The sequence below is a fragment of the Bdellovibrio bacteriovorus genome (genome assembly GCF_001592755.1).
GTDB classification, from domain to species: domain Bacteria; phylum Bdellovibrionota; class Bdellovibrionia; order Bdellovibrionales; family Bdellovibrionaceae; genus Bdellovibrio; species Bdellovibrio bacteriovorus_E.
The window spans coordinates 1-115,343 of record NZ_LUKF01000003.1 but is presented as its reverse complement, the minus strand read 5'-3'; the positions used below and the strand labels follow the sequence as shown (position 1 = coordinate 115,343).

Sequence of the window (115,343 nt, the reverse complement as noted above, 5' to 3'; positions counted from 1 at the left end):
TGAGAGATTTCCACTTTTGATGGGTGGACTCTTCCGTTCCCAAATAGACAGCCAAAAATGTTTTCATGGATTATCCTTTATAAGCACGCTTTAAAGTTTCGATATCGAATTTCACCATCTTGTACATTTCAGCCATCACGCGTTTGACTTGTTCAGGTGTGCCGTCTTTTTGCATCTCGTCCATAATGGTCGGAACGACTTGCCATGAAAGACCAAACTTATCTTTCAGCCATCCACATTGCTGAGGTTTGCCTCCGCCGGCCATTAATTTTTCCCAGTATTCATCAATCTGTGCTTGGGTGTCACAATAAACCATCAAGGAAATAGATTCGTTGAATTTGAAAATAGGGCCGCCGTTAATCGCCACAAATTTCTGTCCATTTGCGGTGAAGTCCACTGTCATAACCGAACCTTCTGGTTTTCCGTGATGTTCAAAGCCTTCTTTGCCGAAGCGGGCAATGGTGCCGATGCGGCCATCTTTAAAAATAGAAGTGTAAAACTTTGCTGCATCTTCTGCTTCGGAATCAAACCAAAGACAAATACCAATACCAAAAGGCTTCATAAATCCTCCAACGTTAAATGTGATATTTCATTACATACTAAATAGTATGTAAATTTTGTCAACAAAGAACTCCTTATCCAAACCTTGGGTGTCTTAAAAAGATAAAGTTTTAAACGATTCTTGTGTGAATACAGAAGCCTAGAGCGGCTAGACTTCTTTGTCGGTCTGTCGGTGATTTGTTATCGATAAATAGCAAACGTGGCCCCTTAGCAAGGGCTACGTCGTCGCCACTAAAAAGGCTTCGGCGGTGCCGGCGCTCAAGCCATCGGTGCGAAGGCTAAAGTAACGGTTGTAAATGTCCTGCGCAGAAACATACTTGGACTCGCTAAAGCCCGCTTTGCGTGCAAGAGCCAAAATTTCTTCCGGAGAAAAAAGACTGTTAAATGGAGTTCCAGACTCCGCCGCTTTTTTCATCACGAATTCCATGATCGAACGTTCTTGATCAGGAAGTAAGTCCAACGAAAGCATAAAAGTTGTCGCGAACGTAGAACCCTTAGCTAGCTTTGCGATCTGTTGGAAGGTTGTTAGGTTAGTCTCTTTTGTCAGATACATCGAGACACCTGTCGACACAACGAAGGCGGGTTTTGCAGGGTTAAAGCCCGCAGCGAGAAGACGGTCCCACCAGGATTCTCCCGCTTCAAAATCCACAGGGACAAAATGAAGTGATTCAGGAATCTCAAAGCCTTTTTCAAGCAAGCGTTTCTTTTTCCATGCTTGTGGGCCGGGCTGATCGACCTCAAAGATTTGTATGTGCGAAGCGATATTGGGGTGACGTTGGGCAAACGTATCAAGACCCGCTCCAAGAATAACATATTGGGTGACGCCGTTTTTGATTTCTTCTTTCAGCAAGTCCTCAATAAATCGTGCGCGGCCAACGATAGAGGCCCGCATACTTTTAGAAAAACCGGGTGCCATGTCTTGGCGATTTTGCCAGTCTTTTTCATCGACCAGTGCCGCGCCAACTTCGTCCGTAAAGATGTGCGGTGGAGGATCAATTTTAACATGAAGAGCCCGCCATAAGGCGACTCGAACGGCGGTGTGTTCTGGAGCTACGGTGTATTTGTCAGTCATGCCTTGATTGTGCCGCAGGCTTCTAAAGAGGAGAAGTTAAATGAAAGTTTCACTGTATAAAAATGAGAAAATACGGGGGTGTGTACTGTGGCTTTCGCGCTACGCGAATTTAAAACGCCCAAGGGTGACACGTGATTTTTAGCGGGATTCCGAGCACTTACTGATATTTACAAGTCGTTAACAACATTTTTTACGAGAAAGATATTCTATACGTCGAGCTGTTTATGGAGGTACGTATGAATACGAAGTATATGATCTTGATTGCACCGTTAATGCTTGCGGTATCAGTAGGGTGTAAGCAAGAAGCCGCGACGACGGATTCTGCCTCGACTGATTTGACTAGCACTCAACTTCCAGTTGTGAAAAGCCAGGACTCGGGATGTAAGGTTGAGAATGTGGATGGTGGAGCACAAATCACGTGTGGTGAAACAAGTGCTTTTTTGCCGGTGGCTGCCAATCCGGTAACGGCGAAAGTTCCCGTACTAATCAACGGTCCTACAAATGGAAACCCTGAAAACCAAAACGTGCAAGTGGGTGACTATCTAATTTCAGTGACGAAAAGCTCTAATAATACGGAGTTGATTACAATTTGGTATGAGCAGGATCAGGCGATTGCTCAATATGAAAATGGGATGATCATTCCTCGAGATCGGGCTATTTATTATGACTCTCGTGATTGTTCTGGCCCAGGTGTTTATCAGACAAATCCCGATATAAATTCATTTAGGTTCGGAATGGGGAATAGATTCATCTATTGGGATCGTTTTTATCGGTTAGGAGTTATACCTACTCATTGCTATCCTCGTTCGAAAAAAGAAGAAGATGGTACTTGTACGGAAATTACGGGACCAATGACAGGCGATTTCAACGGCTATGTGGCTGAACCTACAGCGACCAGTGTGCACGTTATGTTGTCGTCAGGATATAAAGTTAGAATGAAGTAGGTATAGTGAGTGTTTCCACCAGTTTCCAGAAAGACCATATTTTAGACAGGACGCACTTTTTTACTCATGACATAAGTTTCACTGTCGAAAATGAGGAGCCGCCTTTAAAAGAAAGCTAAAGGCGGTTCCCTTGAATACGATTGCAAAACTCTTAGTACTCTTAACTACGGTCTTTTTTGTGGCTTGCGCTCCTTCAGCAGATGATGGCGGTGTTGTTCTTTCAGACACGAGTGCGGGGATTTTTGGGGGAGATAAAGTCGACAGTGATGAGCGTATTGCTCAGTCGACCGTGGGTATCTACAATACAGAGAAGAAGGCCATTTGCACTGGGACTTTGATTGCGAAAAATGTCGTTCTTACCGCGGCTCACTGTTTGGTGGGTTCAAAATCCGAGATGGAAATCAGATTCGGGACAAAAATTTCTAAAGGGGTTTCACGTAAGGTGGTCGAAGCTCTTCGTGAACCTCACTACACAAACACAATCATCTTCGGCCCAGAGCGTGACATCGCCCTTATAAAATTCGCAGGCAGTCTGCCTTCAGGCTATAGACCGATTAACATCTTGAACGATTTCTCAGTGCTGACCGCCGGAAAAAAAATCACCGTTGCAGGATATGGTCGCAGTTTGCCAAAAATGAAAATGGGTGAGGGAACCCTTCGCAAAACTCAGCTTAAAATCTTGAAGCCCTTTTACATGAAAGATGAAATTCAGTTTGATCAATCTGATGATACCGGCAGTTGCCATGGCGACTCGGGTGGTCCGGCTTATACGACTGAAAATGGCGAGCTTAAAGTTTTCGGTGTCACGAGCAAAGTTCGTACGACGAAAGAAAGAAAACACGTTTGTGACGGCACAGTGATTTACACTCGTATCGACTTTCATCTTCCCTGGGTTGAAAAAGTTCTTCGGGATTTTGGAACTCTGAACTAAACAAACACGCGTCCTTCAAATAGAATTCTCGCGGTACGATAGAAGCTTCCACTTAAAGCCACGTACTGCGAGTTTTTTTCTTCCACCTTCGCGTTTAAAGTTAAAACTCCCGAAGGAATTCCGATTCGAACTTCATCTAAACTTTTATTCTCTAGCACTTCATGAATTAAACTTCCTGGAAGTTTCGCGCTCACAGCGGCACACAAGGAAACGGTTAAAGGCAAAGCCTTATGCGGCTGTCCACTGGCAATCACACGTAAAGAAAAATCCATCTCTGAAGAGTAACGGGGAGCCACCAACCCCAGATAGGGAATAGCGATGGATTTCTTCGCGTCTTCAATGCTAGAAGCGATGCCCATTGCCACCGAAGCTTCTAGTCGAATTTCCTCAAGAGCTTTTAGAAGATTCGGTCTATCGAGTTCTGCGGAGGACTCATCTCCGCGAAGTCCCAGATCCAAGGCATTCAAAAACACACAGGCATTCGCAGCGTCGATCATCGAAACCTGCAAGGATTTTCCATTAGATAACTTCAAAATGTCCCTTGTATTTCCTGTCGGAAGAAGTTTCCCGGTTGCAGCGCCGCCGGGATCTTGAAACTCCAGACGAATGGGGGAGCCGCTGCCGCTGACTCCAGGAATTTCTAGATCACCACTAAAAACCACTTCACCATTTTCAACTGGGAAGTGGGCATGAATTACTTTTTGAGTGTTCGTATTATAAATGCGTACGTGAGCTTCAGGGCCGGAAACAGAAACCCATTTTTTATAAACAGCATAGGGGCCGACAGCAGAACTGATGTTCCCACAATTTCCCTTATAGTCGACTTTCTTTTCGGTCACTGATACTTGGGCAAAAGTGTATTCGACATCGGCATCTTCACGAGTGGAAGGCTTTAAGATGGCTACTTTGGACAGAGAAGAAATACCACCACCCATGCCATTTAATTGACGGCCGTAAATATCAGGACTTCCTAAAGCTCGTAAAAAAATGTCATCCCACCCCGCACGCTCCGTAGGCAAATCGTTTTCGTTGAAGATCAAAGCACGACTTGTGCCGCCTCTCATGTAAGTGCAGGGATAAGATAGAAGTGACATGCGAAGCCTCTGATTTATTTCACGCGCAAGTTTTTGCCATGCACATCTCGGTAAGCCGGAAGAGCTCCCAAAGCCGTAGCTTCATAAACTCCGCGAGCCACCGCGCGCGCTAAACAATCGGCAGCGACAAGACCGATACGATTGACAAGGTCCGCCCGTTCTTGAATGTCAGCTCCCCAAGTTCCAGTAGAAGCCGCAAACACCGTGTCGCCATCGAAAGGAGTGTGCACTGGACGGATCGAGCGCGCATATCCATCTTGAGCCATGATCGCAACACGTTGGGCTTCAGCTTTTGTTAAGCGAGCATTCGTTGCGACAACTCCGATAGTTGTGTTTTCGCCGGCTTGGTTTGTGAGACTGTCTAACGGGGAACCCGTCCATGCTTCTGCGGCCGAATTGAAATCAATGGGTGCCGTGGGAATGGGTTGTCCACCCATTTCATTAGCTTGCTCAAACGGCCATGCCCAGAAGGAGGACTGACCCGGCATCACAGCAGTTCCTACGCAATTGACAGCGACGATCGCGCCGATTTGTAAACCATCACCGGAAACAGAAGAGGCGCTTCCTAGTCCGCCTTTAAAAGGCCCTGCTTTGGCGCCAAAGCCTGCACCCGCACAACCTAATTTAAAATCCAACGAAGCCGCATCAAGAGCGGAACGTCCTAAATTCCAATAAGGTGATTTATCACCCCAACCTTTGTCGCCGCCATTGAGTAAATCAAAAAGCACGGCACTAGGAACAATGGGTGCGCGAGCAGGACCAATAGGAAATCCAATTCCACGCGACGCCAAAGTGTCCGTGACGGCAGAAGAAGCGCCTAAACCAAAAACAGATCCACCACTTAATACGATAGCATCCACGCGGTCCACTAAGCAGCTGGGATTTAAAGCGTCGGTATCGCGAGTGCCAGGCGCACCACCGCGCACGTCCACCGCGGCAACAGCCGGATTATCAAACAGAATGACGGAAACACCACTCCATGCCTTTTGATCTTCAGCTTGACCGACACGAATAGAGTCCACGTCAGTGATACGATTACGAGGGCCGGGACGGAAGTTGTATTTCATCATCATACTCCTTGGGTGAGAGTTTGATGCTAATGTGTTCCCGGCGAAAGGATCAACCTAAAACTAGTTTGGAGCGCGTGCCTACCACCATGCTTCATTTTTATAATCGTCATTCACAACAACGATTTGCCCCAGACGAGGCGTCACTAAGTTGATTCCTTTTGACGTCGAGGCTTCTTGCAGTTTTAAGATAGGATCGTTCCAAGCATGGAAGGCCAAGACAAACATGCCCCAATGCACTGGGAAGAATCGCTTTGCTTTAAGGTCGGCATAAGCTTGCATCGATTCTTCGGGAAGCATATGCACTTCTTTCCACTTTTCGTTGTACTGACCGCATTCGATAAAGGCGATGTCAAAGGGGCCGTATTTTTCGCCGATTTCTTTAAAGTGAATATCGTATCCTGAGTCTCCACTAAAATAGATATTGTGTTTGTCATTTCTTAAAACCCAAGAAGCCCAAAGAGTTTCGTTGTCGCGCAGACCTGTGCGGCCCGAAAAATGTTGCGCGGGCGTGGCGACGAACTCAATCCCATCGACCTTGTGACTTTGCCACCAATCTAACTCTGTGATGCGCGAAGATTCAATGCCCCAGCCGATCAGGTGAGAGCTAACTCCTAGCGGAGTCAGGAATCGCGCCTTTTTACCTTTGAAAAATTGAATGGAAGTCATGTCGAGGTGATCGTAATGATCGTGAGAGATTACGATATAATCAATTTCTGGCAGAGAATGAAGATCCAAGACGGTTTTCTGGAATCTTTTGACCATGAAAGAGAACGGAGCCGCACTTCCTGAAAACACGGGATCCACTAAAATAATCTTTCCGTCCATATTAAGTAAAAACGTCGAGTGACCAAACCAGATGGTTTTTAAATGGTCGGAAGGTTTTAGGAACTCAGCCAAATCCGGCTTCACTTCGGGTAGGGGGTGAGCCGGCGTGCGATTTTCACCTTTGCTAAACCATTCTTTCAAGGTCGAAAAAGACATCGCGCGCTTGCGCATTTCCTTGATGGCCTCTTGCTGACGATTCACGAAGGCCTTTTCGTTTTTATCGTAGTTCGGCGACTGAGAGAATTTTTCTTGATAGTCCTTACCGGGACGAGTTCCAAATGCAGCACAACCAACCATATAAAAGCCTCCTATTAAGGCGAGGATCAAAGTGAGAAGAAGGGACGCCGTTTTCATAAAACCTCACAAAGTAAACGGTTGTGTTTACTTTAGGTCGTTTGCGGACAGTTTTCAATATAAAAGTAAACGAAGTCGTTTACTTTTATAAAAACCCATGTAAAATCATAGATATGTCAAAAGAAGAAATCTCAAAAAAAATCAAAGACGCGGCCGTCGTCGAATTTATGAAGTGGGGCCTTGATGCGGCTTCTATGGAAGACATCGCGAAAGGCGCTCAGGTCTCGAAAAGGACTCTTTATAAGTATTATCCAACCAAAGAAGCCGTTTTTGACGACATGGTCTTAGAGCTGGTGGAGGTCGCTTGCGGGGGGCCGACCATCGTTTATTCAAAAAGCGAAAGTCTGGAGTCACAAGTGAAAGAACTTGTGGAAAAAAAAGCGGAGCTTCTGACATCGGAAGAATATCTAACCACGGCGCGCATTGTTTTAAGCGAGGTCATGAAGGGGAAGAAACTCAGTGCAAAGCACCTTGCAAAGTTCAATGAGTCGGAAATCAAATTTTTAAAATGGATTGAGTCTGCAAAAAAAGACGGAAAAATCAAAGCCAAGATTTCCAACCAAGTTATTGCGGATCAAATGCACGCCTTTATCAAAGGTCAGCTTTTTTATCCTGTTTTATTTGGCATGAAAAAGGTGACGGCAAACGATCTTAAGAACATTAAGAAAATGACAGTTGAATTCTTCTTCAAGATGTTTTGTTAATATCGAAACAAGGAACTTCTATGAAATGGAAATCAGACCAAAAACTGCACATCGATCTAAAGCCACCTGAGGGCAAAATCACTTGCGATTTCACCGATGAGCTGGAAGAGATTTCGGTAAAATCCTATGAAGTGACTGTCACATACGGTGAACCTCACGAAGAAGTGAAAACCTGCCGCGGGAAAATCAGCGACTTTGTGTTAGAGAATAAGATCGAGTACATGGTGATGTCCGATGGAACTAAGATTCCACAAAACGCGATACGCCGTATTTCCTCAGAATAGCTTATTTCTTTCTCTTTGTTTTCTTTTTTGTGACCTTTTGAGGTGCCTTCTTCGCTAAAGCTTTCTTCTTCAGTTCTTTTTCTTTTTTTGCTAGCCCTTGCACAAAGCTGCGGGCCTCATCTTTTTCGGCCTGAGAAATAAGATTGAATTCCGTATTCGTGAGGGCTCCGATGAGTGCATAAGCATAGATGCTGTGGCGATGCTTGGGATTCATCGCGATCAACTTTAGAAGCGTCTTCTTCCAGCCTAACTTGATAAACTGTTGAGGCGTTTTTATTCCCGCTTTATGAAAATGCTTTTCGCTTTCGGCACCGAGATTCTTCAAGTCCGATATTTTTTTGGCCCGCTTCAAAACCGTTTCCGCTGGTTCATCGGTAAACATACGGGGGCGAGTGGTGTCCATCTTGTCAGAGATACCACGAAAGGGATCTTTCTTGGCCTTTAACTTGGATTTCGGAATACTTCCCCAATAGCTGTTCGGGCGAACGGCTTGCTTAAGAGCCTCGGTTGCCAATTCATCAAAGTGTTCGGTGTGAACGGGTAGATAAAGCCACTTCGGCAGAATGGGATGAGGAATCAAAAAAGGACAGCGCTGCAAGGCCTGCTCTTGGAATTCTTTGTCGACGGGAAACATACACCCGTTCCAAAGATCGAAGTCGTACTTTTTTCCTTTGTAAGTGCGACTTCCACCTTCACTTTCAAAAATAAGAAGAACCGCTTTGTCTTCGATATAATAAATAAATCCGCCGAACATCGCTTTCCTGCGATACTCGCCTTCGGGGAGCAAACTCTCAATCCATTTTAGTTCTTGCGGTTCCTTTGCCATAAGGCAAGTTTCAGATAAAACCGTCAAGGGGTCAAAGAGGATTTTAAAGTGGCGGAGCCTCGGGCAAACTCGTTAAGATTTGTTCTTGGTCTTTTTTGATGGGACCAATCCATGACTCAAGAATCTCTTGATAACGCGGGGATTTTTTTAGCTTAGCCAGACCCACTTCAAACTTTTTTAACAAAAGTCGACCTTCTTCATTTTTTGCAAAGTGCACAAAAATATCCTCCTCGCTTAAAAGAAGAAGGACCGAAAAGTTGCGAAATTCGGGATTTTCTTTCACCAGATAATAGTAAACGAATTCATCGATGGCGATAAAGGCCACACGGTTGGCTTTAAGCATACGCAAACTGTTGTAGTCCGAAGCCGTGAAGATTTTTTTGATCTTTTTATTTTCGTCAAACTGAGGCCCAAAAGGAAAGCCGGTAGGAAGGGCGACACTGCGACCTTCTAAATCCGTCACCCTTTCGATTTTCAGTCGGGCGGAAGAAGAAAGATTCGTAACAATCAAACCGCGACTTTTAAATAAAGACTCCTTGGGAAAAAGAAAATCTTTATTCATTTCGGAACTGTGCGCGGAGTTAAAACAGGCAGGGAATTTACCCGCGGCTGTCAACGCCAGACATCGCGGATAGGGCACTTGAACTAATTGCGGCTTTTCATCAACCAGACGAAAAGCTTCTTGTACAAGATCGACTGAAAGTCCGGCGGGTTGTCCTTGTTTTTTAAATGCAAACGGAGGCCACGCATCTTCCACCATAATTTTTGGAAGTGCGGCCTCACTTGTCGACGAAAGAATCGCCATGAATAAAAGAAAAAGGAAAGTACGCATGCCCCTGTTTTCTAACAAGAGTGGGACAGAGTCTTCTTAAGACTCTGTAATTTTAAAATTTCTGGCGAAATCCCTTGGAACGCGTGCGGTGTTTATTTTGTCCAAATCGCTCCGAACTTTCCTCCCGCTCCATAGGCCTGCACTTTCCAGAGACGATATCCTTGATTACTCATCTCATTGTACTTGCTTTGATAGACATCACTCGTCATATCCATCACAGTGACCCAATCACCTGGCATTTTCATCCACACACCTCCGAAGCGATCTCCTTTAGAGAACGTGGCCGCTGTTAACGACGTGCTCTTCCAGCCTTGTAAAAGAAGTTCGCTGGATTTCGTAAGATATTGTTGATGATCTAATCCATACCAAATTTGAAATTCCAATCCGTCTTGCACAAAAACGGCGGCATGACGGCGTGTGCCTCCGACGGGATAAGATACGTAATCTTCCACGCGGAAGCCCTGATTAATGACCAGATAGTTGTACTTCGTTTGAAAGTCCGCGTCGTTCATATTTGTAAACACGTAGTAAGGAAGGCCTGAATTCTTTTTCCACAAGGCAGTAAAGCGCGGTTGACCATTGTGCACTTGCACTTGCAATTCCCGTGGTAAAAGTCCTTTAAGATCATAGGCGTGAACCGCTTTATTAAATTCGTTGGCACTCAACCAGCCTTCGGCGGCCCAAGGAAAGCCCACTTTGTCGTCAAAAGTTCCCGCCGCTTTAACGGACCCACCTGAGGTGTAAACGCTCAGGCTTTGTAAACCCAATCCCATATTCGTGTAGTAGCCTTTGTAAAAATCAACGAGACTCCAGCTGACGTTGTGAAAGTCAGGAAAGTAGGGAGCAAAGAAGCGCGGAAAGTTAATTGTTTTCAGTGGAGCATAACAGCCCGTATTCATCTGAGCGTAAACGGCAAATGGATCTAGGAAAACCCATTCGGTGGCATTCTTAGGATTGGGCACTGCCAACATAAAATGCAAGTGATTGTTCGCACGAACTGTATCCATCGGTGTGCCATCATCATTGAGTCCCGTCCCGACGCCACCGGCGCCTGTATTGCCGGACTTTCCAATATACTGTCCAGTGCTGACCCAGTCGCCGACATTCACGGCAATGGCGTGAGACTCTTCACCCCAATACAAATTGCTTGTGTGCGTTCGAGTGTAACGACTGTACTTCGCGAAGCTGTCTGTGGCATTCGGATCTAAAGAAATAATCGCGCTTGCCGCATTTATATCATGAGTGTAGCCGTTGCGCAGATGCATGTATAAGCTGCGATACTTCGAGCCGTCTTTTGCGACGTGTTCGATCACCACGACATTGCCAAACCAATTGTCCCAAATTTTCGTCACGACTCGCCCCGGAGCTACCGCGACGACATCAAAGGCAACGTCTGTGCCTTCTTGAACGGAGTCTCGCCATGAATCAACTCCGGAATGGGCTTCGCCATTATCGTAGTACCAACCTTGAATCAAAGAGACTTCGGTGCCGTCAAACGGAAGAAAGAAGGGCAGTTGAGGATGAAGTTTCGCCGCCCAATTTCGCGCGGTCGTTTCGTTTGAAAAAACCGATTTAGGTCCTTTGTAAGTGACTTCTTTGTTAGCGACTGTATCGAGGATTTTATAATTACAACAGTCACTCGCCACACGTGGAGCGGTACACAAGCCTTTATCGCCAGGAAAGTTCTTATCAGGCGGTGCAGGCTGGCCAGGATCTGTGCCGACGTGCTGATCATGATCTTCATAAAGTCGATCAGGGCCTTGATAGATTTTGACGTCATAGACGCCACGAAGATTTACTTTTTTTTCTGCAAATGTCGAAGGTGTCGAAAAAAGAAGAATGCAGGCGATCGGGAATTTTAGGGCTTTCATAAAGCTCCTCCTCCAAAAACAAAGATAGGAGGAGCTTCCCGAAGGCGTAAGGTCTAGTGTTGAGATACTTCCATATTGACCAGAGCATGATCAATGGCACGAGCCCATTCCAGGTTTTTCTTGTTGGCCATCCAACCTGAATTTTTGGAACGCTCTTCCATCAATTTATCTTTAGCGGCAGGGTCGTCGACAAAACTTAAAGCCCGTGTGGCGACCGCTTTGAGATTTTCGTCGTCCGATTTTAGAAGTTTAAGAATGTTAGGAATGGCCGGAGCTCCAGATTGTCCCAGGGCTTGACTGCACCATTCACGAACACCATTTTCTTTGTCGTGCACACAGGAGCTTGCGGTCTCTAAAACGCTTTTACTGTCTTTCCACTCCACCTCGGCAAAAGCGCGCGCGGCTAGGGACTTGTCCGTTTTTTGTGGCGTAAAGATTTCTTTTTGTAAAGCGGTGAGGCCCACAGGACCCAAGCACTCCAGAGCTTTCACAGCAGGATCTTCGGCATCGCCAGTTTTAATAGAAGCAACAATGACGTTGATTTGTTCTTCGTTGAAGTGACGGGCTTTTTCTGGCAAAGAGCACACCATGCTGATCGCCAGATTTTTTTCAGAACTTTCTTCCGACAAGTTCGTAGCGACGAAGTTATTAACGACGTCTTCCTTTTTTAATTCGGACACCAAGATCTTAGAGGCCAAGGCACTGGTTTTCGGAGTGTCCAAAAGATTTGTCAGTCTTTTGCTCACCCACGCGCGTTCTTCTTCTCCCAGTTTTAGCATCACTAATGAAGACGCCTCAATAACCGGAAGAGGTTCTTTGTCGGTGATGCGTTTTACTAACAGATAACCGATTTGTTTTACATTCGCGGCACCAAACTTCATCATTTGACTGATGGCTGCGGCTCGTACGACAGAATTTGGATGCTTCAACATAATGTCTGCAAGTTTTGGCAGTCCGACGACAGACTTCATCTCCGTACAGGCAACAGCTTTAATAGCCCAATACACAGAGTCAGCTTCACCCTGCGGAGTCAAAGTTCTTTGCACGAGTTTATTTTTATCGTTGCAGGATTCTCCGGACTCAGCGGCATGTTTTAGTTCTACAGCTACGGCCGAAACCGCTTGGACGACAGGAGTTTCAGCGTTTTCTTCGGTGCTAGCTTGTTCTGTTTCATCGGAACGCGTCTCGGCTCGTTGAGAAAAGGCAAAGTCTGGGCGGCTTTCACGATACGCCGTCGAAATTGTTCTTCCTAAAAACAAAGCAACAATCGGGACTAAAAGAAAGATCGGCCAGCTTAAGATAAAAGCAGAGATGCGGCTAAAAGCAACACGCGAGCACCAGACAAGGACAGGGCCCATCAAGCTGCGAATCGCAAAGAATAGACAGATCATGGAAACAACGGGGATCACCGCCGCCTGCCAAACCACGGGGGCCCAATCCGCTTTTCCCATACCATAAATAATGTAAGCAAAGGCGATGGCGACCGCGGCGCGAGCAAACCACCACCACGGATTTGTTCTTAGGTGCGTCGGTAAAGAATGTGCAATCCAAATCCCTGCTTTAGTCAGCGTGCGGAAATTAAAATAAAGACAGATCAGGGCACCAGCACCGATAAGTGCTAAGTAATATTCATAAACGAAAGGAAGAAAGTGAATGACAGTACCATCTAAAACCAAGGCCGCGATAATGGAACAGAAAAGTGCAAACCACGGCAAGATCAAATAACGAAGGGCATTGAATTTCATCTTTTAATAGCCTCCAGGTCTTGCGACGAGTGATTAAAAATCCTCTCGAGGATAACACAGGACGGCTATGGTAAAGATTATATTTGCCCGGACCTAGACAGAAGACAGAGTTATTGCGAGACCTTTTGAAATCCCGTCAACCACTCTGTTCCGAAATAAATAAATGCGAGCAGCGGAAATAAGAAACCCACCCACGAAGTGAGCATCCATCCCCCATGCGCATAGGCCCACGCGCCAACGTAACTTCCGACAGCACCACCCACGAAAATGGTTGCTACATAAAGTCCGTTAAGACGGCCTCGAAGCTCTGCGGAGAGAGAAAAGATCGCACGTTGCCCCAACACCAAGTTGGCAGTGATGCCGGCATCAAGAAGAATCGCGGCAAAAACAAGGACAGCTAAAGCCCATCCAGAGCCTGGCGCAAAGATATGCGTAATTAAAAATGAAGCGGAAGCTGAAATCATAGCGACGGTCGTGGCTTGTCGACTGAATCCTTTATCAGCCATACGTCCAGCAAGAGGCGCCGAAACCGCACCGGCAACGCCAGCCAATGCAAAAAGAGCGATCGCTGTTTGCGAAAGATGAAACTCCTCAACAAGCAATAAAGGTGTTGTTGTCCAGAATAAAGAAAATGCTCCAAACATAAATGCCTGATAGATCGCGCGTCTTCTTAGGACCGGTGTTTGTGCAAAAAGACTTCCCATCGAGGCCATCAATTTGGAATAGCGAATGCCGGTATTGGTCGGTTGTCTTTCGGGAAGAAGTTTATAAAGAGCGAGCGCCAACAATAACATAAGAGCGGCTGAAAAATAAAAAACCGCATGCCAAGAAAATAAATCCGTCAGAAGGCTAGAGATAGGACGGGAAAGCATAATACCGATCATCAAGCCACTCATCAAACTTCCGACGACACGACCTCGAGTCGCTTCTGGCGCTAAGTGTGCGGCGTAAGGAACAATCACTTGCACTGTTGAAGCTCCCAGTCCCGTTGCCAAAGCGGCAAGGAAGTAAGGAACTAGGCTTGTCGCGAAGGCCAATCCCAACAAGCTGATAATAGTAAGTAGGATCATTGTCAGGATGAGTTTCCGATTTTCCACGATATCCGCTAAAGGAACAATCATCAGGACACCAAACCCGTAACCCACTTGAGTGAGCGTAACGACCAGGCCAGCCATAGAGGGATCCAGATTCAGCGCTTTGCTGATAAGGCCTACAAGGGGCTGCGCATAATAGAGATTGGCAGCGACAACGCCGACCGCCAGACCTAAAAGCAATACAAGAGACTTAGAAAGCGAATGAGAGGAGGGCTGAGTAGAGGAAGACATGAGAACCTTCGTTTGTTAGATACCTATCGAACAATAAATAAACCTGTTCTTGCGTCCGCGCAAGAAGAATGTTAGATATTTATCTAACAATGGAAACTATCGATCATCCGAAGCTCAAAGATATTAGTTTGGAACAAGTGCTGAAAGCACTGGGGGATCCTGTGCGTCTTTCCGTTGTGAAGCAGCTTCTTAAGGACCCTGCGGGCGAAATTGCTTGCGGTTCTTTTGATTATTCAGTGACAAAAGCGACGTTCTCTCATCATATGCAGATTTTGCGTGAGGCGGGTGTCACCCGCAGTCGTCAAGACGGCACGAAGAAGCTGGTGTCTTTACGTCTCGACGAACTAGAAAAAAGATTTCCCGGTTTGATTGAGGTGATTCTAACAACAAAATAAAAAAGCGCCTCAATCAAGGCGCTTTTTTATTAACGATTTCTTTTTCTTAAGAGTAGGTAACTCACGCCACCTAGAACCACTGCCGTAAAGGCTGCTTTTTTAATAAAGCCTTTTTTGTTGTATTTGAATTCTGCTTTCCCGCCCATCTCTTTAAAGACGTTTGGAATTTTCCCTCGTAACAAATCATCAAAAAGTCCTTCGATCATGTTGATGCGATCGGCCGTTATAAGTATGAGCCAGTGTCGCACGTCATTTTCGCTAAACTTAAAAGCCCAACGACGAAGAACACCGCTGAAACCCGAAGGCGGAACGGTGGTTCCAAACACCGGCGTCATCTCGGGTCGCTCATTGGATTTTAAAATCTCGATTTTTCTGTCTTGATAGTCCGGACTTAACCAATGCACGCCGATATCTCGGGCGGGAAGACGCTCTTTGGGATAAGCGGGGCGGTTTTTATGATCTAAATCAGCGCCCCAGCCTTGAATGCTCCGAAAATCTTTTTGTGTCTCCATAGAATACTCCTTTTTCAGTGAGGTGCGCCTGGAGGTACCAACACGGTTTTAATGCAGTTGTCTAATTTGCTTGAAAAAATATGGTAAGCATCGGCAACCTCTTCTAAGGGAACTTTATGTGTGATCACCTTCTTAGGTTCGATACGGCCTTCTTGAATGTGTTCGATCAGTCGAGGCAAATGTCTTTTTACGCTGGCTTGATTCATTCTTAAAGTCAGGCCCTTGTTTACAGCGTTGCCAATAGGAATCGCATTGAACGTTGGACCGTAAACTCCGACGATGGAAACCACGCCTCCTTTTCTGACAGAGTTGATACACCAATGCAGAACAGTTGCGGAACCACCTTGCAGCATGGTGGCTCGACCGGTGATGCTTTGGGTGGCGTTACCCGAGGCCTCGCAACCGACGGCATCAATACAGACGTCTGCTCCCAGCCAATCCGTCATTTTTTTTATGTGGATAGCCATGTCATCTACTTCTCGAAAGTTAACCACTTCACAATGTGCAAAGTTCTTTACGAATTCCAATCGATACTCGACATTGTCAACCACGATGACTCGACCTGCACCAAGAATCCAAGCCGACTTAGCCGCGAATATTCCGACAGGACCTGCGCCAAAAATGACGACGGTGTCGCCCTCTTTGATTTCTCCCATCTCTGCCGCTTGATAACCTGTAGGATAGGCATCAGTCAGAAGGACAGCATCATCTAAGTCTAAGTCCGAAGGAATTTTTGTAGGTCCCACATCCGCCATGGGCACGCGAACATACTCGGCCTGGCCGCCATCATAGCCACCTGTAGTATGTGAATAACCAAAGATGCCACCGACGGCTGTGGCTTCGGGATTGGTGTTATGGCAGTTGCTGTAGAGTTCTCGTTTGCAGAAAAAACAGGATCCGCAAAAGATATTAAAAGGCACCAAAACGTGGTCACCCACTTTAAGATTCTGCACCGAGGGCCCGACCTCCACAACTATTCCTGTGAACTCGTGACCAAACGTCGACCCCACACGCGTGTCAGGCACCAGCCCGTGATAGAGGTGCAGGTCCGAACCGCAAATGCACGAGCGGGTGACCTTGACGATGGCATCGTTGGGATGTTCAATCACAGGATCTGGCTTTTCCTCAACACGGACTCGATACGGCCCGCGATAGTCCATTGCTAACATGGTACCCCCTTTTATGAATCTTAAGTAAGATTGAAAATAGGGGCTGCAACGTCCATTCCAAGAAATAGTATTTAGTATATGGCCTAGAGTTTTAGCGAGCGCATTCGCGAAGAAGACCCGTACAACGATCTAATATCGTCACGCGAATATTCTCTCGGTGCTCTAGCAGTTCAGGAAGTTTCGTCGTTTGCACGATTCGATAAAGCTGAATGGCTCGTTCAAGATCTGCGAGTCGTTGCTTCTGTGGGCCGCGAGACAGAGGAAATTTGGGCAGAGGAGTGTTCGCCACCACACTTTTGTGCACCTCAGTCACCCAGTCTATTTCCGTTTGGGTTAGGTATATTGTCGGATGAAATCGACCGCCAGGTTCTTTGTTTTCTTCAACGTATTTCAGCTGGGTATTTAACCAGTGAAGCTCTTTAAGGATGTGATTGAGATCATCATCATGCTTTTTTCCAAAAAGCTGAAAGACGACCTTTTTCCAAGCCGCACAAAAGTCTTCAAAGGTGATGTCCTTTGCTTTTTCATAAAGTGGCGGGTTTGTGATGTAATTCATGGTGCGTTGTAAAACGTCCTCTGAAATGACGCTGCTATTACTTTTTAAACTGACGCGCATGAGGTGATGGGCCCAACTGACGATGTTGGAAACGGCTCGGCTATCGACAAGGCCTGTGCGGAAATTCAAATGGAAATCTTCCCATACTAACACATCCGCAGGACGCTCTAGCAGAGCATCTAAAGAACTTTTTTTTCTTTCATTTTTGGGTATTGAGAAAAAGCTTTCCAGCTGTTTCGAGAACTTTTCAAAAGTGTCCGTCCATAGATTTTCTCGTTGGCAAGTTTTGTAAAGCTGAAAGGCCTTCATCGCGTTCGGCTCAGCTTCATCTAGCAGGGCATTGATTCTTTGTTCAAGCAAACGTGGAAACGAACTCCAAAGTTCTTTGATCATAAACAAATATTAACACGATCCAATTTGAAAAGTGCGTTTCCGTATTTTGTCGAACTTCTAGACGATAAGGGCTATGGGAAGGCCCTTACACCTGTAAACTCATTTGAAAGCGGGCGTCACCGGCAACGCCATAACTTGCGACATCCAAAGAGCAACCTCCGTTGATCGCCGCGGCCTTCACCATCAGGTAGTTTCGTTGGCCATTGCCGGCAATACGTCGATTGTTCGGGATGATGTCTGGAGACCCTGGAATATTTCGGCTGTGGATAGAGCTTGAAGTGAGCTCGTAAGTTTCGTAGCCCAACGCCTCTTTTTCAATCTTTGAAATTTCGCTATAGTGGACGTCGCCGGAAGCAAATAGCACCTTACGTGGAATCTGCTTTAGCTCTTGTAAGAAGGCCAGGAAGTTTTCAGGATGGTCTCCCGAGACAGATTCTTTCCAAGGCACATTCGGGAAGAACTGGCTTCCGTTCATAAGCCAAGTGGGACCTGGATTTTCGCGGATCTTTTGTAAAATCCAGTTTTCCTGTTCTTTTCCCCAATGAGCATAACGATCTTTACTGCCGCGACGTTGTCGGAAGCTGCGATCATCTAAGAGCAGAATTGTTTGATTGGAGAACTTCAAAGCACTGGCTACGCCGGGACCTTTTTCAAGGATGTGGCAGTGGCTGGTGTCTTGCGCAAAGAAGTTCAGGAAATTTTCTTGCGACTCTTTGACAAATTTAAAATCCACACCGTTGGTGTCGTTTAGTCCAAAATCATGATCATCCCAAGTGGCGAAGATGGGGATGAGACGATGACTGTAGTAAATTTCTAAAGTGGTGCGTGCTTCACAGAAGCGGTTCCAAAGATGTGAGGGATCTGCCCCTGTTAGCGGCGAATCACTGTCGGCATAGACGGAGTCCCCGATAAATAGCAAAATATCCGGCTTCTTTTGCACCATGTTCTGCCAAATTTCGGGCGCGTGCTCACGGTCGTTCATGCATGAGCACAAGGCAAAGTTCAAATCGGGCTTGCTTAAATCCAAAGTTTGAAATTCTCTTTGATCTAGAAGCTCGCGAGTTATCGCGTTTACTAAGTGAAGTTCATAAGTCTCGTTCACATCCAAGAATGAAAAATAAACTTTCGTGATCTTTTTCCCGTGATCGCGGAAAGCCACTGTTCGAGTGAAGTCAGGAATGCGACGGCGACCGGCAGAGTCGACCGCGTATATATCTAGAATTTCGGTGTTGTTATGAACAATCGAAAACTGTGTTTTAGTGTCATCCGTCGCGCCTTGCAGAATCGAAGGTCCCGAACGGCGCAGAATTTTTGGAATTTGATAAGCGTTGGCTTTACGTGTAAGTCCTAGAGCGGCCGCTTGAAGAAGGCCTAGCTTGATAAAATTTCGTCTTTCGATTTTCATGAACCAATCCCTTTTTTTGATCAGACAAGTTCAGCAAGTCTTGATTCAAAAATGAAGTTAGGTTCTCGTCATGTTGGCAAATGGCAAAAAAGATCTAGCTCTGTTGTGAGAACAGTTTTTCGATTTTGTCCCATTTCTCACAGGGCTCGGTACGAATCGTAATTTCTTCTTGGCTCCAGGGATTCTGCATCCGAATGGAAGTGGCTTTCAAACACAGACCACGAATTTCCAAGTGATCGCGAAAGAACCGATTGTGATGGGAATCTCCATGCTCAATATCGCCCAGCAAAGGGTGAGCGATTCTGTCAAAGTGCCGACGGATTTGGTGCCAGCGTCCTGTCACCGGATTGACTTCCACCCATGAATAGCGCGCAGTCGGATATTTCTTACCGACAGGGAAGGGAAGTTCGATGGTGCTAAGTCGTTTATACAGTGTGGTCGATTCGGCAAGGACTCGCCCTTCATCGATTTCCAGAGGGAGGTCAATACGTCCTTCTTCTTCAACAATTCCACGCACCACGGCCTGATAAGTTTTGTGCATTTTGCGATCGGCAAAAAGACGGTTCAGCTCTCGTGCGGAATCTCGGCTCATTGCAAAAAGCAGCACGCCACTGGTTGGAGCGTCTAAACGATGAACAGGAAAAACATCCTGATTAAAATGCTTTCTTAAATGATAAAGACAGATTTTTTCGCGAGGCACGGGATAAGGCGATAGTTCCGGAGGATGCACGAAATATCCCGCCGGCTTATCGATAGCAAAAAAGTGTTTATCTTGAAAAAGAATTTTAAACGGATTCATTGCTCGCGAACATATCAGGTTTAAATGCGAAAAGGAATTTTAAATCTCGGGCATATGATGAACGCGAGCCGAAAGGCATGCGGCACTTCCGCTGGATTTATGAAAGCAGTCTAACGGAGTCACAATCACGTTTTTCCCCATCATTTCCAATTGATCGATGACTTCTTTGACATCATCGCCCAGCACTATGGTGTCGCCGACTTCGACCATGTTTAAGCCGAAATTATACGCAGCATTTTTAGAAACGGGGATCAGCCGTTTTAAGTCTGATAAGTTCGTCAGTCTCCGCCAAGACTCCTCGGAAAAAGCGTCCTGGCAGGCAAAGGCGGTGCCATCGCTTAAAACGGCACAGGCCAAATCCAGGTGAAAGAAACTTTTATGAGTCAGCTCTAAGGGCACTGCTTCGATTCCTAAAAAATCTTCCACTTCTGCTAAGGCTTCATAGTCAGTTCTTTGTCCGTAACCCACTAAGGCCTTGTTTTTCGCAGGCAGAAGCGTCAGGTCACCACCTTCAAAATAATGTGCCGCCTCGCCAACGATGCGAAAGCCAAGATCGCTCAGGCCATGGCCGCGATGATACTGTTCATCCCTTCGTGCGTGATGCCGGGGATGGGCCATAAAGGCCAAACGCTCTTGGCCGTTATCGACAAGCAAGGCGCTGTCTTTCACAAAAACCGAATCGAGGTCATCAGGTACCAGCGGCACTTCTAAGACACGCGCTCCCGCTTTTCGCAAAACATGTCGGAAGCGTTCGTGTTGCTCACAAGTTTCCTGCCGATCCCAGATGGACAAGTCCTCGGCATCACAGGTGCTGACTACTAGAGTGGGACGGAGTGAAGTCGCCATTTTAGTGTCTCATTTCGTAAGTGCCGACAAGATCGGCCTCGCCCAGGATGTGACCCTTCATGGCCTTCAACAAATCCTCTTTGGTTAAGATGCCGTTTTGAGGCAGAAATGTGTTCAGAGCATAAATTTTATGATGATAGTGGTGCTTTCCAATAGGAGGGCAGGGGCCACGGTAACCCGAAGCTTTCCAGTCATTTTCCACCTCTTGAGTTTCCTCTGGAAAATCGTGAAAGTTTTCAGGCAGGGCATGAATCTCTGCGGGAATATTATAAACCACCCAGTGCACCCAAGTTCTTTTCGGAGCCGATGGATCTGGAGCATCAGGATCATCAACAATGATCGCATAACTTTTAGTTCCTTGAGGTGCGCCATACCACTCTAAGGGCGGAGACATATCGTCGCCTTCGCAAGTGTACTGTTTAGGAATCTCGCCATTGTTTTCAAAAACCGGCGAGCTGATCGTAAAATGCGTTTGCATAAGTGACCTCCAAAAAAATAGGGAAGCCATCCCCCTATAGAACGACTCCCCTATCTATTGAATTAAACTTTGCCAGGATGCTGTGGGTTCTGATGCGTTTTTTCCATTTTATCTCCGGCATCGTGGATTTTTTGACCCACCTTCGGAGCACCCATATCAGAAATTTTACGTCCTGCTTTTTCAAGGCTTTCACCTACTTTATCAGCGAAAGAATCTCGTTTAGAGCCTGGTTTATTCATTTCAGCCATACGGCCTCCTTTTTTTATTATTATCTCACTTTCTGACGACACCTAAAATCATTCAAGTGAACCGCTTGTTTCTGCACACACAAAAAAATAGCGTTATTGGCTTAGGTCGCGATCCTTTTTGCGAGGTTTTTGATGGGTCGCTAGATACTCGTCTGTTTTTGCTGCCACTTCTTCAATGCCTCCTGGTGTGTATTTAAAAGAGGCTCCGAGTTCGGTTTGTGGACTGTCCTCTGCACCTTGATTTTGATAACCGTGCAAAGACGCATCCAGGGCATCAGCCGCACGATCCATTTGTTCTTTTACGTCGACCTCGCCACGCATGAAATCTCCGGGCTCATCTTCTAAGGACTCATAGGAGCGTGTCTTAGCTCCCAAGTTTTCATCGTCAGGGCGAAGATTGCTTTTATTGGTCAGATCCTGATCATGCAAAATCTCGTTTTCATCGCGTGTATTTTCCGAAGGTTCACCACGGGACACTTGGGTGAATTCGGGGATGGGTGTGCGATCTCTGTCAACCATGGAAACCTCCTATTTCGCGAGCACTGGATTTCTTCTTCCATCTAGCATTTTCGATCCTCGGCGACGCAGTTCTTGTTCGGCGTAACCCAGACTGATGCCCCAAACAATGTGGGAAGCAAACATCATAAAATTTCTTTTCTTAGTCATATTGGGTGCTGAAGTTGAAAGCCCCATGCTGGGAATAAGACCATAATAACTAGCAAGCCAAACCCCCATACCAAAGAGACTTCCTTTGACGACAGGATTGCCCGGAACTTTCGAGGCAAGGATCGCATAAACCGCACCGGCTGCGGCGCCATACCCGAAATGGGACACCATCGTGAACATCTGTTGCTGCTGCGACGTCAGATTTTTTGCAAGGCCTGTCTTCTCGCCAATTTCTTTGCTGAGGAGAGCGGGAGGAAGAGGTGCTTTTTGTAGAAAGGGCAGACTTTTAAATGCCTGGAAAAGAGAAATCGTCATCGAACTTGTTGCCATAACTCCAGCCCAAAGACCGCGAAGCAGTGTGTTCATAGATGCCTCCTTGTTTCCAACTTCATTATAGAGGATTTCAGAGGAGATGATCCTAAGAACGCTCCTTTTCTGTCGGAGATCACGGCCACAAAGCCCTTTATCTAGGATTCTATGATGACTTTTTAATAAAAGTTTGCCATTCTATTTGATGCCCTTTGCTCGGGTTTAAAAAAGGAATTCTCAGTGTTTTTAACGCCTCTGACATTACTGCAAATTTCTCAACTTCGTGATTCTGGAGAGCGTGTGCCTTTCAGCGAGCGCGAGGCTTATGTCGATGGCTTAGGACTTTTGGAAGAAAAAGGTCTTGAAGGTTATGAATTGCTTTCGAAAGACGAAGAAGCTTTGCAACTTCTTTTGTTCTTTCACGATGCGCAGTTAAACAAGGGTGTTAAAGTTCGCATTGAAGAAGTGAACTATCAGGGCGGTTTGAATTTTTCCTGCGAGTTTTGCGCAAAACATTTTCCTAAACATGAAAACTGCGCGCACAAATGGGCGGCTTACGTGACCTTGTGGCAGGCTTTGACTTTGGATGAAAGCAAAGAAGAAAATCCTGTTCTGCTGAAGTTAGCGCAAGATCTTAAATCGCCTCTTTTTCTAAGTCAGGGTAAGACAGGGGAAGCGCGCAACGCGATTCCTAAAGACTGTCAGCTGGATTCATTAAGCCTGGTGCTGGAAGATCATCCTTTGTTAAAGGGTTCTCCGCTGAATTCTTTTTTAGATAAAGACTTTAGCAAGTACCGCTTACAAGACATCTCGAAAGAAAAAGAACTTTTATCGCCCTTGCTTTGGAATATGCCCGAGGTTTTCAGAAAAAAACTAACAGCTTATTCCGATTTTTATTTGAACGAAGTGAATGAACAAAATCGCTTGGCCGGGATGATTCGTTATAACTTCAGTAACGGGATGCAGGTGAGTGCCAAAGATATTTTGCGCCATCCTTTGCATCGCGTGGTGCCGCGCCATCTTCTTCCACAAAAGGCCTCGCAAACCTCTGTTTTCAATCAATGGCCTTTGACCCAGCAGAAAGAGCATCTTTTCGTCAGTCAAAATCTGCGAGAGCTTGAAGAGGTTGTGCAACAACTTCTCAGCACCGTGGCTACGCAACTGCGCCAAAAAAAGATAGACCTTTATTTGCAGACAAAGAGCACCAATATGCGGGCTTTGCAGATTAAAGACATCGAATTTGATCCTAGTACAGAGCTAGATTGGCGTTGCGAGTTTGTCGAACGTGATTATTTAGAATGTGACTTTAAGCTTATCAGCGCGACTAAGAAGAACTTTCAGTTTTTTGAAACGGTGGCTTTGGATCCTGAAAGCGGCACTCTGATGGTGCATCCGTGGCTCAGAGAATGGAATCAACTCGAAGAAGTTCTTTACAGCGTTTCTCAAGAGAATGTCACATGGGTGCATCATCCCGGTGAGATGCCGATTGTTTCCGTGATTGGCGAACTTGAAGCAAAGTCAGTTTTAAAATATCTGCGTTCTCGGCAAATTCCGGCGAAGGTGACGGGCACTTCTGTGACACTGTCGCCGGGGCAAGGTCTTATCGCTCTGCAATTGAATGACAAGGGCGAGTTCTATATCGAGCACAAGGCGCGTATCAAGGGTCAGAAAGATCTGTCTCGCAAAGGTTTTACGCCACGAACAACCTTGTACCTTCAGGCGATGTCGGAAGGTTTGGCGTTTTTACTAAACGCCGATGCCAAAGATGTGGCCACGCGCAGTCGTCTGAAGCGCGATTGGGACTTAAAGCTTTTGCGGCACTTGGGAATTATCCAGTATCTCGTGTTTGAAGTTTTAAACCATCATTTCGACGGTGGTATTTTATCAGATGGAAGAAAAGTCGCTAAAGAAGAGCTTTTCACGTCTTTACATGAAAAAGTTCAAGCATTGTTAGTGAGCGGTTCTGGCCTTATTCTGGCTCGCGATATGACGCTTGAAGAACTGTGTTCAAAAAGTGTCTTAACAAATTTTGAAGACTTTGTTCGCAAGACATTTGAAGTTTTAAACTCCTCAGAATCTTTTTATTCAGATCAAGGAGAAGTGACGCTGGAAGGATTAGTCGAACGCGAGTTCCGCCTGATCTATGAGATGTTGAAAGAGTGGGCGATATCCACGAATGGTGAAGCGTTTAAGAAATCTCGGACCTCTTTGCTTTCAAAAATCTGGAGTGGCGACCCGGACGCGGATCCCTATTTAGCGAAGGGTACATTTCATCTGCCTTCCGCCAAAAAAGATGTATCCCATCTTCATGAAACATTAGAGACATTCCAAGCCCTGATTCCTTTTGGATTTCAAATTTACTTCAACGGACAGCCTTTACAAGAGTTGCAGGAAGATGAATTCAAAGTCGACTTTATTCTTCAGTCGGATGATGAAAAGCGCGATATCAATTGGTTTGAACTGAATCCCAAGTTCTTCTTGCGCGGTGAAGAGATCGATCCGATGAATATGCGCAACTTTGGTAGCGGTGGCGTGATTGAGTATCAAGGGAAATTGTTCCTGGTGCCACGCAAGCAAATGCCGTCGCTACGTCGCCTTGAAAATTTCTGGTTGAAGTTGCAAAAAGGGAAAAAAGACTCTGCGAAAAAGAGCATTGGTGACAAGGTTTATCAATTGCCTAGACATCAGGTTTTAGAGCTTTTGGCTTTGCGCGCTTCCGGTGTCGGCATCCGTGGTGATGAAGAATGGAAAAAGCTCTGTCAGTTCTATGACAGCCTGGGGTTAGAGAACCGAGAGATTCACATTCCAAAAACTATCAAAGCCCACTTAAAACCTTATCAGTTAAAAGGTGTGCAATGGCTGCAGGATCTTTACCGTCTGCGTTTAGGAGCTTTGTTGGCGGATGATATGGGTCTTGGGAAAACACTGCAGACTCTAACTTTCCTTGAGGATTTGCGAACGAAGGAAGACTTAGGACAGGTTTTAATCGTGGTGCCTTCTTCATTGATCTTTAACTGGCAAAGTGAAGTCGAAAAGTTCGCGCCGGAGTTGCCTTTCCGCGTCTTCACGTCGAAAGATCGAAACAACATCGGTAAAAAACTAGAGCTGAAAGAAGACGTCGTCGTTATCACGACCTATGGCCTCTTAATGGAAAACGAAGACTTCCTTAGTCAGTATCAATGGAAAGTTTTGATTTTCGATGAAGCGCAAAACCTAAAAAATATCACGACGAAGCGAACCAGCTCGGCCCGTGCGCTGAATGCGCGATTTAAAATCTGCCTGACGGGAACGCCGATGGAAAACCACTATGGCGAGTTCTATTCTTTGGTTGATTTACTAGTTCCGGGAAGCTTGGGACGACTTGAGGACTTCCGTCGCCAATTCGTAAATACGGAAATGGTGACTCGCGAAGAAATCGAAGATCTGAAATTAAAAATGAAGCCTTTGCTTCTGCGTCGTACAAAAAAAGAGATTTTAGATCAGCTTCCAGAAAAACAAGAAACGAAGGTCAGTATCGCCTTTGAAGACAGACAGCGCGAAATTTATCGCGATATTGCTTTGTCCTACAATCAGCGAGTTCAAGAAAGCTTGTTGACGCAAGCTGAAGCCAGCGTGCAACTGCAAATGTTAACGGCACTTTTGCGCCTAAGACAGGCCTGCTCGGACCCAGCCGCTCTTCCGAATGTGCGATACGACCGTGTGCCACCGAAACTAGAAGCTCTTCAAGACTCTTTGCAAGAAGTTGTCGAGTCCGGCGAAAGTGCTTTGGTGTTCACACAGTTTATTCAAACTTTGGAACACACGGTGGAGTTACTTAAGAAATCCAACATCCCGGTCTTTGCCTTGCACGGGGGCGTACCAACGAAGCAGAGACAAAAGATTTTAGCGGACTTCAATGCCACAAAAGGTGGAGCCGTTCTGGTTATGACTCTAAAAACCGGTGGCGTCGGCTTGAACTTAACTAAAGCCAGCTACGTCTTTCACTTAGAGCCTTGGTGGAATCCTTCCGTTGAAAACCAAGCGACCGACCGAGCTCATCGTTTGGGGCAAAGTAAAGCGGTGCAAGTTTTCCGTTACATCATGCATGAATCTTTAGAAGAAAAAATCGAACTTCTAAAAGGGCGCAAAGACAAAAAGTTCCAGTCTTTGTTCTCTGCGGCGGAAACTGCCGGAGAATTGGGCCCGGGATCTGGCGCTTTAAGCAAAGAAGACTTCGATATTCTTCTAGGTTTGAAGTAGGGATATTTTTTATTTGACTAAAGAACCCGTTCTGCGCGAAGTTGCCAGGCAACTAGGGGTGCTAGTGACCATGGGGGTTGCTGGCTGAGAATGACCCTTTGAACCTGATAGAGATAATACTCGCGCAGGGAAGGTTATGAATAAGATATCTATGCTGGCATTCGCCAGTTTTCTGACGCTCCATTTTTCCACAAACTCATTTGCCGACGAAGTAACGACGACCACAGTCCAAGAGTCTGCACTTTCTTCCGTCACGATTTCAGACAGTCAAGACACGGATACGGAAGTCAGTGGCTTCTTTGATGTTTCCGTCAAAGAGCTTCCAGCGTCGTTGCGTATTCTTTCGTCTAAGAAATTAGAAGAAAACAATATTCAAAAACTTTCAGACATCACCATTTTAGACGCTTCGGCGTCTGATTCTTACAATGCCGCGGGATACTGGGATGCTCTTTCCGTTCGCGGATTTACTTTAGATAATTGCACCAGTTATTTACGTGAAAATTTACCCATCAATGCCGAGACTTTTATCGCTTTGGATAATAAAGAACAAATCGATGTCTTAAAAGGCTTGAGCGGCGCCCAGGTGGGAGTGTCAAGCCCCGGTGGTGTTGTAAACTACAAGGTGAAAAGACCTACGATCAAAGATCTGCGTGAAGTGAAGATGCAAGTCGGCGAACAGGGAAGTTTTTTAACGGCGGCGGATGTGGGTGGCAGGGTCGAGTCTGCTCCCGAATTTGGTTATCGCTTGAACTTGGCTCAAGAAAATCTCGCTCCGGAATTAAAAAATGCGGAGGGCAGTCGCTCTTTGGTTTCTTTTGCTGGTGATTGGAATAGGTCTTCGGCGACTCTTTTACAGACAGAGCTAGAGTGGTCTCGCCGCTCTCAACCCAGTCAGGCGGGATTCAGTCTTTTAGGAAATAAACTTCCAGACCCGGTCAATCCGCGACTGAATTTGAACAACCAAGCTTGGACTCAGCCCGTTGTTTTTGAAGGGGTGACGGGAAGTGCTGGTTTAAAACACAATTTAAGTTCGTCTTGGAATCTTCAAGTCGTTGCCGGATTCCAAAATCTCACCACGGATGATCGATTGGCTTATCCGTACGGATGTTCTGCGGAAAATAATTACGATCGCTATTGTTCTGATGGAACTTACGATCTTTACGACTTTCGCAGCGACGATGAAAAACGTGCGACTTATTCTGGCAAAGTGTCCTTCGATGGTGTTTTGAAAACGGCCGTGCTCACTCACAAACTCAGTGTGGGCGTCATGACCGCCCAGCAACAAACCCGCGTGCAAAAGCAAGCTTACAACTATGTGGGTGTTGGGAACGTCGCAGGGACAGCTCAGCTTCCAGAAAATCCGGCCTTAACAGATGAAGGTACGAACCGTGATTCAACAACGACCGATGTTTTTGTTTTTGATAATCTTAAATATCAAAGCTGGAACCTATGGCTGGGATTGCGTCACAGCATGATGAAGCGCGAAAGCATTCGCACGGATGGCAGTCGTGCGGTTTCTCACGATCAAGCCTTTACTTTGCCGTGGTTTGCGCTTTCGTATGATTTTGAAAAGTTCTTAACCTATGCCAGCGTCGCTCAAGGTGTTGAGTCTTTCGTGACTCCGAATAAAGTCGATTACACACACGCCGGTGAATATGTTCCAGATGTGATCAGTCATCAGTACGAAGTCGGACTTCGCGGTACTGAAGAAAACACTTGGTTTATTACGGCCTTTCACATTGATCGTCCCTTGATTTTAGATCAAAAACCTTTGTATCAAGTGGACGGAACCGCAGAACATCAAGGAGTGGAGTTCGGTGGTGAATACCGTTTTTCAAGATGGCATTTTGAAGGAAGTGCTATGGCTCTTAAAGCCCGTCGCAAAGATGCGACAGTCGCAAGCAGCCTTAACGACAAAAATCCGATCAATGTTCCTAGTCATACTTTACGGGCGCAAGCCTCGTACTTAATCTCTGACGTCAAAGGCCTGACACTTAGCACGCGTCTTGTGCAGGAAGGTGCGCGCGCGGTGACAGCTGACAATGCAGTGACGCTGCCAGCATGGACTCGCTGGGATGTAGGGGCTTCTTACGCTGGGGCTTGGGGCGGCGTGAAAACTCAATGGCGTGTTTCTGTCGATAACGTGCTTGATACACGTTACTGGAAGGAATCACCTGAACAGTACGGACACTTGTATTTATATCCAGGTCAGGCAAGAACTTTCTGGTTCAGTTTGCAAGCCGCACTTTAACATATCGCTCTTTTTTCATCGCCGCCTTATAATCAGGGACATGAAAATCTTCACCGTCGGATATGAAGGCTGCGATATCGATGAGTTTACAGAAGGATTGAAGGAAAAAGGAGTCACACACGTTGTCGACATCCGAAAAAATCCTTTAAGTCGTAAGCGCGGCTTTTCCAAAAAGAAATTAGCAGAAGAGCTGGCGAAAAAAGAGATCGCCTACACCCACATGCCGGGGCTCGGTGTGCCAACGCTTTGGCGTAAGCAGGCCAAGACTCACTTGATCACGCGAGAAAAGATGTTTCGTGATTACGTTAAAAAGGTGTTGCCGAAGCAGCAAGAAGAAATATTGGAGCTTTTAAAGCTTGGCAAAAAAAAGGGTCTGACCCTTCTTTGTTATGAAAGTGATGCATCGGATTGTCATCGCCGGTATGTGGCAGAAGAAATGGATCGCCATCAAAAAGGAAAACTCAAAGTCGAAAACTTAGTGCTTAAAGATCAAGAAGGGATTTTTCTGTTCAATATCGGGAAGAGGGGCCGAGCCTCTTCCGCCTAGTCATCTAAATAGGATTTCAACTCTTTGAGGTGGTAGTTCCATCCCACTTTAAAATCTTTCATCGTCGAAGATCTTAAAGCTTCTGGAAGAGTGTCCCAGCCTTCGTGTTTCACCGTCAGAGTGCGCACGGATCCTTTGTCTTCAATAATAAACGAACATTGGGTGTTGGCGTTCTTCGGCCAGTTTCTTTCTTTCCAAGTGAAGCTGATCAGCTTTTCATTTTTAACCGCCGTGACTTTGCCTGAAGCCAACTGTTTTTCGCCTTCGTCATTTTCCCAAGGTTCTTTAAAGGCGCCACCGACTTTGGCTTGCAAGACCACGTCATCACTCCACCAGTTTTCAAGTTCGGTGGAATCCGTCAACGCCTTCCAAATCCAGGCAGCGGGAGCTTTGATGCTGACAGAAAGTTCAATGATGTCTTTCATGGTGAAACCTTTCGTTAGATACCAAATTTTTTGCGCATTTTTTCGATGTCTTGAACATGTCCCCGCACGGTCAAAGTCAAACCGCGATTGTCGTAGTTTTCTGAAAGCACACGCATCTTGGCGCGGATTTCTCCGATAGCGCCTTGCACGTCGTAGGGAATAAGAATCTCTTCATCAATCATCGCGGTTTCAAAGTGTTTAATCAAACGCAGACGTAAATTGGCGACGTCTTCTTTGTTGTGGGCAGATAAGAATATCGCTTCGGGATATTCTTGCTGCAGTTTTTCACGCTCCTCCGAAGACAATCGGTCTACTTTATTTAAAACCAGAATGCTATCAACGTCGCTGGCGCCGACTTCGTCTAAAACTGATTTTGTTACTTGCAGCTGCGAGCGGAACGTAGGGTCTGAAGAATCCACGACGTACAAAAGCAATGACGCATTGGCGGCCTCGTCCAGTGTGGATTTAAAAGAAGCCACAAGATCATGCGGAAGTTTTTTGATAAACCCAACCGTATCAGAAATCAAAATTTTGGGACGGGACTCGGGATACAAAACACGCACCGTCGTATCTAAAGTCGCAAAAAGTTTATCGGCCACTAAAACTTCACTGCCAGTCAATGCGCGCATCAAAGAAGATTTACCCGCATTTGTATAGCCCACTAAAGCCACAGAGATCTCTTGATTGCGACGCGAGCGACGTGTGACGTGCTCTTGAGAAATCGCTGAAAGCTCTTGTTTAAGTTCTTTAATGCGATCGCGGATTTTACGGCGATCAAGCTCGATACTAGTTTCACCGGCCCCTTTACCGCCGATACCACCACCACCACGATCTTCTCCACCAGCAGTTTCGCGCAAGCGCGGAGCCACGTAAGTAAGTCGGGCGATTTCCACCTGCAGGCGTGCTGCTTTGGTGCGGGCATGGCGACTGAAAATTTCAATAATCACACCCGTGCGATCTAAGACCTGAGCCCCCGTAGCACTTTCCAAATTGCGAAGTTGGGATGGGGAAAGGTCGCAGTCAAAGATCACGACTTGGGCTTTTTCACGAGGTACTTCCGACGAAGCATCCAGAGATAAGTCTTCGCTTTCTTCAGGGACGTCTTCGAAATCCTCTTCGGCTTCAAAGTCGTCGTCCTCTTGATTTTTTTCAAAACGAAGAGCGGCTTTGTGTTTCTTTTTCACCACCATCGGTCCGACAACACCGGTTCCGCCGGTCCAAGAAGCTAATTCTTTCATTTTGCCATCGCCTAAGACCGTGGCGCTTTTAGTGGAGCTGCGTTTTTGTGAGGTTTGTCCCACAACTTGGTAACCCAAGGTCGTCACCAAGCGCGAAAGCTCTGCCAAAGAGCCTTGGGTCTCTTCATCGGAAACGCGGGGAAGTTGCACACCCACGAGAACAGCTTTAAGAGGTTTTGAGTTATTAAGAATGTCCATGGGGCCACCGTGAAGAAAGGGATGAATTTACGGCATCATAGCAGAATTCCCATGGTTCCGAAATGGAATTTCGGGTATAGTCCGCCTTAAATTAAAGGAACATAAGCTCGTGGTACAGATTGGTCATTTTAACAAACTCAAGGTCGTCAAACATGCGGATTTCGGTGTCTTTCTGGATGGCGGCGATGACGGGGAAATTCTGCTTCCCTTACGTTATATGCCGGACCCGTGCGAAGTCGGTGACGAGCTTGAAGTCTTTATTTGTTATGACTCTGAAGATCGTTTGATGGCCACGACCGAAGAACCCTTTGCGCAAGTGGGAGAGTTTGCTCACCTTAAAGTCAAAGCTATCGAAAAAGTCGGTGCTTTCTTGGATTGGGGCTTAGCGAAGGACTTGTTTCTTCCTTATAGCGAGCAATCGCGCGAACTGCGCATAGGTCAGTATGTTGTGGTTCATATTTACTTGGATAAAACTGATCGCATTACGGCGAGCATGCGCTTAGATCGTTTCATTGATAAAGAGCCCGGTGATTACAAAGAAGGCGACGTCGTAGATCTTTTTATCGCGGCCAAAACTGATTTGGGATTCAAGGCCGTGATCAATGGCCGTCACTGGGGCATTCTTTATGAAAACGAAGTTTTTCAACCTCTGTACCATGGTGAAAAGTTAAAAGGGTATATCAAGAAAATCCGCCCCGATGGAAAAGTGGACTTAAGCTTGCAACAAGCGGGGCATAAAGGTTCTGACGATATCGGTGAAAAAATCTTAGAACTTTTAAATGAAAAACGCGGCTTTCTTCCTTTGACAGAGAAAACCGCGCCTGAAGAAATTTACAAACTCTTTGGCGTCAGCAAAAAGAAATACAAGATGGCTTTAGGCGGCCTTTATAAAAAACGTCTTATCACGATCGACGATGACGGCATCAGGCTGGTGGCGGACTAATACTGTCTTGATCCTTCGGTCGATCTTTATGCCCAACAGGGGTGAGGTCGTCGAAGGCCGGTCCTTCAATCACTTTTCCATGGCAATCAAATCGCGAGCCATGGCAAGGACAATCCCAGGATTTTTCTAAAGAGTTCCAGTGGACCACACCAGCTAAGTGCGGGCATACGGCTGACATAAATTCCAAGTGTCCCACCTCGTCTTTATACACGGCCACTTTTTTAAGACCTAAGTTAATGACCGCTCCTTCACCCTCAGGAATATCATCTAAAGACTTCACGTGATCCGGAGTCACATACTCCGTGTACTGAGCCGCCACGTTAGCATTTTCAGAAATAAATTCTTTCGTGGCTTTTAAGTTTACGCGACCTGGATCATACAGATCTTGCCAAGGATTAGGTCGATTCATGATTTGATCACGGATCAAAAGTCCACCCACCACACAATGGGTCATGCCGTTGCCAGAGTCACCGGTGATAACATAGACATTGTTCTTATCCATCGGGTTGTGACCCAAGAATCCCATGGCATCGACAGGTTCCATCACTTGTCCGGACCAACGATAGCGCACAGATTCAATAGGGAATCGAGTGCGCGCCCACTCTTCTAATTTTTGTAAAGAGTGTTCAGGATAAGGATTCTGTCCGGTCTTATGGTCTTCGCCGCCGACAATAATAAGATCATGAGTCACTGAATACGGCGTGGTGCGGATATAGTGGTAGGGGTCTCCAGTGTCCCAACAAAGCACGTGCGGAAAGCGTCCTTTTTCAATAAGTCCTGCCACCACATAAGTTCGATAAGGAGCTTGTTTTGTGTGAATAGCGAAAAGATCATTAATCGGAGAGTTCGTCGCCACAACGATATTTTGCGCTCGCACAGTGTGACCGTCGCGAGTCGTAACAAAGGCTTGTTCTCCACCTTGAACATCGACAACGACGGTGTTTGTGAAAATCGCCTGGCCTTTTTTTAAAATAGCGTCAGCAAGCCCGCGCAAGAGTTTTAAGGGATGAAGCTGAATCTGTCTTGGAAAACAAAGACAGGTGCCACAATCAAATCCTAGCGGAGGTTGTTGCACCAGCTTGACGATCAGCCCGGCACGAGTGGCGGCGCGGAATTCTTCTTCGAGCGTCGTTAAATGATCGTCTTCGGCTAAGAAAAGGTATCCGTCGAGATGTTGCATCTCACACTCAATGCCTTCTTCTTTGATGATGTTTTCGATTTCATCAATAGCTGCTTGATGACTTTCCGCTGCCATAGAAGCTTTTTCTTCACCATGCAGTCTTTCAATTTCAAAGTAGCGATCGTCCAGGGCCGTTGTGAAGTGGGCGGTGGTCCTTCCGGATTGCCCACTTCCTAATTCGTGGGCCTCTAAGACGCAGACGGAGCGTCCCTCTTTCATCAGCAGATAGGCCGTGATCAATCCGCCAAGACCTCCGCCGACGATACATGTGTCGACCATAAGGTCTTTGTCCAAAGCTTTCGTCGGTGGCATCTCCACCGAATCCATCCAATAAGAGTGTGTTTCGTGTGTGTTATATGTGTTCATAAGTCCATTTTATATCGCGAACATGTCGATGCCAGATGTATAGAAACAGTGTCTAGGCAGGCCGCATTCGTTTTTGAAGAGCTTTCAGTTAAACTCTTCATATGACACGTAAAAATCTTTTCTATGCTATTATCGCTTTTGTCGTCGGAGTGTCCGTGTGGCTCTTCTATGTCAATCGTGAAATGCGCGAGACCCAAAGTCTGATCCTGCAACAGGCCGAGCGTCCGACTCGCACTGTGGCCGCCGTGCCAGAGACAAACTTAGCCGTGGAACGCGCTCGTGTGCAATCCGAGATCACTGTGCTTCAGCAGCGGATCAATGAGGAAAGAACAAAGCTTCAGAATCAACAAAGGCTTTTAGAAGAAATTCGTACGCGCACACAAAACAGCATGCAGAATCAGAACCCCAATAGTTCTTCCGCCATTTCTCCGCAAGGTTCTTATGGCACGCAGTTGCGATCTACCTCGAATCAGATTCAGGATTTTTTAGAGGATCTGCAAGGATTCGATCGCATTCAAGAAGACATCAACCAACACGCTTCTGATTTGATGCGCGATCAGACCAGCCAGGCGCAGATGCTGAAAGAGCAATTAGATCAGGATATTCGTAATATGGAAGCGGCTGTTCGTGAAACTCAGCAAGAATGGACCTTCTGGGTTTATAATGGAAACTACATCAATGAAAAATCTGCGCGACTTTCAGAACTGCAGACTCTTTTAGAAATGCAAAGGCAACAGATTGAAGTTTTAAAGCAGCAGCGAGCGGATGTTTCCGCACAAGCCGTCGCAAACACTCAAGCTATTCAAGCGGAAAAACAACAGGCCTTAGCCGATCTTCAACAAACACGTTTGGATATTCGTGACGAGATCGCGGCATTACGCCAAGAAATGGTGCAGATACAACAGGCACAATCCCAATCGCGAAATACTCAGACGACTTTGAGTTCACAGATTCGGCAGGCCCAAGAAAACGTGCGCCAACAAGAACAGCAGATTCGCGTTTTAGAGTCGAATCTGCAGCAGAAAAACGAAGAGCTCAGTTTGATTCGCTAAATCAGTAGGAATCGCACCAAGGCTGAGGCGTGATGACTTTCTGAATTTCATTCGCGCGCATATAAAGAAACTGCGAGCCCACGGCCAATTTCAAACGCTGGGTTCTTTGCGAGGGGACCGCCGCGGTGACGATTTGACCGTAACCCTGGCTGTCCGTCGTTGTGACACCTTGAATACCTTTTAAGTTCCAGCGCACACTTCGACCGTTTAAAGGCTGTAAGTCGGCATCGGAAAGAACCGTCGAAATGGTGCCCTCTGAATCGCGACAGAGCAGACGGAAGTGAATCACAACTAAATGCTCTTTGTGGCAGTTCTGAGAACGTGAATAGCCATAGCCCGTATCACAAGTGTTAAAAGATTTTTCTGAAAAGCCCAAGCTATCACGGTCTCTTTCAAGTTGCAGATGTCTTTGGATGGCGACGTAATCAATAGCTGTAGTTTCTTCAGCAACGGGTTCGGCTGCGAGCGGGGGAGTCGAAACTTCTTTCTTGGGCGCCGTCGTACACGCCGCAAGTATCAAGGCAGGTAAAATCAGAATCAGAGATCTCATTGTCGTCCTTCTTTAGAATGTTGAAACATTATGACATAAATAAGGATCACCTTACAAAGTTCGAGGAAATGCCGAACTATTGGCTAATTAAAAAGGTCTAGATTGGCAGAAGAAGGCCGCCTTGAAATGAGACTTTTCCACTCTGCCTCCATAGTGTCTGCCTATTCTCATTCTAACAAACGAAGGAGAATCCTATGAAAAATAGAAGACAAACCCTTGCAGATCTTCAACTCTATATCGCCACAAGTATTGTTCTTGCACTTTCGGCTCCGGCTTGGGCACAACAAACGGACAGCGCGCGCAGTAAGTCGCATGAAGAGCATCGCGCGGCTTTCGAAGCCTGTCGTGAAGAGTTGGGGTTGCCAGCACCAGTACAAGGTGAAAGACCGCAGGCCTTAGATGAAGAAACGCGGGCGCAGATGGATGCGTGCTTAAAAGAAAAAGGTTTTGAACCACCGAAGTTTGGTCGCGGTGGTCATGGGGGACGCCCTCCAAGACAAGATAGCTCTTCGTCTTCAGGCGTTCAGTAAAAAAAAGGGCTCTTAAAGAGCCCTTTTATAATATCTAACTACGGTTGAGATAAAGACGGAACTGAATTGTCTTTGTCGGTCGTGGCCAAAGAAAATCTTTATAGTCTCACCCGAAAAAATTAGTTACCGCAGACTTCGTCTAAAGTGACGCGGTATTTTTCGGGTTTAAAGATACGACCCAATTTCCCTTTGATGCCGCCAGAACCTTGACGCTCGATCGTACACTTTTCAATGTTCGCAAATTGATCTGAGATCATGATGCGGTGAAGGCTGATACGAAGTGTGTGCAGATTCGTCGTCGCTTTCACTTTATTCAAAAGAGCCGTCGTCAAAGAATTGCCGGCTTGAAGGACGTGCAAGATATCCGTGATACCTAATTGGTAACGCTTGTATTCTGCATCGTACACTTCACGCAAATTAGCTTCTGCCAAAGAAGCCGCTTGATACTGACGGTGAGCTTCTTGCAAAGCTCCTAAAGTGGACTCAATCAAAGCCGCTTGGTCGTAGCGCAACTCTTTTTTACGAAGACGAAGTTGCTCCACATTCAGGTTAGAAAGTTCAAGACTTGGGAAGTAGCCAAAGCCCATGTTCACAGAACCCGTCGAAGTCACAGAGCTGAACGCGCCACCTGAAGCGGGACGGTTCATTCCTAAAGAGCTTCCCGTCAAGAAGCTGAAAGCCTTGCTCCACTTGTTATACTGAGCCGCAGTGATCATCGCATTCATTTGCACAGTCTCTGGCGAGCTTTCGTGGATTTTCTCTAAGAGAGCAATCGGAGTCATGCTTTCCGCTGCTGAGGAAGGAACACTTGCTCCTTCAAAAACAATTTCTTGAGTCAGCTCAAGACCCAGCATTTGACGTACGGACGCTTTTTCTCTTTTGATCAATTCATCCACTTGCGACACTTGCACCAAAGCGTTCTTTGCTTGGGCTTGGGCTTGCAAGTATTCTTCTTTGCGGATGATGCCCACTTCTGCAGGCAAGCGCAGAGCTTCCGCGATCTCTTCGTAGTTTTCGTATTGAGCTTGAAGAGCATTGCGAAGTTCGATGTCACCCAGAACCGTCAAGTAGATCGAATAAGCCGAAGCATAACCGTTTAACTGCGCAAGATAGTAAGACGTTCCTTGAGCGCGAAGAAGGTAAGTATTTTCTTTTAAGTCCAACCAGCTGCTAGGCATAAGGAAAGGTAAAAGCATGCTTACGGATGTCAGCATGAAGCTAGGTCCGCTAGAAATGACGGCACCTAAATTCACAGAAGGCAGAAGGTTGCCACGAGCAATTGAAACTTGCGTCTTTGCCTGTTGCACTTCGTTCAGCGCAATCGCGATGTCGATATTACGAGACAAGAAAAGTTGGCGTAAAGTTGTAGGATTGATCTTCACCGGCCCTTGTTGTTTTTTTGGAGCCGCAAATGCAGATGTCGTCACTAAGAAGAATGTCAGAAGCAGAGTAAGAAATTTCATTAAAGGATCCCTCCCTCATTTATGTGACCCACAGAGTTATTAGCCACCGAGCTAGTTGTCAAACACGTCTTTATTCGGGTCCCAAATTACCATGGGGTCCCAAGTCGCCCTCGTGTATTCGTTCCATCATGGGATACAGGAATGAGAAAACTTTAATGCATGGGGAGCTATGTTAAAATTGTAAAAAACTTAGATAAAAAGCATCGATTTCGCGGGAGTTGTACGTTGGAAGACCAGAAGTCGTTTCAGTATGCCTTTAACCAAAGAAACAACATGCTTGTTGTCTCTTTAACAGGAGAAATAACAAGCCAAGTCGTACCGGCCTTGGAAGCCTGTCGCCAAGAGCTTTTGGGTAAGAAGGATTTCAGTCGGGTGGTGATTTATTTTCAAGATGTCGACGCGATCAGCCTCGATGCCGTCCCGGTATTAGCGCAAATGCAAAGAGAAATCCGCGCCAAACCCGCTGATTTGCGATTGGCCTCATTGCGTGTCAGCTTAAGAGAAAAATTGATTCGCATGGGAGTCGTCCGCGGTTTAGAAGTAGCAGACGACTTGAAAGCCGCACTTTTATCGTTCTAACTATTTGCAGAATGCTAGATTGCTAACGGCTTTTTTAACTTTTTTGTATTTTTGCGAGCGCGCCTGAGGACGTAATACATCCCAATAAGATTTGCGAGAGAAAAGCGCGTCTTGCGAAGCCATCTGTTTATCTAACATCGAAAGACCACAACGGAATGTTGTCGCTGGAGAATCCGCGTCACCGCGACGGCAGCCCTCGGCGTAAACTTGTTCACGACCTTTGTGAAGTTGAAGCAGGCCTTTTAAAGTTCCATTCGGACCACGAGCTGTGACCGACTTCGTGCAGGAGCTTTCAAGGTGAACCATGGTATTGATGATCATCACCCACACCATCTCTTTTCCATTGTCGTTTAAAGAATTAAAAGCGGGGCAGACGGAAAGTAAGTCCGGAGTCGCATGGTAAAGGTTTTCGTAGCGCTCTTTACGCATCTCTTCGGCAATGGTGCGGCCCCATGACCCTAATCCATCTGAATCGATGAAATTGTCACAGCGATCGGCAAAGGTCATGATCTCTGTCACATCGATCATGTCTTCCACTTTTTCTTGAGCCGTGATGGTGTTGCGAATGTCGCGAAGTTGCTGTTGGGCATTTTTCTGAGCCGTTGAGCAAGAAGTGCAAGTCCCAGCTTGAGCGCTTGAGTGTTTCGTCGCTTCGGCTTGTGTCCCAAGCATCATGAAAACAAAAGTGAAAATAAATGTCGTAGTTTTCATAGGCATCTCCATATCTACAGCTAAAGCAAACATGGTGCCTAAATCTCAAAATAAAATGGGAAGGCATAGAGGCCTTCCCATTGTCGAACTCACTAACAGTTGGTTGCCGAAAAAAGCAACCGTCTCAGAGTGAGACTAGTCTTGATACTTCTTTTTCCCAGGGCGGAAACGCTTAATGCCCGGGTGATCACGGCGTTCGCCACGTTCACTACCACGATCACTGCGCTCGCTGCGTTCAGCGCGCTCAGAACGCTCTGTGCGCTTCGTCGCATGACGGGGAGCTGACGCTTCTGCACGTGGACGATATCCCGTAACAGGATTGATCTCCGCGCGCTCTTGGCGTTCTGCGCGTGGAGCGAAGCTGCGCTCAGTGCGCTCGCCACGTTCTGCACGTTCACCACCGCGATCACTGCGTTCGTTACGGTCACCACGATCGCTACGCTCAAAGCGACGGCCACCGCCGCCGCCACTGCTGTAACCACCGCGACGGTAACCACCACCACTGCGGCCACCGCTATCGCTGCGACCACGAGTGAAACGATTGTCGTTAGGATCACGCGGCAACAATTCGCGAGGAATGCGATCGCCCATGTAATCTAGCATCTGGTCTTTCTTCACGAATACTTTCGGGAAGTAAGCCACGATAAAGCGAGCCAAAAGCTCTTCTTTCGAGAAGTTTTGCAAATTGATGTCTTCGCTTTGGATCAAGTCTTGGATTAAGTCATTAGCAAGTTGAAGCTCAGCGCCTTCTGCAGGCATTGTGCTGACGCGATCTAAAACGTCTTTGATTTTTAGACCCGCAACTTCATCCGCAGATGGAACAACACCCTTAGTAAGAACCGCTTTCGTCGTGTTCATCACACGGCGAAGAAGATTCAATTGCTCTGGGTTCACCAAAGTGATGGCTGTTCCTTTTTGACCGTTACGGCCCGTACGACCGATACGGTGAACATAAGATTCCGCATCCCAAGGTAAAGAGTGATTGATCACGTGAGTTAGATCTTTGATATCCAAACCACGAGCCGCCACGTCAGTAGCCACGATCACTTTGACTTGGCGTTGCTTGAACTTTTTTAAAGTCGCTTCACGCTCTTGTTGGGATTTATCACCGTGCAAAGAATCTGCAGGGAATCCACGCTGAGTCAAAATGTCAGCCAGTTCTGCCACTTCCATTTTCGTTTGGCAGAAGATGATGCCGTAGAATTCAGGCAAAGTTTGCAGCAAGCGACCGATGACTTCCGTTTTCGCGGAATCTTTCACCGTGTAGTAAACTTGCTCGATAGTATCAGCGGTGCCAGTTGATTTATTGATTTGAACCGTTTCTGGGCTTTCCAAATACGTTTCAGCAATACGGCGAACATCGCCGCTCATAGTTGCAGAGAACAACCAAGTACGGCAAGCCGCGCGGTGAGAGCTTTCGCCTTCAGAGTGTGTGGCTTTCAAGATGAACTCGAGGTCATCTTTGAAACCCATGTTCAACATTTCATCGGCCTCATCAAGCACGACCGTTTTTACGTTTTGAAGTTTGATAATTTTTTGCTCTAGGAAATCCACAAGACGGCCGGGTGTTGCCACCACGATGTGCGCGCCTCTTTTAATTCCTTCGATTTGAGTGCGGTAGCTAGAACCACCGTAAATCGTAACAACACGAAGGCCTTTTTTCTTACCTAGCAAAGTCAATTGCTCGGCAACTTGAAGAGCCAACTCACGTGTGGGGCTCATCACTAAAGCTTGAGTGTCTTTTGTGGAAGCATCGATAGACTCTACAAGAGGGATACCGAATGCGGCTGTTTTTCCTGTGCCTGTTGATGCAAGACCGATGAAGTCTTGAGCTCCTGCTAGGAGGATAGGCAAAGCTTGGCGTTGGATAGGGGTCGGTGTCGTAAAGCCCATGTCCAGCATAGCGGCCATCACCGGCGCGCTCAGACCAAAGCTTTCGAAACTATCGACAGTTGTCAATGGAGTCATTAAAGGGAACCTTTCAGAATAAGTGGCCCCGAAGATAAACGATCTTGAGGTCAAAAGCTCCCTATTTCTTGGCTTTTTAGCTGGAATGTACTATTTGCACAAAGCGAGTGATTTTACGATAGACTGAATTGCGCTGATCTTTTGATAACTTCCGCCTCTCTTGATCACGGCCCAATACACTCCGGAGCTCAGGACGATGGCCCCCTTATTTTTTACCTGCTTGGCCATAATTCCGACACCACAATCTAGATTCAGATAGGGGTCCAAGATGGTTTTCTTAGGGTCTGTGGCTGAAAGGCTCTTATCCTTTGACCAATCAAACTCGCACCAAGGCGCCCACTGGATGTCCTGGTAAGAGAGCTGTAAAAGTCCCTCAGAGTAAACAGGTCTTCCGGTTACGGGGTCGGTCCCCATCGTGGTTTCTTGCATGCGAGATGTCGGACTGTAAGCGCTCTCATATTTCGTGATGGCCACAAAGAGCTGCGCCCACACATTGGCGCGCTCATCGTTAGCGAGCTTGTAGTAGGTCGGGCAGAAGTCTTCGATGTCGTCAGCTCCGGCAAGCAGGGTGTTCCAGTCCGTGCTGATAATCTTTTGCAAGTGCTGGGACCATAATGTGCGCTGAGGGTAGCTCGTACTTTCCCAGGCGAGGGCTTGCATTTTGTAAGAGGGTGTTTCAGGTTCTGTCGGTGTTGTCGGAGTCGTGGGTTCTTCAGTTTCCGGAGTCTCTGGGGCCGGGTCGACAATGCCTGAACTTTGGTTGGAATCTCCGAGGTGAGTCACTGGAAATTGCCCTGATTGTGAACATCCGATCGACAGGACCAGAGCCGAAAAGAATGTCGTTACGAGTATATGCTGTTTGAAGCTTGTGTAGATCGTGGTTGCCATCTTAGAAGCCCTCCACCGGCTTAAAAAAGCAACACTAAGACCATGTGAGAGCGTTCTACATTTCGCGAAGTGCTTGAAATTCTTGAAGCTTCCTTGCGCGATTTTTTCCCGAAGTTTATTTTTCCGTGTACACTCTGGAAAGTGCATACAAACTAAGCAAAATATTTAAAAATTTTTAGCGCACTTTCGCCATTTTCGAGATATAAATTCGCGCGGCGGGCGCGCCCGCGCAGGATGTGGAGCGAGCGACGCTCGCGCAACTGGACTCGCTCCCACGCGAACTAGATAGGAAACAAGAATGATTCACTTATCAAACATCTCTAAACAACACGGTAACAAGATCCTTTATCGCAATGGCTCTTTCCAAATCAATGCCGGCGAAAAAATTGGATTGGTAGGACCGAATGGGGCGGGTAAGACAACCATCTTCCGTATCATCACGGGCGAAGAGGGTGTGGATGGCGGAACGATTTCTAAATCCGATCGCACCGTCATTGGCTATTTCTCTCAAAACATTGAAGAGATGAAGGGCCGTTCGGCTATTGAAGAAGTGAAGTCGGCAGTAGGTAACATCGGCGATATGCAAGCGCGCATGCAAGAATGCGAAACCAAACTTGCAGACCCGGAGCTTGATGCGGATGAGATGACGAAAATCCTTGAAGAGTACGGTGAACTGCAAGCGGAGTTTGAACGCTTAGGTGGTTATGACCTTGAATCTCGCGCCGCTGAAATCTTGACGGGTCTTGGTATCGGCCCTGAAGACTATCATCGTCCGACCGACAGTTTTTCTGGTGGTTGGAAAATGCGTATTGCTTTGGCGAAAATCCTGGCATTGAATCCTGAAGTTCTTCTGATGGACGAGCCGACGAATCACTTGGATGTAGAATCCATCATTTGGCTTGAAGAGTGGTTGAGCAACTTCCCCGGCGCGATTTTGATGACAAGCCATGATCGCGATTTCATGAATCGTCTGGTCACCAAAATTGTCGAGATCGCCAATAAAACTATCACGGTCTATGGCGGCAACTACGATTTCTATGAAAAAGAACGCGAAATCCGTTTGCAGCAATTGATCGCGGCGGCGAAACGCCAAGAGGATATGCTAGCGAAGGAAGAAGAGTTTATTGCTCGCTTCGCGGCTCGCGCTTCCCACGCGGCGCAAGTGCAATCGCGTGTGAAGAAGTTAGAAAAAATTGACCGTATTGAAATTCCACCGGAAGAAGCGGAAATCAAATTTGAATGGCCCGTGCCCCCTCGCGGTGGTGATGAGGTCGTCAAGTTTGAAGGGCTTTCTAAAATTTGGAAGCGCGATGATGGTAAAGAGAAGTTAGTATTCTCTGGCGCCAATGCTTTGGTGAAACGCATGGACCGCATTGCGGTTGTCGGCGTGAACGGGGCCGGTAAATCGACGCTTCTAAAAATTATCGCGGGCCATGCAGAGCCGACAAATGGCGCGGTCAATATTGGTGCTTCTATCAATGTTGGTTATTTCAGTCAGAACTCTTTGGATGTCTTAGATCCGAAGTCGACAATCTTAGACGAAGTGCACGCGCGCATGCCGAATGCGGGACTGGGTTTTGTGAGAAGTCTTTTGGGCGCGTTTAAATTTTCAGGCGAAGAAGCGGAAAAGAAAATTTCCATTCTTTCCGGTGGTGAAAAATCTCGCGTAGTTTTAGCGACTATTTTGGCGCAACCCGTGAATCTTCTGATTCTGGATGAGCCGACGAATCACTTGGACATCAAGTCTCGTGAAGTTTTATTGGAAGCAATTAAAAACTTCCCGGGCACTGTGATGATCGTAAGCCATGATCGCCACTTCTTAAGAGAAATCACGACACGCGTTTTTGAAGTGGATAAAAATCAAATCCGTATCTACGAAGGCAACTACGAATATTACACTCGTAAAAAACAACAAGAGGCCTTGGCGTAATGAAAGGCCGCATCCTGGATCTTCGCAAGTTTAAGATTCCTCTGGGAAAGTTAGCTCCCTTGGAAACTTTTAAAACGCGACAGGGTGCCACACTTTCTTATCGCCTGTACCCGGCGTGGTGCGAGGACTTGATTGTTCTGTATCACGGGGTGGGGAGTGACAGTCGCTACATGTGCGTGCTGGCTTCTGCGTTGGCGCAAGCCGGTGTTGCGAATGTCGTGACTCCAGATTTTCGCGGGCATGGCGCCAGCCTTGGTGTTTCCGATATCATTCCTGAAAATCAACTTGAGATCGATCTGGAAGAGTTGCTTATTCACGTAAAAATGCAGCGAGCGATTTCGCGAATCACTTTAGCGGGCCATTCTCTGGGCGGCGGTTTCACGTTGCGAGTGGCGACGTCAGAACTGCACAAACAGTTTGCAAAGTTTGTGGCTCTGGCTCCGCGTTTGCCGGCTCATCTGCAAGCTTTTTACCCAAACTATGGCGGTTGGATTTCTCCGAATGAGGATGGAAGTTTTGCGGTCAATATGCCCGAAGCTCTGCGCAGTGGTCAGGAAAAGATCACTTACTCCAAAGAGTTTCTAAAAGCCGCATCGCCACCAGACGACGTGATGGAAAAGCTCTTGAAGCTTTCTCCGCCTTTGAAGGTTTTTACGGGTGCGGATGATGAAGTCGATATTCCCGAAAGACATCTGGAGCTTTTCACTAAAGCAAATATTCCAGTTGAGATCGTGCCGGGGCTGAATCATCTGAGCATCGTCTCAAAGCCAGACAGTTATTTGTCGCGGTTTTAATTTTTCCTGTTTTAGAGCTTCAAGATGAGGCAGATAAATTAAAACTGTTTTTCTGCGCTTCCATATTCAGGAACCTCCATCAAGCTTCCCCACAGTCCTGCCGAAGAGTTCTACAGAATAACCAAATTATTGAACGTAGGTGGTGGTTATGAATTCAGAGGTAGGGGCCTTTGCCCTGCGCCAGGTCTTAGCGTCGACCGCTGTGGTCGGCCCGATCTTGATTCTGATCGGGCTGTGTTATTATCTCTTCAAACAGGATAAAAGAAGCGTTTTACTTTATCTGGGGGCCGGCGTGGTCTGCACAGTCGTTGGCGCTTTTTGCCTGTACTCGGAACTTCGCGCCGAATCGGGAAGTTCCCCCGAGGTGCAGAGAGCGGCGAAATAAACTACTGAGTTTTAATTTCCGTCCAAGCATCTTCGAAGAGTTTGTTTTTCTCTCCGAGATCCTGGATGCGCTCCAGATTCTTTAAAGTAGAGGCTTTCGGGAAGAGGGCTTCGTTGTTTTGCAACTCTTTTGGAAGTTCCGATTGAGTTTTGCTAAGGACGGGGCCTCCCAAAATGGTTTTTACCTTATTGATCTCGGCCTCATGGCTTAAAAGAAAATCAATTAATTTATGAGCGGCTTCAAGGTGTTTTGCACCTTTGGCAATGACGAGGTTGTCGATGGCGACGGTCGCGCCTTCCGAAGGAATGATGTATTCGATTTTGCCGGGAGCACGAGCCGCCGCTTGCAAGGCATCCGAAGAGTAAGCTTGAGCCGCTGCCACTTCTTTATTTCCCAGAATGTCAATTGTGTCGGAGGAGAACATTTTTACGTTCTTCTTTGTTTCCAGAAGGGTCGCTTTGGCTTTGGCAATTTGCGCGGGATCCGTGGTATTTACGCTGAAGCCATGAAGCTTAAGTGCCGCCCCCATCGTTTCGCGCACATCATCCAACAGCGCCATTTTGCCTTTCAGCTGGTTGTTTGTAAGAAGATCCTTCCAGCTATTCATCGGGCCTTTGTAGAGTTCGCGGTTGACCGCAATTCCTACCGTCGTCCAAATATAGGGAACCGAGAATTCATTTTTGGGATCAAAATCCTGCTTTAAGAATTGTTCAGAGATAAGGGATTTGTTAGGGAGAAGCTCGGCCTTCAAAGGCTCAAGCAAATTCATCTTGCGCATGATATCGACCATGTAGTCAGAAGGAACCGCGACATCAATGCCCGAAGAACCCATCTGCATCTTCGCCAACAGTTCTTCATTTGAGGAATAGTTGGAAATGTTGATCTTGATGCCTGTTTGTTGCTCAAACTGCGCTTGCATTTCTGGAGAAAGATAGTTGCCCCAAATTGAGAGGTTCACCACTTTGGCTGAAGTGTCTTTAGCCTCTTTCTTCGTACAACCCGCCAGCAAAGCAGAAAGAACAGAGATCGCGATCAATATTCTCGACATTTTTTTAAATCCTTCTTATTGTTAAATGGATGTTAGAACTTCTGAATATCGGTAAAAGTTTTTCCAGTCAAACGGCGTTAAAGGGAATCAACCTTTCCATCGCTGAAGGAGAGTTTTTCTCTTTGTTGGGGCCGAGTGGTTGCGGAAAAACGACTCTGTTGCGAATCATCGCGGGACTTGAGAAAGCCACCTCGGGGCAAATTCTTCTAGATGGCCAGCGCGTCGATACGCTTCCGGCTCAGAAGCGCCCCTTCAACATGGTTTTTCAAAGACATGCGCTGTTTCCGCATCTTTCCGTGAGTGAAAACATCGCCTTCGGTTTAAAACTGAAAGGTCTAAGCAAAGATCAAATCGCTGATAAGGTGATGGAAGTGCTAGCGCTGGTTGATATGACTTCGTTCCGGGATCGCAAACCCGAAACACTTTCCGGCGGGCAAAGTCAGCGCGTGGCGGTGGCTCGCGCTTTGGTCAATGAACCCCGCGTTTTATTACTAGATGAACCTCTGTCGGCTTTAGATCTGAAAATGCGTGAACACATGCAAAAAGAACTGCGGGCTTTGCAAAGGAAGCTGGGTCTGACTTTTATCTGCGTCACCCACGATCAAGAAGAGGCCTTGGCTTTATCCGATCGCATCGGCATCATGAATCATGGGGTGCTTGAGCAAGTCAGTTCACCGCGTGAAATCTATGAAAATCCAGAAAGTATTTTCGCGTCTCATTTTATTGAATCAACAAGCTGTCTTAAGGGCGAGTTGATCGAAGTCAGTCAGGATCTGGCGACCATTCGCTTGGGGGATGGTAGTCTTATTAAAGGAAAGATCGGCGTGCCACCGGATCAGCTTCGTGTGGGTATGAACTTAGATGCCTATGTGCGAAAAGCCATGGTGTTTGGAGAGCGAAGCAAATGAAGCTTCGCGATTTTTTTCTACTTCCGGCACTCTTGTGGTTTCTGATTTTTATTCTAGCTCCCTTGATGATCGTCATCGTCGTCAGTTTTGCCACTCGTGGGACTTACGGAGGGATCGAGTGGACGTGGACTTTTCAGAACTATGTGCGCATTTTTAACGGTCCTTATGTGGGGATTTTTTTTGAAAGCGTGGCGCTGGCTTCGCTGACAACCTTTCTGTGCCTGGTCTTAGGAACACTTGTCGCTTGGGCGATGGCAACGTCATCGGCGACCCTTCGTTCGCTTTATGTGATGGCGATTGCACTGCCTTTTTTGACTAATTTGGTGATTCGTATATACGCGATTCGCCTGTTTGTGGGCGTGGAAGGACCTCTGCAGACCTTTCTGACTTTTTTAAATGTTCCTTTTGATCCTTATGCTTTGACTCAGAATAAGTTTTTGGTCCTTTACGGAATGGTTACGACGTATCTGCCGTTTATGGTTCTGCCACTTTACGGAGCTTTTGAAAAATTGGATTTCACTTTGGTTGAGGCGTCTCAAGATCTAGGAGCCGGGCCGTGGCGCACGCTTTTTAAGGTCATTCTGCCGAACTTGAAGAAAGCTCTATGGAGCGGGTCGCTTCTGGTTTTCATTCCTTCGCTTGGAGAGTACGTCATTCCCGATTTATTGGGTGGCGCTAAGAACATGCTCTTTGGAAATCTTATCACGGAACAATTTTTAAAAGCGCGTGATTGGCCTTTTGGTTCCGCTCTTTCAGTTCTTTTGATGGTGCTTTTACTGGGAGTTGTTGTCGTCGTTCAAAGAAAGGGAAGAGTGCGTGAATAAAGAAAGAGCTCGCCCCTCGGCGCCAGTGCTCGCAAAAGTCGTTTTGGGTTTTGTGCTAGCGGCTCTCTATGTTCCTATAGTGGTGATGCTCATCAGTGCATTTTTAGAAAAAAACGCCGAGGAAGTTCACTTCACTGTCCGTTGGTTTATGGAAGTGATTCAAGATGCGGCTTTGATGCAAGCCTTGATGAACAGTCTTCTTATCGGGCTTGCTTCAAGCTGTGTAGCGACCGTCCTTGGCACTCTAGGCGCCTTGGGTTTGCGTCGTAATCAGAAGTCGTGGCGCCACAGCGTGGAAGGTCTTTCTGTGGTTTCATTGATCTTTCCCGAGATCGTCTTTGCGCTCTCTTTGCTTTCTTGGTTTTTCATTTTACAATTTGAGCTTAGCAGAACCAAGGTCATTTTAGCCCATGTGAGCTTTTCAATTTCTTACGTGATGATGACGGTGAATGCGCGTTTGGCGAACTTAGATGCATCTTTGGAAGATGCGGCCCGGGACCTTGGAGCTAGTACCTGGCAGATTCAACAACAGGTCTTGTTGCCGCTTTTAAAGCCTGCGATTTTAGGCGGATTTGTTTTAAGCTTTCTGCTTTCATTTGATGATTTTCTGATCACGTATTTCGTGAATGGCGTGGGTCAGGACACCTTGCCAGTGAAGCTTTATACGGCCATGAAGATGGGTGTTTCACCGAAGCTCAATGCGCTATCCAGCATTATGTTTTTAATGACTTTGTCAGTGCTGATTTTCTTCTTCCGTTCTGCTTCTTTCCGTGTTCTCTTTGAAGAAAGCCGGGGGAAGAATGGATCAAACACAGAAGAAAAAAATCTTTAGCTGGGCGCTTTATGACTGGGCCAACAGTGCTTATTCAACGACGGTCATGGCCGTATTTTTCCCCATCTTCTTTAAATCTTATTGGAGTCAGGGCGCAGATGCCGTTGTTACGACGGCCCGCCTGGGAACAGCCATCTCAATTTCTAGCTTAGCCATCGCCTTACTGAGCCCTACACTAGGAGTAATGGCTGATTTAAAAGGCTTTAAAAAACTTTTCTGTATGATTTTTACTGTCGTCGGTGTTTTGGCATGTGCCGTGATGGGCTTTATCCCCATGGGGGATTGGTTGGCGGCGATGGTTGCTTACGGAATTGCGATGGCGGCCTTCAACGCAGCCAGCGTTTTCTATGACTCACTTCTTCCGTACGTCGCTCAAGGGCGCACGATGGATTATGCCTCCTCATTAGGTTATGCCATGGGATATCTAGGGGGAGGAGTGCTTTTCCTTGTCAATGTACTCATGTACCTTTTCCCAGCGACCTTCGGAATTTCTGATGGAGTGGCGGCCGTTAAAATTTCATTCGTGACGGTTGCTATTTGGTGGCTCGTCTTTTCGATACCTTTGGCTAAAAATGTTCCGGAACCACATATTCAAGTTTCTAAGCATAACTTCTGGGGTCTCACGCGAGAAAGTATTAAAACTCTTCGTCGCACCTTGAAAGCCTTGTTGCTGGAAAAGAATCTTTTGATTTTTATGGTCGCCTATTGGCTCTACATAGATGGTGTTTACACTGTGATGACCATGGCTGTAGATTACGGTATCTCCATTGGACTTGAATCTAAAGATCTGATCGTCGCAGTGTTGATCACACAATTCATCGGATTTCCTTGTGCTTATTTCTTTGGAACCTTTACCCGACGTTGGGGTACGAAAGCTCCCATTATGGTCTGCATCGCGATTTATGCGATCACGGTGATCGGCGCAACTTGGATGTCCCAAGCATGGCATTTTTATTTGCTCGCGACCGTGATTGGGATGGTTCAAGGTGGCGTGCAGTCACTCAGTCGTTCGATGTTTGGTCGAATGATCAAGCCTGAAGAAAGCGGAGAATACTTTGGTCTCTTCAACCTAGTCGGCCGATTTGCTTCGATCCTGGGTCCGTTGGTGGTGGCCGTGGGCGTGACGGTCACTGGAAATTCTCGCATGGGAATGATGGGGCTTTTGGTGCTTTTCGTACTCGGTGGAGGCCTTCTCGCATTAGTGCGGGAACCAGCTCGTGAAAACGCCTAAAAGAGTGAATCTTTTTTAAGCTGAAGAGCCAAAGTAAGCACGCTTCCAAGAAGTGGTGGACTTTGGCCTGCGAAAGCCCGATAACCCTCCGATATGACTTACAATCCTCGCGATCACTATTTCAAAAAAGCCAAGCAAGAAAACTTCGCGGCCCGTTCCGTATTTAAGCTTGAAGAGATCGACAAGAAATACAAAATTTTTAAACCGGGGCAAACTGTTTTGGATCTGGGGGCCTCTCCGGGTTCGTGGTCTCAATATGCCTCCAAGATGGTGGGCGAAAAAGGCAAAGTCTTGGGCGTGGATTTAAGCCCGGTCACAGTGAAGCTTAAAAATGCTGTTTTTATTCAAGCCGATCTTCGTGATTTAAACCTGGAAGATATTTTTAAAGAGCACGGCTTCGAACCTCCGTTCGATTTAGTGATGTCTGATATGGCTCCTAAAACAACGGGCATTCGCATGACAGATCAAGCTCGCTCGATGGAGCTTTGCGAACTTGCGTTGGATGTGGCTCGTCGCTTTCTTAAAAAAGACGGCCATTTTATTTGCAAGCTCTTTCACAGCGATGACTTCACTAAACTTCGCGATGAAATCAAAAAGTCGTTTGTGAAGTGTGAAGCGGTGAAGCCGGACTCCACTCGAAAAATATCTAAAGAGATCTTTCTTGTCGGTATCAGCAAAAAATGATTCACATTGTTTTTGAGAACGAAAACTTTGTTGTCTGTGACAAAGAGAGCGGTGTGCTCACGACTCCCAGCCGTTTTGAAGAGGATGATGAGCGTCTTTGTTTAGGAACGGCGTTGCAGAAAAAGTTAGACAAACAGATTTTTCCTATACACCGTCTGGATTTTGAAGTGTCTGGGCTTGTTATGTACGCGAAAAATTCGGATGCTCATCGCAAAGCCAATACTTGGTTTGAGCAAAAACAAGTGCAGAAAACATATCGCGCGCTGACCAGCAAACAAGGATTTGATCATATTCCCGCCAATGTTCCGAACAGCAGAAAGTTCTTTGAAATCCACGCGGGCGACGTCTTTGAGTGGAAATCACGCCTTCTGCGAGGGAAGCGTCGAGCTTTCGAAAGTCCTCAAGGGAAGCCCAGTCTGACAATCGCCACTTTTTTGGGCGAGTCCGGAAACGCGCATCTGGCTTGGGATTTAAGCCCGGTCACGGGCCGCTCGCATCAGCTTCGCTTTGATCTAAGTCGTCACGGATTTCCAATTCTAGGTGATTCACTCTACGGTTCCACAGTTTTTTTCGGTGAAAAGAAAATTGCGCTTCGTTCATATAAAATCGATTTTTCGAGTGCAAAAGGTGCCGCGATGCTGGGACTTCCGAATGTCATTGAAGTGTCATCTCTGTGAGTTCTTGCGGACTTTGCAAAACGTCATATATGTGTACGCATATAAAATAAGTTTGATTATTAAATATGAGTCTCGTTAAATGAACTCATGAACAATGCACCGCTGTCGTCGTATCACTCTGAAGTTGCTGAAGTCATGGATTGTATACGCTTTATTTTTAAAGCGTTGCGGGTTGCTTCCAGCCAATCAGAAAAAGATTTGGGACTGAGTGCAGCCCAAATATTTGTTCTTAAAAAGCTTCAAGCTGAACCCGGTCTTTCCATCAACGATCTTGCCTCTCGCACCACCACTCATCAAAGTTCTGTTTCTGTTGTAGTAAAAAAATTAGAAGAACAAGGCTTCGTGTCTCGCACGACTTCAAAAGAAGACTCGCGTCGTGTGGTTGTGTCTTTGACTCCGGCAGGGGAGGAGAAGCTACGCCAGGTTCCGCGCACGGTTCAAGAAGAGATGATCGAGTGTCTTCATAAAATGGGACCTGAAAAAACGAAGCAGCTTGCTGGATTAATGAAGGAGTTCGTTCAAGCCGCCGGTTTTGTTGAAGGCAGCTACACTCCCATGATTGGTGAGAAGTAGAACTTACTCTCGCTTCTAAATTTCCCTTTTAATTTGTTCCAAGTAAGTTTTGATGAAGGCGATACGATGTTCGCCTTCTTTTTTTGCCGTCGGCGTGTTCAAGTGATCTACTAATTTGAAAAGCTTTTGAAAGAAGTGATCAATACCGTAGCTTTTGTCATCTAAGCTGCGGGATTGCGCCCACGGATCTTCCTCTGCATAAAACGGTCGGCTCATCATGGTCGAAGTAGCAAAGCATCTGGCAATGCCAATAGCGCCTAAACTATCCAACCTATCTGCATCCTGAACAATCTGAGCCTCTAATGTCGTCGCTTTGATGTTCGCACTATAGCTATGGGCTTCGATCGCGTGGCGAATGGCTTCGTAGTACTGCTCTGGATAGCCGACGGACTTTAAGTACTCTATGGCCGCTTCCGCTGAAAGCTGAGAGGCATAGGGACGACGGGGATCCCCTTTGGGTACGTTGATGTAGTCGTGAAAAAAAGCTGCCGGTAAAACCACATTCCAATCCGCTTTTTCGTGCAAACAAAGATTCTTCGCTGTGTTCACGACACGCATGATATGCAAATAATCGTGGGCTGGGTCTGTCGGTGGATATAAGACACGCGCTTTATTGCTGAAAAGCTGAAACCATTTTTTTTCGTCTAGAATTGTGGGGGTGTGGTTTTCCATGACTCCCATCTTAAACCGCTCATTCGGCTTCTGGCAAATTGATCAGGTTTTCTTTGTGGTGAGCCGGCTCCCAAAGTTCAATCTTGTTGCCGGCAGGATCATAGACCCAGGCAAACAGGCCGTGTTCTGTTTCTTCGATGCGATCATCAATGCGCACGCCTTTTTCCGCCATAGAAGTCAGTAGGGCGGCAAGGTTGTCCACTTGGAAATTAAAAAGACATCGTGTGTGGGAAGGTGAGATATAACTTGTGTCATAAGGAAAGAAGCTGACTTGCACCGAATTTTCTAAAAGCCGCTCGGTAGGGATGACAAAAGCACCGTCAGAATCCCTCATCAGGCCTAAGTTTTGTTGATACCAAGAGTAAAGGTTTTGGGGCACGCCATTGATTCTCATGGGCCCATTTTCCTTGGACCGTCGGACCAGTCAAGGTTTCGTCTTCGCTATGCAAGGAATCAGTGATTGGCGGGCTGACGCAGAACTTTGCACCAATCAGGATGTTTCTTTGTTCCACCGTCATAGGTGTACGCAAGATTGTTCTTTAGCAGGATTTCCTTCAGCGAACGACCATCCACCATGACATCCGCAAGAATGCGAAAATATTTATCGCGTTGAACATTGTGAAGCTCAACCGTCTTCGCATTTTTCAAGGTGTTTGCGACTAAATTGCGGGCGATCTTCCCGGCTTCTTTTTCGCAGCGGTTCTTTGTTTTCACTTCAGGTGTATCGATACCAGAAACTCGCACCGAAATATTTTTACCGATCAAGGCGGGGACATTGGGGATATTCACGGTCAACGTATCACCATCATAGTTCTTTAAAACCTTCACACAGCGAAATGTCGTGTCATCGTGAAGACAAACTTGAGCCCCCGAAGCAAAGGGGACAGACGTGATGACAAAGCAGAAGATAAGTCGAAGGTGAAATCTCATGATTTAAGCCTATCTTCTGTTTTGTCAGCCGTCAAACTAAGGCGTGCTGTGCAAGGAGGCGAGGGTGGAAATACGCGCCTGAGTGCGAATTTTCTTCGTCAGCATGCGATCTTTCGTCGCACTCTGCTCCAGATATCTTTTGATATCTTCGGGACGCAGAGACTTTTCCGAACGAGCCAGCAAAGAAGCTACCAGCCCGCTCACCCAAGCCGTCGCCTGAGATGTTCCCGTCATAAATCCATAACGGCCTCCGGGGAGGGATGAGAAAACGTTCTTACCCGGAGCCGCTATGTCCACGGACTTTGAACCATAGTTACTGCTTGCCAATAGGCGTTTGCGCGAATCGACGGCGGCGACAGAAATAATATTGCTCAACCGGTAGCCCGCTGGATAGTAGCCGACGCGGTCGGTGTCGCGCCCTTCATTGCCGGCCGCCGCCACAAAAACGATTCCCTGTTTTTGAGCGTCACGAATAGCAGCTTCTTCCAGCGGGCTTCTTGAGTCGCCACCACCTGAATAGTTAATAATGTCCGCTTTCATTTTCGTCGCATAACGAATGGCTTTTACCGTCGCCAGCAAGTTGTCATCCCCTGACTGAAGCGGGTCGTAGTACTTTAAAATCATAAACTTTACTTTTTGAGTTTTCGCTTTTTGCAGAATAATTCCTGCCACATGGGTTCCATGCCCGTGGTTATCCGAAATATCACTATTATTTGAAACAAAGTTCCATCCATGGAGGTCATCGGCATATCCATTGCCATCATCATCTATCGTATTTTTCTGATCATTCGGGTTCACCCACAGGTGATCGCGAATAAGGGGGTGATTGACGTCGACACCCGTATCGATGATCGCAACAACGATGTCGCGATCTTTGAGAGCGTTCGTGTCGGCTTGCGCTTGTGCCGCTAGATTTACAAAAAGAAAAAGGACTAAAAGTTTTTTTGGAAGTGTTGTCGTCATCATGACTGACGTACAAAGCAAAGTGAAAGCCAACTCTGCACGCGCTGATTTCGATTTCGTTTTGAAATTCGCTGCGAGTGTTTAGATTTTTCAGAACACCCCGAAAATCACGGCGTGTGATCAGAAATTTCCAGTCACTAGAATTTTCTGGGCAACTGTCTAAAGTTTGGACAGTGATTCTTGAGTCTTTTTAAGGAGCTAGAGGCGAACGCCAAAAGAAAAGGATCCTTGCGGATCCTTTGAAGTTTCAGGAGCATTCTTATTTAAGCGACCCGTTTCATTCCCGGGGCTTTGGCTAATGAGTATTTGTTGCGGCCCGTTTGCTTGGATTCGTAAAGGGCTTCATCGGCGCGTTTGTACCAGCTATCAGCGGACTCACCCGGGGTGATTTCAGCAATCCCCATGGAGATTGTAAAACGAATCTCCAGTTTATCTTGCACGAAGACTTCTTTGCGGATGCGGTTCATCGCTTCTTCCGCCATCTTGATGGCCGCCTCGGTATTACAGCCCGGCAGAATCACGGCAAACTCTTCACCACCCAGGCGGGCAATAAAGTCCTCTTCGCGCGAAAAGCTTTCTTGAAGCAGACGCACGCATTCTTTTAGCACGAAGTCTCCGATGTCGTGTCCGTAGGCATCGTTGATCTTTTTAAAGAAATCGATGTCTAAAAGAATCAAGGTCATTGGATCCTTGTCGATATCATGCAACTGCAAATAGCGACGCACTTGTTCGTCGTAGCTACGACGGTTGTGAGCCCCCGTCATATGGTCCCGACGCATTGTCTGATTGGCTTCCATCAATTGCTTTTTGACCGTAGTCAGATTCTTTTTGATGGATTCCATGCGCTTTGAACGGCGTTCGTTCGTCGAGTTCTGATGCTTTAAATAGAAGTTAATGAATTCTCTAGAGCGCGCCCGCAGCTCTTCAATAGAGTTGGATTCAACGGCCTCGCGCAAGCCTTCAAGGCTTTGATTGATATCGGCTTGTGACGCATCTTCAACTTGGGCTTCTTCGCTTAAATGATCAGCGAAATCCCAGATGATGCGTTTAAAGTCATCAAATGTGTTTTGCACGTAGGTGTATTCATCAATACGGTAGCTAGAAATAAACTGACGAAGACGGAACAGAGTTTTTTCGGTGGCTTCCGTGTCGGCCTGTACCAGCTCTTTAGCGAACGTATCTAACTTCGCGCGCACTTTGCGCACCGAGTGGTTTTGAATTTCAAAGAGGTGCTTGTTGTAAACATCAAGGATATAGAGCAAAGTTGCGCGATCCTCCGTCAAAGAGGGACCGGCTGACGAAGCTCCTTTTTCATGGGATGAAGTGCCCCAGTCCATATCAAACTGCTCAACAAGTTTTTTCATCCATTGTTTCAAACGTGGCCTCCTGGCGACTAAACAACCACCTTTCTCATCGGAATTATGAGGTCTTGATTGAAGGCCCCAGCCGATTTTTAATCGAGAGTCCTGTTTCAGACTGAGACAATCAACACAGTTGCCACGACTCAAGAGTGATTTTCAGAACGCATTGTTGTTTTTATGCACAACTTCCCGACACAACCTGCGGGGCTTCTTGATTGGGACTATCATCAAAGGCATCAAGGAGATTTGTCATGGCTGTAAGTGCAAAAGTCAGCGGACCAGATTTCTCTAAAGGAGTTTCTGAAGAAATACTTAAAGACGATGAAAGCCTGCTTGGTCATATCGGCGATGAACCTGTTCTGTTGGTTCGTCATGAGGGTGATTATTTTGCCGTGGGGGCGAAGTGTTCTCATTACGGGGGGCCGTTAGAGGCAGGTATTGTAACCGGTGATAAAGTCATGTGCCCGTGGCATCACTCGTGTTTTGACTTAAGAACGGGCGAAGCTCTTAAAGCACCTGCTTTAAGTCCCATTCCTGCCTGGCATGTCGAGGTTCGCGACAATAAAGTTTACGTCACTGATAAGAAAAATCCGGTGGTGGCGCCTCGCAAAGGAACTGAAACTCAACACTACGTTATTGTCGGCGCGGGGGCTGCGGGAACTGCAGCGGCGGTGATGCTAAGAAGAAAGGGATTTTTGGGAAGCATCACTCTCATCGGTGAAGACAAAGAGCTTCCTTACGACCGTCCCAATCTTTCGAAGGACTTTTTGGCAGGGAATGCGCCGGAAGAATGGATTCCTCTTTTTACCGAGGATTTTTACAAACAAAATCGGATCCGTCTTGAATTAGGTGTCAAAGTTGAAAAAATCGATTCGCACCGAAACTCTGTTTTTATCTCTAATGGCAAATCTTTGAAATTTGATCGCTGCTTAATCGCAACAGGGGGGACTCCACGAAAACCGCGCATTCCAGGTATTGATAAGGGCCACGTGTATTTGCTACGCACGTTGAAAGACAGCCGCCGTATTATTGCGCGCACTTCTTGGGCTTCAAGGGTCGTCATTATCGGAGCGGGCTTTATTGGTCTTGAGGTCGCAGCTTCTTTGCGCTTGCGCGGCATGGAAGTTCATGTTGTCGCGCCTGAAGAAATGCCGTTAATGAATGTCGTCGGCGTTCATGTCGGAAGCTATCTTAAGAAACTGCATGAACAGCATGGGGTCAAATTTCATCTAGGACACGGGATTAAAGAAATCCGTGATCGCAGTGTTGTTTTAGATAACAAACAAAGTATAGATGCGGACTTTGTTGTCGTCGGCGCGGGAATACAACCTAACACCGAGCTTGCGGAACAAGCAGGTTGTTTTACTGATAACGGCATATTGGTAAATGAATATTTGGAAACAAGTATGCCTGGAATATTTGCCGCGGGGGATATCGCGCGCTGGCCAGATCCTCGCAGTCAAAGGCCGATTCGTGTCGAGCACTGGGAAGTGGCCGAACGCCAAGGACAGGTTGCGGCTTTAAATATGATGGGCGATAAGGTGCGCTTTCAAGATGTTCCGTTCTTTTGGACAACTCACTATGGTCTGACCTTGTGTTACATTGGTCACTCCGAGCGCTTTGATCGCATGGATGTTTTAGGCGACATGGAGCAAGTGGATTTTGCCGTGGCTTATTATGAAGATCAAAGAATCGCAGCGCTGCTTACTGTCGGACGTGATCAAGAAAATCTAAAAGTGGAAGAAGCTCTTTCGCATTTAGATGATGAAAAAGTTCACGAGATTTTGGCAGAGTATGAGCATCGTTTTGAGAGGATTCAATCCTCTTCGGGATTCATGGAGCCGTCGCCATGATGACTCACTTCGCGAGTGACTTTATTGATCCACGTATTCGGGAAGAAACTTGAATACGTCAGCTCTTTGTTGCAGACATCCGTGGCAGCGACCAGGGGCTGCCACTCATCGGTGTTTTCATAGCGAACGGGGACGTATAAATCGACTTGCACGATGGAAGCGTCTTTCTTTGTCCAGCTGCAGATGTTTTGAGCCAAACGCCAGTAAACCATGGCATCGCATTTTGTGCGTGTGATCAGCCAAGGGGGCTGTAAAGGCATCTCTTCTTTTTCTTTATTCTTCTTCCACAAAGTCAAATAAGGCTGACATTGAGTTCGGCCATCATACATGATCATAGCGTACATACGGCCTTCGCCGGTTAAGGCGGCATCGCCGGGAATTAAATATTGAGGAATCTGCAGAAGAATAAAAAATGTTGTTAAAAGTTTGGCTTCAGCAGAAGAGAAAACTCTTTTGAATGTTTCTTTAAAACCCAGGGCCGGCGCCGTGGAGCGAACGACTAATAAGATTCCCAGAAGAGTCAGCATCACCGTCGGATAAAAGAAACGAGTGAGATGCCAAGAGTAAAGATGAAATAAAACCAATTGCGCAAAGATGAAATAAAACCAGCGGTTCTTTTTACTGAATAAGAAAAAGATGAAGGCAAGTTCAAGGACCAACACATACCATACGCCGATTTTATTGACGATCAGTGGTAGCAGGCGTTCATTAATAGCCTCTGCATTAACCCAGGTCGGATTTAACTTGAGGACACCGGCTGTGAAATAGATGACAAAGAAGCTAAATGTTAATGCGTAAGCGCGCCCGGGAATAAGCAAGAAACAAACAGTGATAAGAGTCGGAAGATAATGGTAGTTGCCGGTCAGACGATAATCTTGAAGAATGATCAGGCATTTAATAGCGACCAACACCCAAAGAGCGATAATGCCCCAGCGAAAATTCTTGCGTATCCAGAAGTACATCGCCGCTAAAGCGATGATTCCGTACGCGGCTAAGATAATTCCTAAGACGACAGAAGACGGTTTAAAGTCGGCGCACGCTGAAAATAGGGGCCAGCATACCGATGGGTTTGACGGTGAGAGCACCCATTGCACAGGCCTTTCTGTCAGCCAGAAAAACAAAGTGATCAGATGTTCGAAGCTTAAAATCACTCCGACAAAAAGCAACTGAGGATAGGTTTTTAATTCTTGAAGCAAGGACTTCATAGCTGTTCTTTCATTCCTAGCGCCAGTGCCGTTTCATAAGAGAAGGGAAGGCGGGTGTTTTTATCAAACAGCGCACCTTCTAACTGCGCGCCATAAAGCAAGGCCTGCGAAAGATCCGTTCCTAAAAGCTTGCTTCCGCGCAAGTCAGCAAAACTTAAATGCGCTTTGGAAAGATTTCGATTCGAAAGATCGGTTTCACGCAAACTGACGAACGGGGCGTACAGTCGCTCTTGCAAGATCACTTCAGAAGCAGGGAACAAAGGCTGCACCCCAGGATTTAAAATAGGAAAAGCAGGTGTGAATACCTGCTCTTCTGATGGAAAATAAAGTCGATTTACTTTCGGAGGAGGGAACACGCGCTGACCCAAATGGGTCAGCTGCAAAAGTCCCACGAAGGTGATTAATCCAGAGTAGTAAAAAGCCAGGCGTTTCATTAGAACCCGTCGCCATCTCCGTCACAGCTTCCGCCTGTTGAGAAGGTTCCAACTGTGACTGTGCTTCCATTCACGCACTGAGCGATTGTGGCGCTGCTACAACCGCTTGACGAAATCCAGGCTCTTCCGTGCAGATTTCCACCGCAAGAAGCATAACCCGCGTTTACGGCGACGTTATTTACGGCCGTAATACGTCCGGAAGCATCGACATAGAATTGTGGAACGTAAGAACCATTACCATACCAACCTGCACCGACACCTGTATTGTTGAGTCCGATGGAAACGCCACCTGAGGAGCCACCACCCCACATGCCTGGGCCTACACTCACACTCGTGATAGTACCACCAGAGTTATTATCTGTTTGAGGAACCCACTGGCCACCATCCCACTTTAATACTTGGCCTACACCTGGATTCACGTTGGCCACCCAGCGACCTTGCATACGTTGAACTGTGGTACCGCTTTGTCCGCCGACGACGTCACCGGCCAAAGCTCCATAGAAGCCCGCAGCGTTACCAGGAATATTTCCTGTGACTTTGGATCCAGAAACTGAAGCGATCTTGGCGTCAGTCACATTTCCATCAGCGATCTTTGCTGTGGTCACGTTGGCATCGGCGATCTTAGCGGTCGTGACATTGCCATCGGCAATTTTCGCTGTGGTCACGTTTTGATCCGCGATCTTAGCAGTCGTGATATTGCTATCAGCGATCTTGGCTGTTGTTACGTTTTGGTCTGCAATTTTCGCCGTAGTAATATTACTGTCAGCAATCTTAGCTGTCGTCACCGCGCTATTTGCCAAGTCAGCCGTCGCGATACTTCCATCTAGGATTTTTGCAGAGTTCACCGCGCCATCAACGATTTTGATTGTACTGATAGCACCATTTGCAATTTTATTAAATGTAATCGCGCCGTCAGCGATTTTGCCGTTCGTTACCGAGTTATTCATAAGCTTGTCGCTGGTAACGGATTCGTCAGCCAACTTATCAGTTGTCACGGCGTTATTAAGAATTTTTCCACCAGAAATCGCATTGTCTGCAATATCTGCAGATCCCACAGAACCGTCTTCGATATTGCTTGAACCCACACCCGTATTTCCAGTCACCACATTTTGCCAAGTTCCTCCGATAGAAACTTGAACTGTCTGTGTGGCTTCATCGTAGCGCATAAGACCGTCACGCACTGGAGCCGTCGCGGTGCCATCGGAAGATGGAATACCGATAGAGCCTGTTGTCGGAGAGCTCGCACTGGGATTTAAAAGCGCAAGAAGTCCGTCGAAGTTAGCAGGTAATAAAAGCGTCTCAACACGATTTTGTGTGACATTGGCCGAAGCTTGAATAAAGTCCGCCGCTTTTTTTCCTTCCAAAGCCACGGCATTTTCAGATTCCATGGCATAAGGAACCGAACGTAAATCAAAGTCCGGAGACAGCGCCACAGTTTCAGAACCCACGGTGAAAGTCACACGGACTTTTCTGGAGTCCCCGGCATTCGGCGCATAGCTTGTCTGGCCCCCGGCACAGCTTGCAAGGCCTGCAATCGTTCCTGAGTTTTTAAGAATTTTATGAAGTGGCAAAGTATGCCCTGCAGGCACCACTGTCGCTCCCGCTTCGCCGGCCCCGATAGCAAAGTTGATAACACCTTTACTATTGGTCATATTAACGACCCGGTTTTCTTCAAATAACACACAGGCTTCCGCACCTGGCGAAAGGACCTTGATATTGAAGTGGACGTTGGAATCTTCTAAAGGAAGGCCATCAGGCTGAATAATTCGCCCTTGAATCGTCAGGCCTTGAGGAACCTCTGACACAGACATCTGTGCCCAAGCGGGGACTGCTAGTAGAAGTGCCGTAGTTATTTCCAGAGTGCTTCTAATCGAGAGCATACCAAATTCCTTGTTAAAGTTACGTACAGAACAAAGAACAACAAATTACCTCGTTACCAAAACATATCGGATAAACTGGCCGAAAATATTAGTAGACACGCAAAAAATTACAAAATTTTATCGTAAACGTATGAATCTGAGACGATTACTTGCGAGAATACTCTTTAATATTCGCCTGACAGACTTTAGAGAGTTCATTGAATTTCGCTTTGAGGCATGAAAAGTAACGACGTTGCTCAGGACAGAATTTTTGAATGTCCGAAGAGCAGTCTGTCTTAAACTTATCTTGAACGGCACTGACCTGGTTGGCACAGGCTCGCGAGATCTTCTCTTTTTGAGAACGCAAACATGCCAAAGGATGTTCAGCCAGAAACCGATTGCCTGTGCAGAGCTCTTTATAATCGTCTTCACAATCAGGCGTATTCTTTAAAAGAGTTTTTACGACCTCTTCCGGTCGAAGAGGTTTCCGAGCGTCATAATTAGGATCAAATTCTTTCGGAGGAAGTAGAGATTCGATACTTGGGCCCGCTGGATCGGCAGCCAACTTAGGCACAGGTGCGGGAGCCGGCACAGCGGGTGGAGGTGGTGGCGGAACTTGAGCCGTCGGTGACAGCTTTATCATCGTCGATGGGGGAGTCGTTGTTTGCGTAAGATTTGGATCGACTTGTTTGAGAGTTGAAGAGGCAAGATCCGATTGGATCATACGCACGGTTACTAATGCGGTTGTAACAGAGACAACCACAGTTCCCAATATAATAAGGAGGACGTTCCGGATATTCATATCATTATAATACTTCGGCTGATCTTCAGAAGAACTAAAGTCGCATATAGAAGAGTTGAAAATCTGTCATTTAAGAAATCCCAGACCCGGGCCGATAATAATATATAGATATTTTGGAGGCAGGTATGGTTTGGTACGTCTTTGCGCCTTTACTTACGCTTCTTCTTGCCGGTTGCGGAATCGAAGCCAGTCTTGAAAATCTTGCGGGACTTTCTGGTCCCAAACTTCCTCCTGGCATTGTATTGCCAGAGCGACCTATTGCGGGTGTGGTGACAGATCCATCAAAAGCCGATTTTGAAAATACAGAAGTCCTGGTGGGTTCGCACGGCATTTCAGACGGAAATTCTCAGCTTTTGGTTGTTGTGCGCTTGATGAATTCAGATAACACTGTCGTGCAGGGATATCGCCCTGACTATTCTGTCACGAAAGGCACAGGCGTTGTGAAAGCCGATTGTAGCTTGAGTGACAGCTACGGGGTTTCGATCTGTGCTATGAAAGCCACTGATTCAGGTGTGAAATCCATTCGCTATGAAAATCTAGCGGACTTCCATCCCGAAAAAGATGTCGTGTTTAATGCTCCAGCAAAAGAAACCACGACTGTCGGTGTTGGTGGCGGCGGGGGCGGAGGCACTCACGAGGCATCGAATCCTAAAGGTTGGCGTATGACCGCCACGGTGGGAACTCAGTACGACAAAGTGGTCGCTCAGAAAAACGGCTATAAGTTATTGATGGGACCTGTAGGCGCGACGGTGGAGTAAGCCGCGCCTTAGTTTTTAAGGACCAAGAGTCCGTCTTTTCCCGATGTCGAAATTAAAAGATGATTCTTAAAATAAACGGGAGAGCCTGAAAATGCGCTCTCCATTTTTATTTCCTGTAAGACTTTTCCTGAATGAAGATCATGCACGCACAAAGCTTTTTCTTCGCAAAGAAAAACCGCCACCTCTTGGTGGGCGTAGCTAATAATCAGAGGGCTTGATTGTGCTCGTGATTTAAGTCCTTTGATTTCCGAGGACCAAAGGACTTTGCCGGAAGGTCCGTGTACGACAAAGTTTCTATTAAAGCCAGTAACGGCAATAAGGGTTCCGTCTTTATTAATGGACGGACAACTCATTGCTGATCCATCTAAAGGTAAACGGAATTGCAAAAGGCCTGTCGTTGTATTTAAGGAGTACAGAAAACCATCCCAAGAAGTGAAGTAAGCATTGGCTCCCGAAAGCGCGGCTGCACATTTTATGTCGTCATTCGTCGCAAAGGACCATTTTGGTTTTCCATCTTTAAGGTCGTAGGCCACCAAGGCCCCGGTGTTTGAGCCCATCAAGATCTGCGCATTAGAAATATCCAGAGTGGGAGAGGAATGGGGATGATTTCCAATTAAAGGTGAAGTCCAAACCCATTTTCCCGTGCGTGCCTCTAGGGCCAACAAAAAGCCATTTGGCTCTGGAAGCTCGATGCCGACGTAAAGAAGTCCATTATGCATAAATGGCGAAGAGCCCACAGTGGTCCCGGCTTTCGTGATCCAACGAATCTTTCCATTTTCTTTATTCAACGAATAGAGGTAGCCCGCGTAATCGCCCATATAGACACTGTCTTTATCCGTGAGCGGCGTTGAATGCATTCCGCGGGGGCTGACACCACTGTAAAACTGCCAGCGCAAGCGTCCTTGCCAGTCGTAGGTTCTTAAAAAACCCGTATCATCCGCAATATAAAATCCTTGGTCATCGGCGGCCGGTGAACTTTTACTTGCACGATGAATGCCGTTATTCACTTCCGCCACCTGCCAAAGAATTTGGAAAGGTGTGAATTGCGCGGCTTCGACTTCATGATGACCAGAGCGTCGGCTGTCGCGGCGATAGGTCGATGAACTTTCTTTTTTTTCTTCCGCACTCAATTGGTACTGCAGAACTTCGGATTGAACGGGATCTTTCGGCTTTTGCAGACGAAGATCGCTGTCCAGCATCGACCAGGTTTTTATCTCGGCGCGGGCTAGGAATATTAAAACGATGACACTGTAAAGGACGAAAGCATACTTCATCATAAAATTTCCGCCCAAAGAATTTCAGCTTGTGACTTAGAGCAAACGTCAGGAAGGAAAAGACGTGTTTTAAAAACGTCGGCTGTCGTTCGTCTTGAAGAAAGCCAGAAGTCCATTTTTTCTGAGCGATCTTTACAAACCAATTGAATCTGCGACAGAAACACTAACGGATCGCACTGCGTGCGTGTTGACGGCGCTTTCACAAAGGGATCGTAAGTTTCCTCAGACAAAGAAGCATGGCGAATTAAAAGAGTTTCGCATTCCATTTTTGCATCAAGCATGTTTAAGGAAAGAATTCTTGGCGCACCACTAGCGGCAGGGTCACCGGCAAGAAGGCTCGGTACGATTTGCAGAAGAATAAGAAGCATCACCGGCAACAGAGTGCTTTTCTTTTGCCAAAGTCTGGAATCTATAACCGCTTGCCATCTTTCTTTATAAAGAGGGACTAAGGCGAAAATTCCCAATAGCAAAAACATCGTCATGGGATAGAAATAACCGACAATGTGCCAGGAAAAAGCGTGAAACGCGACAAACTGCAAAAGAACCAGTCCGCGAAGCCATCTTTTTTTGCTAAATAAACCAAAGACAAAAATACACTCTAAGATAACGGCATAAATAAGACTGATATGCTCGACGGCTGAAGGCAAAAAACTTGGAGTGATTAAAGCAGTACCGCTTAACCACTCAGGATCAAACTTCAGAATGCCAGCGCCCCAATAGAAAACACCGATAAAAAAAGGAATAGTTATTATTTTTGTAGGAAGAAACAAAAACGCGAGATGTGTGAAGAACGTCATATAATGATAGTTCCCCATCAGCCCGTAAGACAAACTCGTAAAGAAGATTTTTAAAATCAGTAATCCTATCAGCCCAAAGTAAGCTGACTGCAAACGGCGGAATAAAAAAAGCCCTGCAACCACTATAGAAGCGACGGCATAGACCTCTAAAAACATCGACGCTTGGCCGGTGGAAGAAAAACGAATCGCATCACATGCCGGGAAAAACGGCCAACACAAAGAGGCCGAGATGGGTGAGGCCTTCGTAACCAGATCTAAAGACCGATCCATCCAGAAATAGGCACTTAATAAGTGTGTCAGTGCCAAGAGGGCGCCATAGACTTGCAAGGCACGTGAATTTTTTATTTCTTCAAGTTGAGACTGAAAATATCTCACGGCGTCTCCTTCACTTGAAGTTTCCATTTTTGCAGCTTTTCAGCCGACAGATATTTTGCGGTGTCAGAATCTATGGTGCAGTTTTGGAAAGAACTGGAAATAAAATCTGCGCGGCGAAGATCGCTTTTAATAAAGTGCGTATTTGTGAAGACGGCTCCTAGAAAATGAGCACCGTCCATTTTCACATTTTCAAAAATCACATTTTTAAAACCACAATGAGTGCACTTAAAACCAGATAGATCCGAGTTTTTAAATTCAACACTATCAAACTCGACCTTCGTGGCCCGGGTGCCTGTGAGATTTGTCTCTTTCCAAGCCACGTTCCTAAAAGAGACTTGAAACCAGTTGTTCAAATTAAAAGAACTTTTGGTAAACTGAGCATTGATCACTTGAGATAGAGCTAGGGGCTTTTCGCTATAGTCGAAGCCGGGATGAGTTTTTCCACTTAAGGGTGATGCACTCAATGTTAGTCCAGAGCTAGATTGCACAGCTGTCAGAATGAAAATGAAGACGGTCCAGAAAATGTGCCAATGTCTCATCATGGAACAATAATACCGATTTTTTAATCAGAAACAATGGAGAATTTTCAGTAGAATCCGATACGTATATATATGCATCTGGAACGTCTTGTTTTGCTACTAACAGTCCCTCTGTTTCTGGCGAGTTGTATGAACGCCAGTCTAGAAGCTTTTAGTTCTCAGTTGAGAGCGACGGGATCACTGCAACCTGCGTATAAACCTTCCGACACAGTTCCCATTCGTTGGGCAACAGCCCACGGCACCATGGAACCTGACTACTTAACATTAGAAATGTCCTCCGACGGTGGTTCGACATGGACCGTTGTTGAATCGCGACTTGAAAACGACGGAGAGTATGATTGGAATATTTCGACGCTGACGCCGACAGTGTATAGCGTTCGTTTGACCGCCGTGATTCGCGCATCCCAAGATATCGTTGAAGTCGGAAGTTTTCTTCTCGACAACCAAGTTCCTGTTGTTGGTGCCGATCAAACAGTAGTAGTGACTGAAGATACACCACAAAGCTTTACTTTGAATGCTCCTACCGAAAACGACCAGTACCGCATTGTCTTTGTATCCAGTCCCACGCGCGGAACTTTGACGGGCTGTGTGGCAAATTCAAACGTACTGAATTGTCACTATTCTCCAAATTTAAATAATGAAGCGGATGACGGTTTCACTTATAAAATCGTCGATCGTGCCGGCAATGAATCAGCGGTAGCCACAGTGACCTTAGATGTGACACCGGTGAATGATGTTCCCGTTATTCAAACTTTGGCTTGCCCGACAACGATTGGCGAAAACTACAATTACTCCTGTACTATTGCCGCGACCGACGTGGATCTTCCAAGTCCTTTGACTTTAACTTATCATCTCGATGGCACGACGACCTGCGGAGGCTGGTTGTCAATCGATGCCAATACTGGTGAAGTCAGTGGAATTCCAGGTGCCGCTGAAGTGGGAACGAGCTGTCAGGTTGACGTTTATGCTGAAGACAATGTGGCGGGGCAGAGCACTCGTTTTTCATGGAACATTTCAATCACGAACTCTCCCCCTATTATTAATGTGACGGGCGGACCTTACAGTCTTTTAGAAGATGCCGCTTTTGCCGTGATTATTCCAGGAGCAAATGTCTCTTCGATTGAAGAAAGTGGAAGCACTTACAGTTTAGTAACGCCGACGGCTTCTGGCGATCATTGCGTGGATCATGCGGCGGCTCCAGCGGCTTCGAATCTGACTATTGACGCTTCGACAGGCGAGGTCTCTTTTAGACCGGCGCCGGATTATCAAGGTGTCTGTTATATTCGTATCGCGTTAACGGATGGCTTTCCTTCAACGGGATATACGGAAGTTGCATTGACCGTAACAAATGTTCAGGATGCTCCGGTGGTCGCGACAAACCTTACACCCTGTTCTGCATCCGCGACGGAAGACGTTGCGTATTCCTGCACGGTTGCGATCACAGATCCCGATCCAGAAAATCTCACAGTCATTCGTGATGGCTCTGACGATTGTGTTTGGTTGACTGAAACTCCGTCCGCGGATGGTCGAACAGTCACTATCTCGGGAACGCCCGATAATAGCAACGTCGGAGGATGTCAGTTAGAAATACGCGCTACCGATCCGAATGCGGCTTCACATATGCAGTCCTTGGCAATCACTGTTGCGAACGCAGCGCCCACATTGTCGATTGCGACGCCTGATGTTCTGACCGAAGATGATCCGAGTTTTGCGAGCAGTGTTGTTGAAGTGCTTTCAAATGCCGACGTAAGTTCTTTGGATGAAGGACAAGGCCTATACTCTTTAGTTTACACAGGTCTTTCGGGTACAGCATGTAATGACACCAGTGTCGTTGCAACTCCGGCATCAGATATTCTGATCAACACCACAACGGGTGCGGTGAGTATTAAGCCTCGCGCTCATTATTTTGGATCTTGCTTTGCAAAAATTCGCTTTAACGATGGCAACGGTGCTGGAAATTCCATCGTGGATCAAGAAATCGAGATCATTGTGAATCCGGTGAATGATGCTCCGACGATCACAAGTGTTCCCACAACATGGGAAATTTTATTAGATCCTTCCGGCAATAAAGTCGAAAACGTCCCATTAACTCTCTCGGTGGGGCCGGCAAATGAGAGCGCGCAAACGGCCTCGCTTATTTGTACAAATTCAAATCCGACAAGACTTAACGTCAACTGTTCAGCGACACGAGTCGGCGATGGCAGTGTGAATATTGTATTGACAGCGACTCCTGGTGTGGATTCATCTGCCGTTGTGACGGTGAAAGTAAAAGATGATGCCGGTGGTACGGATGAATCTGCCGTTGCGACAATCAACGTATCATTGACAGATGCTGTGGTTTTGGCGCCTATTGCAGCGGATACCACGAACTATGATATTTGGGATAGGGCTGTTACCGAATACAGCACGGCGATCGCCAACTCGAATCGAACTTTCGTTGTGCGTGTAAATCCAGGGGTTAAAGTTTACAGCAATAATCCGGCAATAGCTGCGATGATGACTGGTACATCCTCAGGTGCACTGTCAACAACCGCGCGGGTTCGCCTTATAAATGAAGGAAGTATTATTGGAGCCAGTGGTTCTGGAGGTGCTCCATCTGCCGCGACCCCAGGTAATTTACGTCAAGGACAAGACGGAGGCACAGCTTTCCAAGTTTACGCGCTTCACGCTAATGTCACGATCATCAACGAAGGTTTTATCTTCGGAGGCGGTGGCGGAGGCGGTCGTGGAGGAACCGACAACAATGACGGTGCTCAAGGGCAAGGTGGGGCCGGCGAAGGACCCCTTGCTGCGGCTGTCGCAGGAAGTGCCGGAGCTTCAGGTGGTGGCGTCGGTGGTGGAGCCGCAACCGCACTTGCCGTTGGGGCGACGGTTCACGACTACATCCCTTCAAATGGTTCTGCGCAAATAAATGCTTCTGGAGGTCAAGGTGGAAGCAGCTGTTTGATCGGATCAGCGTTAGGGAACGATCCCGGCCAGGCAAAATTCGGTCGCGGTGGTTTTGGTGCCGGTTTCGGTGGTGGAGCTGGAACATGCTCTCTTTCTTACGGCGGCGGCGGTGGTGGCGGCTACTTTGGTGGTGGCGGTGGATCCGGTGGTCTTTCCGATGTCAGCGATGGAGCAAATGTGAACACCGACGTGAATGGTTATAATGGCGGTAACGGTGGGGCCGCAATTCAAGTGCCGAGCTCCGTTGTAAATCCGGGAGATGTGAATATCGTGATTCTTCCTGAAGCAGGATCACAGATCGCAGGTTGCGTGTGGAATGATATTTCTCAAAGATATCTGACAGGCGTAACAGGGGATAGCGATGTCAACACACGAACACTGACGTTCTCTTCAACCGCTGCACAAAGCGTGAATGCTCCAAGCAGTGTCCGTGTTTGGAATAACGGTCGCGGTAAAGCCTACCGCTAATAAAATCGAATTATAAGTTCAGTTTTCCTAAAGCCTGATCTAAGTTCTTAAAGGTCAGGCTCAATGCTTCTTCGTAAGCCTTCGTGACATCGGCACTTAACTTAAATCCAAAGGGATGTTTCATCTCAAAGCAACTGGCTGCTTCGGCGTTGAGTTTTGCCTTTTGCGGAATCGTCAAATGACTGACGATTTTCACACAGCCTTCTTTAAATTGACCGGTAGAGTAATCTTGGATTGTCAGTACCAAAGAATTAGCGCCCGATGTTTGAACTTTAATATTTTCTCGAGCTAAAGCCTCTGTCACGGCGCGAGCGACTTCAGCACGTAATTCTGTGGATTGAGTTTTCATTTCTTCAGCGCGGGCATCAATCACGCTCAACGAAACAGTTCTTTTTGCAAGTCCGCTCATCGGGGACACTTGAATGTTCTCGGATTTGATCGCCGGAACGTCTTTGATGGTTTTACCCGTCATGGCACAAGAGCTAAGAAATAAACAGCCTAAAATTCCTAGGGAAAGTCTCATGATGAATTCCTTCTTTTAGGAATTATTATCGATTAAGACTTTCCCCGAAAGCAACGGAAGATTCTGCGCTTTAACAAAAAAATCACGTCGTCGCGCTAGCACTTCTTTGTGATGAGCGGAACTCTACATCCAAAGTGATGTTCGCTTTTAGAAGTTTCGAAACAGGACAGCCCGTTTTGGCTTCTTCAGCAATTGTTTGAAACGTTTTTGAATCAATGTCTGGAACTTCGGCGATAAGTTTCAACTTTGAAGAGGTGATAGTGAAACCTTCGCCTTCTTTTTGAACAGACACCACAGCAGAAGTTTCTAGGCGATCCGCGGTGAAACCCTTTTTCATCAAAGCCCCGCTTAATGCCATTGTGAAGCAACCGGCATGGGCTGCGCCAATCAATTCTTCAGGATTTGTTCCCAACTCGGAACCGAAACGAGTGTTGAAAGTGTAGGGTGTATTTCTTAAAGCACCGCTTTCTGTCGTCAATTCACCTTTTCCATTTTGAATATTGCCTTTCCATACGGCCGTGGCTTTTCTATCCATAAATTCCTCCTGGTTTTGTCGTATTCTATGTGCCCCATTTCCGCGCGGGAAGACCCTCGTTAAAATACAAGCCAGAGTTAATGCTTGGAGAATTCTTAAATTTTTGATCCAATGAAAGCATGAGTCTTGATAAGTTTTTCCAAGGTTTGATTCAAAAAGTCGAAGAGTCCGACGACGTGGTGACCAATGCCGGTAAAGACGCCGAGGGGTTTTATAAGCCCACGCGCACTATTCTGCTTCGCCATTTGAACCTTCTTAAGGACTTGCATGGAAAGCCACTGGCAAAACCCATGGTCCTGGCTTCTTGGAAGTATGCAGTTGAACATCTTCCGCCGGAGTGGCTGGTGCCAGATCCTGAAGACCGTGAAGCTTTAAAAAATCTTTTAGGCAATGGCTAGAGCCCTTCCTAGGGAATATGTGTTGAAGCGCAAGTCGTTTGATGACATTCTTTTTTCGTGAATACACCTATTATCCAAAAAATTTCTGTCGTCGGAAATGCGGGTGGGGGTAAAACCGCGCTCAGTCGTCGCCTTGCGGAAATCCACAAGTTGCCGTTGACTCATGTCGATAGCATTCAATTTGTAGCGGGTATGAATATACGCCCTCACAAAGAATCCATTTCTTTACTGACAGATGTTCAAAATAAGGAATCTTGGATTATCGACGGTTATGGACCATTGGATATTATCGAAACGCGTTTTCGAGCCTCAGATCGCGTGATCTTTATCGACTTTCCTTTGTGGCGTCACTATTGGTGGTGCACGAAAAGGCAAATTCAAAATCTGTGGTCTTGCCGTGAAGAATTGCCAGAAGGCTGTAACGAAGCTACTTGGGCGCATACAAAGAAGCTCTATAAAACCTTGTGGCAGGTGCACACCAAGATGCGTCCTGAACTTTTAAGGATCTTCGCTCGAGAGAATTTAAAAGGAAAAGTGATTTACGTCAGAACCCTCCGTGAGTGGAATGAAATTTTCACCCACGGAGTTTCTTAAGAATTAATCTTCGGAATTGTAAGTCACAGGCACCACCTGAGACTGAGAGTCTTCAAGAACAGTGTCACGAACCGCTCTGTTCTGTGGAGCGTAAAGAACCATGCTTTCCGCGCCATAACCTTTAACTAAAGAAAGGCTTTGGCTTGTGCCGCCAGCAAGTTCTATTTCTTCTGGCAATTCGGCATACGCCTGAGCCAAAGAATTGACAGAGACTTTCTGCCATTTCGTATCTTGATTTTCCAAATAGTCGTCGTACTCAATGACACCGTTGTCTTGGTGAGTGGTAGAGACTTTGATATTGAGCTCTCCAGTTTCGGCTAAAGCTAGCGCCGAAATATCGGCTTCGATAATTGCTAATGTCGAATTATCGAAAACATACATAGCTTGCTGATCTAAAACCGCAGCAGAGTAGTCTTCTTTCGCTTTTTCTGGATTTGCGGCAAAGTCGGTTTCAAACTTTTTACGAAGTTCGCGGGCTTTCGCACCATCAAGAAGCAAAGTTGCAAACTGTTCGCCAGTCAAACCCGGAACGTCTTCAGCCGGTAGGCCTGCAAGTTCCTGATCCGTAACACCGTCTCCGTCAGCGTCGAGTTGCACATTCACTTCGCAAGTATTCCACGTCGTCATGCCTTCAAAAAGCTTGATGGCCACTTGCAGTTTTTTGACACGGTCTTTTTCGATAATACGGTATCCAGCAGACTGCATGTCGCAGTTGCGGTTGTGTGCTAAATCTGGTTTTGGGTCTTTCTTGCGGGAATCAGAACCCAGCAAGTTAAATAGATAAGCGTAACCCGTGTTCACACCTTTGTTTTGAATTTCAAGAGTCGCTACGCTGCCAGCAGCATCTGCCGCTGACGTTGCATGGACCGTCAAAGATTTTGCGCTCACCTGAGAAATTTGACGGACTACTGCCAACGTCGGAAGTTTTAATGCCACCGCCTCCGAAGTTTTAAACTTCAGGAAACCATCTAACTCATCGGTTTGATTTTGCATCAAAGAGCCGATGATCTTTGCTGTCACCGTGATAGTTTTAGATTCGCCGGCAGCCAAAGTCACAGAAGAAACCGTCACTTTTAAAGCAGCAGAGCCTGACCATTCCGGAGTCAAAGTTAAAGCCGAGTCACTGATGTTTTTCAAAGTGATTTGACGGCTTAAAGTTTTCTGTTTTTCTACGTCGGTGATACCCAATGACACTGTCGCTGGAATTGAAACTACTTGGGCTTTCAATGATTCGGCAACTTGCACGCGGCCTGCGCCTTGGCGACTGATCGTATAGATTTTTTTATTCGCATCAGAAATCACTTTACCATGACCTAAAAGAACGGATTTTAGTTCTGCTGGGGTCAAAGTGTTGAACTTTTGTTTTAGAAGGGCCATCACGCCAGCCACATGAGGAGCCGCCATGGATGTGCCAGAGTTAGCGACACCTTTAGCTCCCAAACCCATATCCGCAGAGATGATATTCGAACCTGGTGATGAGATCTCGGGCTTAATCATGCCGTCTTCAGAGCGCGGTCCGCGAGAAGAAAACGGGGAGGCCGTATCCGCTAACCACGGCTTTTCAATAATGGCACCCGATTTCAAATCGACGATCACGGCACCTTTTGCCATTTCCGTTTTAACAGCAGTTGCACTTTTCTTCGTGATCATGATTCCGGGAATGTCATAAGAACCTTCACCGCCCATGACGATCATTTCGCCGTCAGCGTTGTTCGCAACGATCACCGCAATAGCACCAGCCTCGTGAGCTCTTTTTATTTTATCCGCAAACGCGACAACGCCACGATCGATGAACGCCACTTTGCCTTTGATTTGCGCTTTTGTCGCTTCGTCGAAGTCTTTGTCGGCAACGCCCAGGAAGATCAACTCGCCCTTAAGCTCCGTCACATCGGCCAAAGGTTTTGTGATCGCGCCTTCCAAGAATTCTTCTTTGAGAACTCCGCTGGAAGTCACGAACGCCGCTGCGGGAAATTGAACGTTTTGATTTGAATCATCAATCACGGAAGCGACAGAGATCGCATCATCGGACACACCAGGAGCCCCTACGATGTAGCTCTTGTCTCCGTTATTACCCGCCGCTGCGACAACGACAGTGCCGCCCAGAACAGTATTTTTGATCGCGTGATTATACATGATGTGCGGATTGCCGTAACCGCTTCCTAAGGAAAGATTCACAACATCTAATTGGTCATCGAAGTTCAAGTCTCCGTTTGGATCAACAGAGTATTCTAAAGCTGCAATAACGACTTCGTCACTTGTCGAACCTTTCGCTCCGAAAACTTTGATTGCATAAAGATCTGCATCAGGCGCAACACCGCTGTAGGTGTTTACATTGTCACCGATACCCGCAACAGTTCCAGCAACGTGGGTACCATGTCCACCTTCATCCAACGGATTGACGTCAGGGCGAGGAATGCGTTTTTCATAATTAGGAGAGCCCGAGTTGTATTCAGTTCCTACAAGGTCAATTCCACCGACGACTTTTTTATTTGGAAATCCTGCATTGGCTACAGAAGGATTGTTCGCTTTGTACGCTTCTTCGGTTCCTTTACCTAGGAACATGGCGTGAGTGTAGTCGATGCCGGTATCGATGATTCCCACTTTCATCCCTTGACCGCGAATGTTCAAAGCGTGAGCGGCTTCGCTGCCAATGAATTTAACTGAAGTGTTAGCCCCCAACCGGCCCGCCGTTTCTGTGGCTTGAATAATAGGACGAGAGAAATGACCTGATTTTTCAGTCATCACCACATTAGGCAAGCCCTTGATCGCATCAAAGGCTTTAGCAGGAGCCCAGATCGCAATGCCGTTTAGAACAAGACGATAGCGAATAAGAACTCGAATGTCTGGAGAAATCGCGGCAAGCTCTTCAATCGTGGCTTTTTGTTCGGCCTCGATAGCCGCCAAAAGTCTTTTGTCAATTTGCAGTTTTCCGTCCTTACGTTGAGCGGATTCCAGAAGAGCAGGGTTTTGAAGTTTTAGAATCGCGATAAACGGCTCTTCCACTTGAGGACGAGTCGAGTAAAGACCATCTAAAAAGCCGTTATTTGAAATTTCTCCCGGAGCCGTTTTGGATGCCGTACAACCCGCAATCCCCAATGAAAGAAGAAGCGAAATTAACGACGATCTAGCTGCAAATGACTGAAGTTTCATGATTTCCCCCTGGCGACCGAAGGGCCATTTCGACCCCAAAAGGGCGGCATTCGGTCAGCCAAGCGGATATATCCAATAACCGTGCCGAAAGATACAAAAAAGCGAACCCGAATTTGAGGTCAGAAAGGCCCTGGTTCTTCAAAAATGATTGTTCTATATTCGCAACAATCTGTCCTTATTGTGTCCCGAACCCACATTCAGTTAGGAGTGCTATATTGTACCTTAACGAAAGGATGTCCTTATGAAAAAACTTCTCTTCTCTCAGACCACAGAACAGCGTCATTGGGTTGGTGATGGATTTCCGGTTCGTTCTATCTTCTCCTACAATGACCGCGCAAAGGAAATGTCACCATTTCTTTTGATGGACTATGCGGGCCCGGCGGTTTTTCCAGCGGCGACTCAAAAAGAACGTCGTGGCGTGGGCGAACACCCTCATCGTGGCTTTGAAACAGTCACCATAGTTTACGAAGGTCAGGTAGAACATCGCGACTCTGCTGGTGGTGGGGGCATTATCGGTCCCGGCGACGTACAGTGGATGACGGCGGCTTCAGGCTTGGTACATGAAGAGTTTCATGGTCCCGACTTTGCGAAACAGGGCGGACGATTTGAGATGGTTCAGCTTTGGGTGAACTTGCCTCGCGCCTACAAAATGTCTTCTCCTCGTTATCAAGGAATCATCTCAAAAAACATTCCTTCGGTGGAGTTGGCGGATGGGGCCGGGGTTGCCCGAATTATCGCTGGAAATTTTGACGGGCATAAAGGCCCGGCTATGACTTTCACGTCAATCAATCTTTGGGATCTTAGATTGAAAGCGGGTCATACGACAGAATTCAAAGTGCCTGCAGGACACACGGCTTCGGTCTTTGTCCTTAGCGGGAAAGTGCGTTTAGGAACAGGTGAGGTTTTACAAGAAGCCTCGCTAGCCGCTCTTGATCCGGTTGGAGATGTTTTTTCTTTAGCCGTGGAAAGTGATGCGAAGGTTCTTTTCATGGGTGGTGAAGCCATTCATGAACCCGTGGTAGGTTACGGACCTTTTGTGATGAACTCGAAAGCCGAGATCATGCAAGCTATCACCGATTATCAACTCGGCCGCATGGGTCAGTTGGCTCAAGAAGTTGTTCGATAATTTATATAATCGTTTCAGGGAACGTTTTGGACGGCCCGAGGATTCTTTGAGTCCTCGGGTTTTTCTTATAAGCGCATTGGTTGAATTTGAAGTTCTGGACAGTGTCGAAAGATTTTACGCTGGGTCACCTTTTTCTAAGATAAAAACCCTAGCTAGAGCTCTCACGGGTTTGCGGGTAAAGTCCCTCTACCTATTGGGGGTTCTATGCGTAACTTCGCGGTATTTGTTTTTCTTCTTATAGCTTCATCATCGGCGTTTGCAGATTTGGCAGAAAGCTTTGAAAAGATCAAATCTCATGCGCGCCATTATCGTGATCCCGGTGCTGTGTGTGAAGAAGTGGCGCAAATCGAATTTTCAGAGCTTTATCCTGCGCCTCAATACGAAGTGATTGTCGGAGTTGCTTACAACGTCAAAGGCCGCACGGTGGGCGAGCTTGATATGGTTTTGATGGATAAGAACACGCAGAAAGTGGCGATGGTCGGTGAAGTGAAATGCTACACGGATCTCAAAAACGGTCTTAAAAAAGCCAAGCAACAAAGAAAACGATTCTTGACGGTGTTAGGCTCGGGGCAAAAAATCGACTTCGTGAATACGTCGAGTGGAGAAAAATACGATTACGAACAATTCCAATACGTGACTCAATTTATTTCTGTCTCTCAAAAAGGTGGTAAAGCTGTCGGTTTTGATTACGAGCTTGAGCACACTTTGGACGAGATGTCTCAGTTGCGTGATCAAGTGATTCATTGTCAAAAAGACGGTCTTTGCCCGCGTCCTCAATAAAATTATTTAAGCTTTTGAAACTCACTTGTCAGTACGTCTCTAAACCATTGCTTCAGAGGATCCTTGTGCGTGATACCATGCCAGATCATTTGAAGCGTGATTTTAGGCATCTCCACAGGTGGTTTTTGAATGTGGATCGGAAAGTATTCTTTGTACTTTTCTAGTAGCGCCGTCGGACCTGTGAGCACTATGTCTGTGTTTGCTAGCGTCCATGCGAGTCCGGTAAAACTGTACGAACCCAGGACTATGTGTCGTTCTTGAATTTTAGTGCCGACTTTTCTTTTCAATCCGTCTTTAAAATCTCCCTGAAGAGTGATCAAAGCATGATCGCATTGATAAAACTGAGACGGCGAAAGCTCTCCGCGAATAAATCCGTGGCCTTTTCTGAAGGCTGTTGAAAATCCGCCTTCCCAAAGTTTTTTCTGATAAAATCCTTCGGGTAGATCTTTGTAAAATCCAGCAATGGCAAAGTCGTAAGTCCCTCTTTCCAAATCTTTGACGGGGAGTTCTCCGCCGGTGGGCCTGATGGAGATTTGCAGCAGGGGAGCTTCTTTTTTCAAGCGTTTCAACAAAGCAGGCATGATCATCACCTCTACGAGGTCCGTTGTGGCGATGGTGATGCGTCCTTTCGCTTTGACAGGATCAAAGCGTTCTAATTTTTGCGAAAGATCCCGAGCTTGTTTTACGAATTCCTCAACGGACGGCCTTAGTTTTTTTGCTGTGTCGGTTGCTGCCATGCCTTTAGAGACTCTGACGAACAAAGCGTCATCAAAATGGGCGCGAAGTCTTGCAAGCGCGTGACTGACGGCAGACTGACTCATATGAAGTTCTTTAGCTGTTTGTGAAACATTGAGCGTTCGGTAAAGGCTTTCGGCAATAAAGAACAAATTGGTGTCTAGGTTTGGTTTCATAAAACTCCCTAATATGAATGTATCAGATAGCTAATATGAAAGCTATGAATTGGATTTATAAAAGGTTTAGGGGCATGATTTGTGTATCGGAGGCTTTATGCGCTATATCGCTTTACTTGCATTCATTTTTAATTTTCAGACAACAGGGGCTGCCACAAAAGGAGAAGCCGTTATGAAAAAGGCTCTTATCGTTATTACGAACCATGATCAAAAAGGTGACACGAAACAACAAACCGGATGGTTTCTATCGGAGGTAACACATATTTATTATCCCTTGGTGGCAGCGGGCTATAAAGTCGATTTCGCAAGTCCTCGAGGTGGTATCGCACCTATGGATGAATCAAGCCGTGACCTCAAAGATGCGGATAACAAACGTTTCGTTGAAAACAAAAAGCTGATGGCTCAAACACAGAATACACTGGCTTTAGCTAACGTAATTCCTAAGGACTATCAAATCGTTCACTTTGCCGGGGGCCATGGTGCGATGTGGGACTTCCCTGGAAACGAGGCGGTCAATAAGGTGGCAGCGGGAGTTTATGACAACGGCGGGATTGTCGCAGCGGTCTGCCATGGGCCTGCAGCCTTAGTGGATGTCAAGTTGGCGAATGGGAAGTACCTCGTGGAGGGAAAAGATGTCAGTGCCTTTACGGATGCGGAAGAAGCCGAAGTGGGGCTAGCGAAAACAGTTCCGTTTTTACTTGAGTCGAAGCTGCGCAGTCGTGGGGCGAAGATGCATCCCGCGAAGAACTGGTCGGATCAAAGCAGTGTTTCTGAAAGATTGGTAACCGGTCAGAATCCTCAGTCTGGTCACAGTGTTGCTAAGAAGATCGTCGAATTGGCAAAAACTCTGAGGTAAGAAAAAGCCCGCCTAGAAAGCGGGCTTTTTAGTTACTATTTCTGTAAAAGTTCCTCTAACTTATCAAAAGATCCTGTCCAGCCCATGGTCATACTTGGTTTGTGTTGAACAAAGATGGCTATCTCTTCCGGAGTGGCGTTCTGCGGTTCCCACGTCACGGTCACACGAGTTTCCTCAGGCCCCTCTTCCGCCAACTGAATTGTCGTAAGCATGATTTGTGGCCATATCGGCAAAGCGGGGTGGTGAGATCTATTTTCCTTTTCATCCACAAAGGCTGTCGTGTAAACGATGCGATGAGGTTTCTCGATCTCAAGATACTTGATGTGGTTGTACATCTTGATATCTCCATTGGTCATCATGCTAAAAGTCGTAGAGCCCGGCTTGATTTCTGATCGAATGTACTCCATCGAAAATCCTGTCGGCGCCAACCATTTTGAAAAGTGTTGAGGATTCGTCCACATCTCAAACATGGTGTTGATGTCGGTTTCGAACGTGCGATTGATAACGAATTTTTCTTTGTGATCGATCTCGTCAGAAAGATATTCTGCCAAGCGGTCCCAAGTGGAATTTCCGCTCGCCTGTTTAATAAACTTGCGAGTTTGCTCTGCCGCTTCTGGTGTAGGCAGTGTCATCGTCATATCCATTTTCGTCTTGCCATTATGGAGTTCTGAAAAAAGAACGGTCACGCGAAAGAGGGGAGGGCGATCATCATTCCCGCCATGATCGTAGACCAGCTTTGCATGCTTTTCCACTTCGTGATAGATGGTTTTATTTTCCCAGTTTGTGCCATCGGGGCCGTGCATGGTGTAGGCCCAGTGCCCGCCGGGTTTCAAATCTTTACTGTGTGTCGTGATCGTGAAACCTCGCGGGCCCCACCACTTCGCGACTTTTTTGGGATCTGTCCAAGCATCCCACACCAATTTTACGGGAGCGTCATAGATGCGGATGATTTTAAGTTCGTTGGATTTATTTTTTGCGCCCATTTTTCTTTCCTTTCGATTTCTTTTTAGCCGTTACCGATTTTAAGTATTCATCTAAGCGATCAAAACTTTCTTCCCAGAACACCCGATATTGTTCCATCCAGTCGGAGGCGGTCTTCAAGGCTTCGCCATTCAATTTGCAAGGGCGGTACTGAGCCTCTTTGGATTTTGTGATCAGACCTGCTTTTTCTAAAACCTTTAAGTGCTTCGTGATCGCAGGCAGACTCATCTCTTTTAAAAAAGGTTCTGCGAGATCCGACACGTTCGCTTCGCCTTTTGATAGACGAGCGAGCATCGCTCTTCGTGTGGGATCCGCAAGGGCAGAGAATGTTTGGCTGAGTTGATCCTGCATAATTTACCTTTCGGTTAATTAACCAATAAGTTAAATATAATTGCAATATAATACTTTGTCAATGGATGCTAAGTGTTTGAAAAAGAATGGAATTTCGTGGATTAACAAACTTGTAAAAAAGTCTCGAACTGGCGCGTGCTCTTTCAAGATGCGGCTTTTTTTGTATCAGTTCACTGCCACGGTGGCAGTGAAGCACCTTACGAAGTGCGGAACGCAGTCTTTTCTACCCCAAACACGGACAAATCGTTAATTCGGGAAAGGGCCCACTGAAACCGACCCTAAGCGGAATGGCTTCTTGTTCGTACCTAATTGACCTTGAGTATCTGCACCAGAGCAGTACCAATTCGTACCTACTTTACCGCAAGATCCATAGCCATTTCTGATATCAAAATCTGTGACCGTACCATAAGCGTTCAGCGTTGTCAGAAGGGTCGGGGATAAGTGATATTCATTGGTCAAGTAATCATTATTTCCGTGCTGGTCAAAGCGATTGTAACCCCAGCAGGAAACGGCGCCACTAGCGATGACACAATGATTTGTATATCCGCTCACCAACTTATTGATATTTGTAAATGTATGTTCTACCGGCGCAGCTACGGCATTTCCGGTGCTGCCATTTCCTGACTGCTGACCGAAGCATCTCACTGTCGACGTTCCAAAGCGTGCACATGTTCCGTAACTCGACATCGCTAATTCATCTGCATTTGAAAACGCAGGAACTTGCACCAAGCCTGGTCTTAATGTCGTGTCACCCAATCCAAGTTGACCTTGAGCATTGTAGCCTGAGCACCAAACGGATTTGTCGGTTTTGATTAGGCATGCGTGAAAGCGACCGAAAACAATTTTACTGTTATCACTTCCTGCTGATGTGATCTCAACTGGGTTTGTATAAAGTCCCATAGCCATGTCAAAAATCTCGGAAGTTGCTAAATTACCCCAACAGAAAAGTTTTCCACCTTTAATCGCACAGGCAAAATCATTGCCCATAGAAATGGCGAAGTCAGTCACACCTGATGTCAGGCCTGCCGGAGTGTTCGGATTTCCCGAAGTCGATGTACTAGCTCGAATATACGAACGTCCCCAGCATTTCAGAGCTCCTAGTTGAATCGCACATCCACCGCTAGGCGCTGTCATCATTTTACCAATATTACTTTCCAGCGTTTTGATAGAAGTTGGAACTAGATACATACGATCGGCTAAAATATTTCCGGCCTTGTTATGGATGTTATCGCCCATGCATTTGACTCCGCCACCATAAACACCGCAAGCATGTTCGTCGAAAATAGAAATGGCGCTGGCGCCTACAAAATCAGGGCTCAGATAAAAACCATTTGATTGCAGAACTTGCTGATCTCCCAACTGACCGAAACCTGAAAAACCAGTGCAATAGATTTGACCAGATCGTATGAAACAAGTGTGGGCCCCCGGGCCGCCTGCGATAGCCGTCACATTCGCGGATCCACCGACGACCGGCGAAAGTGGAATGATAGAAGTTCCCGTGGGTTGATTAATACCGCCTTCACCGAAGTAGTTGCGACCGCGACAGTGCGCCTGTCCACCCATCACCACGCAAGTTTGCACGCCAATTGTCATATCTGTGAGATTGACGTACTCGCTCATTAGAGTAGGGGTCGGTACATCAGCACTTAAGCCAGTGACAATCTGGTAGTCGCCGTTGTTACCCCAACAATAAACTTGATTGGATGAGTTCTTAGCGCAAGTACCATAATAGCCCGTCCAGAAGTCTGTCACAGTGCCAATGCCAGGAACCGCAGAAATACTCCAGCTAGGATTGAAGTGGCCTAAGCCCAATTCCCCATTCGTATTTACTCCCCAGCAATAGAGTGTCCCAGTTTTCAATGCGCAGGCATGTGTCCAACCCATCATGACTTTACCAACTCCGGAAGTAAGACCTGCAATACTCACCGGAACTGCCGATGACGAAGCCGTCGACGGATCACCCAATATTCCAAAATCTTTAGCACCCCAGCAATAAACTCCTCCGTCTTTGACGGCACAAGAGTTCATATAACCTACACTCACAGATGTGACTCCAGAAGACATTCCTGTTACTAAAGTTGCGGTTGAGCGAGTTGTAAGACTTCCGTTACCCAAAAGGCCGGCCCCCGGGTAGTTGTTATGAGCTCCCACGCCTGCACAGTAGAGGGCTCCCGCATTTGTGATGGCGCAGGTGATGGATGAGCGAGTAGATATTTTAACTGCGGGCGCGGGGAGAGTGAATTCCACAGGTGTTGATGAGGCGATGTAATTGCCTCGGCCCAGCTGTCCTGAATTATTAATGCCCCAGCAATAGACTTTTCCACTGCTAGTCCGTGCACAAGTGTGATTGTCGGCAGCGTGAACTTCGACAGCGTCTTTTCCGGCAGGTGAGTCGTTGTCGTTGATGATGATGTCTGCATTTGAAATATACGATGTACCACCAGTGATGCCGGTGATTTTGATAGGAACACGTTTAAAGAGTTCATCCACGGCATTGTCTAAACTGGTCAGACTTCCAAATGTTATCGTCGTAGAGCCTGAAGGAATCGAAGCCGTGCCTGACGTGGTGGCCATTGTATAATCAGTACCCGCCGTCGCGCAGTCCACTCCCGTACAAGTGTCGCGAGTCCAATTAATGGCAACCGCCCCCTTATCCGTTGGATGTGACAGTGTCGCAATCAAACTGGTTGTCGCACCTTCAGTGACGTAGACGTCCTGGATAGTTACCAAAGGTGGTTCTTCGTCGTCCGTGATTGTGACCGTGTGAACTGTGTTAGCTCCTAAAGAACCCCCGGCAGGTGAGCTTAAGGTGATTCTGAAAGTTTCGGCATTTTCTTCGGTGCTGTTATCTAAAATTGGAATAGAGATATTCACGGAAGTACTTCCTGCGGCAATGGTGGCTGTACCGTTCGTAGCGGTGTAGTCATTACCCATTGTCGCTGTGGGAGCAGCACCATTCGAGTAAGTGTAAGTCACACTCACAGCGATATCGACAGCGGCCGGAATACTGACGGCGACTGTGTGAGTGGGGTCGTTGTACTCAGAAACAGTTGAAGTCGTAGTAGTAAATTGAATTGCCGGAGAATTTTTCGTCCACGTCGCTGTCGTTGCCGCCGCATAGGTCTGCCAATTTCCCGCGGCATCTTTACCGACGACACAAAGTTTTACACTTCCGTTTGCATAGGCAGAAATATTGTCTGTGATATTTGTCGTGTGTACGATCTCTGAAGCTGAATATCCCGTAGCCACCGTACAGTCTGTGGAGGCGGCAGGACCTATTTTGTATTTATATCCGACAACGCCGCTTCCATTGACGTCGATATTAAGTGCATATTTTGCGCTGGATCCTGTAGGTTGTCCCGAAAGAGTCGCTGTCGGAGGAGTGTTATCAAAAACAATCGAAGCGGAGCTAGCCATTGCACTGACGTTTCCGGCGGCATCTTTCACCCAGGCATAAAGCGTTTTTGATTCATTCACGGTGCTGACCGTAAACGTCGCAGGTAAAGTCGCTCCTGCTGTCCATGTGCAGGAAGCCACCGCCGTATTATTTTCCATAATACAATAAGATGCTGGCGAACCACTGACAGAAGATGTGATAGCAAAGCTTGTGCTGTTCGTCGGAGACGCGTTTGTCACCGTGAACGAAGTGATACTAGGAGCCGTCGTATCGATGACGATGTTTTTATTTGTTCCTAAAGATCCCGCCGCCGCAATGGCTGGCAATGTTAATGTCGCATTGTTAGAAGCTGCATCTCGAATTGTCGCAGAACTAATTGTTAAAGAGTTAGTCGCAGTATAGTTCAGATCTGCGGCCGTATCCGTGGCTTGAACTGTGTAGTTAAAGATCAATGTATTCGTTCCCGTACCTGACGCATAAGAGGCTGAGCGAGCGGGAGTTGTGTTCAGCGCGAGCAGTGGGGTACCAGTGACATTCACGTTTTCAGAGAAAGTAACACGAACATCAATAACGTCACCAACGGTGTAAGCGCCGTTTGCTTTATTAGACGTGACATTGGTGATTGTAGGAACCGCTGTGTCTATCACTAAGGCACTGGAGCAAGCCGACGTGATGGAGTTCCCAGCAGAGTCTAATGAGATGACTTGATAAGAGTAAGTCGTACCATTCGCGCCAGTGAAACTGGAAGTTGTGGCCGTACTTGCCTCGGTATTTTCTGTTCCCGTATAAGTATTGCAAGTAGCTCCTGTATAAAGACGCACCTTCTGTGAAGCCAGATCCGTACTTGTCGACTTTGTCCATTGCGCTACGATAGCCGTGGTATTAGTTGGAGTCGTCTGCTGCCACGTAAGTGAAGAAGCGCTCACTGGAGCCGTGATATCGTAAGTAACAGTCGCATCCGTAAAAGTGGAGGCGTTATTGGTATTTCCAGCCGAATCACTGACTTTTCCTGCTGTAATAGATGGAATCAAAGTTCCAGCTGTGGTGACCGCTGTTGCCTGCAAAGTCCAAGTGATGTTGTCTGACGTAGCTAAACTCCAAGTAATACCTGATGCTGTTCCGCCTTGAGTGATATCTGCTATAGCGAAAGTGCTTGGATTGATAGCTTCTGTAAATACAATCGTGAATTCGACAGGCAAAGTATTCGTAGGATCGTCTTGTCCTGCTTTTTGATTGATAGTCAATGAAGGCTTCGTTGTCTCATAGGTGATTTGATTGTCCGTGCTCGTGCTTGCCGTGTTGTTATTGCCGGCAACGTCGGTCAGCTTATTGGCCGTGATAGAAGGAATTAAAGTTCCCGCGCCGGTGATTGCGGTCGCTTTTAAAGACCACGTGATGTTGTCTGAAGTTGTTAAACTCCAGGTAATTCCCGTTGCTGTGCCGGACTGATTGATATCCGCAACGACAAAATTAGTGATGGCTTCGCTTGCAACAATAGTGAATTCAACAGGCAAAGTATTCGTTGGATCTGCTTGCCCTGATTTTTGATTGATGGTCAGAGTAGGGGATGTCAAATCCTGAGTCCAAGTGACACTCGTTGCAGAGGTCAGAGCTTGTTCAACACTCGCAGAGTTTTTACCAAGGACACAGACCTTGATATCCGTATTGCCTAGCCCACTGACCGAGTCTGTGATGTTTGTCGCGACAGGAATGTCAGCTGAATACCCCGTTGCGACTGCACAGTTCGTAGAAGCAGCGGCACCCACTTTGTAGCGATAAGTCTGAACATCTGCGCCTGCAACATCAATGTTCAAGGCCGTCTGATTTGTTTTGCCAGTAGGCTGGCCCGTGATCGTGGCAATTACGGCCGACGTGTTGACGTTGAAAATAAAATCGTTGTTCGTCGCCGTTGTGGTATTTCCGACTGCATCACGCGAAGAAACTCGAACTGTGTACTGAGTGCCGTTGTTTAAAGTGCAACCTGTAAATGTCGAAGAGGTTCCCGTCACAGTTTGTGCCGCACAAACTGTTGCTGAGGCATCACTGTTTCTAATTTCAACGACATAGTCAGCACTTCCTGCAGACGCTTCCCAATGAGCTGTTGCCGTGGAACCATTTGTCAGCCATTCATCTTCAGTCGTGTCTGTGCCGCCAGTAACACCGCTGATAGCGAAAGCCGCTGGTGCCTGCGTATCAATCACAAGTGCCTTATTGGCGCCTAATGAACCTGTTAAACCAGGTGCAGGCAAGCTCAAGATCATGTCGTTTCCGAAGCTGTCCTTGATGGCGGCTCCCGCTAAAGACAAAGCATTGATAGATTCATAATCAAGATCGCTGGAGTTGTCTCCGGCTTGAACGGTGTATTGGAAAATCAGGGTGTTGGTTCCAGAACCGCTCAGATAGGTTGCTGCTTGATCCGTCGAGCCCGTCTCTACTAAAAGCTCAGGTGTTCCGCCAGTCACAGTGACGTTTTCAGAAAACTGCACTGAAATTGGAATCACTTGACCTGCTTTATAAGATCCATTTGCCAGGGACGAAGTGACGGATAGAACCGAACCGGGAAGATCCAAAGTATATTGAACAGTGGCGGCCGTCGGTAAAGGATTAGCAGCTAAATCCGTTAAAGAAGTTTTTGCGGTCAGTGTACAAACTTCGCCGTTGGCCGGAGCGGTCGTCACCGTCAAATTCACAACGGCCGAAGTCGCACTCGAAAGTGAAGCACCAGCGATAGAAACGTTGGCACCCGCCGAGCATGTGATACTCCAGTTTGAAGTAGTCTCAATTGAAGTTTGTAACATCGCTTCACTGAAATGAACCGTGACGGAGGCGGGAAGACTTGAGCGAACACTAGTTGCGGGATTGAACGAAGCCACAGTCGGAGCAGTACGGTCCATGGTCAGTGCCGTAGAGCAAGCAGAGACCGACACATTTCCGGAAGTATCGATGACAGTGATATTATACGAGTAAGTGTCTCCGTCAGCTCCCGTAAAGGAGCGATTGACAGCGGACGCGGCTAAAGAAATTGCCGCGCCTTCTAAAGTTAAGCATGAAGAGTCCTTATAAAACTGGATCTTTTGTTCAGCGATATCTGTTGCATCAGAAAGCACCCATGTTGCCGATACGGGAGAGGCTTTAGTTGGTGAGGTTTGCAACCAAGACAAACTTGTCGGTAAAGAAGGAGCGCTGGTATCGTAAGTCACCTGGCTATCGGAGCTGGTTGATGCTGTATTTAAGTTTCCGGCTAGGTCTGAAAATTTATCTGCGTTAATTACCGGTTGAATCACACCATTATTATCAACACCTGAAACCGTCAGTTCATAATGAGTGGAATCAATCTTCGTCAGTGTGTACGTGTTCACCAAAGCGGAACCCGAAAAACTGACATCCGAATCAGTCAAAGAACTTTCGGCAAGGGCTTCACTAAATACCAAAGTAAATCGCACTGGCAAGGTGTTCGTAGGATCTGCTTGGCCGGCCTTTTGGCTGATGACGACAGAAGGTTTTAATGTGTCATAGTTCCAAGTGTAGTTTGTCGAAGCCGAGTAGGGTTGCCAGAAGTTGTTAGTGTCTTTTCCAATCACGCAGATCTTTAAATTTTGATTCGCCAGCGAAAGAAGAGAATCCGTGATCTTCGTTCCTACCGCAATTTCACTCGAGTATCCCGAAGAAACAGCACAGTCTGTGCTGCCTTGGACACCGAGTTTATAGCGATAGTGAGTGATGTTTGTCCCTGAAACAGTGATATCAAGATCGTCAACATTGCTCGGATTGGCAGGACGCCCCCCCAATACGGCTGCGACTTCTACCCCGATGCCTGACATATTCAAAGAACCGCTATCGGCGATATCGGGATTGGTGTAATTCCAAGAGAGTGTTTGTGCATGAGTGTTCACTTCCGTCGGAGAATACGTAATGACCAGTGTACAGGAAGAGTGGCCGTTAAGAGTTCCTGTACAAGTTCCCCCAGTCCCCGGAAATGAACCCCCTTTAAAAGCAAATGGCGCGGACAAAGAGCTTAAGTTTAAATTTTCTGCCGGCGCATCTTCGCTATTTTGCAAAGTCACCGATCTTTCAATCACGGAGTCTTTAAGCTGAGCCCCGAAATCCAAAGTCGCAGCCGTCGCCGTCACTTTCGCGCGTGTTGTTTTGTCCTTTACGACGAAGGAAATGAAATTCGCGTCGAGGTCAGAAAAGCGCTCTCCGGTGAAACGAAGTTGAAACGTCTCATCACTTTCAATTTTCGTGTCACGAGTGGGTTTGATGATAAAACTAATGGAACTAACGCCGGGGTGAACAATCAAAGTTCCATTGGAAGCCTCAAAGTCCCCATCGACATCGTTCAACGTCCAACCTAGATCTTCGGCCTTCAAAGTCATGCCCGAGACATTGGGAGTTTCGATGCTTAATGTGATTTGATGACCAATGCCTTCTTCAAGGACGACAGCCGTACCGGACTCAACTGTGATCTTTCTTAAGATTTCATTTTCGCTAAATAATGGAGTCAGCGAGGCGTTCATACTACAACTTGTCAGTAGTAGGGCTACCCAAAGTGTTAAGCTGTATTTTAGGAACGTACCGACGTTGACCATCTTTGTTCTTTTCGGCTTTTTTAAAGATGAAATAAAGGTCTTTCCAAGAAGAAAAAGTCCAGTCTTTATATAGATTTACATGCATTATGAATATGAAATTTTGTTCGGGGTTGATCGGGGTTTCTCACTTTCAGACGAGTTAAACAACAGGCCTGGCCCCTGGCATTCGACGGCTTTACATCTGGACGAGGATGCGATTTTAACTTACTTTCGACTCTTATGAGTGACGATAGAAACCAATTTGGCTGGAATTTCGATAACACCTATGCGCGATTGTCTGACGTCTTTTTTGAAAGAGTGAATCCGACGCCCGCGCGTACTCCAGTGATGGTGATGTTTAACGAAGCTCTAGCTCAAGATCTTGGCTTAAACGTTTCAGAACTGGCGAAGCAGGGGCAGAATTTTTTTGCGGGTAACAAATTTTTTAAAGGTTCAGAACCCATCGCCCAAGCCTATGCCGGTCATCAGTTCGGACACATCAATATGTTGGGTGACGGGCGTGCGAATCTTTTAGGTGAACACGTGACTCCCAAAGGCGAGCGTTTTGATATTCAGCTAAAAGGGGCGGGCCGAACGCGTTTTTCTCGACGTGGTGATGGTCTTGCCGCTTTAGGCCCGATGCTTCGCGAGTATATTATCAGCGAAGCGATGTTCGCCTTAGGCATTCCCACGACGCGAAGTCTTGCGGTGGTAACAACCGGAGAACAAGTTATCAGAGAAACACCCCTACCGGGGGCCGTGCTAACCCGGGTTGCTAGCAGCCACTTGCGCGTTGGAACATTCGAATATGCTGCGGGTTTTGATCAAGGTAAAAACTTACGCGAACTCGCAGATTACACTCTTCGTCGTCACTATCCTAATTTGGTGTCGCATCCTGAACCTTACGTCGCTCTTTTAAAGGCGGTCATCGAACGTCAGGCGTCGTTGATTGTTAAGTGGATGCAAGTGGGTTTTGTTCATGGCGTGATGAACACTGACAATATGACTATTTCTGGGGAGACCATCGACTACGGTCCTTGTGCGTTCATGGATCGCTTTTCACTTTCGACGGTTTTTAGTTCCATCGATGTTCAAGGCAGATATTCCTATGGACAGCAGCCCTCGATCGGGCAATGGAATTTAGCGCGCTTCGCAGAAACCTTGCTCCCACTCTTTAGCGCTTCTCAAGAGGAGGCGATTGCGAAAGCCGAAGAAGCCCTCGACACTTACGCCGAGCATTTGCAGCGTCACTGGGTGACGGGCATGCGCGGTAAACTAGGAGTCATGCAAGCAGGAGAGGACGATATGCCTCTCTTTAATTCGCTTTTAGAACTTATGGAGAAGAATCAGGCCGACTACACGAATACTTTCCGGGCTCTTGCCAATGGGAAGATGTTGGATGAACCGCTCTTTAAAAGTGCCGAGTTCTTAGAGTGGCACAAAGCTTGGCAAGCACGAAATCCTGACTTGGCCTTAATGCTTAAGCATAATCCAGCCGTCATCCCTCGTAATCATATGGTCGAGAAAGCTCTGGCGGCCGCCGTCGAAAAAAATGACTACTCCGTTGTGAATCGTTTGCTCGAGGTTGTTCGAAATCCTTTCGTCGAACCTAAGGATGGTGCAGAGTTTTTGAGTCCCGCTGATGATGAAGATTATCAAACTTTTTGTGGGACTTGATTGTGTCTTTCAATGATGTTTTAGGTTGGGTGGCCTCGCTTGTTCTGATCGCTACGATCGTGAATCAGATACGCAAGCAGATACGTGATCGGACTTCGCAAGGAGTTTCGATTTATCTTTTTGCGGGGCAGATTTTTTCTAGTCTTGGACTTGCGGTTTATTCTTATAATTTGGGGAATTGGGTTTTTACGGTTTTGAATTTGGTTTTGCTCTTAACGAATATCACGGGATTTTATTTTACTAAGAAGTTTAAGGATGAGGGGAAGAGAGAGTAGTTCCCTTTGTTGGCTTGTTTCTCGCTTCGCTTGAAACTCGCTTTTTTTTTCTGGCTTCTTGTTCGCTTTGCTCACAAGTCGCATCTTTTGCTTCGATCGTGGAGGGGATTGGGCTCGGGCCGTCGTGGCCCTCGGTCCTTTGGACCGCCTTCGGCGCCTTCGAGGACGCATCCTGCGTCGTCGATGATAAAAATAGCAGGAAGCTATTTTTATGCGTCAGCCCCGAAGGGGTTGAGGGCAGGAGCCCGAAACAACCCCTGTTGTCGGCGCCCGTTGCTTTTCGCGAGCTTTGATGGATTATTTTTTTTGCGCCAACCTTTTGAGTTCAAAGCCCCTTGGGAGAACCAAGACTGTGAGTAAAAATAAAAAACCCGAATCTTTCGATTCGGGTTTTTTATTTTTAGTTACAAAATTTGGCGTTCCCAATGGGAACGCCAAAGGGCCCCGTCGCGAAGCGATGGGTCTAACATAACCTTTCGAGTTCAGGCGAAATGTAAATGAAGCAAGAGTAGTGAGAAAAGTTGGCGTTCCCAAGGGGATTTGAACCCCTGTATCCTCCGTGAAAGGGAGGTGTCCTAGGCCCCTAGACGATGGGAACGTGTAGAGAAAAAACAGAAAATGGTGGCTCGCGATGGATTCGAACCATCGACCCCTTCATTAAAAGTGAAGTGCTCTACCAGCTGAGCTAGCGAACCACTGTCCGTTTAGGAAGTGCTAATTTGTAGTAAGGCGGGGGCAAAGTCAATACGATTTCTTGCTGTTTTTTAAAAAATTTTGCGATTTTTTTATAAAAAAAAGGGCTTTGCTTAAGGCATAAGCAAAGCCCTTCGTGAATTCGCTAACTGTGCTTAATTATTGAACAAAGGTTTGACCCACAATGTCTGCTCGCGACCCGGGCCGACGGAGATTACGTCGATCGGTGTTCCCAATTGTGAGCCTAAGTAGTCAATGTAGTTTGTTGTTGGACGCGGAAGATCTGAAAGTGTTTTTACTTTCGTTAAATCTTCTTTCCAACCTGGAATCCATTCGATCACGGGCTCCACTTTTTCTAACTCGTAAGGAGATGTTGGAAGCTCGGTGATTGTTTCGCCATTTAATTTGTAAGCTGTGCAGACACCGATGCGATCGTGACCTGTTAGGACGTCTAACTTCATCATCGCAAGGTTTGTGATGCCGTTCACGCGGATCGCGTATTTCAACGCTACTAGATCCAACCAACCACAGCGACGAGCGCGGCCAGTTGTTGAGCCGAATTCGTGGCCGTCTGCTTGGATTTTCTTTCCGATTTCGTCGTTAAGCTCTGTTGGGAAAGGACCACTTCCTACGCGTGTTGCATAGGCTTTAAAAACGCCGATCACTTTTTGAATGCTCATCGGGCTGATACCTGCGCTGGCACAAGCATTCGAGGCCAATGTCGAAGAACTTGTTACGAAGGGATATGTTCCGTGCATCACATCTAACATCGTACCTTGAGCGCCTTCGAACAGAACGCGTTTGCCGGCTTTCAAGTTTTTGTTGATGAAGAGTGAAGAATCTTTGCAACGATACGGAGCTAAATCTTCCGCCACTTTTTCAAGGTCGGCCATGATGTCTTCCAATTTGAAAGTTGGCGCCTTGTAGTAGTTTTCAAGCATGAAGTTTTTCTCGCGCAATGCCAGTTCTACTTTGGCCTTTAGACTTTCGCGATCGAAAATATCACCGAACAAAACAGCGCGGCGAGAAGCGCGGTCTTCGTAAGCCGGGCCAATGCCTTTTCCAGTTGTACCGATTTTGCTATCGCTCAATGCCGCTTCACGAGCCGCATCTAAAGCTTTGTGATAAGGAAGAATGATTGTCGCTGTGTCTGAGATCAACAACTGCTTTGGATTTTGCAAATAACCTGTGGCTTTTAGTTTGTTGATTTCATCGCGGATAGAGAACACGTCGATCACAACACCTGGAGCGATCACGCAGGTTGTTTCGGGACGAAGAATTCCGCTGGGTACCAAGTGAAGAACTGTTTTCTGACCGTTGACCACGAGTGTGTGGCCTGCGTTGGCGCCGCCTTGGTAGCGAACGACCATGTCTGCTTTTTCAGCGAAGACATCAATAAGTTTACCTTTACCTTCATCGCCCCATTGGGCTCCGACAACAACAACACCTGACATTGCAATTCCCTTCGAAGGTACCAGTCCCCTGGTACCTTCGAACTTTCTCGCAAGAGATTCAGTCAGGCAAGTTTTTATTCTCCTTTAAATGGAGCGGCTCCAAACCAGGGGGCCCTTGGCGGGAGGGTGTCAGAAGTCGACCCGTCGATAAAAAACGCCATAAGCTTATTAGCTGCGACCTGAGACGCTTTAAAGAACGCATCTTCGGTATTGGCTCCAATATGCGGCGTGAGAATCACGTTCGGATACGTGAGAAGTTTTGAGTTTCGGGACAAAGGTTCCTTTTCAAAGACATCCAGTCCGACGGAGCGCAGCCAACCTTTTTCGATGGCTTCGCACAGGTCGTTTTCATTGATCACGGAACCGCGCGACGTGTTGACCAAGGTCAAACCGCGATGAATGTATTCAAAGTGGGAGCGGTTGAGCATATGCTCTGTTTCTAAAGTCTTGGGTACGTGGAAGCTTAAGATATCAGCAGTTTTTAAAACTTCTTCGTAACTTAAACGGGGTATTTTCAAGCGTTCAAAAACTTCGTCGTCCTGATAAGGATCAAAAGCAACGACGTTCATGCCGAAAGCTTGCGCCAGCTCGGCCACGCGCGAACCGATGCGTCCCAAGCCGACGATGCCGTAGGTGCGACCGGAAAGTTCAATGCCTGTGACCAAGTCGCGCTTCCATTCGCCGGCCTTCACCATTTTGTGGGACTGCGGAATGTTGTTCACACAATTTAGCACCAGTCCCCATGTTAATTGAGCTGCGGATTCAATATTTGCTGAAGGCGTGTGCATCACTGTCACGCCCCATTTTTGAGTCGCATCCAAATCAATGTGATCAAAACCACTGGTGCAGGTGATGATCAGCTGCAACTGGCGGGCTTTTTTCAGAAGTTCTTCGTTCACCGTCGTGCGACTGCGAATGATCAAAGCATTGGCGCTGACCAAATGCTCAAGCGGCAGGTGCTGAGGGTTATCACTGCGCACAACTTCAAATTGACTGTGTTGTTGCAAGTATAAGAAACTATCTTGCGCGAAGCGGTCGGTGATTAGAATTTTTTTCTTCATGGATTGTCCCTTAACCACGCGCGCGCTTCATCGGTGATATTTGAAATGTGCTCTAAAGATATAAAATCAGGATCAAAGAAACGAAGAGTGTGTCCCAGACACTCGATCAAACGCACTTGCTCTTCGTCTTGAATATAACCCATGTGACCGACGCGAATGATTTTACCCTTCGCTTGATCTTGTCCGCCCATGATTGTAATCGCATGAGCCTCTTCCAAATGAAGGCGGATTTTTTGTCCGTCCATTCCTGAAGGCACGGTCAAAGCCGTGACCGAATCGCTCGGAGATTTTGCGTAAAGGCCGAAACCCAGCTTCAATCCAAAGGTGCGAGTGAATTCAGCTCGGCGGTGAATGATGCGGAAGAGCTCTTGCAAACCTTGTTTTTCGATCATGCCTAAGACCGTGTCTAAGGCGCGAATGATGGCTACGTTTGAAGAATAAAAAGTTTCTCCGCTGTTGTTGGCTTTTTTTTCTTTGCGCAGATCAAAATAGTAGCGAGGGCATTTTGCTTGATCGACAAACTTCCAAGCTTTTTGTGACAAAGCTAAGAAGGTCATTCCCGTAGGCAACATAAAAGCTTTTTGCGAACCGGCGACCAAACCATCAATACCCCAAGCATCCATCGGCAGGGGATAGGCACCCAAAGCGGTGATGGCGTCGACCAAAAGCAAGGTTTCGGAATATTTTTTTACAACAGATGCGAGTTCCTGAATGGGATGCGCCACCGCCGTGGAAGTTTCACAGGCCTGGCAAAGAACCGCGCGCGTGTCGGGATTTTTTTTCAGCAACTCTTCAACTTCAGAAACTTTGACGGCTTCGCCCCAAGGAACATTGACGATCGTGACTTCCGCGCCAAAAGTTTTTGCCATGTCGGCCCAGCGCTCGCCAAATTTTCCAGAAACAATCGCGATCACTTTATCGCCCGGAGAAAGCACGTTCACTAAAAGTGCTTCCATGCCGCCAGAACCCGTGGACGTCAAAAGATAAACATCTTGCTCGGTTTGAAAAACGCTTTTAATTCCTTTTAAAACGCGCTTTAAAATGGCGTCAAATTCAGGGGTGCGGTGATGAATCATCGGAAGTGCCAATACTTTGCGCACCTCAGGATGAAGATTCACGGGACCTGGCGCCAGCAAACTGTAATTGTCATTGAGAGATGTCATTTTTCTTCCTTGATATCTTCAGTATTTTATACTCAACTGGTCCCGTGGACGCAATCTTTAAAGGCCTTCTCATTCTGACTGTCAGCTTCTCGGTTTTACTCTCGGGATGCGCTTACCGCATGGGCGCTGCGAGTCGCAGTATTCCAGGTGGGTACAAGCAGATCTCGGTCCCTATTTTCAAAAATAAAACCCAGGAAACAGGCATAGAAGTTGGCTTCACCAACGCATTGATTTTAGAGTTTCAGCGTTCGCGCATTGCTCGTATTGTGGACAACTCTTTGTCAGAAGTGGCAGTGATCGGGCAGATCGATAATATTCAATACATTCCCGGAGCCAAACGTGTCGCCGGTGAGCAGTCTTCGGCCTATCTTCCTAACGGAACTGTCATCGCGACGGAATACCGGATTCTTCTTACAGTAACTGTCAAAGTCGTACGACAGGCTGATGGGACCGAGCTTTGGAGCGGCAGTTTCAGCGGAGAGCGTACTTATGCAGCACCTCAGGTGACGCTCGCAGGCGTGAACTCGGTAAATCCTCTTTACAATCTTTCTGCACGCAGGCAGAACATTGACGTCATGGCGAACGACATCATGGCCGAAGCCCATGATCGTATTACAGAAAATTTTTAAGCACCGGGGAAAAGGTCTTTACGACTTTTTTTGAGAAAAACGATGGCACTGATTGATGCGCAAAAATTCTATAAAGACCTCGAAAAAGGTCATCTTGCGCCAATGTACTTTCTTTTCGGTGAAGAGCCTTATCTTCTGAATCAAAGTGTTGAAAGATTTAAATACGCCGTTCTGACAGAAGGCGCGGTGGATTTTAACTACAGCCTTTTTTATGCCAGTGACGCCGACGTCGTCGCAGTTCGCGATGCGGTGGAGACTCTGCCGATGATGGCGGCTCGTCGTCTGGTCATCTTGAAAGAAGCCCAAGAGCTTACGGACAAAGAGTGGGCCGAATTTGACAGCCTGATTGAGTCCCCAGTGGAAAGCACGGTGTTTGTGATTCTGGCTTCCAGAGTCGACAAACGTAAAAAACAAATCCGTCAGCTGCTTGAAAAAGCAGACTGCGTGGAATTTAAAAAGCCTTACGAAAATCAGATCCCTTCTTGGATCAATTACATCGCGCAAACTTTGGGTCTTACGATCAGCAACGACGCCATTCACTTGCTGCACAAGCTTGTAGGACATCATCTGACAGAGATCGAAGCCGAGCTAAAAAAACTCGGTGATTTCGTCGGCGGCCAACGTCGCATCGAAATGCAAGATGTGGCGCAAGCCGTGTCTCGCTCAAAAGAAGAAAACGTCTTTGATTTCACGAAAGCCATCGGTCAAAACGACCGCGTAAAGGCTTTAGAGCACTTGGTTCATCTTTTGGATCAAGGGCAGAACGAGATCGGTATCGTCTCTTTGGTGGCCCGTCACGTGCGTGTGCTTTTGACTTTAAAGCGCGGCATGGATGAAGGCTTGCATGGCGCGAAGCTCGCTCACTATGCGCAGATTCCGCCTTATTTCCTGGAAAGCTACTTGGATCAAGCCCGACTTTGGACTGCGAAAAAGTTGGAACAAACACTGGTGGTTCTGTCTGAGACGGATAAGGCCCTTAAGTCCTCACCATTGTCTAGCCACATCTGGCTTGAAAACATGGTCCTAAAAACCTGCGGATCGTCTCAAAACTTCGCTCTGAACTAGAGTTTTCCGTCCCAGATGCCGATAAGGTCTCTGATGGACAAATCATTTGAAGATAAAGGTTATTTCCGCCGTCAATATCCAAGACGGGCTATGAAGCGCAAAATCGGTGTGCTTTGTGACGGATCCTATTTCGTCTGTGAATCAGGCGAGATCGGTGAAGGGGGAATGTCTATTATTTCGGATTATGTTCTGACGGAAGGGCACTCACTGGTGGTGAGTTTTCAAGTTCCGGCCGGGGAATTTGTGTTCTTGAGAGCGGTGGTGCGATCGACACAAAAAAAACAGGGTGACGAAAGAGTCACCCATGGTCTTAGCTTCAATGAAATCGAATTTTCTATCAAAAGACAGATTCGTTCTTTCGTGTCGGCACGAACTGATATCGCGCCGGGCACTACTTAAAACTTCAATTCAGATTACTTCGTTGCAGAAACGCGTGTAGAAAGACGGCTGATTTTACGAGAAGCCGTTTCTTTTTTGATAACGCCAGATTTAGCAGCTTTCATTACTTGAGCAGTGAACTTCTTCAACAACTCAGGAAGAGCTTTGATGTCTTTAGCTTGGATTGCTTTTACCAAGTTTTTTTCAACAGTTTTTACAGTGCTCTTACGAGCGTTGTTAACAGCAGTTTTACGAACAGTTTGACGAGCTCTTTTTGCTGCAGACTTATGATTTGCCAAGGGATATCCTCCAAAGTAATCTTTTTAAAACGAGAACCAAAGGGATTAACATAGGGTGTCTGATAACGCAAGCGGATTAAAAGAAGATCGCAAAAAGGTCCTCAAAAGGGCTTTTTCTATGGCGACGGGGACCTTAACTAGCCGCATCTTGGGGCTTTTAAGGGACATGGCGCTGGGGGCTCTCTTTGATCGCATGGTGACGGATGCGTGGACCGCGGCTTTCCGTTTACCTAATCTCTTTCGCCGCCTTTTCGGGGAAGGCTCACTTTCCGTCAGCTTTATTCCCGTCTTTATGCAGGCGCAAGGGGAGGATGCTTCGGGTGTTCGTGCTCGAAATTTAATCAACGGCCTTTATACGTTTTTTTTGATCGCTTTTGGGGTTCTTGCGCTGTGGGGAATTCTTCGCACCGAAGATGTTTTTCAACTTTTAGTGACCGATATCTACACGCAAAATTTAGAAAAGTGGGAGCTCACGTTGCGCATGGGGCGCATTATGTTTGGCTTCGTTTTCTTTGTCTGCCTTTACGCTTACTTCATGGGAATTTTAAATGCGCTGGGGAGTTTTGGTCTTCCCGCGCTCGCGGCAGCGCTTTTAAATATTTCGATGCTGGTATTTACATTTATGCCTGCAGCTTGGTTCCCGCAAATAGGAGACGGGCTGGCCTGGGGAGTTCTTGTCGGCGGTCTTATGCAAGCGGCCCTTCTGTGGTGGGCTTTAAAATCGCGAGGCTATCTGCCGCGTTTGCAAATTTCTTTTTGGAGTCCCGACGTCGCAAAAGTTCTGCGCAGTATGATTCCGGGACTGGCCGGGATGGGACTTGCGCAGTTTTCTACTTTGGTGAATCTGCATTTTGCAAGCTCCCTGAGCGAAGGATCCATCTCTTATATCTATTGGGCGGACCGTCTTTTAGAGCTACCGCTATCTTTGATTTCAGTCAGTCTTGGGGCGGCAGTTCTGCCGACATTAAGTGAGTTTGCTGCGCGCAAAGACACGAAGCTTTTTAAAGAAGCTTCGCAAGAAAGCTTCTTGATGAATTTATTTTTGGCGTGGCCGGCATCATTAGGTCTTTTCTTTTTAGCTCAACCCATCGTGGAAGTCCTTTTTTATCGCGGGCAGTTTTCCATGAGCGATGTTTTGGCAACGACGACAGTGTTAAAAGTTTATGCGATCAGTTTGTTGGTGGTCTCCTGCAGCCGAGTTCTGATGCCGCTTTACTATGCCACTCAGAATACCTGGTATCCCGCTGCAGTTTCCGTTTTGAGTTTAGCAGTGCACATCGCCTTAGCGCCTTGGTTGATGCAAACTCATGGACTGCAAGGGCTTGTGGTCGCAAGTCTTTTAGGAGCTTCAATAAATATGCTCTTACTTTTAACGGGCCTTCCTTTTTGGAAGCTTTCGTTTAACTGGGATGGGGTCCTTCAATCCATCGTGAAGATGACGGCGGCGGGAGTAGGGATGGTATTCGTATTGAAAACCTATTCGTTGGTGTCGTCAGAAATGGAAAAAGGCCCGCAGATGCTGGCCCTTTTCGTTGCGATTCTTGCAGCCGCGGCGATTTATTTTGCGATCGCCGCGCTTTTAAAGAGTCCTGAATTTTCTAAAATCCGTCCGTTGTTCCGACGCGGGCTCTAGTCTCTTCATCAAACGGAATAGTTTCTTTGGCTGAAGCCGTTTTTGCTTTGGCCTTCGGTTTAAATGAAACCACATTGTGCTTCGTTGTTGAAGGTTTGCCAGCAGGAGGCGCGGTGAAAGTAGTTTCTTGCGCGCCGCCATTGACAACATGGCTCAATTCCGCTGTTAGATTTTGTGAAGTCACGGCAAGGTTGTTGATTTCTCCACTTGTTGCTGCGATTTCTTCAGCAGAAGCCGCGTTGGCTTGGGCTGCTTGATCCAACTGATTCATAGCTTTGTTAATTTGCTGAATACCTGCTGTCTGTTCAGAACTTGCAGTTGCAATCTCATTATTCAGATCCGACACTTTTTTGACGGAATTAACAATTGTTGTTAGCACTTCGCCACTTTGGTTGGCGATACGGCTTCCGTCTTCAACTTGCACGACAGATTGTTTAATCAAAACTTCAACGTCTTTGGCGGCCACGGCACTTCTTTGTGCTAAGGCACGAACCGCTTCAGCAACAACCGCGAAACCTTTACCTTGTTCACCAGCACGAGCCGCTTCTACGGAGGCATTCAGGGCCAACAAGTTTGTTTGGAAAGCGATATCGTCGATCACGGAAATGATCTCTTCGATCTTTTTAGACGAAGATGAAATCGTCGACATAGCTTGGATCAAGTTGCCGATTTCTGCTTGGCCTTTTTCAGCGGCTTCACGAGAAGTCATTGAAAGGGCCGCCGCTTGTTTTGCATTGTCGGAATTCATTTGCACCATGGAAGAAAGCTCTTCGAGTGATGCCACAGTTTCTTCTAAAGAAGCCGCTGCTTCCGTTGAAGATTGAGAAAGCGTGTTCCCAGCTTCATTTAATTGTTCGACCGCCGAAGTCACTTGACCACCAGCCACAGAAAGGCGGGACGCCACAGACGACACAGAGCTCGATACGCGAGCTGCAATGATCAGCAGAATACCGAAGATTGCAAACGTTGCCGTCAAAGTCACTACCAGTGTCCATTGAACAACAGAGGCCTGAGTCGCTTCAGCACTCACGCTTTCCTCTTTAGCGCGTGTGTTGTAAAGAGCCACTGTTTCGCGGTTGAAAGACCCAATTGGTAAACCCAGCTTATAGAATTCACCTAACAACATTTTATGAGCTTTGTCGATATTCTGTTGGTCTTTGGTCTCAAGCAGTTGGACGATATTTTCCATCGTTGTGATGAGCTGAGGATAGTACTCCTTCACGCTCAAGAACTTCTTTTCTTCTTCTGGCATGAACGAAGAGTCTTCATAATCTTTGTATCCGTCAGAAAAGAGCGCAATAGCGTCTTTTGTTTGTTTTAGTTCATCAGCGAAGATTTCAGGCTGTTGCAATGTCGTTACGGAGGCAAACGCATGGTAACCGAAATTCGCGCGGGCAAGACGCATTTGAGCTAAGATCTGAAGGTTGGGGATCAAATTCTTGTGTGAACTCTCTAAAAGCGCATTTAAACGGTTTGCACCGTTAAATGAGATGAAGCCCATCACGCCAAAACCAATGACGGGAAGAACCGCTGCGAATAATAATTTACCTTTAATACCACGAAACCAAGACGCGAAATTCATTTTGTTAAGCTCCTTTAACTATCGGAGCCAACGTTTTCGGTTGTTCTGAAAAAAGCTCAAGACCCGGTCAAAAAAATATCTCGGGTTGCCCCGAGATATTTACAAGTATTCCATCGCATGGAGGGTGGAGACCGAACTAAAATCCGTCAACAGAAGAAACTTTACCCCGTTCGTCGTCCTCAAATGGGATCACTGAAGCTGCGGCAGTCGAGGTGATAGTTTTGTTTATCTTCGAAGTTTGTTTAGTAAATTTTGTTACCGACGATTTTGCAGTCGGTTTATTTTCTGCTGGAGGCGTCGACGAAGCGGCGCCACCCAGGATCACGGTGTTTAACTCGACTGTGAGTTTTTGCGATGTTATTGCCAGATTGTTGATCTCTCCGCTGGTCGCCGCGATTTCTTCTGCAGAAGCGGCATTGGACTGTGAGGCTTGATCTAACTGGTTCATGGCTTTACTGATTTGTTGAATACCTGTTGTTTGTTCCGCACTGGCTGTCGCGATCTCTGTGTTCAGATCCGAAACTTTTTTAATGGAATTTACTATATTCGTTAGAACAGCACCGCTCTTATCGGCGATTTCGCTTCCAGTTTCGATTTGCGATACAGAGTCCTTAATAAGGCTTGAGATATCTTTTGCCGAAGCGGCACTTCGTTGCGCTAATGATCGAACTGCTTCAGCTACGACCGCAAATCCCTTGCCTTGTTCACCAGCGCGGGCGGCTTCGACGGCCGCGTTCAGCGCGAGAAGGTTGGTCTGAAAGGCAATGTCATCGATGACGTGAATGATTTCTTCAATTTTCTTCGATGATTGAGATATTTGGGTCATGGATTGAATCAAGTTTTGAATCTCTTTTTCGCCGTTTTCAGCGGACTCTCGGGAGCTTGCCGAAAGAGCCGCTGCTTGTTTTGCGTTATCGGAATTCATTTGCACCATGGATGTCATTTCTTCTAATGAAGCGACGGTTTCTTCTAGCGAAGCTGCGGCTTCGGTAGATGACTGCGATAGGCTATTTCCGGCTTCATTCAGCTGTTCAACGGAAGTGGCTACCTGAGTCGCTGCCGACGTCAGACGGTCGGCGATAGAGCTCACGGAGTTGGCAATACGCGAAGACATCCACACCATCAATCCAAAAATGCCCAGTGCGGAAAATAATGAAACAGCCAGAAGGATATTGAAAACTTGCGCGCGGGTTTCTTTGGCAAGCTTGCTATCGTCATCGGCACGTTGGTGATAGACGGTTTCGATTTTATCATTGAAATCACGTACAATGGTGTTGAGTTCGCCAAATTTTCCATTCAAAAGTTTTTTGGCTTCGGCGACTTTATCGGGCTCTGCCGTGCGCAATAAGGCGATGATGTCTCTTTGTACCTTTAAAAAATGGGGGATGGTGTCTTTGACAGTGTCATGGATCTTTTCTTCGCCCGGAAGAAAGCGCGCCTCTGTATAGTGCTTATAAGCGGCTTCGAATTCGTCGACACCTTCGCTCGCGGTATCTAACTGTTTCGTGCGCACTTGCGGTTCGTTCACTGCATCTATGGCAGCCCAACTGCGATAACCGAATTTATTACGCGCTTGGCGCATTTCACCGATGTACTTATAGTTCGGAATGATAAGGGAGTGAGCATCTTCAAGCATGACATTGGTTTTATCCAAGCCATTCAGTGCCACACTGAACACGATGGTGAATCCGATCATCGGTACGAACGCCGCTAAAAGTAAGCGACCACGTATGCCACTAAACCAGGCTGCAAGTTTGTTTTGATTCATTGTTTTGACTCCCATCAATTGTTAGCGTGCCTTAATAATTCGTAGAATTTTAATCGGATTTTAGGGTCAAACAGGGAGTCCAGTTTTACTGAATCTTGATAACTAGTGTTTCGAAAATAAAAAACCCCTCGACGAAGTGAGGGGTTTGTAAAGTTAACTTTATTGAGAAGTATTAAAATCCGTCGGTACTTCCGACTTTAGCCCGTTCATCATCGTCGAACGGGATTGTTGCTTGAGATTCAGACTTCTTCGCTACCGCCATCGGTTTTGCCGATTTAAAGGGAATAACTTTGCTTGAGGTCTTCATTCTTGTGGCGCCTTTAACCTTCGCTTCAGCAGGAGTCGAAGCCACCGTCGCGTCTCCACCTAAGATAACGGTATTCAGCTCAACAGTTAAGTTCTGGTTCGTCGCTGCAAGATTATTGATCTCACCACTTGTCGCTGCGATTTCTTCAGCAGAAGCGGCGTTGGACTGAGCTGCTTGATCGAGCTGATTCATCGCTTTGCTAATTTGCTGAATTCCAGTTGTTTGCTCGGAACTTGCCGCCGCAATCTCATTATTAAGATCAGATACTTTTTTAACCGAGCTTACAATGTTCGTTAAAACCGCGCCGCTCTTATCTGCGATGTCGCTACCGTGATCAATCTGAGAAACGGAATCCTTAATAAGCACTGTGATGTCTTTTGCTGCTGCCGCACTTCTTTGGGCTAATGTGCGAACGGCTTCAGCCACAACCGCGAATCCTTTACCTTGTTCACCAGCACGAGCCGCTTCAACGGCCGCATTCAAAGCTAACAAGTTTGTTTGGAAGGCGATGTCATCGATCACAGAGATAATCTCTTCGATCTTTTTAGAAGATTTTGAAATCTCTGTCATGGATTGGATCAGTGTTTGAATCTCGCGTTCGCCGCTTTCCGCGGCATCTTTTGACGAAGCAGAAAGGGCCGCTGCTTGCTTCGCGTTGTCGGAATTCATTTGTACCATCGAGCTCATTTCTTCAAGGGCGGCCACTGTTTCTTCCAAAGAAGCCGCTGCTTCAGTTGAAGATTGTGATAGGCTATTGCCAGCTTCGTTCAACTGTTCCACCGCCGAAGCCACTTGGTTGCCCGCGCCACTCAAACGACTTGCAATCGAAGCTACTGAGTTCGCAATTTTTGCTGCTAACCATAATAAAAGGGCGAAGATCGCGAATGAAGAAACTAAAGTGATCGTCATTAACATTTTGTCAGCACGAGACAATGTTTCAGTGGCACGAGCTGTTTCTACTTTGACTCTTTCACGATAGTAGTTCAAAGAATCTGAAGTCACTTTATTGATGGTTGTACCGTAATCCCAGACAGGTCCCTGCATAAGAGCCATGGCTTTGTCGTTCGCACCTTCATCCAGATGCTGCGTAACTTTTTCTAGCGTCGCAAAGTAGTCTGCGCGAATCGGGCGACTGGGAGCCCAGAGTTTTTCGGCTTCGGGAGTGAAGGGGAAAGACTCATAGAAGTCGATCGCTTTCTTTAAATTTGCGACGGCTTCTTTGGCGATCGTGATATGGGCTTCACGCTTTTTCGGATCATGCTGTGCCATAGCGGCATAGGTCTGATAACCGAAAGCATTGCGCGCTTGGCGCATATCGCCCAGCCCTTGAATGCTAGGAATGACGTCGTTGTTGGCAGTTTCGATGCCTTTACCCAAGTCCGACATTCCCGAGTGAGAGATAAAATAAATTGTTGTAAAGCCGATCATCGGAAGAACAGCTGCAAAGAGCAATTTTCCGCGGATACCTTGAAACCATGACTTTAGAGACATACCAGTTTTCCTTTTGAAAAATAATGTCTCAATATTTCGGAATCTTAGGACTGTTAATAAAGGGCCAAAAATGAATGTAAGCTCGAAAGCGAGGCGTGTTGAAAAAACAAAAGCCGTTTCCTTGGGGAAACGGCTTGTTTAAAGATGTGAATGTGAAAAGACTCTTATTTAACTTCAGCTAGTGAATTATAACTATCACTAATTTTCTGCTGTCTTTCGACTTCTTTGCTCCAACGTTTCACTTCGCCTTGATAACCTTTTTGCTTCGCTTGCCATTCTTTTTCTTCGCTCGCTAAAGAACGAAGGCGTTGGTTCACCTGATCGTTTTGCTCTTTCAGGTTGCCCGCGCGCGAATGCCAGATTTTCTTTTCTTCCTGAAGCTGATTCATTTGCATTTGATAGTCAGAAACATTCGTTTCACGTTTTTTCTGATTCTCTTTGATCTTAGCAATCATCGCTTCAAGTTCAGCAATCTTTTGGTTTTCCTGCGCTGTCTTCGTTTTTTCTTCATTCATCAAAGCCTGAAGTTCTTTTTCCTGGCTGCTGATTTTCGTCATTGCCTGGTTGTTTTCTTCGACCTGTTGAAGAACTTGTTTTTGTTGTCCTTCTACTTGGGATTTGGCTTTGCCAACTTCTTGAATATTGCCTTCAACGGTTTTCAGATTCTTTTCGTATTCCGTCAGATTGGCTTTGGAGTTATTCAAGTTGGCTTTGATGCGATCCAAACCTTCTTTAGCGGTTGTCTGCGCAAAAGCCGCAGTACTAAGACTCATCAAAACGCCAACTGTTAAAATTGATTTAGAGAATTTCATCTTGAAAATCCTTTCCTTATTGTTCAGACAAACCAGCTACGCCGCCGTTAGAGCCATTCTCTTGCGGGCAGACATTTTTCAAAGAAGAACGATAGTGACCCACTTCGTCTTCCCAGATTTCACCTTTGAATTTCCAGTTCAAACTTTTTTCTTTTTGAACTTTCAACTCGGGACGTTCTTTTTCGTTCACATCTCCACCTGCCATTTGGTAGCGAAGATGTTCACCGGCACCGGAATACAATTCGTATTGCAAGACTTCGTTTTGATCCAAAACCTTATTCAAACCTGCCAGCATTTCATTGAAACGACCAGCAAGGGCCTGAGAAGCTTGGGCACGAAGAACGGATTTTTCTTTTTCAATTCGCGCAATACCTTGTGATCTTAAATTCTTGATCGACACACGCGCTTTTTTAGCGATGTGGTATTGGATGCGATAGCTCAAAAGTTTTTTCTCGGCTTCTTGAACGCTGGCGATAGCGCTTTCAGAAGGAGAGTCGCCTTTGATACCTTTTTTCGCGGAAGCCAAGTCTTTATTCGCTTCATTTTGTTTTGCGATCAACTCGCGCTCCATTTTAATCAGCGTCAAAGCAATCTTGTTGAAGCGAACGATTTCGTCTTCATAAGCATTGATTTGTTTTTGCACGCTCATGTAAGCCGGGTGACGAGCCAATTCAACGATGAAAGAGCGGGGAAGACCATCCACCTCTTTAAGATCTGAGTTTTTGATCCAGTTTTTCACCGTATCATAATACGTCAAAGAGTCTTTGTGAGCTTTTTGGTAGTCTTCTAATTTCTTCTTCCAAGGAGCATACTTTTTGTTCATCTCGTTCAGCACTTGCACGCCGTCACCGTATTGGCACAGATTCAAGTAACCGACGGTACGAACAACGTAAGACTCTGGCGAAAAGGCATTCTTAAAGAAGTCTGTGTGCAACGAGAACATATTCCCAGCAGCACCTTCATAGTCTTCACCCAAGATTTGTGTCCAAGCGCTTTCAACCATCGCTTGCAACCAAAGAGGGTTGGACTTATCGACTTTCAAGTAAGATTGGAACGCATCTTTATAGTCACCTTTTTGGAACTGGATGCGCGCCAAAGTCAGTGCGGCGACGGAACGAAGCTGCAAAGTTTTGTTGCCATCCGTTGCGGCCATCAGTTTTTCCAACTGAATAGTCGCGTCGTCCACTTTACCTTGACGGTAGTTGAACAACGCCGTCAAAAGAAGTGAATCCGGATAAAGAGGGGACTTTTCAGAGATGTACATCAAAGCATCTTCAACCAAGCCCAATTGGCCCTTGTCTGAATAGTGCTTCGCACGTGTCAATTGATACTCTTCATTCTTCGTCACATCGATTTCGTATTTGATCACCAAAGGATCAATCAAAGCGATGTCAGAAGTTTCAAGCACATTGATATGCTTCACCAAAGCTTCCGTGGCTTTTTGCTGCCACATCTTGTCTTTAGTCTCTTGCGCCAACTGAATCATGTACTGACGGAATTCCGAGTTTAAACCCATGCCTTTGGCCGTCATGGCATAGTTATAAAGAGCCTGAATACGATGTTCAGGATCTTCCATCAACTCGGCAAAAAGACCCATGGCAAGTTCATACTTCTTTTGAATTTCCAAGAAGATCAAAGCTTGCAAAAGTTTGTAGTCATTTGGCTGCATGTCGTCCATTTTCGCCAATTGCACCAAAGGATCTTTAGTGACAGGCTCCATCACAGGATTCAAGATTTTTATATCCGGAATCTTGTTAAAGGCTTCCGCAGAAGTGACTGCCTTCGGAGCATTCACCACTTCGTTGTACGGAGCCAATTGGATTTGCATGACATTCAAAGATTCACGACGACGTGTTTCCTTAAGTTCCACTTCGCGGGAAGCGGGGAGGCGCAGCGGACTTAACACCGACGCTTGAACCTCGCGCTCTTCACCCAAGTCTAAAAGAGGAATGTTTTTAACTTTAAAAACTTCCACTTTTCCTTTAACGACTTTCTTTTGATACACATCAAAAGTAGGAACAAGGCTTGATTTTACTTTGAGAGTGCTTGCTGGAGCACGGCCTGATTTTTTCACAGTCAGTGCGGGGTCTGCAAAAGCAGTCCCACACACCAGGCTTACAGCAATCGAAATTTTTAAAGGCTTAAACATAAATCCCCCACCCATGGAGAAAATTAATGCCAATACGTGATACCCACCATTAAAGACGTATCGTTCACCATTTTAGACCCCATATCGCGGTCTGGTGCGATCGTGCTGTATTTCATACGCTCTTCGTTTGTGAACTTATTGATGAAGTCCGCACGAATCGCGAAGTGCTCCGAGAAGAAAATCTGCTGATTGATACCGATTTGGTAAGTCATGCCGTTTTTCTTTTCATCGCCTTCTTCTTTTTTGATGAGGTAATCTGTCGTACCCACACCCAAAGAAATACCCATATCGAAATAGATGATGGCTTTGTCAACGAAGCTCATTTTTGCGTAAAGAGGAACATAGGTGACCGACAACATTGTTGATGAATCAATGAAGTTGTAGTTCGGAGAAGTTAAGTTGTCTTCTTTGAACTGCTTCGTACTGTCGTTGTCTTCCATGTTCACTTTTTGGTAACTCACATCAACGCCCCAACGTTCGTTGAAGAAGTAACCCAACTGAGCTCCCGTGATCGAACCTTTACCGAACGGGTCATTGATAGGAACACCGCCAGCCAGGGTTAGATAGAATCTGTCCGCTTTCGTGTAACGACGGTTTTGTACGACACTGAAGTCGTCATCTTTCGCCGCCCAGTATTTTTGTTCTAGTTTTTTAATGTCCAGTTTATCGCTGCCTCTTTGGTCTGCGTTCGTAGCTGGTTTCGTGTCAGCGCCTTGCTGTGCGAATGCTTGCGATGCAGCCAAGATGATCATTAAAAGTGTTTTCTTCAACATGTATTACCCCCGCCTTAGTTTGTACTCTTGAATAAGAATGGATATGTCACTAGCACGCGAGTTCCCCCCTGTGGATTCGGAAACTTCCATGCGGCAACCCTATTCAATATACATCCCTCAACGGTTGCGTTCTTAAGTGTTGTGTCTCCAATAAGTTGTTGTTCTACGGCGCCAGATGGGCCGATTGTAAACTTCACTGCGACCTTACCGAATAAATCCGGATTGGCACTTAATTGTCTTTCATAGCAATAAAGGATCTGACCTAGTTTTGATTTGATGTATTGAGCGATCACTTCACGGTCCAGACCGCCAGTGATTTCGCCTTCCTCTTCGATCAAACCTACACCGGCACTGCCAGTGCTACCTGCAGCCAAACCACCCATGCCCGTAGCGCTTTTTCCGCCGCCTTTACCAGCCGTGGAAATCACGACGCCAGCGCCTGTTCCTTCTTGACCCCAGTCACGGCCGGATCTTTCCATCCCGCCAACAGCGGCCAAGGCACGACCTGAAGCACCGTTACCAGCTTTTACGCCGTTAGCAAAAACGACGTTGCCGCTCTTTGCAGCTTGAGCGGAAACTTTTCCGATCAACTGAGAAATACGACCGCCAGTCAGGGATTTCATCATTTTTGAAACCTTGCTTTGGCTGCCGTTTGTTGGCATTTCCACTTTCGGAGCCGCTGCTGGTGCAGACTCTTTCACAACGACTTGTTGTGGAGCTTCTGCTTTTTTACGCTTGGGTTTCAATTCTGTTTTTACAATGATTTTTTGTGCTGCTTTGGGAGGTGTTGCCACCGTTTCCATCGTCTCTTGCTTCGGCGAAAAGATACCCACAGTCACAAGGAAGAACGCCGCGCCCAACACGATGTAAAGACCGCGTTTGGACTCTTCGTCGACCAATTGGCTTGCTGTGATATGACCCATTCTTGCGGCATCTTCCAAAGAAACAGTTCTTTGGCTGATCTCAAGTTCGCCCACAGTTTGCTTGTGCCATTCTTGTGAAGGCACGCAGGCAATCGCTGCGACGTTGATACCAACAGCAGGTTTAAATTTCTTTTTTAATGGAAGAACTTTAGTTTCAACAACTTTACCGGCCTGACGGACGATATAAAGTTGGAATTGCTTAGCCGCTTCACGTTGTTCTTGTCCCGCTTTTTCAAGACGCAGATAAAGATCTGTTTCTTTTTTCACCGGTGTGAACTTCAATTCGCAGTCTTCAAGTTGCAGACTTTTTTCTTTATCCAAAGACAAAGCCGGGGAGTCAGCGCTACTCGCACTTGTCATTAAGTCCATATTGACATACCACCATTGGTTGTCACGGTATTCAAAAAGACCTTGAATACCCTTGGTGCCCGGAGCGATTGAAATCACATCCGCCAAGCGGGATGAACCGAAGGTGTGAGTTGTATTATTTGAGCGCAGCTTCCAAGTTTTTGCCGTCCCATTTTTCAGGGACTGACGTACAATCAACGTGAGCATGTGACACCTCTGAATTAGTTATTCAAATAGAGAGCGGATTCACGGATGCGGCCATCCATATCTTTTTGCACATCATAAAGAGGCATGAATTTGATACCTCTTTTTTGCACAAGATAGGCCCCATCAGGGTTACGAATCGTTCCCTTAAGGTTCATCTCACCGAAATTGACTTCCTGGACTTTACGGACTGTTCTTTGTTTGGCAAAGGCAGTCGCTGTTCCCAAGAGAATGAAAGCGATCATCGCTGTGATGATAGTTTTCACTTGTACCCTCCATACTACAAGTCTCCCGAGATAACGTGCTGACCGACTTTGTTTTGTGTTTTCAAATATTGTATTTTCTTACCTAACCAGTCTCTCATATCCATTTTCTGACTGGCTTTAAAAGCTCTTTCATAAGAATCCAGCGCAAGCGTTGGACTCTGTTTGTAGGTCTCGAAGATATGTGCTTGTTGCAACAAGAAGTCTGCGTTGTCCTTTTTAAAGCTCAACAAATCTTTCAAAGTGCTGAGAGCTTTATCGACTTCGCCCTTCTGAGCGTAAGACTCACTCATCAAGGTTCCCACATTTAAAGTATACAACTGTTCTTTATTCAGAGAAGAGAATTTTTCAATTGCTCTAGTAAAATCTCCCTCTGAGAAAGCCTTCACTCCAGCGAAAGTTTGCATTTCTGTTGAAGGCATTTGCATGTCTAAAACTTTTTCGAAAAACGGCATTGCTTCATTCAAGCCATCAGCTTTGTAAATCAAGCGTGCTTTTTGGTACACGAACGGAGAAACTTCCGGTTGTACTTTCATCGCGGCTTCAATCATCCACAAAGCTTTGCTTTCAAAACCCTTACCTTCCGCGCCCAAGCTTGCATAGAACAAACCAAGAGCCCGTGTGTCCTTATTCTTCGCAAGTTCCAAACCGAGTCTTTCGACCATTTCGTACTGTCTAGAAGAATAACAATTTCCTGCAACTTCGAGCGGATTCAAATTCTGCAATTGAGCCGTCATGATTGCGGAACGATTGCAATTTTTCGCTTTGGAAGTCTCATAACGAGACACTTTCCCGATCGTCATATCCATAGACGCCGGCAAGAAGGCTGTCATTTTGCTAGCTTCAGGATATTGTGCCATCGGACTTACGGTCTGATCGACACGCAAACTTGCATAAGAGCGTTCGCTTTCTGCAGTTTGACCTTTTGACGCCGCCAACACTTTCAACTTCGCTTCGTTTTCGTTTTTCTTTTCCTGGATCGGTGCTGTCAACTTCGCGATTTCACCACGAAGAGCTTCCTGATCGGCAGGGGAAAGAGACGCCGGAAGTGGCATTGTTGTTAAGCTATCAATGAAGTTTGCGTAACAACGGTCGATACCACGCATGGCTTCCAATTGTTGGTAAGGATCTTTCGACATTTTCAAAGTCGTGAAGTAAGCCGTGTGGGCTTTATCCAACTTTTCTGTCTTCATTGAAAGTACCAGAGCGAATTTTTCTTCGCGGGCTTTCACGCTTTGAGCTACCAACTCTTTTTCAAGGACGCGAGCCTGGATCAAGCGAGCTTCCGCGCGCACTTCCGCCGGCACATCACGGCCATTGGCTTTCATGGAAAGTTCAAATGCGGCCGTAGTTTTGCCTGAATCCAATAGCGCTTTTGCACGGTCAATCATGATTTCAGTGGTATAAGGTTCAATACCTTTTGCCATGATTTGGTTTTGCAACTTATCGTATTCAGATCCGCGGTTTTCACCTTTATAAGAATCTAAAAGCTTTCCGTAGATACGGCTCAATGTTTTATTGTCCGCCGCAGCCAAGATCCCGTTATAAGCAGCACGGGCTTCTTTCATCTTCTTTTCTAGAAGATAGATGTCTGCCGCAAGCTCTAGGTGAGTGTTGCGACCTTTTTTATCAAGGTCCGCGATTTTCACCAAAGTTTCAGCTGATTTAGAAATCTGTCCTACATCGGCGTAAGCTTTTGCGGCTTCTTTTAAAGCATCCAAGTTACGTTTGTCGTTAGGATATTTTTCCACGAATTTCAAAGACAGATCTGCGGCTTCAAAGACTTTACCTTCAGAGTAAAGAAGGCTCAGGGCTTGCCACAAGGCATCTTGTGAAAGTTTTGAAGACTCATGTTCTTTGGCGAACGCGATCAGCTTTTGTGAAGCTTGATCTTTGTTGCCGGTTTTTGCGAACTCTTGAATCTCAGTGAAGTGAGCCTCTTCCATGATTTTATTCATGTTCTTCTTGCGGTCTTCATCCGCTGTTGAAGTCATCACTTGTTTCGAGAAGTTTTTGATTCCCGCGTAGTCTTTGCGGATGTTCAACATATCCAAGATCAAGTCTTCGGATTTCTTTTTGATATCCGCATTCTCATTGCCTTTAAGCTGAGCCAAGGGTTTCAACCATTTTTCAGCTTCAGGGTAATTACTTTCTTCATAGGCAATGTGGCCCATTTTGAATTTCACCAAAGTCGCAAACTTGCCTGTCGGGTGCTTCGCCAAATAATTGGCAGCCAATTCCTTGCGTTCTGCCTCTTTCAAAGGATCTTTGCCCTTTTCAATAGACTTTTCTTTGGCGTAAAGAGTCGCGTAGTTCGCGTCATGGCGCATAGTTTCGTCAGTGGATTTATCGCCGACCATTTTGTACTGAGTACTTGCTTCGTCAAATCTGTTTAATTGGAACAGAAGCTCGGCGTAAGCAAAGCGAGTTTTTAAATCAGGTTTTGTCGGATCTTCGTTATCCAACATCAATTTGAACAAACGCAGAGTCAAATCCGAGAATTCAGCATTTTGTTTGTTCTTAAGCCAGATCTCCCACCATTTTTTCGCCATTTCCAAACTTGTCGTGCGGAAAGACGTATCGCAGGATTCTTTAGCGACGTCGGCTTTTTGCAGATTTCTCCAAGTCGAATCGCGACGGCACAGGTCGCTCGCCATATGCATATGGTCGATCACAAGGTCACGTTTTTTAAGATCTTCGTTGGCATCCACCAAGAAAAGATGGGCGCGAACGACTTCAGGTCCTGAAGGACGCTTGTCGATGTATTCACCCAAGAACGTGTTCATCTCTTTTTGACGACTGTGTGATTCATACAGTTTCGCTAGATCAATCATTGATTGACCCATTTCGTCTTCGGTCGTGATGTCTTCAAAGAAAGAATAAAGTTTATTTGCAGGGTAGGAGTCACCAATAAATACAGTTAAGTCGCGAAGAGCTTCGCGGCGAAGATTGTGTCTGTTTGTTGGAACTTCACCATCTTGAAGAGGAGGATTTGTTCTAACCACCTCAACAAGTTTTTTAATACCGTTATCACTGTCACGAAGATTGTAGTAAGTCCAAGCGGCCTTATACATACCGTAAGAGTAAACGCGGCTGTTTGGGAATTTTTCTACTTTTAAGAAATGCTCTAAAGCCTCTTTAAATTTCCCTTGGTCATAAAGAAGCTCGCCGACAGCCAATGTACCGTCAGCAATCAATGGAGATTTTGGGAAGCGAGTCAAAAGCTTCTCGTAAAGAAGATGCGACTGCTTGTATTGCGCCACTTGCTGATTTGCAAAGGCGTTATTGAAAAGGACGGCGTCCATTTGTTTGAAGCCTGGGAAGTCCAATTCAATTTTCGTATAGATTTTAATAGCTCTTTTAACCGCCTCAGAACCTTTTTCATTGGCTACTGGGAACGGAGAAAGTTTTGCTAGGCGAGTGTCTTGGTGTAAGTCAAAGAAACGGCCGGATTTTGAGCGGCGCATGTAAAGCTCGGCCAGGCGATACCATAGATCCGCCTCGTCTTTAGAGCCTTTTTTCTTTTTGATGATACTTTGCAGTGATTCAATGGCCTTGTTTTCAGAGCGGGTGATCATCACCTCACTGCTGAAAGCTTTTTTCTCGTTTTCTGTTTCGTTCGAACTATTCAAACGCACTTCCGGCAACAGGCCTTTGGCGTTTTTATCCGCAGCGAAGCAATACATTGAAAACAGATGAAATGCTAGAAGTAGAACCACTGTGCGCATCATAAACTTACTCTCCAACTAAGGTGACAAGTTTCAACTGAGGAAAGCCAGCCATAGAGGCTGTGTACATAACCTTGCGCAAGGTCGCATAAGGTAGCTCCTTATCGGCTTGCAGAAGGATACGACCTTCTTTAATGAAAGCTTTGTCTTTTTCAGACTCTGACTTCGCCAAACGATCCAGCTCTTGGAAAAGAGGTTTGATAAAGTTTGAATCTTTATCTTCTAGATCCTGCGGAAGAAAATCAGCGTTTTTCACGTCTGCGATTTTTGTTTGATCAATTTTAAGAGCTTCTCTGGAAAGAGAGATCTTAACTGACTCCGTCGCATTCACCATAGATGCCGAAGACGGCAAGCGTAGCGAACTGTCGGGAGTGATTTGGACTTCCGCCGTTGAATATGTCTGCAACAGGAACACAAGCATGATTGTGAACATGTCGGTCATTGATGTGATATTCAAAGTGAAAGTCGAATTTTTCTTGGTCGGTAGTTCATATCTACGACGGCGTGACATGTTTTAGCCCTCCATCATGTTGGCGAAAACGATTTCTGGAAACATGTAGTTTGTTTCCACGTTCTTACCTTGCTTGGTGTCGAACACAGGGAATTTCACATTCGTATCGCGCGCCTGACGAGCAGCGTCCATTACCTTCACCACTTCGTCATACGGAACTTTGCCATCCGGGTGCAACTCAAGTTTGAAAATATCAGGATGAGCTTTCTTAACGGCCACAAGTTTTGCGTGCAGTGTCTCGTAGTCGTAAGCACCATTCTTCATGGGAATGGTTTCTACTTTGTCCTGGCCTTTGTCAGTCACGACGATGTTAATGCCTGATGTTTCCAGCTCGATGGAAATATTCGTTGGTGTTGGCTGTTGTTCCTGACGTTGAATCGCTTCATTCACAACTTGCGGAAGTTCAGACTCGATCACCATCATTTGCACGAAGGCTGACGAAACCAGAAGTACCGGTACAAGTTTTACCATCACGGCAAGAAGCGGAGCTAAGTCGAGCTCAAACTCACCATTGTGATCAATTTTAATCTTACGAATGCGTCTGCTCATAAATTATCCCATCCTTGAAAAAGATCCACCGCGCCGGGAAAAGGTTTCCGTTAGGAAACCTTTGTGCCTGGGCTAGGAGGAGTAGCCATCGGTGCCGCAACGTGATCAGGGAACACGTTCTGGCGAGTCAGGTTAGGGATGTGAGCGCTTGTAAGTAGCTCAGTCAGCTTAGAGCACTTCTCTGACATTTGCTCGATCAATTGGTTTTGACGGGCTGTCAAGAAAGAGAAGAACACCATCGCTGGGATCGCCACCGCAAGACCCAAAGCCGTCGTATACATCGATACCGAGATACCGTGTGCTAACAACGCTTGTTTTTGAGCGGGGTCGGCTGTTGCTACCGCTTGGAACGAAAGGATCAGACCGTGGATCGTACCCAATAGACCAAGAAGAGTCGCAACGTTGGCTAACATCGAAAGATAGTGCAGACGTTTTGTGTAGAGCGGAATATTTTCGCTCAACGCAATGTCATGCGCTTGGAAAATAGTATCGTCGTCACGATCGGCTTTCTCGATGATAGTTTTGAATGCTTTTGCAAGAGGTTTCCCTTCAAGTTGAGCACAAAGAAGTAAAGCTTCATCAAGTTTTTTAGCCAGGATCATGTTCTGGATTTTACCCATGAATTCTTCAACGTTCATGCCGTACTCTTTATAAAGAGCGCGTGCGCGTTCCGCTACAAGAACTAAAGAACCGATACCAACTACTAGAATACACCAGCCGACAAAGCCGGAATCATTCATGAACTTTAAGAATGCCATCATTTGTTTCCTCCTTGGAAACGCCACCGCGTGTCCATTTTGTTAACTGCGCCATGCCCTGATCTTGCACTTGGAGGAAACGAACTGCATAATGCAAACCAGATTTTACGTTGAGTCTTTGCTTTGAAAAGTTCTTACGAACAATCTCGCAAAGAGCATTGAATGTCTGAGGGTTGTTCTCAGAGACTCTAAAATTAATCATGATTTTCTGACCGAGTTGAAGCAAAGGATCATTCAAAAGAACCAAGGCTCCGTTTTCGCTCACACTTAATGTGTTGCCGTCAAAAAATGTATGGTCATTGTGAGCGTAAACTGGAGTTACCAAGTCTACGCGTGGGAACTTACGCTCTTTGAATGCGCCGGAAAGGTGATCTTTCGTCTCGATCAGGCGGCAAAGGCGGTCTTTGGAAAACTCTTGAAGGTCACCCACCAGAGTCCAATTTTCCATGTGCGGAGCCCAGACGTAGTTGTAGTCAAAGAGCTCGCCATTCTGGATCATCGTGATCAGGGATTTATATTCGTAGGGACCATATTTCATTTCCCCACGAAGAATGTACCACTGAACTGTATTCGTTGCTGTTTGTACCCCACCCATACAAATAACCCCTTACAGTTTGATCGACTTAGGATAGTAGTCGATCTGAATGTTGGCGTTGGCGCCCGGAACCGAAGTTCCGTGGAAAGTGATTGTTAGATCACTGGCGTTGTACGTCCAACCATTGTTAACATCATTGCTTACTGCCACACCATCGACAGTCACTCTGATTGTATCTACTTGTGGTTCACGGCTTAATTTAAACACCGCTGACAACTGGATGATAGAGTCTGAGATCAACTCGAGCGTATCACCGAAGTTTGAGCACAATGAACCTTTTACTCCGCCAGTAAGATCCGCAAGTTGTGGCAAGCGAGTTGAAATCTTACGTTGGAAGCCGTCTGTTGAAAGCTGCGTTTTACAAGCGGAATCTGGAACTGAAATCACGTTCACAGAATAGTTTTTACCGTTTGTAGCGGCGTTCGTGAAGCTATCCAAGAAGTCCACGTAGCTTTGTACTGTGTAGTTCTTAGAAGCGTCTTCGAAAGCGGACTGTGAAGAGCCTGAGAAGTCCTCTTCGTCACTCACGATGATCACGGCTAAGAAAGCCTCTTCACGGCGGAAGTTTGAGTTGAAAGGCTCAAGCAAGGATTGCTTAAAGCTTTCAAACGCTCTTTCGTCACCGTTACCAAGCGTTCCTTGCTTGATATTTGTCGAGAACACGTTGCTGAGGTTTGCGGTTTGTTTATCCATAACAAACACGCCTGAAGATGTCGTTACATAGTTGCCTGGAGACGTTTCAAGTCTCGCGCCATCCCTGATGCGAGCTTTAACGCTTGAAGAATCAAATTGTTTTTCCCAAGCATCAGTCGTTGTCACCGCCATGTGGAAGTCATAGTTGTATTGGTTGAAACGATTGATGAACGATTGGAAATTCGAAGCAAGGTTGTTTTGAGATGTTTCCATAGAGCCGGAGTTATCGATAACCCAAAGGATGTCGATCTTTTTCGGAATGAACACAGCTTGCTGCTTGTAATCTGCACCGTCTTTCAACAATGAGAAAGAGTCAGTGCCTTTACTACAGCTAGCCAACATTGCCACAGCTGAAGCCATCATAATTGCTTTGCGTGCGACTTGATTATACATACGGTTATGCCCTCCTGAGCCCCACCATTGCTTCGTTGAATCCAGTTTCGTTCAAAAAGACTGGAAACTGAAATTTGACATAACTCGGTGATTTTGTTTTTTATTTTTTTGGGCGTCTAGTCCTGAGACATTGTAAGTGCTTGGAATAATTGGCTTCACAAAAATCATGTAATGAAAAAATATTTTTCTGGCGTAAAACCTTTGGACAGTTTGCGAGGGATTCCCAATTTAGCTGCGCGGTAAGTAGGCGATTTTTTGGGAATTGCGGGTGAAGTGGTGAACTTGTTGACGGCTCTGGGAGCCGTGCGGAGAGCGGGGATGGGGGAAGTGTGGGGTTTTTGATGAGTGAGGTGAGTGTTTGTGGTGTTTTTGTTGTGGTGATGAGTGAGTGAGTTCTTATAGAGCTTGTTCGTGAATGAGTAGTTGCTGAGTGTTTCTATCAGAGAGGCTGAGATTAGTAATAAGCGAAGGAAGTAAGAAAGAGGGAAGATAAAAGATAAAACATAAAAGAAAGAAAGATAGAAAGATAGAA

The 115,343-nt window shown here is 46.5% G+C and carries 102 protein-coding genes, 2 tRNA genes and 1 riboswitch (1 of these 105 running past the window's edge); of the genes, 35 read left to right on the top strand and 69 right to left on the bottom strand.

All coding sequences use genetic code 11. The features are described 5' to 3' along the window. The 3 genes from AZI85_RS04385 to AZI85_RS04375 all read right to left on the bottom strand — a co-directional run. Positions 1–67, bottom strand: partial view of a hypothetical protein gene (locus AZI85_RS04385; protein WP_063242940.1) — the beginning only. 302 nt of this gene lie to the left of the window's left edge; only the first 67 of its 369 coding nucleotides appear in the window; the start codon lies at positions 65–67; the stop codon falls past the left edge of the window. 3 nt (positions 68–70) lie between these two features. Then, positions 71–562, bottom strand: a complete 492-nt coding sequence (locus AZI85_RS04380) for a VOC family protein (protein WP_063242939.1) — start codon at positions 560–562, stop codon at positions 71–73. Positions 563–778: 216 nt separating this feature from the next. Further along, complete coding sequence (locus AZI85_RS04375) at positions 779–1,633, bottom strand: class I SAM-dependent methyltransferase (protein ID WP_063242938.1); 855 nt, start codon at positions 1,631–1,633, stop codon at positions 779–781. Positions 1,634–1,869: 236 nt separating this feature from the next. Between AZI85_RS04375 and AZI85_RS04370 the strand changes: the two genes are divergently transcribed. Continuing rightward, entirely contained in the window at positions 1,870–2,577 is a 708-nt protein-coding gene (locus AZI85_RS04370; RefSeq protein ID WP_063242937.1) for a hypothetical protein, read from the top strand. A 130-nt stretch (positions 2,578–2,707) separates the two neighbouring features. Then, on the top strand, positions 2,708–3,508 hold the full coding sequence (locus tag AZI85_RS04365; protein ID WP_063242936.1) for a S1 family peptidase: 801 nt from the start codon (positions 2,708–2,710) through the stop codon (positions 3,506–3,508). Here AZI85_RS04365 and AZI85_RS04360 read toward each other — a convergent pair. The 3 genes from AZI85_RS04360 to AZI85_RS04350 form a co-directional block, all read right to left on the bottom strand. Then, positions 3,505–4,602, bottom strand: coding sequence for a 2-methylaconitate cis-trans isomerase PrpF family protein (locus AZI85_RS04360; protein ID WP_063242935.1), 1,098 nt, complete (start codon positions 4,600–4,602; stop codon positions 3,505–3,507). The two genes, AZI85_RS04365 and AZI85_RS04360, sit on opposite strands and share 4 nt — an antisense overlap. 14 nt (positions 4,603–4,616) lie before the next feature. After that, positions 4,617–5,669 carry a P1 family peptidase gene (locus AZI85_RS04355; RefSeq protein ID WP_063243074.1) on the bottom strand — a complete coding sequence of 351 codons (1,053 nt, stop codon included), beginning with the start codon at positions 5,667–5,669 and terminating at the stop codon, positions 4,617–4,619. A gap of 81 nt (positions 5,670–5,750) precedes the next feature. Next, entirely contained in the window at positions 5,751–6,794 is a 1,044-nt protein-coding gene (locus tag AZI85_RS04350) for an MBL fold metallo-hydrolase (protein WP_253720836.1), read from the bottom strand. Between the two features lie 170 nt (positions 6,795–6,964). Here AZI85_RS04350 and AZI85_RS04345 point away from each other — a divergent pair, with 170 nt between their 5' ends. After that, positions 6,965–7,555 (top strand): TetR/AcrR family transcriptional regulator, encoded by a 591-nt coding sequence (locus AZI85_RS04345; RefSeq protein WP_155723919.1) that lies wholly within the window; start codon positions 6,965–6,967, stop codon positions 7,553–7,555. A 20-nt stretch (positions 7,556–7,575) separates the two neighbouring features. Continuing rightward, complete coding sequence (locus AZI85_RS04340) at positions 7,576–7,839, top strand: hypothetical protein (RefSeq protein ID WP_063242932.1); 264 nt, start codon at positions 7,576–7,578, stop codon at positions 7,837–7,839. 1 nt (position 7,840) lies between these two features. Here the strand turns inward: AZI85_RS04340 and AZI85_RS04335 are convergent, their stop codons facing one another. The 5 genes from AZI85_RS04335 to AZI85_RS04315 form a co-directional block, all read right to left on the bottom strand. Continuing rightward, positions 7,841–8,665 (bottom strand): TfoX/Sxy family DNA transformation protein, encoded by an 825-nt coding sequence (locus AZI85_RS04335; protein WP_155723918.1) that lies wholly within the window; start codon positions 8,663–8,665, stop codon positions 7,841–7,843. Between the two features lie 43 nt (positions 8,666–8,708). After that, positions 8,709–9,497 carry a substrate-binding periplasmic protein gene (locus AZI85_RS04330; protein WP_063242930.1) on the bottom strand — a complete coding sequence of 263 codons (789 nt, stop codon included), beginning with the start codon at positions 9,495–9,497 and terminating at the stop codon, positions 8,709–8,711. Positions 9,498–9,589: 92 nt separating this feature from the next. Beyond that, entirely contained in the window at positions 9,590–11,368 is a 1,779-nt protein-coding gene (locus AZI85_RS04325) for a M23 family metallopeptidase (protein ID WP_063242929.1), read from the bottom strand. A 53-nt stretch (positions 11,369–11,421) separates the two neighbouring features. Beyond that, entirely contained in the window at positions 11,422–13,113 is a 1,692-nt protein-coding gene (locus AZI85_RS04320) for a HEAT repeat domain-containing protein (protein ID WP_063242928.1), read from the bottom strand. 110 nt (positions 13,114–13,223) lie between these two features. Next, on the bottom strand, positions 13,224–14,438 hold the full coding sequence (locus AZI85_RS04315; protein WP_063242927.1) for an MFS transporter: 1,215 nt from the start codon (positions 14,436–14,438) through the stop codon (positions 13,224–13,226). 68 nt (positions 14,439–14,506) lie between these two features. Between AZI85_RS04315 and AZI85_RS04310 the strand changes: the two genes are divergently transcribed. Then, positions 14,507–14,833, top strand: coding sequence for an ArsR/SmtB family transcription factor (locus tag AZI85_RS04310; RefSeq protein WP_216635846.1), 327 nt, complete (start codon positions 14,507–14,509; stop codon positions 14,831–14,833). Between the two features lie 29 nt (positions 14,834–14,862). Here the strand turns inward: AZI85_RS04310 and AZI85_RS04305 are convergent, their stop codons facing one another. The 10 genes from AZI85_RS04305 to AZI85_RS04260 all read right to left on the bottom strand — a co-directional run bounded on the left by AZI85_RS04305 (position 14,863) and on the right by AZI85_RS04260 (position 22,271). Continuing rightward, the gene (locus tag AZI85_RS04305) at positions 14,863–15,345 is read right to left on the bottom strand and encodes a hypothetical protein (RefSeq protein WP_063242926.1); all 483 of its coding nucleotides are present in this window, start codon (positions 15,343–15,345) and stop codon (positions 14,863–14,865) included. A gap of 14 nt (positions 15,346–15,359) precedes the next feature. Continuing rightward, positions 15,360–16,514, bottom strand: a complete 1,155-nt coding sequence (locus tag AZI85_RS04300; RefSeq protein ID WP_063242925.1) for a zinc-dependent alcohol dehydrogenase — start codon at positions 16,512–16,514, stop codon at positions 15,360–15,362. 91 nt (positions 16,515–16,605) lie between these two features. After that, on the bottom strand, positions 16,606–17,463 hold the full coding sequence (locus tag AZI85_RS04295) for a hypothetical protein (RefSeq protein WP_063242924.1): 858 nt from the start codon (positions 17,461–17,463) through the stop codon (positions 16,606–16,608). An 85-nt stretch (positions 17,464–17,548) separates the two neighbouring features. Beyond that, entirely contained in the window at positions 17,549–18,868 is a 1,320-nt protein-coding gene (locus AZI85_RS04290; RefSeq protein ID WP_063242923.1) for a hypothetical protein, read from the bottom strand. 94 nt (positions 18,869–18,962) lie between these two features. Then, positions 18,963–19,667, bottom strand: coding sequence for a pseudouridine synthase (locus AZI85_RS04285; protein WP_063242922.1), 705 nt, complete (start codon positions 19,665–19,667; stop codon positions 18,963–18,965). Positions 19,668–19,706: 39 nt separating this feature from the next. Then, positions 19,707–20,513, bottom strand: a complete 807-nt coding sequence (locus tag AZI85_RS04280; RefSeq protein WP_063242921.1) for a dimethylarginine dimethylaminohydrolase family protein — start codon at positions 20,511–20,513, stop codon at positions 19,707–19,709. A gap of 1 nt (position 20,514) precedes the next feature. Further along, positions 20,515–20,991, bottom strand: a complete 477-nt coding sequence (locus tag AZI85_RS04275; RefSeq protein WP_063242920.1) for a YbhB/YbcL family Raf kinase inhibitor-like protein — start codon at positions 20,989–20,991, stop codon at positions 20,515–20,517. A 62-nt stretch (positions 20,992–21,053) separates the two neighbouring features. Continuing rightward, positions 21,054–21,239: a hypothetical protein gene (locus AZI85_RS04270; protein ID WP_063209372.1), complete on the bottom strand. Its 186-nt coding sequence runs from the start codon at positions 21,237–21,239 to the stop codon at positions 21,054–21,056. A gap of 93 nt (positions 21,240–21,332) precedes the next feature. Then, complete coding sequence (locus AZI85_RS04265) at positions 21,333–21,758, bottom strand: hypothetical protein (protein ID WP_063242919.1); 426 nt, start codon at positions 21,756–21,758, stop codon at positions 21,333–21,335. Between the two features lie 9 nt (positions 21,759–21,767). Then, positions 21,768–22,271 carry a DUF6789 family protein gene (locus AZI85_RS04260; protein ID WP_063242918.1) on the bottom strand — a complete coding sequence of 168 codons (504 nt, stop codon included), beginning with the start codon at positions 22,269–22,271 and terminating at the stop codon, positions 21,768–21,770. Between the two features lie 183 nt (positions 22,272–22,454). Here AZI85_RS04260 and AZI85_RS04255 point away from each other — a divergent pair, with 183 nt between their 5' ends. From AZI85_RS04255 to AZI85_RS04245, 3 genes are all read left to right on the top strand, one after another. Beyond that, entirely contained in the window at positions 22,455–26,453 is a 3,999-nt protein-coding gene (locus AZI85_RS04255; RefSeq protein WP_063242917.1) for a DEAD/DEAH box helicase, read from the top strand. Positions 26,454–26,497: 44 nt separating this feature from the next. Then, a riboswitch (TPP riboswitch) is annotated at positions 26,498–26,602 on the top strand. Next, on the top strand, positions 26,590–28,704 hold the full coding sequence (locus tag AZI85_RS04250; protein WP_063242916.1) for a TonB-dependent siderophore receptor: 2,115 nt from the start codon (positions 26,590–26,592) through the stop codon (positions 28,702–28,704). Its footprint overlaps the riboswitch before it by 13 nt. Before the next feature lie 40 nt (positions 28,705–28,744). After that, positions 28,745–29,251 carry a DUF488 domain-containing protein gene (locus AZI85_RS04245; protein WP_063242915.1) on the top strand — a complete coding sequence of 169 codons (507 nt, stop codon included), beginning with the start codon at positions 28,745–28,747 and terminating at the stop codon, positions 29,249–29,251. Here AZI85_RS04245 and AZI85_RS04240 read toward each other — a convergent pair. After that, a complete protein-coding gene (locus AZI85_RS04240; RefSeq protein ID WP_063242914.1) occupies positions 29,248–29,676 on the bottom strand; it encodes an SRPBCC family protein in 429 nt (142 codons plus the stop codon). The genes AZI85_RS04245 and AZI85_RS04240 overlap by 4 nt on opposite strands. 14 nt (positions 29,677–29,690) lie before the next feature. Next, positions 29,691–31,112, bottom strand: coding sequence for a GTPase HflX (gene hflX / locus AZI85_RS04235; RefSeq protein ID WP_063242913.1), 1,422 nt, complete (start codon positions 31,110–31,112; stop codon positions 29,691–29,693). A gap of 109 nt (positions 31,113–31,221) precedes the next feature. Between hflX and AZI85_RS04230 the strand changes: the two genes are divergently transcribed. Beyond that, positions 31,222–32,055, top strand: coding sequence for a CvfB family protein (locus tag AZI85_RS04230; protein ID WP_063242912.1), 834 nt, complete (start codon positions 31,222–31,224; stop codon positions 32,053–32,055). Here the strand turns inward: AZI85_RS04230 and AZI85_RS04225 are convergent. Beyond that, the gene (locus AZI85_RS04225) at positions 32,036–33,601 is read right to left on the bottom strand and encodes an FAD-dependent oxidoreductase (protein WP_081110911.1); all 1,566 of its coding nucleotides are present in this window, start codon (positions 33,599–33,601) and stop codon (positions 32,036–32,038) included. The two genes, AZI85_RS04230 and AZI85_RS04225, sit on opposite strands and share 20 nt — an antisense overlap. Before the next feature lie 101 nt (positions 33,602–33,702). Between AZI85_RS04225 and AZI85_RS04220 the strand changes: the two genes are divergently transcribed. Beyond that, complete coding sequence (locus AZI85_RS04220) at positions 33,703–34,653, top strand: hypothetical protein (protein ID WP_063242911.1); 951 nt, start codon at positions 33,703–33,705, stop codon at positions 34,651–34,653. Between the two features lies 1 nt (position 34,654). On the opposite strand, the gene AZI85_RS04215 is transcribed toward AZI85_RS04220, so the two are convergent. Beyond that, the gene (locus AZI85_RS04215) at positions 34,655–35,203 is read right to left on the bottom strand and encodes a hypothetical protein (protein ID WP_063242910.1); all 549 of its coding nucleotides are present in this window, start codon (positions 35,201–35,203) and stop codon (positions 34,655–34,657) included. A 194-nt stretch (positions 35,204–35,397) separates the two neighbouring features. On the opposite strand from AZI85_RS04215, the gene AZI85_RS04210 reads away from it, so the two are divergent. Continuing rightward, complete coding sequence (locus AZI85_RS04210) at positions 35,398–35,733, top strand: hypothetical protein (protein WP_063242909.1); 336 nt, start codon at positions 35,398–35,400, stop codon at positions 35,731–35,733. A gap of 119 nt (positions 35,734–35,852) precedes the next feature. On the opposite strand, the gene AZI85_RS04205 is transcribed toward AZI85_RS04210, so the two are convergent. Further along, positions 35,853–37,196, bottom strand: coding sequence for a TolC family protein (locus tag AZI85_RS04205; RefSeq protein ID WP_063242908.1), 1,344 nt, complete (start codon positions 37,194–37,196; stop codon positions 35,853–35,855). 225 nt (positions 37,197–37,421) lie between these two features. On the opposite strand from AZI85_RS04205, the gene AZI85_RS04200 reads away from it, so the two are divergent. Further along, positions 37,422–37,775 carry an STAS domain-containing protein gene (locus AZI85_RS04200; RefSeq protein ID WP_253720835.1) on the top strand — a complete coding sequence of 118 codons (354 nt, stop codon included), beginning with the start codon at positions 37,422–37,424 and terminating at the stop codon, positions 37,773–37,775. Here the strand turns inward: AZI85_RS04200 and AZI85_RS04195 are convergent, their stop codons facing one another. The 3 genes from AZI85_RS04195 to AZI85_RS04185 form a co-directional block, all read right to left on the bottom strand. Further along, positions 37,776–38,486, bottom strand: a complete 711-nt coding sequence (locus AZI85_RS04195; RefSeq protein ID WP_155723917.1) for a hypothetical protein — start codon at positions 38,484–38,486, stop codon at positions 37,776–37,778. Positions 38,487–38,621: 135 nt separating this feature from the next. Next, the gene (locus AZI85_RS04190; protein ID WP_253720834.1) at positions 38,622–40,454 is read right to left on the bottom strand and encodes a DEAD/DEAH box helicase; all 1,833 of its coding nucleotides are present in this window, start codon (positions 40,452–40,454) and stop codon (positions 38,622–38,624) included. A 90-nt stretch (positions 40,455–40,544) separates the two neighbouring features. After that, positions 40,545–41,342, bottom strand: a complete 798-nt coding sequence (locus tag AZI85_RS04185) for a hypothetical protein (RefSeq protein WP_063242905.1) — start codon at positions 41,340–41,342, stop codon at positions 40,545–40,547. Positions 41,343–41,640: 298 nt separating this feature from the next. Between AZI85_RS04185 and AZI85_RS04180 the strand changes: the two genes are divergently transcribed. The 3 genes from AZI85_RS04180 (at position 41,641) to AZI85_RS04170 (ending at position 44,451) form a co-directional block, all read left to right on the top strand. Then, a complete protein-coding gene (locus AZI85_RS04180) occupies positions 41,641–43,272 on the top strand; it encodes an ABC-F family ATP-binding cassette domain-containing protein (RefSeq protein ID WP_063242904.1) in 1,632 nt (543 codons plus the stop codon). Then, positions 43,272–44,066 carry an alpha/beta hydrolase gene (locus tag AZI85_RS04175; RefSeq protein WP_063242903.1) on the top strand — a complete coding sequence of 265 codons (795 nt, stop codon included), beginning with the start codon at positions 43,272–43,274 and terminating at the stop codon, positions 44,064–44,066. Before AZI85_RS04180 ends, AZI85_RS04175 begins: the two co-directional genes overlap by 1 nt. A 148-nt stretch (positions 44,067–44,214) precedes the next feature. Beyond that, the gene (locus tag AZI85_RS04170) at positions 44,215–44,451 is read left to right on the top strand and encodes a hypothetical protein (protein WP_063242902.1); all 237 of its coding nucleotides are present in this window, start codon (positions 44,215–44,217) and stop codon (positions 44,449–44,451) included. A 1-nt stretch (position 44,452) separates the two neighbouring features. Here the strand turns inward: AZI85_RS04170 and AZI85_RS04165 are convergent, their stop codons facing one another. After that, positions 44,453–45,499, bottom strand: a complete 1,047-nt coding sequence (locus AZI85_RS04165) for an ABC transporter substrate-binding protein (RefSeq protein WP_081110909.1) — start codon at positions 45,497–45,499, stop codon at positions 44,453–44,455. A gap of 29 nt (positions 45,500–45,528) precedes the next feature. Here AZI85_RS04165 and AZI85_RS04160 point away from each other — a divergent pair, with 29 nt between their 5' ends. The 7 genes from AZI85_RS04160 to AZI85_RS04130 all read left to right on the top strand — a co-directional run bounded on the left by AZI85_RS04160 (position 45,529) and on the right by AZI85_RS04130 (position 51,228). Continuing rightward, entirely contained in the window at positions 45,529–46,407 is an 879-nt protein-coding gene (locus tag AZI85_RS04160) for an ABC transporter ATP-binding protein (protein ID WP_063242901.1), read from the top strand. Further along, on the top strand, positions 46,404–47,231 hold the full coding sequence (locus AZI85_RS04155) for an ABC transporter permease (RefSeq protein WP_063242900.1): 828 nt from the start codon (positions 46,404–46,406) through the stop codon (positions 47,229–47,231). The genes AZI85_RS04160 and AZI85_RS04155 overlap by 4 nt, the downstream gene beginning before the upstream one ends. Continuing rightward, positions 47,224–48,063: an ABC transporter permease gene (locus tag AZI85_RS04150; protein ID WP_063242899.1), complete on the top strand. Its 840-nt coding sequence runs from the start codon at positions 47,224–47,226 to the stop codon at positions 48,061–48,063. The genes AZI85_RS04155 and AZI85_RS04150 overlap by 8 nt, the downstream gene beginning before the upstream one ends. Beyond that, positions 48,032–49,294, top strand: a complete 1,263-nt coding sequence (locus AZI85_RS04145) for an MFS transporter (protein WP_172795295.1) — start codon at positions 48,032–48,034, stop codon at positions 49,292–49,294. The genes AZI85_RS04150 and AZI85_RS04145 overlap by 32 nt, the downstream gene beginning before the upstream one ends. 93 nt (positions 49,295–49,387) lie before the next feature. Further along, positions 49,388–49,978, top strand: coding sequence for an RlmE family RNA methyltransferase (locus tag AZI85_RS04140; protein WP_063209416.1), 591 nt, complete (start codon positions 49,388–49,390; stop codon positions 49,976–49,978). After that, a complete protein-coding gene (locus AZI85_RS04135; protein ID WP_063242898.1) occupies positions 49,975–50,655 on the top strand; it encodes an RluA family pseudouridine synthase in 681 nt (226 codons plus the stop codon). Before AZI85_RS04140 ends, AZI85_RS04135 begins: the two co-directional genes overlap by 4 nt. 87 nt (positions 50,656–50,742) lie before the next feature. After that, complete coding sequence (locus AZI85_RS04130) at positions 50,743–51,228, top strand: MarR family winged helix-turn-helix transcriptional regulator (protein ID WP_253720833.1); 486 nt, start codon at positions 50,743–50,745, stop codon at positions 51,226–51,228. Between the two features lie 15 nt (positions 51,229–51,243). On the opposite strand, the gene AZI85_RS04125 is transcribed toward AZI85_RS04130, so the two are convergent. From AZI85_RS04125 to AZI85_RS04105, 5 genes are all read right to left on the bottom strand, one after another. Beyond that, a complete protein-coding gene (locus AZI85_RS04125; RefSeq protein ID WP_063243069.1) occupies positions 51,244–51,900 on the bottom strand; it encodes an HD domain-containing protein in 657 nt (218 codons plus the stop codon). Between the two features lie 19 nt (positions 51,901–51,919). Then, the gene (locus AZI85_RS04120; protein ID WP_063242896.1) at positions 51,920–52,294 is read right to left on the bottom strand and encodes a VOC family protein; all 375 of its coding nucleotides are present in this window, start codon (positions 52,292–52,294) and stop codon (positions 51,920–51,922) included. Between the two features lie 59 nt (positions 52,295–52,353). Continuing rightward, positions 52,354–52,830 carry a thermonuclease family protein gene (locus AZI85_RS04115; protein WP_081110908.1) on the bottom strand — a complete coding sequence of 159 codons (477 nt, stop codon included), beginning with the start codon at positions 52,828–52,830 and terminating at the stop codon, positions 52,354–52,356. A 36-nt stretch (positions 52,831–52,866) separates the two neighbouring features. Further along, positions 52,867–53,796: a S8 family peptidase gene (locus tag AZI85_RS04110; protein ID WP_253720832.1), complete on the bottom strand. Its 930-nt coding sequence runs from the start codon at positions 53,794–53,796 to the stop codon at positions 52,867–52,869. Between the two features lie 260 nt (positions 53,797–54,056). Beyond that, positions 54,057–55,169 (bottom strand): GGDEF domain-containing protein, encoded by a 1,113-nt coding sequence (locus AZI85_RS04105; protein WP_063242895.1) that lies wholly within the window; start codon positions 55,167–55,169, stop codon positions 54,057–54,059. 236 nt (positions 55,170–55,405) lie between these two features. Between AZI85_RS04105 and AZI85_RS04100 the strand changes: the two genes are divergently transcribed. After that, a complete protein-coding gene (locus tag AZI85_RS04100; protein WP_063242894.1) occupies positions 55,406–57,007 on the top strand; it encodes an FAD-dependent oxidoreductase in 1,602 nt (533 codons plus the stop codon). On the opposite strand, the gene AZI85_RS04095 is transcribed toward AZI85_RS04100, so the two are convergent. The 4 genes from AZI85_RS04095 to AZI85_RS04080 form a co-directional block, all read right to left on the bottom strand. Further along, positions 56,971–58,212 carry a hypothetical protein gene (locus AZI85_RS04095; RefSeq protein ID WP_063242893.1) on the bottom strand — a complete coding sequence of 414 codons (1,242 nt, stop codon included), beginning with the start codon at positions 58,210–58,212 and terminating at the stop codon, positions 56,971–56,973. The genes AZI85_RS04100 and AZI85_RS04095 overlap by 37 nt on opposite strands. Then, complete coding sequence (locus AZI85_RS04090) at positions 58,209–58,646, bottom strand: pentapeptide repeat-containing protein (protein ID WP_063242892.1); 438 nt, start codon at positions 58,644–58,646, stop codon at positions 58,209–58,211. Before AZI85_RS04090 ends, AZI85_RS04095 begins: the two co-directional genes overlap by 4 nt. Further along, positions 58,646–60,526: a hypothetical protein gene (locus tag AZI85_RS04085; protein WP_063242891.1), complete on the bottom strand. Its 1,881-nt coding sequence runs from the start codon at positions 60,524–60,526 to the stop codon at positions 58,646–58,648. The genes AZI85_RS04090 and AZI85_RS04085 overlap by 1 nt, the downstream gene beginning before the upstream one ends. A gap of 145 nt (positions 60,527–60,671) precedes the next feature. Beyond that, entirely contained in the window at positions 60,672–61,307 is a 636-nt protein-coding gene (locus AZI85_RS04080; RefSeq protein WP_063242890.1) for a hypothetical protein, read from the bottom strand. Positions 61,308–61,432: 125 nt separating this feature from the next. Here AZI85_RS04080 and AZI85_RS04075 point away from each other — a divergent pair, with 125 nt between their 5' ends. Beyond that, complete coding sequence (locus tag AZI85_RS04075; protein ID WP_063242889.1) at positions 61,433–62,065, top strand: hypothetical protein; 633 nt, start codon at positions 61,433–61,435, stop codon at positions 62,063–62,065. An 8-nt stretch (positions 62,066–62,073) separates the two neighbouring features. Here AZI85_RS04075 and AZI85_RS04070 read toward each other — a convergent pair whose 3' ends face one another. From AZI85_RS04070 to AZI85_RS04060, 3 genes are read right to left on the bottom strand one after another with little or no spacing between them, the layout of a single operon-like run. Further along, positions 62,074–63,342 (bottom strand): outer membrane protein assembly factor BamB family protein, encoded by a 1,269-nt coding sequence (locus AZI85_RS04070; protein ID WP_063242888.1) that lies wholly within the window; start codon positions 63,340–63,342, stop codon positions 62,074–62,076. Next, positions 63,339–64,511 carry an HTTM domain-containing protein gene (locus AZI85_RS04065; RefSeq protein ID WP_253720831.1) on the bottom strand — a complete coding sequence of 391 codons (1,173 nt, stop codon included), beginning with the start codon at positions 64,509–64,511 and terminating at the stop codon, positions 63,339–63,341. Before AZI85_RS04065 ends, AZI85_RS04070 begins: the two co-directional genes overlap by 4 nt. Then, positions 64,508–64,975 (bottom strand): pentapeptide repeat-containing protein, encoded by a 468-nt coding sequence (locus AZI85_RS04060; RefSeq protein WP_172795293.1) that lies wholly within the window; start codon positions 64,973–64,975, stop codon positions 64,508–64,510. Before AZI85_RS04060 ends, AZI85_RS04065 begins: the two co-directional genes overlap by 4 nt. 204 nt (positions 64,976–65,179) lie before the next feature. On the opposite strand from AZI85_RS04060, the gene AZI85_RS17925 reads away from it, so the two are divergent. Then, on the top strand, positions 65,180–68,467 hold the full coding sequence (locus tag AZI85_RS17925) for an Ig-like domain-containing protein (protein WP_063242885.1): 3,288 nt from the start codon (positions 65,180–65,182) through the stop codon (positions 68,465–68,467). 10 nt (positions 68,468–68,477) lie between these two features. On the opposite strand, the gene AZI85_RS04050 is transcribed toward AZI85_RS17925, so the two are convergent. Continuing rightward, positions 68,478–68,990, bottom strand: coding sequence for a hypothetical protein (locus AZI85_RS04050; protein WP_063242884.1), 513 nt, complete (start codon positions 68,988–68,990; stop codon positions 68,478–68,480). A gap of 82 nt (positions 68,991–69,072) precedes the next feature. After that, positions 69,073–69,525: an OsmC family protein gene (locus AZI85_RS04045; protein ID WP_063242883.1), complete on the bottom strand. Its 453-nt coding sequence runs from the start codon at positions 69,523–69,525 to the stop codon at positions 69,073–69,075. 119 nt (positions 69,526–69,644) lie between these two features. Here AZI85_RS04045 and AZI85_RS04040 point away from each other — a divergent pair, with 119 nt between their 5' ends. Both AZI85_RS04040 and AZI85_RS04035 read left to right on the top strand, forming a co-directional pair. Continuing rightward, entirely contained in the window at positions 69,645–69,923 is a 279-nt protein-coding gene (locus AZI85_RS04040) for a hypothetical protein (protein ID WP_063242882.1), read from the top strand. Between the two features lie 57 nt (positions 69,924–69,980). Next, the gene (locus tag AZI85_RS04035; RefSeq protein WP_063242881.1) at positions 69,981–70,517 is read left to right on the top strand and encodes a hypothetical protein; all 537 of its coding nucleotides are present in this window, start codon (positions 69,981–69,983) and stop codon (positions 70,515–70,517) included. 3 nt (positions 70,518–70,520) lie between these two features. Here AZI85_RS04035 and AZI85_RS04030 read toward each other — a convergent pair whose 3' ends face one another. Next, positions 70,521–73,667: a S8 family serine peptidase gene (locus AZI85_RS04030; RefSeq protein ID WP_063242880.1), complete on the bottom strand. Its 3,147-nt coding sequence runs from the start codon at positions 73,665–73,667 to the stop codon at positions 70,521–70,523. A 241-nt stretch (positions 73,668–73,908) separates the two neighbouring features. On the opposite strand from AZI85_RS04030, the gene AZI85_RS04025 reads away from it, so the two are divergent. Together AZI85_RS04025 and AZI85_RS04020 are read left to right on the top strand one after the other, a co-directional pair. After that, positions 73,909–74,793 carry a pirin family protein gene (locus AZI85_RS04025; RefSeq protein ID WP_063242879.1) on the top strand — a complete coding sequence of 295 codons (885 nt, stop codon included), beginning with the start codon at positions 73,909–73,911 and terminating at the stop codon, positions 74,791–74,793. A gap of 204 nt (positions 74,794–74,997) precedes the next feature. Then, a complete protein-coding gene (locus AZI85_RS04020; protein ID WP_063242878.1) occupies positions 74,998–75,573 on the top strand; it encodes a hypothetical protein in 576 nt (191 codons plus the stop codon). Between the two features lie 2 nt (positions 75,574–75,575). On the opposite strand, the gene AZI85_RS04015 is transcribed toward AZI85_RS04020, so the two are convergent. Next, entirely contained in the window at positions 75,576–76,484 is a 909-nt protein-coding gene (locus tag AZI85_RS04015) for a LysR family transcriptional regulator (RefSeq protein ID WP_063242877.1), read from the bottom strand. A 172-nt stretch (positions 76,485–76,656) separates the two neighbouring features. On the opposite strand from AZI85_RS04015, the gene AZI85_RS04010 reads away from it, so the two are divergent. Next, a complete protein-coding gene (locus AZI85_RS04010; protein ID WP_063243067.1) occupies positions 76,657–77,340 on the top strand; it encodes a type 1 glutamine amidotransferase domain-containing protein in 684 nt (227 codons plus the stop codon). Positions 77,341–77,375: 35 nt separating this feature from the next. Here the strand turns inward: AZI85_RS04010 and AZI85_RS04005 are convergent, their stop codons facing one another. The 3 genes from AZI85_RS04005 to AZI85_RS03995 form a co-directional block, all read right to left on the bottom strand. Beyond that, on the bottom strand, positions 77,376–78,323 hold the full coding sequence (locus AZI85_RS04005) for an SRPBCC family protein (protein WP_063242876.1): 948 nt from the start codon (positions 78,321–78,323) through the stop codon (positions 77,376–77,378). Then, positions 78,307–78,672, bottom strand: coding sequence for an ArsR/SmtB family transcription factor (locus AZI85_RS04000; RefSeq protein WP_063209465.1), 366 nt, complete (start codon positions 78,670–78,672; stop codon positions 78,307–78,309). Before AZI85_RS04000 ends, AZI85_RS04005 begins: the two co-directional genes overlap by 17 nt. A gap of 246 nt (positions 78,673–78,918) precedes the next feature. Beyond that, positions 78,919–86,586: a Calx-beta domain-containing protein gene (locus AZI85_RS03995; protein WP_253720830.1), complete on the bottom strand. Its 7,668-nt coding sequence runs from the start codon at positions 86,584–86,586 to the stop codon at positions 78,919–78,921. Positions 86,587–86,877: 291 nt separating this feature from the next. Between AZI85_RS03995 and AZI85_RS03990 the strand changes: the two genes are divergently transcribed. After that, complete coding sequence (locus AZI85_RS03990) at positions 86,878–88,314, top strand: protein adenylyltransferase SelO (protein ID WP_063242874.1); 1,437 nt, start codon at positions 86,878–86,880, stop codon at positions 88,312–88,314. Between the two features lie 797 nt (positions 88,315–89,111). Here the strand turns inward: AZI85_RS03990 and AZI85_RS03980 are convergent. The 5 genes from AZI85_RS03980 to AZI85_RS03960 form a co-directional block, all read right to left on the bottom strand. Then, positions 89,112–89,187, bottom strand: a tRNA-Glu gene (locus tag AZI85_RS03980). A 21-nt stretch (positions 89,188–89,208) separates the two neighbouring features. Then, positions 89,209–89,284, bottom strand: a tRNA-Lys gene (locus AZI85_RS03975). 153 nt (positions 89,285–89,437) lie between these two features. Continuing rightward, the gene (locus AZI85_RS03970) at positions 89,438–90,736 is read right to left on the bottom strand and encodes an adenylosuccinate synthase (RefSeq protein WP_063242872.1); all 1,299 of its coding nucleotides are present in this window, start codon (positions 90,734–90,736) and stop codon (positions 89,438–89,440) included. A gap of 74 nt (positions 90,737–90,810) precedes the next feature. After that, entirely contained in the window at positions 90,811–91,797 is a 987-nt protein-coding gene (locus tag AZI85_RS03965) for a D-2-hydroxyacid dehydrogenase (protein WP_063242871.1), read from the bottom strand. Beyond that, positions 91,794–92,960 carry a pyridoxal-phosphate-dependent aminotransferase family protein gene (locus AZI85_RS03960; protein WP_063242870.1) on the bottom strand — a complete coding sequence of 389 codons (1,167 nt, stop codon included), beginning with the start codon at positions 92,958–92,960 and terminating at the stop codon, positions 91,794–91,796. The genes AZI85_RS03965 and AZI85_RS03960 overlap by 4 nt, the downstream gene beginning before the upstream one ends. Between AZI85_RS03960 and AZI85_RS03955 the strand changes: the two genes are divergently transcribed. The 3 genes from AZI85_RS03955 to AZI85_RS03945 are packed head-to-tail and all read left to right on the top strand — an operon-like array spanning position 92,954 to position 95,053. Then, positions 92,954–93,589, top strand: coding sequence for an LptE family protein (locus AZI85_RS03955; protein ID WP_253720829.1), 636 nt, complete (start codon positions 92,954–92,956; stop codon positions 93,587–93,589). The genes AZI85_RS03960 and AZI85_RS03955 overlap by 7 nt on opposite strands. Before the next feature lie 42 nt (positions 93,590–93,631). Next, positions 93,632–94,654, top strand: a complete 1,023-nt coding sequence (gene holA, locus AZI85_RS03950; RefSeq protein ID WP_063242868.1) for a DNA polymerase III subunit delta — start codon at positions 93,632–93,634, stop codon at positions 94,652–94,654. A 33-nt stretch (positions 94,655–94,687) separates the two neighbouring features. Then, on the top strand, positions 94,688–95,053 hold the full coding sequence (locus tag AZI85_RS03945) for a PilZ domain-containing protein (protein WP_063242867.1): 366 nt from the start codon (positions 94,688–94,690) through the stop codon (positions 95,051–95,053). 14 nt (positions 95,054–95,067) lie between these two features. On the opposite strand, the gene rpsT is transcribed toward AZI85_RS03945, so the two are convergent. Continuing rightward, positions 95,068–95,331 (bottom strand): 30S ribosomal protein S20, encoded by a 264-nt coding sequence (rpsT, locus tag AZI85_RS03940; RefSeq protein WP_063209530.1) that lies wholly within the window; start codon positions 95,329–95,331, stop codon positions 95,068–95,070. A gap of 118 nt (positions 95,332–95,449) precedes the next feature. On the opposite strand from rpsT, the gene murJ reads away from it, so the two are divergent. Then, the gene (murJ, locus tag AZI85_RS03935) at positions 95,450–96,964 is read left to right on the top strand and encodes a murein biosynthesis integral membrane protein MurJ (RefSeq protein ID WP_253720828.1); all 1,515 of its coding nucleotides are present in this window, start codon (positions 95,450–95,452) and stop codon (positions 96,962–96,964) included. Here murJ and AZI85_RS03930 read toward each other — a convergent pair. The 14 genes from AZI85_RS03930 to AZI85_RS03865 all read right to left on the bottom strand — a co-directional run bounded on the left by AZI85_RS03930 (position 96,930) and on the right by AZI85_RS03865 (position 114,811). Then, a complete protein-coding gene (locus tag AZI85_RS03930; protein WP_063242865.1) occupies positions 96,930–98,546 on the bottom strand; it encodes a HAMP domain-containing methyl-accepting chemotaxis protein in 1,617 nt (538 codons plus the stop codon). The genes murJ and AZI85_RS03930 overlap by 35 nt on opposite strands. A 136-nt stretch (positions 98,547–98,682) precedes the next feature. Next, positions 98,683–100,314, bottom strand: coding sequence for a methyl-accepting chemotaxis protein (locus AZI85_RS03925; RefSeq protein ID WP_063243066.1), 1,632 nt, complete (start codon positions 100,312–100,314; stop codon positions 98,683–98,685). Positions 100,315–100,486: 172 nt separating this feature from the next. Beyond that, a complete protein-coding gene (locus AZI85_RS03920) occupies positions 100,487–102,112 on the bottom strand; it encodes a HAMP domain-containing methyl-accepting chemotaxis protein (RefSeq protein WP_063242864.1) in 1,626 nt (541 codons plus the stop codon). Positions 102,113–102,276: 164 nt separating this feature from the next. Next, positions 102,277–102,924, bottom strand: a complete 648-nt coding sequence (locus AZI85_RS03915; RefSeq protein WP_063242863.1) for a hypothetical protein — start codon at positions 102,922–102,924, stop codon at positions 102,277–102,279. Positions 102,925–102,940: 16 nt separating this feature from the next. Further along, entirely contained in the window at positions 102,941–105,073 is a 2,133-nt protein-coding gene (locus AZI85_RS03910) for a tetratricopeptide repeat protein (RefSeq protein ID WP_063242862.1), read from the bottom strand. 23 nt (positions 105,074–105,096) lie between these two features. Continuing rightward, positions 105,097–105,846, bottom strand: coding sequence for an outer membrane beta-barrel domain-containing protein (locus tag AZI85_RS03905; protein ID WP_063242861.1), 750 nt, complete (start codon positions 105,844–105,846; stop codon positions 105,097–105,099). Between the two features lie 14 nt (positions 105,847–105,860). Beyond that, positions 105,861–107,324 (bottom strand): AgmX/PglI C-terminal domain-containing protein, encoded by a 1,464-nt coding sequence (locus AZI85_RS03900; RefSeq protein ID WP_063242860.1) that lies wholly within the window; start codon positions 107,322–107,324, stop codon positions 105,861–105,863. A gap of 14 nt (positions 107,325–107,338) precedes the next feature. Further along, complete coding sequence (locus tag AZI85_RS03895; RefSeq protein WP_063209545.1) at positions 107,339–107,587, bottom strand: hypothetical protein; 249 nt, start codon at positions 107,585–107,587, stop codon at positions 107,339–107,341. A 14-nt stretch (positions 107,588–107,601) separates the two neighbouring features. Continuing rightward, on the bottom strand, positions 107,602–111,315 hold the full coding sequence (locus AZI85_RS03890; protein ID WP_063242859.1) for a tetratricopeptide repeat protein: 3,714 nt from the start codon (positions 111,313–111,315) through the stop codon (positions 107,602–107,604). Positions 111,316–111,319: 4 nt separating this feature from the next. Further along, entirely contained in the window at positions 111,320–111,823 is a 504-nt protein-coding gene (locus AZI85_RS03885) for an ExbD/TolR family protein (protein WP_063242858.1), read from the bottom strand. Between the two features lie 3 nt (positions 111,824–111,826). Beyond that, positions 111,827–112,372, bottom strand: coding sequence for an ExbD/TolR family protein (locus AZI85_RS03880; RefSeq protein ID WP_063242857.1), 546 nt, complete (start codon positions 112,370–112,372; stop codon positions 111,827–111,829). Positions 112,373–112,422: 50 nt separating this feature from the next. Next, on the bottom strand, positions 112,423–113,133 hold the full coding sequence (locus AZI85_RS03875; protein ID WP_063209553.1) for a MotA/TolQ/ExbB proton channel family protein: 711 nt from the start codon (positions 113,131–113,133) through the stop codon (positions 112,423–112,425). Then, positions 113,105–113,725, bottom strand: a complete 621-nt coding sequence (locus AZI85_RS03870) for a PilZ domain-containing protein (protein ID WP_063209555.1) — start codon at positions 113,723–113,725, stop codon at positions 113,105–113,107. Before AZI85_RS03870 ends, AZI85_RS03875 begins: the two co-directional genes overlap by 29 nt. A 12-nt stretch (positions 113,726–113,737) precedes the next feature. Then, positions 113,738–114,811, bottom strand: coding sequence for a hypothetical protein (locus tag AZI85_RS03865; RefSeq protein ID WP_063242856.1), 1,074 nt, complete (start codon positions 114,809–114,811; stop codon positions 113,738–113,740). Positions 114,812–115,343: the final 532 nt, after the last annotated feature.

Bases quoted from the DNA above. Each gene is read 5' to 3' on its own strand.
- murJ (WP_253720828.1), top strand. From the start codon at position 95,450: ATGGCGACGGGGACCTTAACTAGCCGCATCTTGGGGCTTTTAAGGGAC.
- AZI85_RS04360 (WP_063242935.1), bottom strand. From the start codon at position 4,602: ATGTCACTTCTATCTTATCCCTGCACTTACATGAGAGGCGGCACAAGT.
- AZI85_RS04285 (WP_063242922.1), bottom strand. From the start codon at position 19,667: ATGAATCCGTTTAAAATTCTTTTTCAAGATAAACACTTTTTTGCTATC.
- AZI85_RS03875 (WP_063209553.1), bottom strand. From the start codon at position 113,133: ATGATGGCATTCTTAAAGTTCATGAATGATTCCGGCTTTGTCGGCTGG.
- AZI85_RS04025 (WP_063242879.1), top strand. From the start codon at position 73,909: ATGAAAAAACTTCTCTTCTCTCAGACCACAGAACAGCGTCATTGGGTT.
- AZI85_RS03930 (WP_063242865.1), bottom strand. From the start codon at position 98,546: ATGAATTTCGCGTCTTGGTTTCGTGGTATTAAAGGTAAATTATTATTC.
- AZI85_RS03970 (WP_063242872.1), bottom strand. From the start codon at position 90,736: ATGTCAGGTGTTGTTGTTGTCGGAGCCCAATGGGGCGATGAAGGTAAA.
- AZI85_RS04100 (WP_063242894.1), top strand. From the start codon at position 55,406: ATGGCTGTAAGTGCAAAAGTCAGCGGACCAGATTTCTCTAAAGGAGTT.
- AZI85_RS04140 (WP_063209416.1), top strand. From the start codon at position 49,388: ATGACTTACAATCCTCGCGATCACTATTTCAAAAAAGCCAAGCAAGAA.
- AZI85_RS03885 (WP_063242858.1), bottom strand. From the start codon at position 111,823: ATGTCACGCCGTCGTAGATATGAACTACCGACCAAGAAAAATTCGACT.
- AZI85_RS04320 (WP_063242928.1), bottom strand. From the start codon at position 13,113: ATGAAATTCAATGCCCTTCGTTATTTGATCTTGCCGTGGTTTGCACTT.
- AZI85_RS04000 (WP_063209465.1), bottom strand. From the start codon at position 78,672: ATGCAGGATCAACTCAGCCAAACATTCTCTGCCCTTGCGGATCCCACA.
- AZI85_RS03900 (WP_063242860.1), bottom strand. From the start codon at position 107,324: ATGCTCACGTTGATTGTACGTCAGTCCCTGAAAAATGGGACGGCAAAA.
- AZI85_RS04170 (WP_063242902.1), top strand. From the start codon at position 44,215: ATGAATTCAGAGGTAGGGGCCTTTGCCCTGCGCCAGGTCTTAGCGTCG.
- AZI85_RS04125 (WP_063243069.1), bottom strand. From the start codon at position 51,900: ATGGAAAACCACACCCCCACAATTCTAGACGAAAAAAAATGGTTTCAG.
- AZI85_RS04300 (WP_063242925.1), bottom strand. From the start codon at position 16,514: ATGTTAGCAATGGACTATCGCGGGCCGTATCGAGTCCGTGTTGAGGAA.
- AZI85_RS03965 (WP_063242871.1), bottom strand. From the start codon at position 91,797: ATGAAGAAAAAAATTCTAATCACCGACCGCTTCGCGCAAGATAGTTTC.
- AZI85_RS04370 (WP_063242937.1), top strand. From the start codon at position 1,870: ATGAATACGAAGTATATGATCTTGATTGCACCGTTAATGCTTGCGGTA.
- AZI85_RS04155 (WP_063242900.1), top strand. From the start codon at position 46,404: ATGAAGCTTCGCGATTTTTTTCTACTTCCGGCACTCTTGTGGTTTCTG.
- AZI85_RS04030 (WP_063242880.1), bottom strand. From the start codon at position 73,667: ATGAAACTTCAGTCATTTGCAGCTAGATCGTCGTTAATTTCGCTTCTT.
- AZI85_RS04015 (WP_063242877.1), bottom strand. From the start codon at position 76,484: ATGAAACCAAACCTAGACACCAATTTGTTCTTTATTGCCGAAAGCCTT.
- AZI85_RS03915 (WP_063242863.1), bottom strand. From the start codon at position 102,924: ATGAAATTCTCTAAATCAATTTTAACAGTTGGCGTTTTGATGAGTCTT.
- AZI85_RS04005 (WP_063242876.1), bottom strand. From the start codon at position 78,323: ATGGGCGCAAAAAATAAATCCAACGAACTTAAAATCATCCGCATCTAT.
- AZI85_RS04075 (WP_063242889.1), top strand. From the start codon at position 61,433: ATGGTTTGGTACGTCTTTGCGCCTTTACTTACGCTTCTTCTTGCCGGT.
- AZI85_RS04215 (WP_063242910.1), bottom strand. From the start codon at position 35,203: ATGAGATCTCTGATTCTGATTTTACCTGCCTTGATACTTGCGGCGTGT.
- AZI85_RS04290 (WP_063242923.1), bottom strand. From the start codon at position 18,868: ATGAAAATCGAAAGACGAAATTTTATCAAGCTAGGCCTTCTTCAAGCG.
- AZI85_RS04050 (WP_063242884.1), bottom strand. From the start codon at position 68,990: ATGAGACTTTCCCTAGGAATTTTAGGCTGTTTATTTCTTAGCTCTTGT.
- AZI85_RS04310 (WP_216635846.1), top strand. From the start codon at position 14,507: ATGTTAGATATTTATCTAACAATGGAAACTATCGATCATCCGAAGCTC.
- AZI85_RS04330 (WP_063242930.1), bottom strand. From the start codon at position 9,497: ATGCGTACTTTCCTTTTTCTTTTATTCATGGCGATTCTTTCGTCGACA.
- AZI85_RS03925 (WP_063243066.1), bottom strand. From the start codon at position 100,314: ATGAATCAAAACAAACTTGCAGCCTGGTTTAGTGGCATACGTGGTCGC.
- AZI85_RS04380 (WP_063242939.1), bottom strand. From the start codon at position 562: ATGAAGCCTTTTGGTATTGGTATTTGTCTTTGGTTTGATTCCGAAGCA.
- AZI85_RS04090 (WP_063242892.1), bottom strand. From the start codon at position 58,646: ATGAAACGCCTGGCTTTTTACTACTCTGGATTAATCACCTTCGTGGGA.
- AZI85_RS04355 (WP_063243074.1), bottom strand. From the start codon at position 5,669: ATGAAATACAACTTCCGTCCCGGCCCTCGTAATCGTATCACTGACGTG.
- AZI85_RS04135 (WP_063242898.1), top strand. From the start codon at position 49,975: ATGATTCACATTGTTTTTGAGAACGAAAACTTTGTTGTCTGTGACAAA.
- AZI85_RS04265 (WP_063242919.1), bottom strand. From the start codon at position 21,758: ATGGTTGACAGAGATCGCACACCCATCCCCGAATTCACCCAAGTGTCC.
- AZI85_RS04335 (WP_155723918.1), bottom strand. From the start codon at position 8,665: ATGGCAAAGGAACCGCAAGAACTAAAATGGATTGAGAGTTTGCTCCCC.
- AZI85_RS17925 (WP_063242885.1), top strand. From the start codon at position 65,180: ATGAACGCCAGTCTAGAAGCTTTTAGTTCTCAGTTGAGAGCGACGGGA.
- AZI85_RS04250 (WP_063242916.1), top strand. From the start codon at position 26,590: ATGAATAAGATATCTATGCTGGCATTCGCCAGTTTTCTGACGCTCCAT.
- AZI85_RS03890 (WP_063242859.1), bottom strand. From the start codon at position 111,315: ATGATGCGCACAGTGGTTCTACTTCTAGCATTTCATCTGTTTTCAATG.
- AZI85_RS04130 (WP_253720833.1), top strand. From the start codon at position 50,743: ATGAACAATGCACCGCTGTCGTCGTATCACTCTGAAGTTGCTGAAGTC.
- AZI85_RS04325 (WP_063242929.1), bottom strand. From the start codon at position 11,368: ATGAAAGCCCTAAAATTCCCGATCGCCTGCATTCTTCTTTTTTCGACA.
- AZI85_RS03865 (WP_063242856.1), bottom strand. From the start codon at position 114,811: ATGTATAATCAAGTCGCACGCAAAGCAATTATGATGGCTTCAGCTGTG.
- AZI85_RS04205 (WP_063242908.1), bottom strand. From the start codon at position 37,196: ATGAAATTTCTTACTCTGCTTCTGACATTCTTCTTAGTGACGACATCT.
- AZI85_RS03955 (WP_253720829.1), top strand. From the start codon at position 92,954: ATGTCATTTTTCTTCCTTGATATCTTCAGTATTTTATACTCAACTGGT.
- AZI85_RS04020 (WP_063242878.1), top strand. From the start codon at position 74,998: ATGCGTAACTTCGCGGTATTTGTTTTTCTTCTTATAGCTTCATCATCG.
- AZI85_RS03990 (WP_063242874.1), top strand. From the start codon at position 86,878: ATGAGTGACGATAGAAACCAATTTGGCTGGAATTTCGATAACACCTAT.
- AZI85_RS04375 (WP_063242938.1), bottom strand. From the start codon at position 1,633: ATGACTGACAAATACACCGTAGCTCCAGAACACACCGCCGTTCGAGTC.
- AZI85_RS04120 (WP_063242896.1), bottom strand. From the start codon at position 52,294: ATGAGAATCAATGGCGTGCCCCAAAACCTTTACTCTTGGTATCAACAA.
- AZI85_RS04350 (WP_253720836.1), bottom strand. From the start codon at position 6,794: ATGGTTGGTTGTGCTGCATTTGGAACTCGTCCCGGTAAGGACTATCAA.
- AZI85_RS04345 (WP_155723919.1), top strand. From the start codon at position 6,965: ATGTCAAAAGAAGAAATCTCAAAAAAAATCAAAGACGCGGCCGTCGTC.
- AZI85_RS03870 (WP_063209555.1), bottom strand. From the start codon at position 113,725: ATGGGTGGGGTACAAACAGCAACGAATACAGTTCAGTGGTACATTCTT.
- AZI85_RS03995 (WP_253720830.1), bottom strand. From the start codon at position 86,586: ATGAACGCCTCGCTGACTCCATTATTTAGCGAAAATGAAATCTTAAGA.
- AZI85_RS03945 (WP_063242867.1), top strand. From the start codon at position 94,688: ATGGACAAATCATTTGAAGATAAAGGTTATTTCCGCCGTCAATATCCA.
- AZI85_RS04160 (WP_063242901.1), top strand. From the start codon at position 45,529: ATGTTAGAACTTCTGAATATCGGTAAAAGTTTTTCCAGTCAAACGGCG.
- AZI85_RS04070 (WP_063242888.1), bottom strand. From the start codon at position 63,342: ATGATGAAGTATGCTTTCGTCCTTTACAGTGTCATCGTTTTAATATTC.
- AZI85_RS04240 (WP_063242914.1), bottom strand. From the start codon at position 29,676: ATGAAAGACATCATTGAACTTTCTGTCAGCATCAAAGCTCCCGCTGCC.
- AZI85_RS04210 (WP_063242909.1), top strand. From the start codon at position 35,398: ATGAAAAATAGAAGACAAACCCTTGCAGATCTTCAACTCTATATCGCC.
- AZI85_RS04190 (WP_253720834.1), bottom strand. From the start codon at position 40,454: ATGACTCCATTGACAACTGTCGATAGTTTCGAAAGCTTTGGTCTGAGC.
- AZI85_RS04245 (WP_063242915.1), top strand. From the start codon at position 28,745: ATGAAAATCTTCACCGTCGGATATGAAGGCTGCGATATCGATGAGTTT.
- AZI85_RS04280 (WP_063242921.1), bottom strand. From the start codon at position 20,513: ATGGCGACTTCACTCCGTCCCACTCTAGTAGTCAGCACCTGTGATGCC.
- AZI85_RS03905 (WP_063242861.1), bottom strand. From the start codon at position 105,846: ATGTTGAAGAAAACACTTTTAATGATCATCTTGGCTGCATCGCAAGCA.
- AZI85_RS04220 (WP_063242911.1), top strand. From the start codon at position 33,703: ATGACACGTAAAAATCTTTTCTATGCTATTATCGCTTTTGTCGTCGGA.
- AZI85_RS04305 (WP_063242926.1), bottom strand. From the start codon at position 15,345: ATGGAGACACAAAAAGATTTTCGGAGCATTCAAGGCTGGGGCGCTGAT.
- AZI85_RS04165 (WP_081110909.1), bottom strand. From the start codon at position 45,499: ATGTCGAGAATATTGATCGCGATCTCTGTTCTTTCTGCTTTGCTGGCG.
- hflX (WP_063242913.1), bottom strand. From the start codon at position 31,112: ATGGACATTCTTAATAACTCAAAACCTCTTAAAGCTGTTCTCGTGGGT.
- AZI85_RS03960 (WP_063242870.1), bottom strand. From the start codon at position 92,960: ATGACATCTCTCAATGACAATTACAGTTTGCTGGCGCCAGGTCCCGTG.
- AZI85_RS04195 (WP_155723917.1), bottom strand. From the start codon at position 38,486: ATGAAAACTACGACATTTATTTTCACTTTTGTTTTCATGATGCTTGGG.
- AZI85_RS04095 (WP_063242893.1), bottom strand. From the start codon at position 58,212: ATGAAGTCCTTGCTTCAAGAATTAAAAACCTATCCTCAGTTGCTTTTT.
- AZI85_RS04175 (WP_063242903.1), top strand. From the start codon at position 43,272: ATGAAAGGCCGCATCCTGGATCTTCGCAAGTTTAAGATTCCTCTGGGA.
- AZI85_RS04340 (WP_063242932.1), top strand. From the start codon at position 7,576: ATGAAATGGAAATCAGACCAAAAACTGCACATCGATCTAAAGCCACCT.
- AZI85_RS04145 (WP_172795295.1), top strand. From the start codon at position 48,032: ATGGATCAAACACAGAAGAAAAAAATCTTTAGCTGGGCGCTTTATGAC.
- AZI85_RS04010 (WP_063243067.1), top strand. From the start codon at position 76,657: ATGAAAAAGGCTCTTATCGTTATTACGAACCATGATCAAAAAGGTGAC.
- AZI85_RS04260 (WP_063242918.1), bottom strand. From the start codon at position 22,271: ATGAACACACTGCTTCGCGGTCTTTGGGCTGGAGTTATGGCAACAAGT.
- AZI85_RS04225 (WP_081110911.1), bottom strand. From the start codon at position 33,601: ATGAACACATATAACACACACGAAACACACTCTTATTGGATGGATTCG.
- AZI85_RS04080 (WP_063242890.1), bottom strand. From the start codon at position 61,307: ATGAATATCCGGAACGTCCTCCTTATTATATTGGGAACTGTGGTTGTC.
- AZI85_RS04085 (WP_063242891.1), bottom strand. From the start codon at position 60,526: ATGCTCTCGATTAGAAGCACTCTGGAAATAACTACGGCACTTCTACTA.
- AZI85_RS04040 (WP_063242882.1), top strand. From the start codon at position 69,645: ATGAGTCTTGATAAGTTTTTCCAAGGTTTGATTCAAAAAGTCGAAGAG.
- AZI85_RS04295 (WP_063242924.1), bottom strand. From the start codon at position 17,463: ATGATCAAAGAACTTTGGAGTTCGTTTCCACGTTTGCTTGAACAAAGA.
- AZI85_RS04315 (WP_063242927.1), bottom strand. From the start codon at position 14,438: ATGTCTTCCTCTACTCAGCCCTCCTCTCATTCGCTTTCTAAGTCTCTT.
- AZI85_RS04180 (WP_063242904.1), top strand. From the start codon at position 41,641: ATGATTCACTTATCAAACATCTCTAAACAACACGGTAACAAGATCCTT.
- AZI85_RS04045 (WP_063242883.1), bottom strand. From the start codon at position 69,525: ATGGATAGAAAAGCCACGGCCGTATGGAAAGGCAATATTCAAAATGGA.
- AZI85_RS03910 (WP_063242862.1), bottom strand. From the start codon at position 105,073: ATGTTTAAGCCTTTAAAAATTTCGATTGCTGTAAGCCTGGTGTGTGGG.
- AZI85_RS03920 (WP_063242864.1), bottom strand. From the start codon at position 102,112: ATGTCTCTAAAGTCATGGTTTCAAGGTATCCGCGGAAAATTGCTCTTT.
- holA (WP_063242868.1), top strand. From the start codon at position 93,632: ATGGCACTGATTGATGCGCAAAAATTCTATAAAGACCTCGAAAAAGGT.
- AZI85_RS03880 (WP_063242857.1), bottom strand. From the start codon at position 112,372: ATGAGCAGACGCATTCGTAAGATTAAAATTGATCACAATGGTGAGTTT.
- AZI85_RS04115 (WP_081110908.1), bottom strand. From the start codon at position 52,830: ATGAGATTTCACCTTCGACTTATCTTCTGCTTTGTCATCACGTCTGTC.
- AZI85_RS04185 (WP_063242905.1), bottom strand. From the start codon at position 41,342: ATGGCAACCACGATCTACACAAGCTTCAAACAGCATATACTCGTAACG.
- AZI85_RS04275 (WP_063242920.1), bottom strand. From the start codon at position 20,991: ATGCAAACGCATTTTACGATCAGCTCGCCGGTTTTTGAAAACAATGGC.
- AZI85_RS04110 (WP_253720832.1), bottom strand. From the start codon at position 53,796: ATGATGACGACAACACTTCCAAAAAAACTTTTAGTCCTTTTTCTTTTT.
- AZI85_RS04270 (WP_063209372.1), bottom strand. From the start codon at position 21,239: ATGGCTGAAATGAATAAACCAGGCTCTAAACGAGATTCTTTCGCTGAT.